The 115,343-nt window shown below is 41.3% G+C and carries 88 protein-coding genes and 1 tRNA gene (1 of these 89 cut by a window edge); 27 read left to right on the top strand and 62 right to left on the bottom strand.

Annotated features, from left to right (window positions below; genetic code table 11):
- On the top strand, window positions 1–373 hold the 3' portion of the coding sequence (locus tag ACAY00_RS05900; protein WP_371378584.1) for an alkene reductase. It extends 671 nt beyond the left edge of the window; the window shows 373 of its 1,044 coding nt (coding positions 672–1,044); its start codon lies beyond the left edge, outside the window; its stop codon occupies window positions 371–373.
- Between the two features lie 248 nt (window positions 374–621).
- Here the strand turns inward: ACAY00_RS05900 and ACAY00_RS05895 are convergent, their stop codons facing one another.
- The 12 genes from ACAY00_RS05895 to rlmE form a co-directional block, all read right to left on the bottom strand.
- Window positions 622–1,650 (bottom strand): kelch repeat-containing protein, encoded by a 1,029-nt coding sequence (locus tag ACAY00_RS05895; protein WP_371378581.1) that lies wholly within the window; start codon window positions 1,648–1,650, stop codon window positions 622–624.
- An 85-nt stretch (window positions 1,651–1,735) separates the two neighbouring features.
- Window positions 1,736–2,527 (bottom strand): Cof-type HAD-IIB family hydrolase, encoded by a 792-nt coding sequence (locus tag ACAY00_RS05890; RefSeq protein ID WP_371378578.1) that lies wholly within the window; start codon window positions 2,525–2,527, stop codon window positions 1,736–1,738.
- 116 nt (window positions 2,528–2,643) lie between these two features.
- Window positions 2,644–3,411: a 7-alpha-hydroxysteroid dehydrogenase gene (hdhA, locus tag ACAY00_RS05885; protein ID WP_371378575.1), complete on the bottom strand. Its 768-nt coding sequence runs from the start codon at window positions 3,409–3,411 to the stop codon at window positions 2,644–2,646.
- Window positions 3,412–3,541: 130 nt separating this feature from the next.
- Window positions 3,542–4,072 (bottom strand): DUF4174 domain-containing protein, encoded by a 531-nt coding sequence (locus tag ACAY00_RS05880; RefSeq protein WP_371378572.1) that lies wholly within the window; start codon window positions 4,070–4,072, stop codon window positions 3,542–3,544.
- A 115-nt stretch (window positions 4,073–4,187) separates the two neighbouring features.
- Window positions 4,188–4,529, bottom strand: a complete 342-nt coding sequence (locus ACAY00_RS05875) for a YegP family protein (RefSeq protein ID WP_371378569.1) — start codon at window positions 4,527–4,529, stop codon at window positions 4,188–4,190.
- Between the two features lie 747 nt (window positions 4,530–5,276).
- Window positions 5,277–5,361, bottom strand: a tRNA-Leu gene (locus ACAY00_RS05870).
- A gap of 15 nt (window positions 5,362–5,376) precedes the next feature.
- Window positions 5,377–5,733, bottom strand: a complete 357-nt coding sequence (secG, locus tag ACAY00_RS05865; RefSeq protein ID WP_371378566.1) for a preprotein translocase subunit SecG — start codon at window positions 5,731–5,733, stop codon at window positions 5,377–5,379.
- Window positions 5,734–5,745: 12 nt separating this feature from the next.
- The gene (tpiA, locus tag ACAY00_RS05860; protein ID WP_371378562.1) at window positions 5,746–6,492 is read right to left on the bottom strand and encodes a triose-phosphate isomerase; all 747 of its coding nucleotides are present in this window, start codon (window positions 6,490–6,492) and stop codon (window positions 5,746–5,748) included.
- Window positions 6,493–6,614: 122 nt separating this feature from the next.
- Window positions 6,615–7,952 carry a phosphoglucosamine mutase gene (gene glmM / locus ACAY00_RS05855; protein WP_371378559.1) on the bottom strand — a complete coding sequence of 446 codons (1,338 nt, stop codon included), beginning with the start codon at window positions 7,950–7,952 and terminating at the stop codon, window positions 6,615–6,617.
- 11 nt (window positions 7,953–7,963) lie between these two features.
- On the bottom strand, window positions 7,964–8,827 hold the full coding sequence (gene folP, locus ACAY00_RS05850; protein WP_371378556.1) for a dihydropteroate synthase: 864 nt from the start codon (window positions 8,825–8,827) through the stop codon (window positions 7,964–7,966).
- A gap of 182 nt (window positions 8,828–9,009) precedes the next feature.
- A complete protein-coding gene (ftsH, locus tag ACAY00_RS05845) occupies window positions 9,010–10,926 on the bottom strand; it encodes an ATP-dependent zinc metalloprotease FtsH (protein ID WP_371378553.1) in 1,917 nt (638 codons plus the stop codon).
- Window positions 10,927–10,995: 69 nt separating this feature from the next.
- A complete protein-coding gene (gene rlmE, locus ACAY00_RS05840) occupies window positions 10,996–11,631 on the bottom strand; it encodes a 23S rRNA (uridine(2552)-2'-O)-methyltransferase RlmE (protein ID WP_371378550.1) in 636 nt (211 codons plus the stop codon).
- Between the two features lie 84 nt (window positions 11,632–11,715).
- Here rlmE and yhbY point away from each other — a divergent pair, with 84 nt between their 5' ends.
- Window positions 11,716–12,012 carry a ribosome assembly RNA-binding protein YhbY gene (gene yhbY / locus ACAY00_RS05835; RefSeq protein WP_371378546.1) on the top strand — a complete coding sequence of 99 codons (297 nt, stop codon included), beginning with the start codon at window positions 11,716–11,718 and terminating at the stop codon, window positions 12,010–12,012.
- A 164-nt stretch (window positions 12,013–12,176) separates the two neighbouring features.
- On the opposite strand, the gene greA is transcribed toward yhbY, so the two are convergent.
- The 5 genes from greA to ACAY00_RS05810 all read right to left on the bottom strand — a co-directional run bounded on the left by greA (window position 12,177) and on the right by ACAY00_RS05810 (window position 18,812).
- The gene (gene greA / locus ACAY00_RS05830) at window positions 12,177–12,653 is read right to left on the bottom strand and encodes a transcription elongation factor GreA (protein ID WP_371378543.1); all 477 of its coding nucleotides are present in this window, start codon (window positions 12,651–12,653) and stop codon (window positions 12,177–12,179) included.
- Window positions 12,654–12,655: 2 nt separating this feature from the next.
- A complete protein-coding gene (gene carB, locus ACAY00_RS05825) occupies window positions 12,656–15,871 on the bottom strand; it encodes a carbamoyl-phosphate synthase large subunit (RefSeq protein WP_371378540.1) in 3,216 nt (1,071 codons plus the stop codon).
- 28 nt (window positions 15,872–15,899) lie between these two features.
- On the bottom strand, window positions 15,900–17,033 hold the full coding sequence (gene carA / locus ACAY00_RS05820; RefSeq protein WP_371378537.1) for a glutamine-hydrolyzing carbamoyl-phosphate synthase small subunit: 1,134 nt from the start codon (window positions 17,031–17,033) through the stop codon (window positions 15,900–15,902).
- A 227-nt stretch (window positions 17,034–17,260) separates the two neighbouring features.
- A complete protein-coding gene (gene dapB, locus ACAY00_RS05815) occupies window positions 17,261–18,061 on the bottom strand; it encodes a 4-hydroxy-tetrahydrodipicolinate reductase (RefSeq protein ID WP_371378535.1) in 801 nt (266 codons plus the stop codon).
- A gap of 136 nt (window positions 18,062–18,197) precedes the next feature.
- Entirely contained in the window at window positions 18,198–18,812 is a 615-nt protein-coding gene (locus ACAY00_RS05810) for an FKBP-type peptidyl-prolyl cis-trans isomerase (protein WP_371378532.1), read from the bottom strand.
- 82 nt (window positions 18,813–18,894) lie between these two features.
- On the opposite strand from ACAY00_RS05810, the gene ACAY00_RS05805 reads away from it, so the two are divergent.
- Window positions 18,895–19,050: a hypothetical protein gene (locus ACAY00_RS05805; RefSeq protein WP_371378529.1), complete on the top strand. Its 156-nt coding sequence runs from the start codon at window positions 18,895–18,897 to the stop codon at window positions 19,048–19,050.
- Window positions 19,051–19,069: 19 nt separating this feature from the next.
- Here ACAY00_RS05805 and ACAY00_RS05800 read toward each other — a convergent pair whose 3' ends face one another.
- Entirely contained in the window at window positions 19,070–19,909 is an 840-nt protein-coding gene (locus tag ACAY00_RS05800; protein WP_371378527.1) for a M48 family metallopeptidase, read from the bottom strand.
- Between the two features lie 294 nt (window positions 19,910–20,203).
- Here ACAY00_RS05800 and ACAY00_RS05795 point away from each other — a divergent pair, with 294 nt between their 5' ends.
- Window positions 20,204–21,469 (top strand): TIGR02281 family clan AA aspartic protease, encoded by a 1,266-nt coding sequence (locus tag ACAY00_RS05795; protein WP_371378524.1) that lies wholly within the window; start codon window positions 20,204–20,206, stop codon window positions 21,467–21,469.
- Window positions 21,470–22,330: 861 nt separating this feature from the next.
- The gene (locus tag ACAY00_RS05790) at window positions 22,331–22,990 is read left to right on the top strand and encodes an NAD(P)H-binding protein (protein ID WP_371378522.1); all 660 of its coding nucleotides are present in this window, start codon (window positions 22,331–22,333) and stop codon (window positions 22,988–22,990) included.
- 87 nt (window positions 22,991–23,077) lie between these two features.
- Here ACAY00_RS05790 and ACAY00_RS05785 read toward each other — a convergent pair whose 3' ends face one another.
- From ACAY00_RS05785 to smc, 3 genes are all read right to left on the bottom strand, one after another.
- Window positions 23,078–25,015, bottom strand: a complete 1,938-nt coding sequence (locus ACAY00_RS05785; protein ID WP_371378520.1) for a BRCT domain-containing protein — start codon at window positions 25,013–25,015, stop codon at window positions 23,078–23,080.
- Window positions 25,016–25,170: 155 nt separating this feature from the next.
- The gene (gene zipA, locus ACAY00_RS05780) at window positions 25,171–26,184 is read right to left on the bottom strand and encodes a cell division protein ZipA (protein ID WP_371378517.1); all 1,014 of its coding nucleotides are present in this window, start codon (window positions 26,182–26,184) and stop codon (window positions 25,171–25,173) included.
- 13 nt (window positions 26,185–26,197) lie between these two features.
- Entirely contained in the window at window positions 26,198–29,671 is a 3,474-nt protein-coding gene (gene smc / locus ACAY00_RS05775; RefSeq protein ID WP_371378514.1) for a chromosome segregation protein SMC, read from the bottom strand.
- Window positions 29,672–29,932: 261 nt separating this feature from the next.
- On the opposite strand from smc, the gene cysZ reads away from it, so the two are divergent.
- Window positions 29,933–30,679 (top strand): sulfate transporter CysZ, encoded by a 747-nt coding sequence (cysZ, locus tag ACAY00_RS05770; protein WP_371378511.1) that lies wholly within the window; start codon window positions 29,933–29,935, stop codon window positions 30,677–30,679.
- Between the two features lie 68 nt (window positions 30,680–30,747).
- On the opposite strand, the gene ACAY00_RS05765 is transcribed toward cysZ, so the two are convergent.
- Window positions 30,748–31,617, bottom strand: a complete 870-nt coding sequence (locus ACAY00_RS05765; RefSeq protein ID WP_371378508.1) for a RimK family alpha-L-glutamate ligase — start codon at window positions 31,615–31,617, stop codon at window positions 30,748–30,750.
- Window positions 31,618–31,813: 196 nt separating this feature from the next.
- Here ACAY00_RS05765 and ACAY00_RS05760 point away from each other — a divergent pair, with 196 nt between their 5' ends.
- The 3 genes from ACAY00_RS05760 to ACAY00_RS05750 all read left to right on the top strand — a co-directional run bounded on the left by ACAY00_RS05760 (window position 31,814) and on the right by ACAY00_RS05750 (window position 35,366).
- Window positions 31,814–32,170 (top strand): hypothetical protein, encoded by a 357-nt coding sequence (locus ACAY00_RS05760; protein ID WP_371378505.1) that lies wholly within the window; start codon window positions 31,814–31,816, stop codon window positions 32,168–32,170.
- Window positions 32,171–32,393: 223 nt separating this feature from the next.
- Window positions 32,394–34,754: a carbohydrate binding family 9 domain-containing protein gene (locus ACAY00_RS05755; protein WP_371378501.1), complete on the top strand. Its 2,361-nt coding sequence runs from the start codon at window positions 32,394–32,396 to the stop codon at window positions 34,752–34,754.
- Between the two features lie 141 nt (window positions 34,755–34,895).
- Window positions 34,896–35,366 (top strand): RNA methyltransferase, encoded by a 471-nt coding sequence (locus ACAY00_RS05750; protein ID WP_371378498.1) that lies wholly within the window; start codon window positions 34,896–34,898, stop codon window positions 35,364–35,366.
- 217 nt (window positions 35,367–35,583) lie between these two features.
- Here ACAY00_RS05750 and ACAY00_RS05745 read toward each other — a convergent pair whose 3' ends face one another.
- Window positions 35,584–37,428 carry a M1 family metallopeptidase gene (locus ACAY00_RS05745; RefSeq protein ID WP_371378496.1) on the bottom strand — a complete coding sequence of 615 codons (1,845 nt, stop codon included), beginning with the start codon at window positions 37,426–37,428 and terminating at the stop codon, window positions 35,584–35,586.
- 246 nt (window positions 37,429–37,674) lie between these two features.
- Here ACAY00_RS05745 and rnt point away from each other — a divergent pair, with 246 nt between their 5' ends.
- Window positions 37,675–38,352 carry a ribonuclease T gene (rnt, locus tag ACAY00_RS05740; protein WP_371378493.1) on the top strand — a complete coding sequence of 226 codons (678 nt, stop codon included), beginning with the start codon at window positions 37,675–37,677 and terminating at the stop codon, window positions 38,350–38,352.
- Between the two features lie 240 nt (window positions 38,353–38,592).
- Here rnt and ACAY00_RS05735 read toward each other — a convergent pair whose 3' ends face one another.
- The 4 genes from ACAY00_RS05735 to fadR all read right to left on the bottom strand — a co-directional run bounded on the left by ACAY00_RS05735 (window position 38,593) and on the right by fadR (window position 43,907).
- Window positions 38,593–41,712, bottom strand: coding sequence for a thrombospondin type 3 repeat-containing protein (locus ACAY00_RS05735; RefSeq protein WP_371378490.1), 3,120 nt, complete (start codon window positions 41,710–41,712; stop codon window positions 38,593–38,595).
- Window positions 41,713–41,986: 274 nt separating this feature from the next.
- Window positions 41,987–42,592, bottom strand: coding sequence for a peroxiredoxin (locus ACAY00_RS05730; RefSeq protein ID WP_371378487.1), 606 nt, complete (start codon window positions 42,590–42,592; stop codon window positions 41,987–41,989).
- An 84-nt stretch (window positions 42,593–42,676) separates the two neighbouring features.
- Window positions 42,677–43,009, bottom strand: coding sequence for a Grx4 family monothiol glutaredoxin (locus ACAY00_RS05725; protein WP_371378484.1), 333 nt, complete (start codon window positions 43,007–43,009; stop codon window positions 42,677–42,679).
- 184 nt (window positions 43,010–43,193) lie between these two features.
- Window positions 43,194–43,907: a fatty acid metabolism transcriptional regulator FadR gene (gene fadR, locus ACAY00_RS05720; RefSeq protein WP_371378481.1), complete on the bottom strand. Its 714-nt coding sequence runs from the start codon at window positions 43,905–43,907 to the stop codon at window positions 43,194–43,196.
- A gap of 220 nt (window positions 43,908–44,127) precedes the next feature.
- Here fadR and nhaB point away from each other — a divergent pair, with 220 nt between their 5' ends.
- From nhaB to ACAY00_RS05705, 3 genes are all read left to right on the top strand, one after another.
- Complete coding sequence (gene nhaB / locus ACAY00_RS05715; protein ID WP_371378478.1) at window positions 44,128–45,714, top strand: sodium/proton antiporter NhaB; 1,587 nt, start codon at window positions 44,128–44,130, stop codon at window positions 45,712–45,714.
- Between the two features lie 71 nt (window positions 45,715–45,785).
- Complete coding sequence (dsbB, locus tag ACAY00_RS05710; RefSeq protein ID WP_371378475.1) at window positions 45,786–46,310, top strand: disulfide bond formation protein DsbB; 525 nt, start codon at window positions 45,786–45,788, stop codon at window positions 46,308–46,310.
- An 18-nt stretch (window positions 46,311–46,328) separates the two neighbouring features.
- Window positions 46,329–46,754: a hypothetical protein gene (locus ACAY00_RS05705; RefSeq protein WP_371378473.1), complete on the top strand. Its 426-nt coding sequence runs from the start codon at window positions 46,329–46,331 to the stop codon at window positions 46,752–46,754.
- Window positions 46,755–46,810: 56 nt separating this feature from the next.
- On the opposite strand, the gene ACAY00_RS05700 is transcribed toward ACAY00_RS05705, so the two are convergent.
- Both ACAY00_RS05700 and ACAY00_RS05695 read right to left on the bottom strand, forming a co-directional pair.
- Window positions 46,811–48,187 carry an SLC13 family permease gene (locus tag ACAY00_RS05700; RefSeq protein ID WP_371378470.1) on the bottom strand — a complete coding sequence of 459 codons (1,377 nt, stop codon included), beginning with the start codon at window positions 48,185–48,187 and terminating at the stop codon, window positions 46,811–46,813.
- A gap of 44 nt (window positions 48,188–48,231) precedes the next feature.
- The gene (locus ACAY00_RS05695) at window positions 48,232–48,864 is read right to left on the bottom strand and encodes a TetR/AcrR family transcriptional regulator (protein ID WP_371378467.1); all 633 of its coding nucleotides are present in this window, start codon (window positions 48,862–48,864) and stop codon (window positions 48,232–48,234) included.
- 221 nt (window positions 48,865–49,085) lie between these two features.
- Between ACAY00_RS05695 and ACAY00_RS05690 the strand changes: the two genes are divergently transcribed.
- From ACAY00_RS05690 to ACAY00_RS05660, 7 genes are all read left to right on the top strand, one after another.
- Complete coding sequence (locus tag ACAY00_RS05690; RefSeq protein ID WP_371378464.1) at window positions 49,086–50,930, top strand: M2 family metallopeptidase; 1,845 nt, start codon at window positions 49,086–49,088, stop codon at window positions 50,928–50,930.
- 258 nt (window positions 50,931–51,188) lie between these two features.
- Window positions 51,189–52,013 (top strand): threonine/serine exporter ThrE family protein, encoded by an 825-nt coding sequence (locus tag ACAY00_RS05685; RefSeq protein WP_371378461.1) that lies wholly within the window; start codon window positions 51,189–51,191, stop codon window positions 52,011–52,013.
- A 1-nt stretch (window position 52,014) separates the two neighbouring features.
- Entirely contained in the window at window positions 52,015–52,479 is a 465-nt protein-coding gene (locus tag ACAY00_RS05680; protein ID WP_371378458.1) for a threonine/serine exporter family protein, read from the top strand.
- A gap of 25 nt (window positions 52,480–52,504) precedes the next feature.
- On the top strand, window positions 52,505–53,011 hold the full coding sequence (locus ACAY00_RS05675; protein WP_371378455.1) for an RNA methyltransferase: 507 nt from the start codon (window positions 52,505–52,507) through the stop codon (window positions 53,009–53,011).
- Between the two features lie 339 nt (window positions 53,012–53,350).
- Window positions 53,351–54,082 (top strand): fumarate reductase cytochrome b subunit, encoded by a 732-nt coding sequence (locus tag ACAY00_RS05670; protein WP_371378452.1) that lies wholly within the window; start codon window positions 53,351–53,353, stop codon window positions 54,080–54,082.
- A gap of 10 nt (window positions 54,083–54,092) precedes the next feature.
- Window positions 54,093–56,102, top strand: coding sequence for a fumarate reductase flavoprotein subunit (locus ACAY00_RS05665; protein WP_371378450.1), 2,010 nt, complete (start codon window positions 54,093–54,095; stop codon window positions 56,100–56,102).
- A gap of 86 nt (window positions 56,103–56,188) precedes the next feature.
- Window positions 56,189–56,914 carry a fumarate reductase iron-sulfur subunit gene (locus ACAY00_RS05660; RefSeq protein WP_371379590.1) on the top strand — a complete coding sequence of 242 codons (726 nt, stop codon included), beginning with the start codon at window positions 56,189–56,191 and terminating at the stop codon, window positions 56,912–56,914.
- A 61-nt stretch (window positions 56,915–56,975) separates the two neighbouring features.
- Here the strand turns inward: ACAY00_RS05660 and ACAY00_RS05655 are convergent, their stop codons facing one another.
- Entirely contained in the window at window positions 56,976–57,611 is a 636-nt protein-coding gene (locus tag ACAY00_RS05655; RefSeq protein ID WP_371378446.1) for an MBL fold metallo-hydrolase, read from the bottom strand.
- 179 nt (window positions 57,612–57,790) lie between these two features.
- Here ACAY00_RS05655 and ACAY00_RS05650 point away from each other — a divergent pair, with 179 nt between their 5' ends.
- Window positions 57,791–59,128, top strand: a complete 1,338-nt coding sequence (locus ACAY00_RS05650) for a sodium-dependent transporter (protein ID WP_371378443.1) — start codon at window positions 57,791–57,793, stop codon at window positions 59,126–59,128.
- Window positions 59,129–59,191: 63 nt separating this feature from the next.
- Here the strand turns inward: ACAY00_RS05650 and ACAY00_RS05645 are convergent, their stop codons facing one another.
- The 3 genes from ACAY00_RS05645 to ACAY00_RS05635 form a co-directional block, all read right to left on the bottom strand.
- Window positions 59,192–60,490, bottom strand: a complete 1,299-nt coding sequence (locus ACAY00_RS05645) for a DNA recombination protein RmuC (protein WP_371378440.1) — start codon at window positions 60,488–60,490, stop codon at window positions 59,192–59,194.
- Window positions 60,491–60,605: 115 nt separating this feature from the next.
- A complete protein-coding gene (locus ACAY00_RS05640) occupies window positions 60,606–62,627 on the bottom strand; it encodes a prolyl oligopeptidase family serine peptidase (protein WP_371378437.1) in 2,022 nt (673 codons plus the stop codon).
- Window positions 62,628–62,792: 165 nt separating this feature from the next.
- Complete coding sequence (locus ACAY00_RS05635; RefSeq protein ID WP_371378434.1) at window positions 62,793–64,322, bottom strand: fumarate hydratase; 1,530 nt, start codon at window positions 64,320–64,322, stop codon at window positions 62,793–62,795.
- A 253-nt stretch (window positions 64,323–64,575) separates the two neighbouring features.
- On the opposite strand from ACAY00_RS05635, the gene pabB reads away from it, so the two are divergent.
- The 3 genes from pabB (at window position 64,576) to ACAY00_RS05620 (ending at window position 68,085) form a co-directional block, all read left to right on the top strand.
- Window positions 64,576–65,997: an aminodeoxychorismate synthase component I gene (pabB, locus tag ACAY00_RS05630; RefSeq protein ID WP_409375230.1), complete on the top strand. Its 1,422-nt coding sequence runs from the start codon at window positions 64,576–64,578 to the stop codon at window positions 65,995–65,997.
- Window positions 65,998–66,032: 35 nt separating this feature from the next.
- Window positions 66,033–66,608 (top strand): CoA pyrophosphatase, encoded by a 576-nt coding sequence (locus ACAY00_RS05625; RefSeq protein WP_371378432.1) that lies wholly within the window; start codon window positions 66,033–66,035, stop codon window positions 66,606–66,608.
- 100 nt (window positions 66,609–66,708) lie between these two features.
- Window positions 66,709–68,085 carry an L-serine ammonia-lyase gene (locus tag ACAY00_RS05620; RefSeq protein WP_371378429.1) on the top strand — a complete coding sequence of 459 codons (1,377 nt, stop codon included), beginning with the start codon at window positions 66,709–66,711 and terminating at the stop codon, window positions 68,083–68,085.
- Window positions 68,086–68,166: 81 nt separating this feature from the next.
- On the opposite strand, the gene cysB is transcribed toward ACAY00_RS05620, so the two are convergent.
- From cysB to ACAY00_RS05535, 17 genes are all read right to left on the bottom strand, one after another.
- A complete protein-coding gene (gene cysB / locus ACAY00_RS05615; protein WP_371378426.1) occupies window positions 68,167–69,141 on the bottom strand; it encodes an HTH-type transcriptional regulator CysB in 975 nt (324 codons plus the stop codon).
- A 164-nt stretch (window positions 69,142–69,305) separates the two neighbouring features.
- Window positions 69,306–70,406: a formate dehydrogenase subunit gamma gene (locus tag ACAY00_RS05610; RefSeq protein ID WP_371378423.1), complete on the bottom strand. Its 1,101-nt coding sequence runs from the start codon at window positions 70,404–70,406 to the stop codon at window positions 69,306–69,308.
- Between the two features lie 14 nt (window positions 70,407–70,420).
- On the bottom strand, window positions 70,421–70,987 hold the full coding sequence (fdh3B, locus tag ACAY00_RS05605) for a formate dehydrogenase FDH3 subunit beta (protein ID WP_371378421.1): 567 nt from the start codon (window positions 70,985–70,987) through the stop codon (window positions 70,421–70,423).
- A 27-nt stretch (window positions 70,988–71,014) separates the two neighbouring features.
- Window positions 71,015–73,876, bottom strand: a complete 2,862-nt coding sequence (locus tag ACAY00_RS05600; protein ID WP_371378419.1) for a formate dehydrogenase subunit alpha — start codon at window positions 73,874–73,876, stop codon at window positions 71,015–71,017.
- Between the two features lie 13 nt (window positions 73,877–73,889).
- Complete coding sequence (locus tag ACAY00_RS05595; protein ID WP_371378417.1) at window positions 73,890–74,084, bottom strand: hypothetical protein; 195 nt, start codon at window positions 74,082–74,084, stop codon at window positions 73,890–73,892.
- Window positions 74,085–74,182: 98 nt separating this feature from the next.
- On the bottom strand, window positions 74,183–74,800 hold the full coding sequence (locus ACAY00_RS05590) for a molecular chaperone (protein WP_371378414.1): 618 nt from the start codon (window positions 74,798–74,800) through the stop codon (window positions 74,183–74,185).
- Window positions 74,801–74,803: 3 nt separating this feature from the next.
- Complete coding sequence (locus ACAY00_RS05585) at window positions 74,804–76,453, bottom strand: 4Fe-4S binding protein (protein ID WP_371378411.1); 1,650 nt, start codon at window positions 76,451–76,453, stop codon at window positions 74,804–74,806.
- Between the two features lie 236 nt (window positions 76,454–76,689).
- Window positions 76,690–77,367 carry a DUF3306 domain-containing protein gene (locus ACAY00_RS05580; RefSeq protein WP_371378408.1) on the bottom strand — a complete coding sequence of 226 codons (678 nt, stop codon included), beginning with the start codon at window positions 77,365–77,367 and terminating at the stop codon, window positions 76,690–76,692.
- Window positions 77,357–77,902 carry a DUF3305 domain-containing protein gene (locus tag ACAY00_RS05575; RefSeq protein WP_371378405.1) on the bottom strand — a complete coding sequence of 182 codons (546 nt, stop codon included), beginning with the start codon at window positions 77,900–77,902 and terminating at the stop codon, window positions 77,357–77,359. Before ACAY00_RS05575 ends, ACAY00_RS05580 begins: the two co-directional genes overlap by 11 nt.
- A 124-nt stretch (window positions 77,903–78,026) precedes the next feature.
- Complete coding sequence (locus ACAY00_RS05570) at window positions 78,027–79,844, bottom strand: bifunctional molybdopterin-guanine dinucleotide biosynthesis adaptor protein MobB/molybdopterin molybdotransferase MoeA (RefSeq protein ID WP_371378402.1); 1,818 nt, start codon at window positions 79,842–79,844, stop codon at window positions 78,027–78,029.
- Entirely contained in the window at window positions 79,837–80,637 is an 801-nt protein-coding gene (locus ACAY00_RS05565) for an ATP-binding cassette domain-containing protein (protein ID WP_371378399.1), read from the bottom strand. The genes ACAY00_RS05570 and ACAY00_RS05565 overlap by 8 nt, the downstream gene beginning before the upstream one ends.
- A gap of 1 nt (window position 80,638) precedes the next feature.
- Window positions 80,639–81,346 carry an ABC transporter permease gene (locus ACAY00_RS05560; RefSeq protein WP_371378397.1) on the bottom strand — a complete coding sequence of 236 codons (708 nt, stop codon included), beginning with the start codon at window positions 81,344–81,346 and terminating at the stop codon, window positions 80,639–80,641.
- Complete coding sequence (locus ACAY00_RS05555; protein ID WP_371378394.1) at window positions 81,343–82,164, bottom strand: substrate-binding domain-containing protein; 822 nt, start codon at window positions 82,162–82,164, stop codon at window positions 81,343–81,345. Before ACAY00_RS05555 ends, ACAY00_RS05560 begins: the two co-directional genes overlap by 4 nt.
- Window positions 82,165–82,388: 224 nt before the next feature.
- Window positions 82,389–83,297 (bottom strand): formate dehydrogenase accessory sulfurtransferase FdhD, encoded by a 909-nt coding sequence (fdhD, locus tag ACAY00_RS05550; RefSeq protein WP_371378391.1) that lies wholly within the window; start codon window positions 83,295–83,297, stop codon window positions 82,389–82,391.
- Between the two features lie 478 nt (window positions 83,298–83,775).
- Window positions 83,776–84,249 carry a hypothetical protein gene (locus ACAY00_RS05545; protein ID WP_371378388.1) on the bottom strand — a complete coding sequence of 158 codons (474 nt, stop codon included), beginning with the start codon at window positions 84,247–84,249 and terminating at the stop codon, window positions 83,776–83,778.
- A gap of 197 nt (window positions 84,250–84,446) precedes the next feature.
- Window positions 84,447–86,636 (bottom strand): peptidase domain-containing ABC transporter, encoded by a 2,190-nt coding sequence (locus ACAY00_RS05540; RefSeq protein WP_371378385.1) that lies wholly within the window; start codon window positions 86,634–86,636, stop codon window positions 84,447–84,449.
- On the bottom strand, window positions 86,636–87,880 hold the full coding sequence (locus tag ACAY00_RS05535; protein ID WP_371378383.1) for an HlyD family secretion protein: 1,245 nt from the start codon (window positions 87,878–87,880) through the stop codon (window positions 86,636–86,638). Before ACAY00_RS05535 ends, ACAY00_RS05540 begins: the two co-directional genes overlap by 1 nt.
- A gap of 959 nt (window positions 87,881–88,839) precedes the next feature.
- Here ACAY00_RS05535 and ACAY00_RS05530 point away from each other — a divergent pair.
- Entirely contained in the window at window positions 88,840–89,706 is an 867-nt protein-coding gene (locus ACAY00_RS05530; RefSeq protein WP_371378380.1) for a universal stress protein, read from the top strand.
- A 204-nt stretch (window positions 89,707–89,910) separates the two neighbouring features.
- Here ACAY00_RS05530 and rfaH read toward each other — a convergent pair whose 3' ends face one another.
- Both rfaH and ACAY00_RS05520 read right to left on the bottom strand, forming a co-directional pair.
- Window positions 89,911–90,432 (bottom strand): transcription/translation regulatory transformer protein RfaH, encoded by a 522-nt coding sequence (gene rfaH, locus ACAY00_RS05525; protein ID WP_371378377.1) that lies wholly within the window; start codon window positions 90,430–90,432, stop codon window positions 89,911–89,913.
- Between the two features lie 268 nt (window positions 90,433–90,700).
- Window positions 90,701–92,191, bottom strand: a complete 1,491-nt coding sequence (locus ACAY00_RS05520; protein WP_371378374.1) for a diguanylate cyclase domain-containing protein — start codon at window positions 92,189–92,191, stop codon at window positions 90,701–90,703.
- Between the two features lie 375 nt (window positions 92,192–92,566).
- Here ACAY00_RS05520 and ACAY00_RS05515 point away from each other — a divergent pair, with 375 nt between their 5' ends.
- Together ACAY00_RS05515 and ACAY00_RS05510 are read left to right on the top strand one after the other, a co-directional pair.
- On the top strand, window positions 92,567–95,017 hold the full coding sequence (locus ACAY00_RS05515) for an ATP-binding protein (RefSeq protein ID WP_371378371.1): 2,451 nt from the start codon (window positions 92,567–92,569) through the stop codon (window positions 95,015–95,017).
- A 74-nt stretch (window positions 95,018–95,091) separates the two neighbouring features.
- Entirely contained in the window at window positions 95,092–95,823 is a 732-nt protein-coding gene (locus tag ACAY00_RS05510; protein ID WP_371378368.1) for a response regulator transcription factor, read from the top strand.
- A gap of 250 nt (window positions 95,824–96,073) precedes the next feature.
- Here ACAY00_RS05510 and ACAY00_RS05505 read toward each other — a convergent pair whose 3' ends face one another.
- The 10 genes from ACAY00_RS05505 to ACAY00_RS05460 form a co-directional block, all read right to left on the bottom strand.
- On the bottom strand, window positions 96,074–96,517 hold the full coding sequence (locus tag ACAY00_RS05505; RefSeq protein ID WP_371378365.1) for an Hpt domain-containing protein: 444 nt from the start codon (window positions 96,515–96,517) through the stop codon (window positions 96,074–96,076).
- Window positions 96,518–96,582: 65 nt separating this feature from the next.
- Window positions 96,583–102,525 (bottom strand): OmpA family protein, encoded by a 5,943-nt coding sequence (locus tag ACAY00_RS05500; RefSeq protein WP_371378362.1) that lies wholly within the window; start codon window positions 102,523–102,525, stop codon window positions 96,583–96,585.
- A 29-nt stretch (window positions 102,526–102,554) separates the two neighbouring features.
- Entirely contained in the window at window positions 102,555–103,703 is a 1,149-nt protein-coding gene (locus ACAY00_RS05495) for a hypothetical protein (protein WP_371378358.1), read from the bottom strand.
- Between the two features lie 44 nt (window positions 103,704–103,747).
- Complete coding sequence (locus ACAY00_RS05490; RefSeq protein WP_371378356.1) at window positions 103,748–105,112, bottom strand: hypothetical protein; 1,365 nt, start codon at window positions 105,110–105,112, stop codon at window positions 103,748–103,750.
- A gap of 96 nt (window positions 105,113–105,208) precedes the next feature.
- A complete protein-coding gene (locus tag ACAY00_RS05485; protein ID WP_371378353.1) occupies window positions 105,209–105,688 on the bottom strand; it encodes a hypothetical protein in 480 nt (159 codons plus the stop codon).
- A 40-nt stretch (window positions 105,689–105,728) separates the two neighbouring features.
- On the bottom strand, window positions 105,729–108,833 hold the full coding sequence (locus ACAY00_RS05480; RefSeq protein ID WP_371378350.1) for a hypothetical protein: 3,105 nt from the start codon (window positions 108,831–108,833) through the stop codon (window positions 105,729–105,731).
- Window positions 108,834–109,813: 980 nt separating this feature from the next.
- Window positions 109,814–111,544 carry an SLC13 family permease gene (locus ACAY00_RS05475; RefSeq protein ID WP_371378348.1) on the bottom strand — a complete coding sequence of 577 codons (1,731 nt, stop codon included), beginning with the start codon at window positions 111,542–111,544 and terminating at the stop codon, window positions 109,814–109,816.
- A 155-nt stretch (window positions 111,545–111,699) separates the two neighbouring features.
- Window positions 111,700–113,109: a sulfate adenylyltransferase subunit CysN gene (cysN, locus tag ACAY00_RS05470; protein ID WP_371378345.1), complete on the bottom strand. Its 1,410-nt coding sequence runs from the start codon at window positions 113,107–113,109 to the stop codon at window positions 111,700–111,702.
- Between the two features lie 247 nt (window positions 113,110–113,356).
- The gene (locus ACAY00_RS05465) at window positions 113,357–114,622 is read right to left on the bottom strand and encodes an inorganic phosphate transporter (RefSeq protein ID WP_371378342.1); all 1,266 of its coding nucleotides are present in this window, start codon (window positions 114,620–114,622) and stop codon (window positions 113,357–113,359) included.
- Window positions 114,623–114,635: 13 nt separating this feature from the next.
- Window positions 114,636–115,310: a TIGR00153 family protein gene (locus ACAY00_RS05460; protein ID WP_371378340.1), complete on the bottom strand. Its 675-nt coding sequence runs from the start codon at window positions 115,308–115,310 to the stop codon at window positions 114,636–114,638.
- Window positions 115,311–115,343 lie beyond the last annotated feature (33 nt).

Genomic DNA, 115,343 nt, shown 5'->3' with positions numbered 1-115,343 from the left:
ATTACGGTTATCACCTGGCGGTTATCATTACATTGAAGAAAACATGAAAGACGCGCAAGTGTTCGATTATTTATTGTCCGAGTTAAATAAGCGAGATCTGGCCTACTTACACGTTGGGATATTTGATGACAGTATGGAGTTTGCTTCCTTAAAAAGCAGTGCGTCGGCTTATATACGTGCACGCTATGATAATACCTTAGTCGGTGTTGGTGGTTATACCGCACAATCTGGCAGTCAAGCCATTGCACAAGGCAAGTTTGACTTATTAGCCATTGGTCGACCGCTCATTGCCAACCCAGATTATGTACAAAAAGTTAAAACGGGTGAAGCTCTCACTGAATATAGTGATGAAATGCTGGCTAAACTGATTTAACTTGTATAACCATTTTATCGGGCAACGATGAAGATTGGGCGAATACCCCAAAAAATATAGCCCCTTTAGTTTTAGCATAGGCTGACTAACAGGGGCGATGCATTGCTCGCTATGTCGTGTGCTAAAATTCTTTGACGGCAACATTTTTACAGCTGCGCTTCTTTTTTTTCATGTTTGTGTAAAACTTAGCGTTTTTAAAAATGAAAAAGTGGGGGTAACAGACAGAATCGATGAAGCATGTCTACTGATTACAAGTGGATTTTAACAATATGACCATCGGCGCCTGCTCCCCAGCAAATGGATTGATTGCACGCTAACGCCCAAGTATCTGTTACGCTAATAAGTTGCCATGTTTGGCTTGCCCTACTTAATGCCGCAATGCCCTCTGGGTTGCTAATAAAAATAAAGTCGTCGGTTATTGCTGAACCATAAATAGCGCCATGTAATGGTACCTCTGGTAGTGATGACCACTGCTTGGTGACAAAGTCATAAGTGTAAGCTTCTGCTGGCTTGTCTTTGGCGTTTAAACCACCGCCAAAAGCATAAACCGTGTTTTGTTGTATCTGCAAAGAAAAAATACCCGAAGCTTCGCCACCACTAAAAGGGGTCGTTATCGTCTGCCAAGGTTTGTCTGGTGCCTTAAATAAAATTCTGGGATTTTGATTATTGCCCGTACCAATGGCAATACTGCCGTCTTTATCCGAACTAATACAAGTACCACTTGCAGCAAATCCACCTTCGCCCTTTTCGGCATCAATACCTAATACCAACTCTTGCCAAGTTTGACCAAAATCGTCCGACTTTAAGGCAAAAAGTTTTCCCTCAACCGAATCACCATATAACCATAATTCAGCCGGGTTATGTTTCCCCTGAGTGACGCAGTCATAAAACGTACTGGGGTGAGAACCTTGTTGTACCAATTGCCAATGTTGACCTGCATCGTTGGAAAAATGCAATTGCGACTCGCTACCAAGCCCTGCTGCCATAAGAGATATTTTGCTACCATCAACTTCAATATCGCGAAACTGTTGATTAACGTTTAAAGAAGGAGGCTGAATTTTGTGCCAATCGTGGCCATTATTATGGGATCTAAATATGGCGGACTCGGTGCCACTGAGCCAAATATTGTGCCCGGATAAACTGATGGCTTGAAATCGAACATTTTCGCTCACCTTAATAGTTTCAACAGTGATGTCAAAACCAGAGTCCGACGCAAAACAAGGGGTAGAGCTTGAGTAGGTCAATGCTGCCAAAGCAAAGATAAGACGTTTATACATTTACAAAGCCAACGTTATTATTGTTATGAAATAACTACTCTAAGTAACCTAAAACAAAAACACCAGCAATAAAACCTTTGCGTAATTATTTTAAAGAATTTAAATAGGATTGAATGGTATCAATTACCCCGTTATCGGTATTGGCTGGGGCGAGAAAACGGGCATATTGCTTAATTTCAAGTTCGGCATTTTCGACCGCATACGAATGGTAACTGGCTTTAAACATGTCAATGTCATTATAATTATCGCCAAAGCTCATGGTTTGCTCGAAGCTAAAATCCAAATGAGTTTGTAAAAACCGAATGGCTTCACCTTTAGAGGCCTTTATATTCATCACATCAAGCCATATATGACCACTTACCACCACTTGATGATTTAAAAATGACTGCTTAAAAGTGGGTAATAAGTGCTCCTTAACCCCATTAAAATGGCAAACTGAGACCTTTACAATGTCATCTTTTATCTTGGTTAAATCGTCAACCCAATGACAATCAAAACAAAATTTTCGAATTGTTTTTTCGGCTACTTGATCTCGAGTTTCGATATAAGATTGTTTTTTACCATTAAGCACTAAGTGCGCTCCTGGCATTGTTCGAGCAAGGCAAATAACCTCGAGTACGGTATCAAAGTCTAAACCACAACTGTAAAGTTCTTCACCTTTGTGCATGACTAAAGTGCCATTTTCGGCAATAAAAAGCATGTCATCTTTAATTGGCTCAAAAAAAGATATCAAACTATGGTATTGGCGACCTGATGCAGCTGCAAACATGATCCCATGATGTTGTATTTGCTCAAATAATTGGAAAAATCTGGGATGCAAGCTGTAATCATCATCCAACAACGTTCCATCCATATCGGAGGCAATAAATTTTATCAATTTCGTATTCAAAGCTCAGAAAATTATTATAACTAATAGGTTTATATCTTAACGAGAATATCGTTTTATAACACCCAGCAACAGAAAAATCTTAGATCTTAAATCAAAAAACGACCCTACCCGAGCTCTTGCACCCCACCTCCTGAAATAGTTAAAATTTGTCCGCTGATCCACTTAGATGCTGGAGCACACAGAAATAAAGCCGCATTAGCCATATCTTCTGGCTCTCCTAGTCGTTTAATTGGCGTTTCTTTAAGCATGGCAGTTTCAATTTCTGGGGTTAACACACTTTTTAAAGCATCGGTTTTGGTTGCGCCTGGTGCAATCGCATTTACCCTTATATTTTTATCGCCTAAATCAAAGGCAATATTGCGGGTTAAATGATTCGCAGCCGCTTTTGATGAAGCATACGATGCCATGCGTTGGTTCTTATTTTCACCGGCCATGGAAGTGATTGTTAAAATGGCGCCGCCACCAGCCTTGTCCATATGAGGAGCGGCAAGTTGGCATAAACGAAAAACAGAGAACACGTTTAGCTCAAAAGCCCAATGCATATCTTTCATAGGCATATCAAATGGTTTAGGACCTCCACCACCAGCATTGTTGACTAACGTGGTTAATGAACCAAAGGCGGCAACCGTATCGCGGATCACATTTTCTAAGTCATCGGCTTTGGTAATATCACATTGTAAACTTATTGCCTGACCACCTTGTTGGTTAATTCCCTCGGCAACTAGGTCGGCCGTTTCTTTATGTAAATCCGATACCGCTACTTTCGCACCAGCGCTAGCAAAGGTTTCGGCAATGGCTCGACCGATGCCTGCCCCCGCCCCGGTGATCAGAGCGACAGCGCCATCCATTCGAAAATCTGCAGGGTTAAACATAGTTACCTCATGTGGTTTATCAGATGGGAAATGTACCCATAAAAATAGTTGCAGAGGCTCTTAATAACAAGTTAGTAAATAATCAAATACCGTTTCGAGGAGCTAGAGTTACAGCGAAATAGGTTAAGATTTACTGGTCATTTTTACGTTCTAATTGGCGCAACGGCATGCTGTTGATAAGGGCAATGATTTGGTCAAGTTGAAAGGTTTGCATTTTATAACGCGCTTTTAATTTTCCATCGAGTCCAACTAACCATACATGGTCTTGTTGCCAGTATTGATGGATAAGTAGATCTTGGTCGTTATCGGAAAGGCGTTGTAATCTGGTTTCATTGACCTGGTAATAGGCATTGCCATTAATGAGGGCAATAATAGCGAATTTGTATTCATCTTTTACCGATTGGTCTATAACGGGTAATTGGGCTTGGGAAGGTACGTTAAAAATAAGCAAACGGTATTGCCAACGAGAGTTTGATAAAGTAAACAAGCCCTGTTGTTCTCGATGGCCATTATCTTCAATGTTTGGTTGAGTAGCCTTTGCGTCAACCGTTATAGCAAAGTAACTCAATAAAAAAATAGCACACCATGCAAACAGGGTTAAGGCATTAGGTTGTTTGGGCTGCTTTAGCTCAATTAGTGAAGTACCCATAAGAGTCGTCATTTACTCTGAGATTGAAACGTTAAACGTCTTTCACTCAACGTTTAAATCCGACAAATTGAAAAAAACACTCACTGCAACGCAGTAGATGCTTTATCACAGTGAGTATTTTCAAATATTAAGAATTAGCGGTTAAGTCAACTAAACTGGCTTCGGGTGCGTTTTTCATCACCGACTTAATGCCATTGTCACGAGATGATTCTGACTCGTATGATTGACTACTACCAATAACTTGATGATTCCCAGATTTCAGATTAAAGGAAAACTTACCCGAGGCCGTCGTTTTACGTTGAAATCGGCCGTCTTCAGGCGCATTTTTCTTTACCGACTCAATACCGTTTAGGCAACTGGCCTTGGCTTTATAACCTTCACTGGCAAGAATATTTTGCCCATTCGAGGCTTTTAAGCGAAAACGATATTCGTTTGCTTTATCCCTATAAACTTCAAACTTTCCAGACATATTACACCCCCTTTGGTGTGATTACTCAATGCTAACATTTATAGAACAAGACAACTGTTACTTTGCCATCTTGGCGATAGTTCGGTAAATAACATAGTCGGCACTGATCACAGGTTGACTGCCGGTATAAGTTACTGACATCTGCATATCCATATTTGTAAGTTTTTAGTCACGGTAACAATTGCTCAACGAACGAGGCTCGTCACTATTGTTCACTTTTGTGTTGGGTTTGCAACACCATGCTTGTGTGTTCCAATGACAGAGTAAGCACTTAAATTTGCAACCATAATGCAATTTAGTACGTACTACGCCAATGACAACAAAACAAGGTAAAGTATAGACCTGATATATAAGAAACGTTAAAGGATGAAAAATATTGTCCCTATCAAAAAGCTGATTAAGGGGACTGTTTATAATAAAGCCGAGGTTTTCAGCTAAAGGTAACACCTGTGGCATGAAGAAATAAAACCAAGTTAAGTCATGGTTGTATTTAGTAAGCTTAATAAAACATGATACAAAACGTTGTCTAACCTCGTTTGCGAGTATATTTTTATGTCACAAAAACCGTTTAGTTTTGGGGAGCAACTGGTGAGTCACTTGGAGGCTGCCTTAGATGGTGGGGTAGATTTCTAAAATAACTTAGCTGATACCGTCCACCTAAAGTGTATAGCAAAAGACATAAAAAAGCCCAGAGCATTGAATTCTCTGGGCTTTTTGGACTTTATCGGTTCTTATTGAACCTTGAATTGGTGCGGATGGAGGGACTCGAACCCTCACGCTGTTAAGCACAGCCCCCTCAAGGCTGCGTGTCTACCAATTCCACCACATCCGCTAAAATTGAGGCTAATTAGTTAGGCACGTCACTTTCAGACTTGTCATCGTTTGGTACGTCTGAGGCTGGTGGCTCAACACTTTCTAATTGCTCAGCAGCTGGAACTTGAAAATTGTTCAAGTCATCAACTTGTTGTGTACGCTGAGCCGTTAAGTTACCTAATACTAAGCTGAATAAGAAAAACATTGTAGCCAAGATTGACGTCGTTCTTGACATGAAATTGGCTGAACCACTTGAACCAAATACGGTTGCTGAAGAGCCTGCGCCAAAAGAAGCGCCCATGTCCGCACCTTTACCTTGTTGGATTAAAATAAAACCAACTAAGATTAATGCGTTAATTAAGTAGAGTACGATTAATACTTGATACAACATTTTAACTAGTTCCTATACTGCTAAGCAGATTTTTTTAAATTCTTCAACTTTTAAGCTCGCGCCGCCTACCAGACCACCGTCGATATCAGCTTGAGAAAATAATTCTTTTGCGGTTTCCGCGTTTACACTACCACCGTATAACAATGGAACTTTTTGTGCAACATCAGCATCTTGTTCAGCAAGATAAGAGCGGATAAACTCGTGTGTTTCTTGTGCCATTGCAGCGGAAGCAGTTTTACCTGTACCGATAGCCCAAACTGGCTCGTATGCTACAATGATGTCAGCAAATTTTTCAATACCAACTTTTTCAATAACTGGTGCCATTTGAGAAGCCAATACTTCGTTAGTACGACCGCTCTCACGCTCTTCTAGAGTCTCACCAATACAGAATAACGGCGTTAGACCATGGTTTAGCGCGGTTTCAACTTTAGCAGCGATTAGCTCATCTGATTCACCGTAGATACTACGACGTTCAGAGTGACCAAGAATCACGTATTGTACATTCAAATCATTCAGCATTAAAGCAGAAAGTTCACCGGTAAAGGCACCACTTTCGTTTTCATTGATGTTTTGAGCACCACAGGCAACATTGGCATTATCAATGACTGCGTTCATCGCTGCCATGTAAGGGGCTGGTGTAGAAATGATAACTTGATTGTCACCAAAATTTTCACCGTTTAAACCTGCACTGATTTCTTTTACTAACGCTAAGTTGCCGTTCATTTTCCAGTTCGCGGCAATGATAGTTTGTCTTTTCATAATAATTTCCATAATTAAGACCGGCGAGATATTACCTATCTTATAAACAACTTACAAGATATAAAAAACACAACCGGTTCGATTGATTAAATTACCAACAGCTGAGTTAAAAATTAATCGACTCAGTCTACCTGTTTAACTTTTTCCGCAATTCGATTTGCAAGATCGGTTACGGTGTTTAAATTTGGTCCTTCCACCATCACTCTAATTAAAGGTTCGGTGCCAGATTTACGTAACAATACACGACCTTGACCTTCAAGTTCCTGCTCTACGTCAATAACGGACTGTTTTACTGCTTGATCTTCTAATGGATTGTTGTGACCACTAAATCGCACATTAACCAAAACTTGGGGCAACATGGTCAAGCCTTTTCTTAGTTGGCTTAGTGTTTTACCCGACTGGCTGACGGCCTGCAATACGTTTAACGCGGCTATAATACCATCGCCCGTAGAACTGCAATTTAAATTAATAATATGACCCGAGTTTTCAGCGCCTAATTGCCACCCCTGCTCTTTTAGCAACTCCATCACATAACGGTCACCTACTTTTGCACGGACAAAATCAATATTCAACTCTTTTAGCGCCAATTCAAGGCCCATGTTACTCATTAACGTACCAACCACACCGCCTTGCAATTGATTATGGTATTGCGCGTGTTTGGCAATGATGTAAATCAACTCATCACCGTCTAGCACTTCACCGTTTTGATCAACCATCATTAAGCGATCACCGTCGCCATCTAACGCAATACCTAAATCGGCTTGATGCTCTAAGACTAAGCGACTGATGTTGTTCATTGCGGTCGCGCCGCAATCGTCATTAATATTTACCCCATTTGGTTTGGTGGCAAATTCAACCACTTCAGCGCCTAGCTCGCGAAAGACACTCGGAGCAATGTGATAGGTAGCGCCATTGGCGCAATCGACCACAATTTTTAAGCCATTAAGGTTTAAATCTGATGGGAAGTTACTCTTACAAAACTCAATATAACGCCCTGCGGCATCGTCAATGCGTACGGCTTTACCTAATTTAGCCGAATGCACACAATCCATTTCTTCGTCAATCATCGCCTCGATATCAAGCTCTACTTGATCAGGCAGTTTTTCACCAGTGGTTGAGAAAAACTTAATTCCGTTGTCGTAAAATGGGTTATGTGATGCGCTGATCACAATACCAGCTTCCGCTCGAAACGTTTTGGTTAAGTAAGCAACCGCTGGCGTTGGCATTGGCCCCATTAAACAAATATCGATACCGGCAGCAGAAAAGCCCGCTTCTAAAGCCGATTCAAGCATATAACCTGAAATCCGCGTATCTTTACCAATTAGTACTTTTTTAGTTCCCTGACCGGCCAATACTTTACCGGCAGCCCAACCCAACTTCATCACAAATTCAGGTGAAATCGGGGCTTTACCAACGAGTCCTCGAACACCGTCAGTACCAAAATATTTTCTTGATGACACGTACTACTCTCCTAAGTATTATTATTGTCTTTGTGACCTTGCTGACATTGTAAGGTCATTGTGAGTACTTTTAATGCATCAGATGTTTCTTTAACATCGTGTACTCGTATGATTTTAGCACCATTTATAGTGGCTAGCACCGCAGCCGACAAGCTCCCTGCTAGGCGCTCTGAAACATCTCGGTTAAGTAAATTGCCGATCATCGATTTTCTTGAAATACCGGCTAAAATTGGTCGCTGTAATGCCAAAATAGTCTTTTGCTCGGCGAGCAATTGATAATTTTGCTCTAGAGTTTTTCCAAAACCGTAACCTGGGTCTAGAATTATTCTTTCGCCACTAATTCCCACCTTTGCACAGGCTTTAATCCGTTGATTAAAAAATTCAATCACGTCTTCAGTTACATTGTCATATTGTGGGTTTACTTGCATGGTGCGTGGCAGTCCTTGCATGTGCATTAAACATACGGGTAAGTTGGTTTTTGCCACCACCTCTAAACAGCCGGGGTTTTGCAATGCCCGTACATCATTAATTAAACCAATACCGGCCTCAATACCAGCCTGCATCACGTTTGCTTTACTGGTATCGAGTGAAATAATGGTATCAAAGCGTTGATTGATCGCTTCAATGACCGGGATCACCCGGTCGATTTCAACATCTGTGCTCACCTCGGCGGCACCTGGGCGGGTAGACTCACCGCCAATATCAATAAGACTGGCGCCATTTTCAAGCATATCTTCCACTTGAAATAATGCGTTATCGATACTGGAAAACTGGCCACCATCAGAAAAAGAATCTGGGGTCACATTTAAGATCCCCATGACCTGAACATTAGATAAGTTTAATTGTTTGTCACCAAAGTGAAATAAGTCAGACATCGTGTCTCTGTATATTATTTGAATGGGTTGGTCTGTTTACGCGGTGCAATGCACGACACCGGTAAATTATAAAGAAGGCAATAATAGCAGATCAATAGCGATATATAAATGTATGGGGCGAGATCAATTACACAACAATAAAAAACCCGCCATGTAGGCGGGTTTGTTAAATTGCGTCGTGATTAACTTGCTGGAACATCGTCTGGCTTGTTAACGTCTGGACTTGGACTACTAGAATCTGAACCAGATGTATTTGATGAATCTTCATCACCATAGCCTTTTGGTGCACGCACCGGAACACGAGCCATTAAGTCATCGATTTGCAATGCATCAATGGTTTCATAAGTCATTAGAGCATCTTTCATCGCATGCAAAATATCCATATTGTTTTTCAAGATATCTTCAGCACGCTTATAATTACGCTCAATCACCGAACGAATTTCTTCGTCAATTTCTTTCGCGGTGTCATCCGACATATGTTTCACTTTACTTGCCGTACGACCAAGGAATACTTCACCTTCTTCTTCGGCATAAAGCATTGGCCCCATTTTTTCTGATAAACCCCACTGAGTCACCATTTTACGAGCAATTTCAGTTGCACGCTCAATATCGTTTGACGCACCGGTTGAGACTTTATCTGAACCATAAATAATGTCCTCGGCAATACGACCACCATAAAGTGATGAAATCATACTCTCTAGGTGCATTTTTGAATGACTCACTCGATCTTGCTCTGGCAGATACATAGTAACCCCCAATGCACGACCGCGAGGAATAATACTTACTTTATAAACAGGATCATGCTCAGGTACCATACGACCAACAATGGCGTGACCGGCTTCATGATATGCGGTCATTTCTTTTTCCGCTTCGCTCATTACCATAGAGCGACGTTCACTACCCATCATGATCTTGTCTTTGGCTTTTTCAAATTCCACCATTGACACCAATCGACGGCTAGTACGAGCGGCAAATAAAGCCGCTTCGTTAACTAGGTTGGCTAAGTCTGCACCTGAAAACCCTGGTGTACCACGAGCAATAACCGCTGCATTAACATCGTCAGCAATCGGAACTTTGCGCATATGGACTTTTAAAATTTGTTCACGACCACGGATATCAGGTAAACCCACCGTAACTTGACGGTCAAATCGACCTGGGCGCAGTAATGCAGGGTCTAGTACATCCGGTCGGTTAGTGGCAGCAATAACAATAACCCCTTCGTTACCTTCAAAACCATCCATTTCAACGAGCATTTGGTTCAAAGTTTGTTCACGCTCATCATGACCACCACCAAGACCTGCGCCACGTTGGCGACCTACGGCATCGATTTCATCGATAAAGATAATACAAGGTGCAGACTTTTTCGCTTGATCGAACATGTCACGTACACGTGAAGCACCAACACCGACAAACATTTCAACAAAGTCGGAACCTGAGATAGAGAAAAACGGAACTTTGGCTTCACCGGCAATGGCTTTGGCCAGTAACGTTTTACCTGTACCTGGTTGACCAACCATTAAAATACCTGATGGAATACGACCACCGAGCTTTTGAAATCTAGACGGATCTTTTAAGTATTGAACAAGCTCTGCTACTTCTTCTTTGGCTTCGTCACAACCTGCGACATCGGCAAAGGTGGTTTTAATTTGATCGTCAGATAATAAACGCGCTTTTGACTTACCAAAGCTCATCGCGCCTTTACCGCCACCGCCTTGCATTTGGCGCATAAAGAATATCCAAATACCGATAAGCAGTAACATTGGGAACCAGTTAATGAAGATGCTCGCCAGTAGGCTTGGTTCTTCTGGCGGTACCCCTTTAACTTGAACGTTATGTTTGATCAAGTCGTCCAATAATTTCGGGTCGTACTGGGTTGGGATTAAAGTGGAAAACGTCTGTCCATTGCGCTTAACCCCAGTTATTATCCCATTTGATTCAATTTCAACCGAACTGACTTGATCCTGAATAACTTGGTTAATAAATGTGGTGTAATCGAGTTGAGAATCAGCCTTATTGCCCGGAGTAAAACTCTGGAATACTGACATTAATACAATGGCTATGACTAACCACAAAATGAGATTTTTTACCATATCGCTCAAGTTGAGAACCTCTTATTTATTTATTGCGATGTTGCATATGTTGTAAGCAACTTGTTTTAATAAACTGTACTACAGTTTGTAGCCAGTAGCTACTATATATACTTCCCGTGATCTAGGGCGGGATGATTCCGGCTTGCGGGTTTTTACCACCTTAAAGCTATTACGAACGTCTTTCATATATTGTTCAAAACCTTCGCCCTGAAATACTTTTACCACGAAACTGCCATCTTTTTTAAGCACCTGATGACACATATCGAGCGCTAATTCGACTAAATACATATTTCGTGCCTGATCTGTGGTTTCATTGCCACTAAAGTTATGTGCCATATCTGACATCACAACATCGACATTGCGCCCACCAATTTTGTCTAGCAGTGCGTTAAGAACCGCGTCTTCACGAAAGTCGCCTTGCAAAAACGCCACGCCAGGTAACGATTCCATCGGTAAAATATCACAAGCGATTACCTGACCCTGATCTTGAAGCACTTTTACTGCATACTCTGACCAACCACCAGGGGCCGCCCCTAAATCAACAACATTCATGCCGGGTTTGATCAGCTTATCTTTGTTATTGATTTCTTCAATTTTAAAAACAGCCCGTGAGCGCAGACCAAGTTTTTGCGCTTTTTTTACATATTCGTCGTCAAAATGCTCTTGCATCCAACGATTTGAACTCACAGATCTTGATTTTTTTGCTTTACTCATGAATTTTCGTAGTTTAATTAGTATTAATCAGAAGATGGCGTTAAAATATAGAGAATTCAAGTAACCTAACCGAATATTTTTTAAATGAATCTATCAAAGAAGCAAATTCAGCACCTTAGAGGGCTGGCCCACTCTTTAAAACCCATCGTTTTATTGGGTAATAATGGTTTAACCGAAGCGGTTATTGCGGAAATCGATTTCGCTTTAAACCACCATGAACTGATTAAAGTTAAAATTCCAACAGATGATCGTGAAGTAAAACAATTGATCATTGATGCTATTGTTAGAGAAACTGAATCGACTAAAGTTCAGAGTATTGGTAAAACCTTAATCATTTACCGTCAATCAGAAGAAAAGAAAATCGAAATTCCTAAGATTTAATCTTTTCTTAGCCATAAAAAAAGCGCGATGTTAATCTTCATTAACCGCGCTTTTTTTATATCCGTTAGTAGCTGATTGTAAAAAATAAGCCAATAACGTCTTGTTAAAGCGTTCACCATCTGTTGGGAAACTTGCCAACACCCAAGACAGGTGTTGGCGATAGCTTATTTGTGTTCTACCGAAATGATTTCGTATTCCACAACACCACCGGGTGTTTTGACTTCAACTTCAGAATCAACTGATTTTCCAATCAATGCTCTTGCAATCGGTGAACTTACACTGATGCGATTGTTTTTGATATCGGCTTCATCATCACCCACAATTTGATATGTGACTTCTTCGTCGGTGTCGATATTAAGCAAGGTTACCGTGACCCCAAATATCACCTTGTGAGTATTTGGGATTTTAGTTACATCGATAATTTGCGCATTGCCAAGTTTGCCTTCAATTTCTTGAATTCGACCTTCACAAAAGCCCTGCTCTTCACGAGCTGCGTGATATTCGGCGTTCTCTTTCAAGTCGCCGTGCTCACGAGCATCTGCAATTGACGCAACAATTTGCGGACGCTTAACAGATTTCAAATAGTTTAATTCTTCTCTGAGTGCATCTGCACCCTGAACAGTCATGGGAAACTGACTCATTATTAACACCTTTTGTGTAATTCCTGAATGGAAGTTACTTTATTTCTATCGTCAGCAGAATGTGCCATACATGCGGCAAAGGCTGCGTTCAATGTCGTTGTATAATTTACTTTATAACGTAAAGCACTACCACGGATCATTTTAGAATCTTCAATGGCCTTACGACCTTCGGTGGTATTGATGATATAGCTGTATTCACCATTTTTGATTCTATCAACAATGTGCGGGCGACCTTCGTGTACTTTGTTTACCAAACGTACATTAATGTCAGCTTCGCCTAAGACAACGGCAGTACCGTGGGTCGCATCTAGTTTAAACCCAAGTTCAATCATTTGTCTAGCCAGCTCGATAACTCGTTCTTTATCGCTATCACGAACAGAGATTAACGCACGACCTGCACGAGGCAAGGTAACGCCAGCGCCAAGGTTGGCTTTTGCGTACGCTTCTTCAAAGGTTTCACCGGTACCCATTACTTCACCGGTAGAGCGCATTTCTGGACCAATTAATGGGTCAGAACCATGGAACTTGTTAAATGGAATAACCACTTCTTTAACAGAGAAATAATCTGGGATTACTTCCTCGGTTACGCCTTGCTCTGTTAACGATTTACCGGCCATAACACGGGCTGCAACTTTCGCAAGTGGTACACCTGTGGCTTTAGACACAAATGGTACGGTACGCGCCGCACGAGGGTTCACTTCAATTAGGTAAACTTTGTCACCTTTAACCGCCATTTGAGTATTCATCAAGCCAACAACACCAAGTTCAAAAGCTAACTTAGCCACTTGTTCACGCATTACGTCTTGAATTTCTTGGCTTAGGCTGTATGCCGGTAATGAACATGCTGAGTCACCAGAGTGAACACCCGCTTGTTCAATGTGCTGCATAATACCACCAACAACCACTTTTTCACCGTCACAAATAACATCGATATCCACCTCAATGGCGTCATCAAGGAAGTGATCAAGCAGAACCGGTGAGTCATTTGATACGCTTACCGCTTCCGTCATGTAGCGACGTAAGTCAGCTTCATCGTAGACGATTTCCATTGCACGACCGCCTAGTACGTACGATGGGCGCACAACCAGTGGGAAACCAATTTCTTTTGACTTGGCAACCGCTTCTTCTAGTGACGTTACGGTTGCGTTCTCTGGTTGTAATAACCCTAAACGCTCTACCGCTTGTTGGAAACGTTCACGATCTTCAGCGCGGTCAATCGCATCTGGTGAAGTACCAATAATTGGCACACCCGCAGCTTCTAAAGCTCTGGCTAATTTAAGCGGTGTTTGACCACCGTACTGAACAATCACACCTTTTGGTTTTTCAACACGAACGATTTCTAGGACATCTTCAAATGTGATTGGCTCAAAATATAAGCGATCGGATGTATCGTAGTCGGTAGATACTGTTTCTGGGTTACAGTTAACCATAATGGTTTCATAACCGTCATCACGAAGCGCAAGAGCTGCGTGTACACAACAGTAATCAAACTCGATACCTTGACCAATTCGGTTAGGACCACCACCGATGATCATAATTTTATCTTTATCTGAAGGGTTTGCTTCACACTCTTCATCGTACGTTGAGTACATGTAAGCGGTATCAGAGCTAAATTCCGCCGCACAGGTATCAACACGCTTGTAAACTGGCGAAATATTTGCGTTATGACGCTTTTTACGAATTTCAGTTTCTGACACACCAATAACATCAGCAAGACGCTTATCTGAGAAACCTTTGCGTTTAAGTTTTGCTAGGTATTCATCGGTTAAGCCCGACATACCGCCTTCATAAACTTTTTTCTCTTCTAACACGATGTCTTCGATTTGAATAAGGAACCAACGATCAATTTTGGTTAAACGGTAAATATCGTCAACGCTTAAACCTAAACGGAAACCGTCTGCTACATACCAGATACGATCAGCACCAGCTTCTTGTAACTCGTGCATGATTTTGGTTTTTGCACCCGGTTTTGTCACATCCACAACAGGATCAAAACCGTTCATCCCAACTTCTAAACCACGAAGTGCTTTTTGCATAGATTCTTGTTGGTTACGACCAATCGCCATAACTTCACCCACAGACTTCATTTGGGTCGTTAGACGGTCTTCAGAGCCGGCAAATTTTTCAAAGTTAAAACGTGGGATCTTAGTTACTACGTAATCAATGGTCGGCTCGAATGAAGCCGGTGTTGCGCCACCGGTAATGTCGTTGCTTAACTCGTCTAAAGTGTAACCTACAGCCAATTTTGCCGCGATTTTAGCAATTGGGAAACCCGTTGCTTTAGACGCTAATGCGGATGAACGTGATACACGAGGGTTCATTTCAATAATAACCATACGCCCGGTATTTGGACAAACACCAAATTGTACGTTTGAACCACCCGTTTCAACACCTATTTCACGCAATACAGCAACCGAGGCATTACGCATGATTTGGTATTCTTTGTCGGTCAAGGTTTGGGCTGGTGCAACGGTAATTGAGTCACCTGTGTGAATCCCCATAGGGTCAAAGTTTTCAATTGAACAGATGATGATACAGTTGTCGTTTTTATCACGAACCACTTCCATCTCGTATTCTTTCCAGCCGATTAGTGACTCATCGATCAGTAACTCATTGGTTGGTGATAGATCTAAACCACGGGTACAAATGGTTTCAAATTCTTCGCGGTTGTAGGCAATACCACCACCAGAACCACCCATGGTAAATGATGGACGGATAATACATGGGAAGCCAATGCGCTCTGAGGTCGCAAATGCTTCTTCCATTGAGTGCACAATTTCAGCACGAGGTGTTTCTAGACCAATGTTTTTCATGGCGGCATCAAAACGGCTACGATCTTCAGCTTTGTCGATGGCGTCTGCTGTCGCACCAATCATTTCAACATCGTATTGCTTTAATACACCTTGCTGTTCAAGTTCAAGTGCACAGTTTAATGCTGTTTGACCACCCATCGTCGGTAAGATGGCATCTGGACGTTCTTTGTCGATGATGTTCTTAACCACTTCCCAATGGATTGGTTCAATATAAGTTGCATCCGCCATTTCTGGATCAGTCATGATGGTTGCAGGGTTTGAGTTCACTAAGATCACGCGATAACCTTCTTCGCGTAATGCTTTACAGGCTTGCGCCCCTGAATAGTCAAATTCACAAGCTTGTCCGATTACGATTGGACCAGCCCCTAAAATTAGGATACTTTTTATGTCAGTGCGTTTTGGCATGTTTTTACTCTTTCTATTCAGTCAGTAATTATTTGGCGTTACGGGCATTGATTAAATCAATGAAGTGGTCAAACAATGGCGCAGCATCGTGTGGACCTGGACTTGCTTCTGGGTGCCCCTGAAAACTAAATGCAGGTTTGTCAGTGCGATGAATGCCCTGCAATGAACCGTCAAACAACGATTTATGTGTTGCTTTTAGATTGTCTGGTAAGTTGGTTTCATCAACCGCAAAACCATGGTTTTGCGAGGTGATCATAACCACATCACGGTCTAAGTCTTTTACTGGGTGGTTCGCACCGTGGTGACCAAACTTCATTTTGATGGTGTTAGCACCACTGGCCAGGCCCAATAATTGGTGACCTAAACAAATACCGAAAACTGGAATGTCGGTCTCTAGGAAAGATTTAATTGCATTAATTGCATAATCACATGGCTCTGGATCACCAGGTCCATTTGATAAGAAGATACCATCTGGGTTTAATGCCAGTACTTCTTCTGCGCTGGTTTGGGCGGGTACAACCGTTAGTTTACAACCACGATCCGCAAGCATGCGTAAAATATTATGTTTCGCACCAAAGTCGTAAGCAACAACGTGATGCGGGAAGTTGTCAGGTGTTACATAGCCCTTGCCTAGTTGCCAACTGCCTTCTGTCCAAGTGTACTTTTCTTTGGTTGAAACTACTTTTGCTAAATCCATGCCTTTAAGACCTGGGAATGCTTTTGCTTGCGCAAGCGCGGTATCGGTATTTAAATCGTCACCCGCAATAATACAACCATTTTGCGCACCCTTTTCACGTAAAATACGCGTTAGTTTACGGGTATCTATGTCAGCGATACCTAAGATGTTGTTGGCTTTTAAGTACTCACTTAAAGATTGTTCATTTCGAAAGTTTGAAGCAAGTAGCGGTAGGTCACGGATGATAAGGCCTTTAGCCCAGATTTTTGTCGATTCGGCATCTTCTGAATTGGTGCCGGTGTTGCCGATGTGTGGGTAAGTCAAAGTGACTATTTGTTCAGCATAAGATGGGTCAGTCAGGATTTCTTGATAACCGGTCATAGCTGTATTGAAGACAACCTCACCAACAGATGTACCTTCTGCGCCGATTGCAGTGCCTTTAAAAATAGTGCCATCTTCTAGCACCAATATGGCAGATTTAGTCAATTTAACCTCCAAAATCAAGAAAAGTATCAATTAAGTTAAGCAACAACAGCTTTAAAGCTTCATTGTCACTATTATTTTTATATCTTTACGCCGAATCCATATTTTCGACAAATTCCGCGCATTTTACGCATTACAGACCATTTCGTCCATAACAAATTGCAACAAACGTATCATTTTTTAACAACTAATCGAGAATTTGTTAAGAAGATGATAAAAGTTGTATTAAATTACTTCAATCCAAGCACATCTTGCATATCGTAAAATCCAATTGGTGCATTTTTAACCCACTTGGCAGCCCGCATTGCACCTAAGGCAAACGTCATTCTCGATGTCGCTTTGTGGGTTAATTCGATGCGTTCCCCCAAATTGGCAAAAAATGCGGTATGCTCACCAATAATGTCACCGGCACGGATGGTGGCAAATCCAATGGTTTTAGGGTCTCGTTCTTCACTTATGCCTTCGCGACCATAAACCGCACATTGGTCTAAATCACGTTCTAAAGTATCGGCAATCACTTGCCCTAAACGCATGGCGGTTCCCGATGGAGCGTCCTTTTTAAACCTATGGTGCGCTTCAAAGATTTCAATATCGGCTTCGTCACCAACGACTTGAGCGGTAAGTTCTGCAAGCTTAAACAATAAATTAACTCCGATACTGGTGTTTGGTGCTAACACCACCGCAATGTTTTTTGCCTGTTGTTTTAACTGCTCAACTTGTTGCTCATTAAACCCAGTAGTACCTATTACTAAGGCTTTTTTATGTTGATTACACCAAGCAATGTGGTTAAATCCAGCGTCAATGCTGCTAAAATCAATAAACACATCGGCGTCAATCAAATCGTCTATGGTATTTGTTATATAGCGACCCGTTTGTCCGCAACCACAAAATTCACCGGCATCGGTACCAACTAATGACGAGGTTGGGCGCACCAAACCACCGACTAATTCAATGTTTTTCTGTTCAAGTGCGGCTAGCATCAAATTGCGCCCCATACGACCAGAACATCCTAATATAGCGACTTTTAACATAAGATTCCCTGAATGATTTCTTTCTGATTTAAGCTAAGATATCGTAACTGTGATCACAAAAAAATCTTATTGTTGATTAATTTTTATTGGTTATATTTTGGATGAAAAAAAGCCGGGAAAACCCGGCTTAATCAGCTTATAAAATAGCTAGTAACTCTACGTCAAATACCAAAGTGGCATAAGGAGGGATAGCTCCTTGAGAACCACGCTCGCCGTAGGCTAGGCTGTATGGAATATGTAAGCGCCATTTTGAACCAACAGACATTAATTGTAATGCTTCAGTCCAACCGCTGATCACGCCACTTACTGGAAATTCAGCAGGTTGGCCACGGTCGTATGATGAGTCAAACACTTTACCGTCAGTGAAAGTACCGTAGTAGTGAGCACGGATAGTGCTTTCAGTCGTTGGTTTTTCACCATCGCCTTCAACCAATACTTCATATTGCAAGCCAGATTCCGTTACAGTCACTTCATCACGCTTGGCGTTTTCAGCTAAGTAGGCTTCACCTGCAGACGCTGCTTCTTTCGCTAATGCCGCTTCTTGCTCTTGCAATTTTTGCGATACCACGGTGAAAGCTTCTTGTAGGTCTTCTTGACTTACTTGGCTCGCAACGCCAGCAAGTGCGTCGGCTAAACCAGCTTGTACAGCCGTTACATCAAATTCTTTAAAAGGATTGTTACGAAGTTGATCACCTAATTGGCGACCTACACCATAACTTACACGTTGTTCAATACTTGTAAAATCAGTCATAGTCATTTCTTATTAAGATAAATTCGGCGGCAAGGATAGCATAAATAGCGGTGGCCAATCTAGAGTAAATCCGGATAAGTTGGTGGCAGATTTGAGCGAAATGCTGGGCATGCTGGTTAAAAAAGGCGGTACCGATGATAAGACAATTTCAGCTAAAACGGCATTTACCTTGTTACTTAGGCAAAATCAGGCAAAATCGGGAATATGGCGGCAAACAGACCAGAGCATCGCAACATGATCTGGTCTAAAATCATCAACTAACCTTTTGGTTGGCTCGCCGGTTTTGGCTCTGGGATAACCGGTTTAACGCACTGAGCTTTCTTCGCTACTTGGCGATATAAGGGCTCCGTTTTTTTTAAGTTATTGGTTAGGTTCTTTATCCGAGTTTGGTTAGATGGGTGGGTAGATAAAAACTCAGGTGGGGCGCCATTGCTTTGTTTAGCCATATTTTGCCATAGCTTGACGCTTTCTTTCGGGTCAAAACCCGACTCAGCCATCAGTTCTTGGCCAATAATATCCGCTTCGGTTTCATGGGTGCGTCCATAAGGCATCAAAATGCCATATTGAATACCTAACCCTAATCCCGCAAGTAATAAACCATCTTTATCGATATCTGAGACCGCCATCGCCGTGCCTGCCACCATTAATACACCTTGTGATAAGGTGTTAGACGACAAGCGTTCATTCGAATGGCGTGCAATCACATGGGCGACTTCGTGGCCAACAATGGCAGCCAATTGGTCGGCATTCTCGGTCACTTGTAAGATGCCAGTGTAAACCCCAATTTTACCCCCAGGTAAAGCAAAGGCATTGACCTGTGCAGAGTCAAACACCACAACTTCCCAATCGCCACTATGCACATCTGAGCTGACATTAGGGGTAATATAATTGGCCACACATTGAACAAATTCATTCACCTTTTTGTCACTAGAAATACTGACTTGTTGTTTCATTTGATCAAAAGATTGGGCGCCCATTTTATTAAGGTCACTGTCTGAGTGATATAACAATTGGCTACGGCCGGTGGGTGATGTACCGCATGCGGTAAGACCCGCTAATAAAAACATACAGGTTAGGGTTTTAAAAACGTTATTCATAAGCTTAACTCGATATCAACTGGTCAATTTAAAACAAATAAAAGACGTCAGCGCTTTAACCGAGTCTTTTATGTACGAAAATTAGGTCATTACATCTATTAAATATAATACCTGCTAAGGTAAATGAAGCAATAAAGATAAGTTTATTTCACTTAACAGCAAAACCTTTTCCCTATACAGTAACCTATAATACGTAATACACTCACTTGAGTGCCTAAAGGCAATAAGCGATTAGGTAAAATCGTTAAACATAAAAAACAGTCTTTGTATTCATTAGTAATAGGTTAGGCAACCTTGAATAAGTTCTTCACTCGTATTTTGGTTATCGCTCTATTGGTATCTATGTCGGCCAATGTCTATTTATATCGTGCACTTACGACAGACTCGAGCTACGCAGTCGTTAATAAGCCGTCCTTGTTTGGGCCAAAAAAGCACACATTAGAGGCACAAGCAACTCACACCAACCCCGGGCAAAGCATTAAAAACGAAGGGGGTTCTGCTCAGTCAAAAGAAGATCCGTTATCTGTACTGCCACCACACTTACCCCAAAATGTTGAAACTTCAGGCGCCTTTGAACAAGAACAATTTAACCTAGCCATCGAATTTTTTCATGCTCATGAGTTTCATAACGCCATCGATCTTTTCGATCAATTACAAGCCGATGATAAAAGCTTAAGTAATACCTTGTCTTTTAGGTGGATAGAATTGGTCAGTCAATGGATTAACACCAATCAATTAGCCCTGGCCAATACTCCGATTGAATTAATGACCAGACAATATCCATTTAATGAACAATGGGCTTTGTTGAGAATAAAGTGGTTGCTCGCCAATAAACAGGTGCTGGATGCGTATGATGCCTACCAAAGACTGATCGATAACACCCTAGACACGACAAAAGAAACGATTTGGTTTAAGCAACAACAAGAATTGGCTTTATCCGAAATTAACGAACTAAAAAGCAAAAAACTGTGGTTAGAACTGCATACCTTTAGCCAAGCACTCGTTGCACAAAGCGATTTTGTACCCTATACCCTCGCCCTGATATTAGCCTCTATCCATACCGATAAATTTGACGATGCTTGGGCCTATTTAGATTTGATTCAATACGAGTCACAATTTCAGTCAGAAATCGATCATTTAGTACTTTTGCTGCAACAACAAGAAATAAAAGGCCAAAGTATTCAACTAGCACAAATTAATGAACACTTTTTAGTGTCATCGTTCATTAATAACCAAGTTGATGCTTCCTTATTAATTGATACGGGCGCCTCATTAACCGTAATATCAAGCCAATTTTTTAACCGCATATCAGGGCTTATTGACTATCAAATAGGACGCGACATTCGTTTAAACACTGCAGGTGGTGTGCAACAAGGTTATACCATTATGGTTGACAAATTTGCTATTGATCAGTTTACAGTGAACAATTTTGAAATCGTAGTTTTGGACTTACCAGGTTTTACCCATGCTGATGGCCTACTAGGGATGAACTTTTTAAAGCAATTTCGTTTTTCCATTGATCAAGAGCAGGCAAATCTCTATTTAGCCTACCCTCTTTAAGCCCATTTGTGTGGTTTAAGTTGGTACCTATAGTTGAAAATTATTCATTTAAATTGATTTGACTTTTTAACGAATATTTATCTAAAGATGAGGGCTAAATCGACAAAAATACCGTTGTTGATAAGTTAACCCTGTATTTACAATCCGATCACAACCTAACTCTTATGAGCCAAAAAGTTGACTGTAAAAGTAAGTATTTCCTTACTCTAAATCGCACCAAAATTTAAAGATGAATGATAAAATATTCATCCTTTTTTAAACCAAATGTACCGATAACAACCTATTCACAAAGTAAGTTAAGACATCGCCGAAGCCCTTACTGTGCTTATGTTTTAAGCAATCTTTATCTTTCCTGCCTGGCCATATTTTAATGCACTAAGATTTAATCACTATCAAATCATTAAAAAAAATTCATCTCTAATGAGCCATAAACGCAGGATAAATTTGTTTCGCTAAAAAAGTTATTCAGCTCTTGACAATGGTAGGTAAGAACAAAAAACCCTTGTGGATAACTCTGTTAATAACGATAAACCTTAGCTATAACAAGGTCTATAGCGCTATCACACTTTAATACATCTAATAAAATCGTTTATTTACCCTTTTGTTACATAAAAACTTCAAGGAAAAGAAAAGTTTTGCACAAAAACAGTGGATAACTTTTTATAAGCCTTATTTTTATTGTGAAAAATTAATGCAAGCCTTTTTTTTAAAAATTTGATTTTTTTTTGGGATGTAAATTCAATTGTAAATACAAGCTTTTTTTATGCTAGATTTGTATCTGTTATTATGTAATTAAATGATATTTAAATATCAATTTTTATACCCTAAAAGCATATAAATTAGGATAAGAGTATCACTACAATGAAATCTGCATTATTGCTAGGTGCCAGCGGTTTAACCGGTCAACATTGTCTTCATGGCCTGCTCAATAACAGCAATTACGCTAAGGTTATTGTTTTAGTTCGTCAGAAATTGTCGCTAACCCACCCCAAACTTAGCCAACACGTTGTCGATTTTTGTGCGTTGCCAAACTTGGTCAAATACTTTCACGTCGATGATGTGTTTTGTTGTATCGGCACAACGTTAAAAAAAGCGAAAACCAAAGCGAAGTTCTATGCCGTGGATTATCAATTAATCGTCGATATCGCAACTTTAGCCCTGCAGGCAAAAGTAAAACAATTTGCCATCGTCAGCGCTGCGGGTGTAACAGAAACGTCATTCAATTACTACAGCGCCACCAAAGGCAAATTAGAGAATACGTTAAAACAAATGGGCTTTGAGCGATTGATCATTATGAAACCGAGTTTATTGCTTGGTCAACGTGATGAATTTCGATTATTAGAGCGACTGGCACAACGACTTGCCCCCGTCTTTCGTTGGTTATGCATTGGTAGATTTAAAAAATTTGCCCCAACAAACAGTCAAGATGTTGCTATGGCAATGATAAACGTAGCCAATAATTTACAGCTTAATGATGCGATAATTGTCTGTGAAAATACACAAATAGACGCATTCAAATAAACGGATTGGGCCTTGAGACAAAAAAGCCACTTAAACAGTGTTTAAGTGGCTTTTCAGATACCTTTCGCTACGCGCTTATGCACGTAACTAACGAATCAAATCAAGGTACTCTTGCTCGGTTAAAACCTCAACCCCCTTATCTTGGGCCGCCTTAATCTTGGTCTCACCAACCTTTTCTCCGGTCACTAAGTAAGTCGTTTTACCCGTTACCGATTTAGCCACTTTCGCCCCTAATGATTTGGCGTGTTTTTCCATATCAGTGCGCGAACCTTGCTGCATGGCGCCAGTAAAAACGACGACGGCGCCAGTAATGGGCGATGACACATTGTTATTATCAGCCTGTTTAGGGGTTTGCGATAAATTAAAACCGAGTTCATATACTTTAAAAAATTCTTCTTTAATGTTGGCAAGACCAGCCACAATAGCTTCTGCGCTTAATTGAGCAAAGCCATCTATTTTGATCATCTCTTGGGCTGATAAGTCAAATAACTGAGTCAAGGTATGATGTTGAAGCAACTTTTCACAGTTCCCGCCACCGAGGCGACTGACCCCAAAAGCCGATAAAAAACGCCAATCTTCAATTTCAATTTCACGGCTTGCCTTGAGTTGATCAAACAAATTTTGCGCGGTTTTATCACCAAAACCATAACTGCTAAAATGGCTTACTTTTAAAGCGTATATATCATGAATATGCTTGACCCCGTATTGAGTTAAGCGCTCAACAACTTTTGGGCCAAAGCCGTCATTGTTGCCTAAAGTTTTAAAAAAATGGATCAGGGTGTTTTCTGTTTGAGCCGGACAATCACTTTTATTAGGACAAATTAAATGATCGGACTCCCAAAGCAAACTCGAATGACAGCTAGGGCACTGCTCAGGTAATTGCGGCTCAGCCTGTTTGATTACTTTTTCAATTTTTGGAATAACCAAACCACTTCTAACGAGTTGAACAACAGCCCCTGGGCCAATTTTTTTGCTTTTAACCATATTGTAATGATGAACGGTGACTCGGCTAATGGTCGCGCCACTGAGTTTGGTTGGTACCAGTTCGGCAACCGGTGAAATGCGCCCGGTTCGCGACGTTTGTGGAATGATATTAATCACCTCCACTTCGGCTGCATCTTCGTTTACTTTAAAAGCGATTTGCCATCTATGGTTCTTACGTGTAGCCCCCATATGTTGTTTGATTTCTTCATGGGTTGTTTCAAGAATCACCCCGTCAATATCAAAGTCAACAACGTTCCACATATGCTCAACGATGGCGTCAAAATGATTAATGATGTCATCAAAATGCGCGGTTTTATGCTCAATTAACGCAAACGGATAAAACACACACGCGCCATCGTCTATGGCCTTTTGAACATTCTCATCCACTTTCTTTTCGGCAATAATCGCTGCTTGAATATTGCGAGAATTTTCAAAATGATCGCTTAATACCGCATCAAAATAACTTTTTTTAATCACGATCTCACCTGGGCCTAGGCCTCTTGGACCGTTTTGAGCCACTTTTAAACCTCGTTCAAACGCCCGGGTGATGTCTTGTCCGCGATAGCCATCACCTCGTGTATATAAGGTTGTACCATCATCATAGGCTGCATAACCATCAAGTTTCGGGGTGACCCGAATTTGAATATCGCGCTCTGGCACGTTAATTTCATTTGCCGCTTTTAAAATACGCTTAAACCATTTTTTAATGTCATCAAGTGAGTACGCTTTCTCGGTCGATAGCATTCGCTGTGGTAACTCAACGGTTTTTGCTTCGGCCAATACTTCAGGTTCAACTTGATGTAAAAAGGGATGCAAATGGTTGGCGTCTTTAAGCATCGAGATATATAAGTCGTATTGTTGGTCTGTGATCACCGGAAGACCCGAACGATAAAGCGCGTTTGCGGCTGTTAGCACTTGCACAAGCTGTTCGGTATTGAGCTCTGATAAACTGAAAAGGTGCACGAGTTCTTCGGGATTTAACGTATCATCAAGTTGGTTAAGCACCGCTAATTGGTCGTTAGTGAAATTGACTGCTAACATCTGGGTTATCCTTAATGAGGCAAACGAACGGCACGCGCTGGTGCCTCAATTATATAATTTGTGTTTTTATCGAGTTGTTAATGAGCGAATAAGGAAGGCGCAAGTCATTAACATTAAAAAGGCAAAGCCTCATTCGAGTGAGGCTTTATTGTGCGTTATACACCCGCTAATCGGCACTTACGGTCAAACTCTCGAATTTGACTCAAATAATGTTGTTCTGTTTGTGCTGTCATGACGCTGCGTTTACCGTCTAATACTTGACCATTTACTTCTTTGGCGATTTGTTTAGCAGCCGAGAGCATGTATTTAAATACTTGGACTGGTTCGCCAGCGTTTGGCAAGGTCATAAATAAGGTCACACCTTGGGTGGTAAAATTTTCCATATTATCTAAGTCAAAGGTACCTGGGTTAACCATATTGGCCAAACTGAAAGTAATATCGCCATTACCAGCGTTATCTAGGTGACGATGGAAAATTTCCATTTCGCCATATTTCATCCCCAAAGTCAGCAGAGTCGGTAATAATGTCGCGCCGCTGATCATTCCCTCATTCACCACAACCGATAACGCCAGTACTTCTTGTTCTGGCACATCTACTTTATCTTTGTTGTTAAAATCAATTTCTAGCTGATCGCGCTTTAATTCTGCCTTAGTTTTTGCTTGACTTGGTTTGTCGACCTTGGTTGTTACTTCAGCTGGTGCGGTTTCACCCGTGTTGTTAGACAAAGGTTTGCTGATTGTTTCAGGGTTGGTCACAGGTTGTACTTTGGGCTCTGGCGCAACAATGCTCGGCTCACCAAAGTTGAACTCTTCTTCTACTGGGGTGAAATTTTTATCAAAATTTTCAATGTCAGCAAGAGATGGACTGTCGCCAACATCATCCGATTCAGCCATCAGCGGAGGCTGAGGTAGGTCTTGTGGTGGTGTTAAGGGTTCATCTAGGTCAGATACAATGGGAGTGATTCGGCCAATTCCATCTTGATCAAAACCGTCATTATCATACGTTCGCACCTCATTTTGCAGGTCACTCGTTGCGGTTTCCATTGCCCTACTTTTTAATTTATATGGATTTTTTAATCCTTTGCGTATTTTATAACGACCATTTAAGTAAATAGCTAAAATAGCAATAACACTGATGATAATTAGAATGAGTCTAAAATTTACTTCCATTATACGACCTGTTTTACGATGCTTCGGCCATGGCAATAGCTTCATCAATATCAACAGCAACCATGCGCGATACTCCGGGTTCGAACATGGTAACACCTGTGAGATGAGAAGCCATTTCCATCGCAATTTTATTATGGCTTATATAGATAAATTGTACTGTTTGCGACATTTCTTTTACAAGATTACAGAATCGACCAACATTGGCGTCATCTAGCGGCGCATCCACTTCGTCAAGCATACAAAATGGCGCCGGATTTAGTCGAAAGATCGCAAATACCAATGATAATGCGGTTAGCGCTTTTTCTCCACCAGAAAGTAAATGAATTGTACTATTTTTTTTGCCAGGTGGTCTGGCCATGATGGTCACGCCTGCTTCGAGCATATCATTTTCGGTAAGTTCGAGATAGGCGCTGCCGCCTCCAAAGACCTTAGGAAAAAGGGTTTTTAAATCGGCATTGACTTGATCATATGTTTGCTTAAACTTTTGTCTACTTTCACTGTCGATTTTACTGATCGCACTTTCTAACGTCGTTAATGCCGATTCTAAATCGCCATTTTGCTGTTCTAAATATTCTTGACGTTGTTTTTGAACGTCATATTCATCAATCGCTGCCAAGTTAATCGCGCCAAGAGCTGAAATATCTTTTGCTACTCGAGCCAATTTAATTTGCCATTGCGCCTCTTTAGCGTTGTCTGGCAATCGGGTTAATACCTCAGAGATTTGTTCGTTCATTTCACCCAACTGCTCTAATGCGGTCTTTGCGCGCACACTGTAACTTTCGGCTTCAATGGCCAAAGCCGATAACTGATCTTTATGCGCTGAAATTTGCTGGCTCAAAGATTGCATTTTTTGCGTGCTTTGCTGCACCACATCAAAGTTTTCGGCGATAGAACCCTGGTACGATAGCAACTTAGCCTCAAGCTCTTCACTTTGAAGGAGCAAGGTTTGTAAGCTGTCTTCGTCTTCAAGTAACGGCAACTCAACGTCTTGTTGTGCAAAGATCAGGGTTTCTTGTTCGTCATGCCACTTTCTGAGTTGTTCTTTCTCACGCACCAGTGAGGTTTGTAACGAAGACAAGGCCGATTGTGCGCTCGCCAGCTCCAATTGTAATTGATGGTACTGTTCAGTTAAAACTTGATACTGTTGTTGTTGCCTTTTTAATGCACCATCATCGACCTGTTTTTGTGTTTCAAGGGCATATAATTGGGCTTCGCTGTGTTGTTTTTTCGCGACTAAATCTTGATGTTGTGTTTTATATTTTTCTAACTGATGCTGATTACGTTTCAGCGCGTCTTGTTGACGTTCAAGCTCTTGTTGCCATTCAAGTTGCTGGCTTTGTTTAAATGCCAACTGCTGCATCAACAACGTATGTTGTTGGGTTAATGCACTCACACTTTGCTGAGCTGAAACAATATTTTGTTCGCAATCTTGTCGCTTTTTTTGTTCCTGCTCGAAATCACTTTGAGCTGTTTGTTGTTCTTTCAAACTTACTTTAAGCTGCGCTTGTACGGCTGTAATATCTTGTTCTAGTTGGTTAATTTGCTGTTGGCGCTTGATTAATCCAGATTGCGCTAACTGACCACCTTTTTGATACCAATGCTGTCCATACCAGTCCCCTTCGGGGCAAATAACCGATTGATGTGGTTTAATTGACAAGCTTTTACTCTGCGCTTGTTCTGGATTATCGGCAAGCAAAACTTGGTTTAAAAACACCGTCAGTGGACCCGCATTACACACCTTTTGAGCTAAAGAGCCCTCTTTGGGACTCAAAGAGCTACTTTTCAACAGTAAGCCTTTGTTAGGTTCAAACTGGGCAGGCCAAGACGTTACCACATTGGCATAAAGCCAATGAGCTAAAACTTGCTCCACCGCATCTTCCCAACCGGTTTGAACTTGCAAACGGCTCAATAGGTCTTTTTCGGTTTCAATCTGATGTCGAGCCAAAAACGCTTGTTGTCGTTCTTGCCAATTTTCGGCTTCGTGCATCGTTGCTTGCAGTGCACTCAACCTGGCATCAAGATTTAAACGCCGCTCATTGTCTTGCTTAAGTTTTTCTTCAGCCATTAGGACAGACTGTTTACTTTGCTCAGATACCTTGCATAAGCGCGTATGCTCTTGCTCTAACGTCGCAAGGGTTTGTTGTTCGCAGGTTATGTGTTGTTCAAGTTCTGCGATGTCGGTCTGAGTTTTTTCAAGAGCGCTATTTTGTTGCTGTTCATGTAAGCGCATCACCCTTTGTTCTATTTGCTCAATGCTAGCAAGAATGGATTTTTGTTGTGATTCATTGATGTTAAGCGCGTTAATACCTTGGTTTTTTTGTTCTGATAACTGTTGCCAGCTGTGCTGATATTGTGCGTTTAGTTGCTCTTGTTGTTGCAGTTGGAGCTGTGCTTGCTGTTTTTGCTTTTGCAGCGAGGCAATGTTCGGCTCAATGGCAAGTACGTCTTGTTCGCATTGGCGTTTGCGCTGCTCTTCTCGCTTTAGGTGTTGCTCTAAAGTTTGAATTTCCATGCCTAATTTTTGGCCTTCTTGTGCTAACGCCGTTCGTTGCTGCTTTGCATGCTTTATTTTTTGCTCTAATCGACTTATATCGGTATGCAAAGATAACTTGCGCTGATTAAGCTCATTAAGCTCACGGTTTTGCTGATCTTGTTCACTTTGGCCTTTAGCCATAGCCAGCTCAACGTGGGTTAACTCGGTGTTTAGTTGTTCCAGTTTAAGGCTGATTGTTTGTTCTTTGTGGTGAATACTTTGTCGCTTTTGTTCAAGTTGTTGCCACTTAATCGCTACTAGCTCGGCCTTTAACGCTCGCTCTTGCGCTTTTAAGGTTTTAAAGCGATTAGCCGCTAGTGACTGACCGTGTAGCTTTTCCAACTGAATACTGAGCTCTTGGCGAATGTCGGCCAAACGCAGCAGGTTTTCGCGGGTATGTTTAATCCGGTTTTCGGTTTCTCTGCGCCTTTCTTTGTATTTTGAGATCCCCGCAGCTTCTTCAATAAACACCCTTAATTCTTGTGGTTTTGATTCAATTAACTTTGAAATCATCCCTTGTTCAATGATCGCATAACTGCGCGGACCTAACCCGGTACCTAAAAAAATGTCGGTAATATCTTTACGACGGCACTTACTACCATTTAAAAAATAGGTGTTTTTAGCGTCTCGATTTACCACCCGACGAATCGAAATTTCGTTGCGATCGGCCATCGAACCTTGCAGACGGTTTTCACTGTTATCAAAGATAAGCTCAACACTTGCTTGCCCTACCGGTTTGCGACTGGTGGCACCATTAAAAATGACGTCGGTCATGTTATCACCACGCAAGTTTTTCGCTGAAGACTCACCTAACACCCAGCGCACTGCGTCAATGATGTTGGATTTACCACAACCGTTTGGGCCGACGATGGCCGTCATATCGTCAGGAAACGGAACATTGGTTAAGTCGACAAAGGATTTAAAACCGGCAAGTTTAATTTGTTTTAAGCGCATTGAGTTGTATCATTCTCTGTTCTAACAGAATTATTCTCTATATGTGTTATGGTCAAGGCTAGGTGTTGTGAATGACTATGATCGGCAAATACGCTTGCAATTGCAATCAATAAAGTGGGCAAATAACCAAAGCCAATCAACGATGCTTGCTCGATTCATTACCATAACAAACTTGTTCAAGGTTTGTAACAATTATATGGTTCATTTCATTTTGCAAACTCAGTATACTCAAACACATATATCACACTTATGGACAGGTAAATGACAACAAGCGTTCAACCGAAAGTTAACCGCAGCGGATTTAGCTATTTTTTTCAGGGCTTTAGTTTAATTAGGACACCAGGGATCCGCCGTTTCGTGTTTGTGCCACTGCTGGTTAATATGGTACTTTTCGGCTTTGCGTTTTATCAGTTAAGTTTTATTATTGCCGATCTAACTCAACAAATTAGTGCTTATTTACCAGAGGTTTTAAGTTGGTTAGTCTATGTTGTTAAACCATTACTCTATCTCACCGCGATTGTGTGCTTTTCTTTTTTATTTGCAACCTTAGCGAACTGGATAGCGGCACCATTTAATGGTTTATTGGCCGAAAAAATTGAGCTACATTTATCTAATCAACCGCTTTCCACTGGCGGATTGTTCGATGCTGTTAAAGATGTGCCAAGAACCTTAAAACGCGAATGGCGCAAACTTATTTATTACATCCCTCGGGCGCTTGGCTTTTTATTGATTTTATTTTTACTTCCAGTCATTGGTCAGGTTATTTGGTTTATATTTGTTGCTTGGATGATGGCAATTCAATATTGTGATTTCAGTTTTGATAATCATAAAGTCAGTTTTGATGAAATGCGCGCCAAACTGCGCAGTAACAAAGGAGTCTGTTTAAGCTTTGGTATCATGGTGACGTTTTTTTCAATGATCCCGTTACTTAATTTAATCTTAATGCCCGTGGCTATTTGTGGTGCGACAGCAATTTGGGTTGACCGCTTTAAAAACGATTACCAATAAGCCCGCTAATTGGCTAAACCTCGATATATGTTCAAAACAAGGCTTGCATACACAAGCCTTTTCATTATTTAGGATTCGCCCATTTTGGCAACAAAAGCTTGAGTAAACTTAAGCGCCGAACTTTCATCCATATTAAAATATAATGAGGGCTCAATAAGCTCGGCCTCCATCATCGCAAATTCATCACCCATACGCACATAGTCGACTCTAACGTACATTGGCATTTCAAAAAGTTGCTGTAGCGCATGCTCGGCTGCTTGTTTAAGCTTTAATTCAGGTTCGACTGTGGTTAACTTGCCACCATGCTCTTCTTGCACTCTAAAGTCATTTTCTTTTGGTGTTTTTAAAATACTGTGACTGTATTGACCATTAAAGTAAAAACAAGAATATTCCCCTTCCTCTAAAATGTTTTGCATAAAAGGTTGAACCATAAAATCTCGGCTAGCGAACACCGCTTTAATGGCGTCAAGGTGTTGGTTAACATTAGCTCGGGTCAACCAATAGGTATTATCTGCATTGGCACTAACACATGGCTTAATAACGATTTGATCTGTGTTGAAATGGTCAAACCAAGATTCAATATCTTGTTCACTATAGGCTTCAAACCATAGGGTTGGAACAATACAAACGCCCTTTTGCTCAAGTTCTTGCAGATACTTTTTATTAATATTCCACTTAACCATTTCGAGGCTGTTGTACAGTTTTGCCGAAGACGCTTCGATGTTCTCTAACACCGCTAAAAATGCCTCAGCATCGTCTTGATAATCCCAAGGTGTTCGAATTAGAACAACATCAAAGTCATCCCAATGAATACTGCGATCACGCCAAGAAACTAAGTGGGTTTGCCAACCGTGCGCCAGCATCGGTTGATCGAGTAAATGGTCATAGACTTCAAAGTCATCAAGACAGTCCATCGATAAAATAGCGCAATGTTTCAAAATTCTTTCCCTTAAATATCAAATTGCAGAGAGTTTACTAAAATCCTGTATCGCTAAAAAGAAATTTTAAAAAATTCAGCTTTTTGCCATCTTCGCTTGACGAAACTCTACGCCAAGATTACATTAAGCCTAGGTAAAGGCTCTATTTTTTACCTTTTCTGAATAGGAAATAAAAAATCAAAAAGGACATAAGGGCATGAAAAAATTAACCTTGTTGGGGCTGTTGGCTTTCACGATTACAACGTCAAATCAACTGTTTGCTAACGAGCAAGCACACAGTGAAAAAATTAACATCCCCGTTATTGAAAACGCCCGTGTTTTTTCCAGCTTTACCGACGGTTATCCGGCCATGGTGAACTTTTTTACCGATTTAAGTTTTACAGAAATTGAGCAATTTTATGCCACGCAATATGGCTCCCCCATAGATCAACAAATGCGCTACGGTCGCTTAGAGTTATACTTTGACAACAGCGAACATCGTATTAGAGTCATCGTTTCTGAGCAAAGCCCGAAACGAGAAGTTGGTGTATTCATTGAACAACAACGAGATTAACGTCCCTCTAGGCAACCCTCTGTTGCCATAAATACCATCCTTAATTGAATAGTGACCACGACTCAATAGTATTTATTAAGTCGTGTGTTCTTATCGGCTAATTCCCTCTATCTGTCTCATTTTCTTGAAATCCGCATTGAAATCAACGGCCACATTTGCGACTATCGCTCCCCATTTTGTAACCGTTTGTAACTCTATTTTTTTATCTACATTTGGAGTCGGTATGAACCGAATAATCATCTATTTCTTCTTAATTTCAATATTTTCTCTTAGCCTAAAAGTTCATGCTGGTTCAACGACTAACAATGAAACCACATCTGCCATCCCTAAAGTAGAGGGGCCAATAACCGTAGATGCAACTTTAGATGAACCGCAATGGCAACAAGCGAAACGGGTTTTGATTAATAATATCAGTCGTCCTTATGACAATATTCCCAGCCCTGTTCATACCGAAGCCTGGTTAATGGAAGACGGCGAAACGTTTTATATTGCTTTTATCGCTGAAGATCCAAACCCTGAGTCTATTCGAGCATTTTATCGTGATCGTGATAAATCATGGCACGATGATCTCGTCGGCATCAAAATTGACAGCTTTAATACCCAACGAACCGCATACCGATTTTTTGTTAATCCTTTAGGGGTTCAAATTGATGGCATTGAAAATGAAATCACCAAACATGAAAGCGATTCATGGAATGGTATTTGGCAAAGCAAAGGGCAAATAACCGAACAAGGCTACGTGGTTGAAATGGCCTTACCACTTAGAATGTTAAACTTTACCGAAGGCTTACCTGAGCAAGAATGGGGAATTGAGTTAGTTAGATTTTATCCTCGTGACGTACCGCTAAGATTGTCCAATATTTACATCGACCGAAATAATCATTGCGAAATTTGTCAACTGCAACCAATGAAAGGATTTGCCAAAGCCAAGCAAGGTAACAACCTTATTGTTACTCCGGCTTTAGTGACAACGATGCATGAAAGTAAAGGCGACGATTCTTGGCAACAACAAAACAAAGCCAACCCGAGTCTCGATTTACGTTGGGGGATCACCCCTGATGTGCTATTTAATGGTACCCTTAATCCCGATTTTTCAACCGTAGAATCGGACCAAGCACAATTAAGTATCAACACCACTTTCGCTTTATTTAATCAAGAAAAACGACCATTTTTCTTGGATAACGCCGACTACTTTGATTCTAATTACAACCTTGTCCACACGAGAAATATCAATGCCCCGAATTACGGCGCGAAATTAACCAGTCGGATCAATGACCACTCTATTGGTATTTTGGTTGCCGACGATGACAATACCAATATTCTCATCCCTGGCAACCGTAACTCTTCTGTTGCGACCATAGAAGAAAAATCCACCAACCTTGCTTTACGATACCAATATAATATTAATCAGGATATTACCCTAGGCTTGATTAATACCGCACGTGTTGCAAAAGATTACTACAACGCCGTTCAGGGCTTTGATGGGGTGGTTAAGTTAAGCGACGAAGACACGGTTAAGTTTCAACATGTATATTCAGCAACGGAATATCCTGATGATTTTTATGCTCAGTTCTGTGACAGTGAAGACAGCACAGACTGCGCCCAAAACGCTGTCACCGAATGTGATTTAGAGTCGTGCGTTAAAAACGAACAAGTGCTGCGTAGCCAAAAAGATGGCGCCTTTAGTGGTATTGCGAGTAAGGTCAGTTATCGCCATCGGGATGAAAAATGGCAATATCATGCCAACTTTCAAAAACAAAACGCCGGTTTTCGCGCCGACTTAGGTTTTATTTCTCGAGTAGACTTTGAGCGCTGGTTAGTTGGTGCTGATCGTCGTTGGTATGGCGAAGAAGATCAGTGGTGGACCGAAATTAAGCTCTATTCAGATTGGGACATTACCCATAATGACAATGGCGAATTAATTGAAAAAGAGTGGGATTTTAAATTATCCATGCACGGCCAGTACGATTCATGGTTTGAATTAGTTTACACCAATCGTGAAACAGTGGGTGCCCGTTATGATAAAAGCACGGTTGCCATTGATCATAATACCAGCTTATTTGAACAAAATGTGATGCGTTTTAATATGGTCATAACACCCATTTCTGGTTTACGATTTGGTAACTTTGTAAGCTATGGCGATAAAATAGATTACACCGCGGATCGAGCAGGCAAAGGCCCGAACATTACCAATGAAGTTGTCTGGAATGCTTCGAAGCATTTAGAAATTAAATTAAAACATACTTTTAATCAGTTAGATATTGATGGCGACTACCTTTACAATGCTCGCCTAACAGACTTTAGAGCAACATATCAGTTTGATGTTCAGAGTATGTTAAGGTTTACCTCTATTTTTAATAATACCTCACGAAACGTAAACAATTACCCATTTTATGCGCCAGCAGAGATCACTCAAAACAACAAAGATTTAAGTGTTCAATTACTCTATGGTTATAAATTTAATCCGCAGACGGTATTTTATCTTGGCTTTAATTCACAAGGCTATGGTGAAAACGAGTATGACACCATTAAGCAAAACGAGAAAAGTGTGTTTGTAAAGTTTAGCTACGCTTATTTAAAATAATCCTCCTTAAAAAAGCCACTTATTAATCGTCTCCAAATGAGTGGCTTACCTCTTTACTTGGCTTAATCGTCATAACGTCTTATCAAAAACACGGGCTTAGAGTAAAATGAATCTTACTCTGTTGCTAACGATAATTGTTTTATGGCTCGAATTAAGAAAATAGAAAAAGATAATGGCTTTTTCGGCATTGGTATTTTAAACAACGTCGATGCAGTAAATATCGGTACTTTATGGCGCTCGGCCTATATTATGGGCGCTAGTTTCATCTTTACCATTGATAAAAAATATCGCCAAACCGGTACGGATGTCACCTCGGCTTGGTCAAAAATCCCATTATATCATTATCATAGCTTTGCTGATTTTAAAGCGCATTTGCCCTACTCAACTAAGTTAATTGGGGTCGAATTAGATGATAGAGCCATTGATATTTGCCAATACCAACATGTTGATCGAGCGGTTTATCTACTGGGCAATGAACGAAGTGGTTTACCTAAAAAAATCGTCGATGAGTGCCATGACTTAATTAAATTACCCGGTGAATTTTCATTAAATGTGTCAGTTGCAGGCAGTTTAGTCATGTATGACCGTTACGCTAAATTGCAGAGTAAATAAAACCAACGTCGCTGCAATGCTTCTTACTGGTGACGGTCGGGATAAAAATTGCACCTCAACGATGTCTGCGATGTCTGCGATGTCTTACCTTAACCGCCAGAGATAAAAAAACTGAGAGATATCATCTCTCAGTTTTTCGTCTTGAACCACTAAGGTCCACAAAGTTCTTAGTCATTAAAGCTTACGAGTAAGCCCTTAGTCATAGGGGTACACTCCCCTAGTTTAAAATGGCATCCACGGTACCTTGCGCAAGTGGGTGATAACCTGGTCTTGCTTTGTTGTAGACGGCCTGCGCCCATGCTTTACCTTCTGCGGTTTTAGCCAATTGTTTATACAATGGCACAATCAATTTACGACGCCCGATTTCAATCAGATAATCGTTAAGTGCCGGCATAATTTGTTGGTAACCATTGTGCAGAGCCAATACATACCAAGCGTGCGCAATTTCTGCGTTGGTGCTGTTGGTTAAGTTGAATCGGCTATCTAAGTCTTGCATTTTGTTTAATGGCAAGTTTCTTGGCAATTGGTTAATGAAACTTAACCATTCATGTACCGTCCAATTATCGGTTGCAAGCTCTGCCACGCTAATGTCACTGTTTTGCCATTTTGCTGATTGCTTAGCAACAAGGTTAAATGCATCGGACTTTGGCTCAGGTGAATTGGCTGGTAAGCCTTCACCAAACACCCACTCATTGACTTCTTCTTGACTTACAATACCTGGGTATTTGTTGATTAAATGCTTGTTTAAGTAAGCAAGAAAATCTTCAGTACCAATACTTTGAAAACTAAAATGATTAAAGTAAGCCAGAACAAATGGGTCGAATCGCTCACGGCCAAAACGCTGTTCTAAGAACATTAAAAATAGTTGGCCTTTTACATAGGGAACACCACTAAAGGCGGCATCTGGATCACGGCCTTGAAGGTCTAAATATAATATTGAATCATTTGCCGGTAACTCTTTTAACTCAGCTTTAAGGTCTGCAACACCTAAGGTTTGCTCCATTATCGCACGTTCAACACCAAATACTTCTTCCATAATGCGATTTTCTACGTAGGAAGTGAAGCCTTCGTTAAGCCATAAATCGCGCCAGCTTTCATTGGTAACCAAATTACCCGACCAAGAGTGCGCTAACTCGTGTGCAATAAGGTTTACTAAGCTTTTATCACCCGCAACGACGGTTGGGGTAATAAAAGATAAACGAGGGTTTTCCATTCCCCCAAAAGGAAAACTTGGTGGCAACATTAATAAATCATAACGACCCCAACGATAATCGCCATACAAGCTCTCAGATGCCGTGATCATCGCTTGAGTATCATTAAATTCGGCAGCCGCCGCCTCTAAAATGTAAGACTCAGCATAGATCCCCGTCTGTGCGCTCATCGCTTTAAACTGTAGATCACCAACCCCAATAGCAATCAAATACGGTGGAATAGCTTGCGGCATATTAAAGAAGTAATCGCCGTCACGTTCGGTATTAGGTTCATTATTGGCGCTCATCACCGCCAACAAGGCTTTATCTGTTTGTATGCGGGCGCTATAGGTTAAACGAACAGCAGGGGTATCTTGAATTGGGATCCAACTGCGGGCATGAATGGCCTGATTTTGAGAGAACATAAATGGGTACTTTTTACCGGCAGTCTGTTCTTTACTTAACCATTGTAAACCAGAAGCGACTTCGGTTGAGGCGTAATACACACGTACCAAGTCGGCTTGAAAAGACGGTTTAATGGTTAACTTAGAACCTAAAACATCATCACGTTTACCCAGAGTGAAAGACACTTTTTGCCAATCACTGTCGCTCGTTTTCACCATCACTTTGTCGATATTTAAATCACGTGTATCTAGGTGAATCTCTTTGCTAGTATCGTTTAACCAGTTCAATTGTAAATCAGCAAAGCCTGTTAATGACTTGTTGTCAAAGTCGACGGTTAAGTCTAGGTAGACATGAGAAACTTTAACTTCATCATAGTTTGCATAGGTCAGGTCATCATTAACCTTAGCGAAAGCCTGAACATTGAGCAGTGAGCACAATGTCAGAAGTAGGAGGTATATTTTTTTCATAATGTTCCTAATAAAAGATATCCAAAATAACCAATGCCCCTTTCATTATTTTATGGGGCGAAGAAGCATAAGATGCATAGCACTGTGGTGCGATTAGCGCGAATAAGCGCAGTGTGCGTTATATGCTAAAAATTTACTTTTTGACACTCAAGTTTACCTAGCAATAACAAAAGAGACCAGTTAATTAATGCACCTTCGCCTGATTTCTGAGATAATTTATTCATTCCAATAAACAAACGATTAGCCATGAGCGAAGCCAAAAAGTCTTTATTATCTTCTCGATTTCGAGGGTACTTCCCTGTTGTCATCGACGTTGAAACCGCAGGGTTCAATGCCCAAACCGATGCCCTCCTTGAAATTGCCGCCAGTATCTTACATATGGATGAGATCACCGGCTTATTATCGATCAAAGAAACCATATGCTTTAATGTAGAGCCATTTGAAGGAGCAAACCTTGAACCCGCAGCGCTAGAGTTTACAGGTATTGACCCAACTAACCCCCTGCGAGGAGCCGTTAGTGAAGAGCTAGCATTAAAATCGATATTTAAAACCGTCCGAAAAGCGATGAAAAGCTTTGATTGTCAACGTGCGGTGATGGTCGCTCATAATGCCGCTTTTGATTTAGGCTTTTTAAATGCGGCAACCGAACGATGCAACATTAAGCGCAGCCCTTTCCATCCATTTGTGAGTTTTGATACCGCCACTTTATCGGGCCTAGCGCTTGGGCAAACCGTCTTAGCCAAAGCCTGTGCCAGTGCACAAATAGACTTTAACAACAAAGAAGCACATTCGGCTGTCTACGATACAGAAAAAACCGCTGAACTATTTTGTTATATTGTCAACAAATGGCAGCAACTTGGTGGTTGGCCTTTAATCGACGATGATGCATTGGCACTAAATGATGAAAGTGAGCCCCAAAGCTAATTGATACCAATTCCACTTCGTTGTTGCACTCACAAAGAGCAAAACCTGTTTGCTCATGGGTTCAGTGTTATCTTTGGATAAATTTTAGTATCGTTACTACGGACTAAGGACAATAAAAAGGAGCCAATCGGCTCCTTTTTGCTTCTAATCAGCCCTATACGATAAATACCTATTTTAGTATATATTCTCATAAGGGTAATTTTGAGGTTATTGTAAAGTCACATTCATTTTTACTTATGATTAATTACCTGATTCAGAGTAAATTATGTTGAGTTCTCCCCAAGATTTAAGAACAAAGTTTTCAAAAATCTCAGACCTTATCAGGTCGCCTTTTTCATTGAATTTTTCAACATTCGTTGTCGTACTTTGATTATTAGTTTTTACACTTTGCCTTAATACACTATTGTCGTAGTAAGTGTACTCCGTTGAAGTTGTTTTTCCTCTATTATCCGAAATACTTTGTGATGTTTTATTGCCTTTATCATCGTAGGTATAAGTTAAGTTCGAATAAAAAACCGAAGAGCCGCTCGGATCTGCTCGATAAATATAAGTTTTATTACCAAACTCGTCGTATTGATATTTCTCATGCCAATCAAAACCATATTTAAAGTCATAGCTTTTTAGTTCTAACACCTGCCCATCATCATTTAAGGTGTAATCTTCTCGTATTCTATAGTCTCCGTAAGGATATTGGTCACCCTTATAGGTTGTTTTTTGGTAGTTCATTCTTGAAGTTAATGGGTTAAGACCCCATTCGTATACTATGTATGAAGTATGACCAGAGCTAAAATTAATTCTTTCAAGAATAAGTCGATCTTGTTCATCGTATGTAGAGATTATTTCGCGCTTTTTAATCCCGTCTTGAAAGACTTCATAGTGAACAACTTTATTAGCTCCATTATATTGCCAATAAAAGCTCACACCGGATGTAATATTTACTTCGCTGAGCATGTTGTTGTGGTCATCATAAGTGTAATTAATAACCTTCCCGTTAGCGTTTGTGCTAAGTATGAAACCATCAACATTATACGTTTCTTGCCAGTTTTTAATATATTGGCCATTATGCGTTTGGGTTATGCTCTTAAAAGTTATTTCATCTTTATTTAAAATACCATCATTGTCTTTATCTTCGTCACATACGTCTCCTATATTATCAGAATCAAAGTCTTCTTGGCTTGGATTAGGTAGCATTTTGCAATTATCAAGGTTATCACCAATACCATCGTTATCGCTATCTAATGACTCAGTAGGATCTAGAGGAAATACATCAGCTTTGTCACCTGTCCCATCTAAATCACTATCTTGTGTTTCAGATGGGTCTAAGGGAAAGGCGTCAGAATTATCACCGACACCATCATTATCACTGTCTAATGATTCACTTGAGTCAAAAGGAAATACATCAAAGTTATCACCGACGCCATCATTGTCACTGTCTAATGATTCATTAGGATCTAGCGGAAATACATCAGAATTATCACCGACACCATCGTTATCACTATCTATTGATTCATTTGAATCAAAAGGAAATACATCTGAGTTATCACCATAGCCATCTCCATCACTGTCTTTAGATTCAGTTGCATCGAAAGGAAAAGCATCCTGGTCATCGTAAACGCCATCATTGTCACTATCAGGTATTCCATCACCACCATACTTTACGGTGTCAACAGCAATAAAGTTAGCTGTCAGATAATTTTGTTCAAAATAGTTAGTTGTTACAAAGCTAACAATTGAATTCCTAAAATGAGCCTGATTTACATGCTCTTCTTCTCCTACACCATAGTTAAGGTCATTTGTTCCCATAAAACCTTTAACAGAGTCAATAGCTTGAAGCTGGCCAACGGTATTTTCTTTAAGATCTATTAACGCATAAGATGGGCTATTATTTTCGACCCTGTAATATGCCTCTATTCCAGGCGTAAACCACACTGCGTTATTTGGTGATAACTCATCTACTAGCGCGATACCCGTATGATAATTAGGCATATTGGGCTCTGAAATATTGAATATTCGAATGTTCGAAGCATCTGCTAAGTAAATATCAACTTGATTATCATCTTCATTATCGTCGATAAAAAAAGTCCAAATATTTAAGCTTTTCTCATCGACCATTGAAGAGCTTAGGCCGGTTAAGTAAGGTCCCGCACCTAAATTGGCAAAATGAATATCTTCTGATGCAAAGACTTGATTATGTTCAACACTCGAAGCAACAATGTTAAAGTCTATGTGTGACATTCCATAATGGCTACCAAATTTACCATCATCATATCTAGATGTCTCATTTAATAGAATATAAGGTAAGGTATACGTTGTATTACTTTCCATTATCTTGGGTAAAATAACGGTATAAAGGGATTCATGACGCTGTTGAGGGTAAGAAATTGGCCAAGTGCTACCATCAACAAAGAGTATCGAACTAAACAAATCGATATTCCAAGATTCCCCTGTTAATTTTGCACGGTAAATATCATCAAACATGTCTAAATGTGCAGTTTCATCTGAGAAGTAAGATATCTTACGGGTCAACCCCCAAAAAATATTCACTTCATTATCGACAATGGCTATTTGAGGGAACATGCTAGTGTGGCTATAATGCGCATAAGTAACTTCTAGACAAGGCTTTGTACAATCATATATTGGCATGTTCGGGCTGAATAATGGGCTTACTGATGTATCTTTTACTTGATTATGTTTCACTGATATATAACCAATCGAATTATCATAATCACTAAAAATATCGTTGGTATCAAACGAATAGACCAGATGCATATTTGCATCTTTATCAATCACCATCCCATATACTGAGAATTCAGAATCTTGATATAATTTTTGAGTGTCAACTGATTTTAACAATATTTCAGATTCTAACCCTCCCAATGGACTAAAAACGGCATACCGCAATTCTAAGCCTGCTGGATTGTGGTTTATATTGCCATTTTTATCTACAACAAAAATAACATGTAAGTTTTCATCAGCATCTATCTGGCTTGTTTGTACAAAAACGGGGAAATCGAATTTTATATCATGCGAATAATTGATTCCAATTTCAAGATCTACCCTTTCTGCAACGTCATTTGAGGCATCACCATTGTTGTCCTCTGAATTATCACCAACTGATTCATCACTGCTTCCATTAGCGGAATTATCACCGACTGAATCATCACTGCTTCCATCAGTGGAATTATCACCGACTGAATCATCACTGCTTCCATCAGCGGAATTGTCACCGACTGAATCATCACTAATATTGCCATTGTTAACGTCCGGCGCTGGTGAACTTACAGAACCGCCACCACAAGCAGTAACCCCTGTAAGAAGGCTTGTAATTAATACAAGTCTAATTAAAAAAGAAATATTCATATGTATTATGTATTGCTATTTATTCAAAAGAAAATACCTAACAATTTCAAATAGATAAAACACAATCTTCATTGTTTTCTATTATCTTATTAAGTGTTGAATTTGACACCTGTAAATCCCCATTGCACGAACAAACATACAAACAAACGGTGAGTTTTCAACGAAAGGCTAAGTTAAGAAGAGTTACGATGTCAGGAATAAAAAATCCAAGAGCATAGGCTCTTGGATTTTAATTAAGAACCGTCAATCTAAACTATGACGGCATATTAAACGATTATAATTTGTCAGCGTTGTCGCTAAGGTAAGATGCTACGCCTTCTGGAGACGCTGCCATACCCTTGTCGCCTTTGTTCCAACCAGCTGGACATACTTCGCCGTGCTCTTGGTGGAATTGTAGTGCATCAACCATACGTAACATTTCGTCTACGTTACGACCTAGTGGTAAGTCGTTGACAACTTGATGACGCACGTTGCCTTCTTCATCAATTAAGAATGAACCACGAAACGCAACACCAGCTTCTGGGTGCTCAACATCGTATGCTTGACAGATTTCGTGCTTAACATCAGCAACCAAAGTGTATTTAACTGGACCAATACCACCTTCGTTTACTGGGGTGTTACGCCATGCGTTGTGGCTAAATTGTGAGTCGATTGATACACCAATTACTTCAACGCCACGGCTAGTGAACTCGTCCATACGGTGATCAAAAGCGATCAACTCTGAAGGACATACGAAAGTAAAGTCTAACGGGTAGAAGAAAATAACCGCTTTTTTACCTTTAATAGCTTCTTTTAAGTTAAAGCTATCAACAATTTCGCCACTACCTAATACAGCTGCGGCGGTGAAGTCTGGTGCTGGACGACCTACTAATACACTCATGGTTTTCTCCCATTATTATTTGTTAACTTGTGTAAGTAAAAATAAACCAAGCATGATCACATGCTAAGTCTTAATTCAATGTAATTATTCTGCGTTACTAAACTTTTCAGCAGTGTCTTTGATTAGCGACTGTAATTCGCCTTGTTGATACATCTCAATGATAATATCACAACCACCAATCAGCTCACCTTCAACCCAAAGTTGGGGAAATGTTGGCCAGTTAGCATATTTTGGTAACTCAGCGCGAATGTCTGGGTTTTGCAAAATATCTACGTAAGCAAACTTTTCACCACATGCCATTAATGCTTGAGATGCTTGCGAAGAAAAACCACAGCTCGGTAGCTTTGGCGATCCTTTCATAAACAATAGGATTGGGTTTTCACTGATTTGTTGTTTAATTTTATCAATAGTATCCATATATTCCTCATTTGCCTAACACACGGGCAATGAATTGAAGTGAGTCTCTGCTGATTGTAGTAATGAGCTGAGATTTAGCATAAAAAAAGATATTAAACGCTCAGAACATTTGAATCAGATCAAATAAAGTCCGAGTATTTTACTCGGACTTTATGACGGTTTAAAGGAAAATTTAAAGAAATAATTAAAGCGCGAGTTCTTTTAAGATGTCTTCTTTGTACTTAGCCCAGAAACTCGCGGTCTCTAGGCCGAACCTACGCACCCCATGCACTGACTCATCAAATTGCCCTTTTTGCGCAAATTCGATTAAAATGCGATAAAAATCAATAGTATGTTGACGAGCTTCGGTATCAGAAAAATAAATACCACCTAATCGTGAATACAGATTTTTAAACCCATTTAACACCATAACATAAATAGGGTTGTTCGATGCTAACGCCAAATCATGATGTAATTGATAATCATTTTCGGCAAAGGTATCGTCATCGTTCTCCGCTTGTTCAATGCGCTGTTGCAACAACTCGATAACTTTTTCTGGGTTATATTTGATCGCACTACGAATATAGATAGCACTGATGTTGGTGCGAGCAGACAGTAAATTTTCAACTAAGTCGGGGATCCCCTCTTGGTCTAATTCAACCAAGGTACTTAATATGTTTAACCCGCAGGTTTCCCAAAAGTTATTAATTTTAGTCGGTTTACCATGTTGAATTGTCAACCACCCATCACGGGCCAAGCGCTGTAAAACTTCTCTTAAGGTTGTACGAGTTACGCCAATAAGCTCTGACAACTCTCTTTCTGCCGGCAAAATAGAGCCTGGAGGGAATCCGCCATTCCAAATCGACTCTACTATATAGCGTTCTGCAAATCCTGCAGGACTTTGAGCTTTTATGATCATGTTATTTCCATTCATGGCACTATTGGCCTACGATAATTTGAAATTAGTGTAAATTAAACTGATTGTACCAGAGTCTATCAAGAAAATAACTCAATGCGAAACAATTAAACTAGATCAAATTTAGCGCCGATAAGTTATTTACCAAAAGATTTAACTAGAATAAGATGAGACCCAAATTCAAGCAATCCACAAGATAGTTATATTATCGTAAGGTCGTTGTATGCAACAGTCGTATTCTCAAGCGTTATTTAAGAACTTTTTAGGTTTAGCACCACACTGGTACAAATTAACCATTATCAGCTTTTTGCTGATTAATCCCGTCATTTTCTCTATATCCCCTTATGCCGCAGGATGGGCTTTGGTTATCCAATTTATTTTTACTCTGGCGATGGCACTAAAATGTTACCCATTGCAACCCGGAGGCTTGTTAGCACTTGAAGCGGTGGCTATTGGCATGACCTCGCCAGACCAAGTTTTCCACGAAATATCGGTCAACATACAAGTGATCTTACTATTGATCTTTATGGTCGCTGGTATTTACTTTATGAAAAACTTATTGTTGTTTTTGTTCACCAAAATCATCACCTCGGTGCGCTCAAAAATAACGGTGTCATTGTTATTCTGTTTTGTCAGTGCGTTTTTATCCGCTTTCTTAGATGCATTAACCGTTATAGCCGTGATCATCAGTGTCGCTGTTGGTTTCTACTCGGTTTATCACAAAGTATCTTCTGGCAAACAATTTAACGCCAGCCATGACCATACTCAAGATGGTGAAATTAACGAATATTCTCGTGAAGATCTAGACGGATTTCGCGCATACCTGCGTAACTTGCTAATGCACGCCGGTGTTGGTACCGCCCTAGGTGGGGTAATGACCAAAGTGGGTGAACCACAAAACTTAATCATTGCCGAGCAAGCGAACTGGGAATTTATAGAATTTGCAATTCGAATGTCGCCTATTACTATCCCGGTATTATTCGCAGGTTTAGTTACTTGTTATCTGGTCGAAAAGTTTAGCTTATTTAGTTACGGGGCAGAACTACCAGAGACCGTGCGAAATATTTTAGTCGAATTCGATCTGGAAGAAACTCGTAACCGTACCCGCGCAGACAATATGAAATTGGTGGCTCAAGGTTTTATTGCGATTTGGTTAATTGTTGGTTTAGCATTACATTTGGCCGAAGTTGGTTTAATTGGTTTAACCATCATTATCTTAGCCACCTCATTTACCGGCATTACCGAAGAACATCAAATCGGTCATGCTTTTGAAGAAGCATTGCCTTTTACCGCGCTACTTGCGGTCTTCTTTGCCGTTGTTGCCGTTATCATCGATCAGCAGTTGTTTACTCCTGTAATTAACTGGGTACTCACCTTTGAAGGTGACATGCAGTTAGTCATGTTTTATTTAGCAAACGGCTTTTTGTCTATGGTCAGTGACAATGTTTTCGTTGGCACCGTATATATTACCGAAGTGAAGAAAGCCTTACTTGCAGGGCAAATCACTCGTGATCAATTTGATATGTTGGCGGTTGCGATCAATACAGGAACAAACTTGCCATCGGTTGCGACACCAAATGGTCAGGCGGCATTTTTATTCTTATTAACGTCTGCATTAGCACCGCTGATCAGACTGTCGTACGGTCGTATGGTGTACATGGCAATTCCTTACACCATAGTGTTAACCATTGTTGGCTTAATTTGTATCTCAACTGGTTTCCTAGTCGAACAGACTCAAGTCCTATATGATTTACAATTAATTCATCATCATAGCGGGGCTGAAGCTATGGCGCCGGCTTCCGGTCATTAAGTTCAAAAAAAAGCGCCTTTTAGGCGCTTTTTTGATATGGTTTTGTTATCGAAGTTATTAAGGGATATATTATGCTTTCTCGTTTAAACCAATTTGTCTTGTCACCCACTTCTTGGTGGCTATTAGCGGGCTCTGCCATCGGCTTGGAGCTTTGCGCCTTATTCTTTCAATATGTGCTTGAGCTCGAGCCTTGTATTATGTGTATTTATCAGCGCGTAGCCGTGCTCGGTTTGCTCGGTGCAGGGGTTGTTGGCGCATTAGGAAATAAGTCTGCGGTGCTGCGCTTTATTGCCTTTGGCTTATGGGGATACAGTGCCATTAGCGGTTTATTATTGGCTCGAGAGCATGTCGACATGCAAAGCAATGCCAACTCTTTATTTTATACCTGTGATTTAGTACCAAACTTTCCATCTTGGTTGCCATTACATGAATGGCTACCCGCCTTTTTTGAAGCAACCGGCGATTGTGGTGAAATATCTTGGTCCTTTTTGGGTTACTCGATGCCACAATGGTTAATCGTTACCTTTGCGGTTTATACCTTGTTATTTGCAATATTCTTCAGCTCTCGTATAGTGTATTTAATTAACAATCGATAACCCAAATAAGAAGGTAAGATGCAAGCAAAACTATCACCACCAAAATGGTTTTATGTTGTTACCATCTTGGCCATTGTATGGAACTTACTTGGTGTAATGGCTTTTTTAACTGGGCCTTTAATCAATCAAGATGCAATAACAGGACTGCAAGAAGCCGAACGCCAATTTTACCTACAGATGCCCCTGTGGGCTAAAATTGCGTTTGCTGGTGCGGTATTTTCAGGTACCTTAGGGGCTTTGTTATTAACCATGAGAAAGCCCATTGCCAGCGTTTTATTGCAGTTGTCTTTAGGGTGTGTGTTGGTGCAAATGTTTCATGCTTATGCGCTGGCAAACTCATGGCAATTGTTTGGCCTAAGTGGTGCAGTCATGCCGACTTTGGTCATTTTGGTTGCGATATATTTGGTGTTATTAGCCCAAAAAGCCAAAGCTTGGTCGGTTTAATCTGCGCCTTTAGACAACAAACGGTATAAAAATGGCAATTTGAGTTGCCATTTTTTTTACCCTAAAACCCAATAACACACCAAAGCAATGATGACCGATATCATCAGACTCAATATGGCCCCTTCGGTCACCATTTCTTTAATCGAAACCTCTCCTGTGCCATAAGCTATCGCATTAGGTGCTGTCGCGACCGGCAACATAAACGCACAGCTTGCGCACATTGCCGCAGGGATCATTAATAAGGCTGGGTCGATATTTAAGGATATGGCGGCACTTGCCAGAATAGGCATTAATAAGGTCGCGGTAGCCGTATTACTGGTCATTTCGGTTAAATACGTTACTCCAAGGCACAGTAACAACAACATAATAACAAGAGGATATTGGGCAAAGCTCACTAACCACTGGCCAATAAGTTCGCTTAAACCAGAGGCGACAAATCCTTTTGCTAGGGCTATTCCACCGGCAAATAAAATCAACATATCCCAAGGAATGGTTTTAGCCGTTTGCCAGTCTAACAATCGAGAGTTTTTACCATTGGGGATCGCAAACATTAACACAACGGCAAACAAAGCCACCGTGCTATCGCCTGCGTTAGGGATCTGAAACCAATCACTCCAACCACCAAACGGTTCATTTCGAGTGATCCATGCTAACGTCGTCGCCGCAAACACCCAGACCGTTCTTATTTCTTCGGTTCGCCATGAACCGAGTTTTGGCATAATAATTTTGTCATTAAATGAAATATTGCGGGTTAACCAAATGGCCATTATAGGAATTGAAATAAGAACGACTGGCACGCCCACTTTCATCCAATTTAAAAAGCCAAACTCGCTATTGGTAAATTGCTCGTATATGCCGACAAAGATCACATTAGGAGGTGTACCTATTAAGGTCCCTACCCCACCTAAACTGGCGGCATAGGCTACCCCCAAAATTAACGCGACTTTTAGTCTTTGATTATTCACATGCGCTAAAATGGCCAAAGCCATTGGTAACATAATAAGTACGGTCGCAGTATTTGAAATCCACATACTCAGCAAACTGGCCGCCAGCATAAACCCTAGCACCAAACGAGTTGGGCTTGACACCCCAATCAGGTTCACCATATACACCGCAAAGCGCTCGTGTACTCCACTTTTTTCGAGCGCTTTTGATAACATAAAAGCGCCCATCAATAATAAGATCACATGTGAGCCAAATGCCGACGCGATGATTTTATGATCGGTGATCCCAAACAGAGGAAACAGTACGAAAGGAAGTAAAGATGTTGCTGGGATCGGAATCGGTTCACTGACCCAAAAAATAACACAAAGCAGTGCAATCGCCGCGGTAATAGCAATCGGTTTAGCGACCCCCATGCTCAGCATTAAAACAGCGATGGCGATGGCCAAGATAGGGGTGGATATTAACAGTAAATATTTATTGATTTGCATTGCCACCCCGCTCCCGTCCATGACCTGTGCTTATTCGATTGGTGTTATTTCGCAGCTGTAATGGGGGCACCAACGCCATAGGCAACATAAGGTATAATGCGATAAATCACCCCAGCAACGTCGGTGTCGGTATTAAAGTCATTTTTAGCTATATCAATTAATGCTTGAGAAGATGACATGGTGAACACCGCTGTACTTAAGGTAAAGTGTAAACGCCAAAACATTTCTTCACTGGTTAACTCGGGGTACGCCTTGTGTACGGCAAGCGTAAAATTATCAAGAATGGACGGATAATTACTGGTGATAAACCATCGCAAAAAGCCCTGACTGTCGGTATAACTTCGGCCCAGTAACTTTAAAAAATTAGCGGTACCATTTTCTCTAAATTGGTTTAACTCCAATAAAGGGTCGACAAAAGCGGTAAAAACTTGCTCTAAGGTAGGTTGTTTATCTTGTTCGATAACCTTGGTTAAAGAGGTTTCAAGTAACGGTGAAAATTGGTCGAGATAGCGTTTCATCAGTGCTTTGATAAGCTCTTTTTTCGAACCGAAGTGGTAATTAACTGCCGCTAAATTGACTTCTGCTATAGAGGTGATTTCACGCAAAGAGGTACCGGTAAAGCCTTTCTCGGCAAACAAAGATTCAGCCGCATTTAAAATTTTCGATTTGGTGTCCATAAGGCAAGTAAATATAAAACAATGTAAAAATCAAACATGCGTTTAAAATGACAGGTGTACGCTCAACTGTCAAGAATCAAAGGGCAAATTGCTCGTCGTTTGCCTATTTATTAACAGCTTTTAAATACCTCATCATAAAACGTCTATGGGTTTGCTTTTGTTCTCGATGAAAAATTCGAATATACTCATCCACTAAGTCCTAAAAACAAAAGATAATATTTATGAAAATACCATTTAAATTAACCGCCGTGGTGGTTGCCACCAGTATGTTTTTAAGCGGATGCCAACAAGAGGCGCCAACAACACTCAGCAATAAAGAAGACACCAGTGTGCGCAAAACACTGACCGCTGTCGACGCTGAAACCTTCCTAAAAGACACTGGAAAAGAGCTTGCGCGTCTCACCAATGAGAGCTCTCGTATTGAATGGATTTATCAAAATTTTATTACCGAAGATACCGCCGCATTATCTGCAGCTGCAGCCCAGAAGTATTCTGAAGCGGGTGTTCGCTTTGCCTTAGAAGCAGCGAAATTTGATCACGTTGAGGTAAGCGCTGAACAACGACGAAAATTAAATATATTAAAGCAAGCCCTAGTACTACCAGCTCCACAAGACAGCGAAAAAAGTGCTGAGCTGGCCAAAATTTCATCGGATTTAGGCGGGATGTATGGCAAAGGCACTTACACCAATGCCAGTGGACAAGAACTGAGTTTAGTTGACATGTCTGCAATTATGTCTACATCTCGCGATTACGATCAGTTGCTTGATGTGTGGCAAGGGTGGCGTCAAGTCAGCCCACCGATGAAACCTTTATATGTGCGCGAAGTAGAGTTGGCCAATGAAGGCGCACAAGGCCTTGGTTACCCTGATTTAGGTGCTATGTGGCGTTCCAACTACGACATGCCTGCTGATGAATTTGGTCAAGAATTAGACCGACTTTGGGGGCAAGTAAAACCTTTATATGATGCATTACATTGTCATGTTAGAGCCGAGCTAGGTGAACATTATGGTGAAGATAACGTTCCGCAAGATCAACCAATCCCGGCTCATTTACTCGGTAATATGTGGGCCCAAAGCTGGGGCAACATTTACGATCTCGTAGGGCCTCAAAACAGTGACCCAGGTTTTGATGTGACTGAACAGTTAGCCAAACATCAGTACAGCGAAATCGATATGGTAAAAGGGGCTGAAAAATTCTTTACCTCGCTTGGTTTTGCACCTTTACCGGAGACCTTTTACCAGCGTTCATTGTTCACAAAACCTGCTGATCGCGACGTGGTTTGTCATGCTTCTGCGTGGAATATTGATGCCAAAGACGATATTCGGATCAAAATGTGCATCCAAAAAACGGGCGAAGAGTTTTCCGTTATTCACCATGAACTGGGACATAACTTCTATCAAAGAGCTTATAAAGATCAACCAGTTTACTTTCAAAACAGTGCCAATGATGGTTTCCACGAAGCCATTGGTGACACCATTGCATTATCGGTAACACCCGACTATTTAAAACAAATTGGGTTAATTGATGAGGTACCAGATCAATCAAAAGACATTGGTTTATTGATGAAAATGGCGCTGGAAAAAATTGCCTTTATTCCTTTTGGTTTAATGGTCGACCAATGGCGCTGGAAAGTGTTTTCAGGTGAAGTCACGCCAGAAAACTACAACAAAGCTTGGTGGGAATTACGTGAAAAATACCAAGGTGTAAGAGCACCTATTGCGCGTGCTGAAGATGATTTTGATCCGGGGGCAAAATACCATGTTCCTGGCAATGTACCTTATTCAAGATACTTCCTTGCTCACATTTTACAATTTGAGTTTCATCAAGCTCTTTGTGAAATAGCCAATAATGACGGCCCGATTCATCGTTGTTCGATTTACAACAACAAAGAAGCTGGCGCGAAATTAAATCAAGTGCTTGAAATGGGTTCTAGTCAACCTTGGCAACAAGCGCACAAAGTATTAACGGGTTCTGAACAAATGGACGCCTCGGCCATCCTTAATTACTTCAAGCCATTGCAAGATTGGCTTGAAAAGCAAAACCAAGGGCGACAATGTGGTTTTTAACCTAAGCCAGTAAGATAAAATAATGCCGGTATTTTGCCGGCATTTTGTCTTTTAAGGCTGCGTAGATTGCGCTATTTAATCGAACGCTTGCTTTAATTTTTTGCTTAATTCAAAGCACGTGCCTTCATTGTGCTAAGTCAACAAATGCATTACAAATCAGGGTAAAATCATAATTGAGCATCGACCGACAGTGTTTTACATGTGGTCAATAAACTTGTCATCGATACCTTAGAAAAATGCATTGAAAAAGAGAAACGAATGAACAACTTGGTAAATGACCCCCTCTCTTCGCCAACCCAGCAAACAAAGCCAGAGCTTAGTAAACGCCAGCAAACCGATATTTTACGCCTGCTGGTAAAATTAGCCATGCGGTTGATGCAACATCATGCTGAAAGCAAGTTAGTAGAGCAAACCACCAGCAGAATGGGACTGGCGCTTGGCTTAGACAGTGTTGAAATGGCATTAACCGATAATGCTGTGATCATCACCTCTTTGTACCATGGACGCTGTAAAACCACGACCCGCAGAGTCTATGATCGTGGGATTAATATGCATGTCGTTTGTGAAATTCAACGCTTAACCTTAAAAGCTGAACAGCAACAGCTAACCTATCAGCAAGTCAATGAACTCCTAGAAGCCATTACCCCGCAAAAATACAACCGCTGGTTACTTGTGGTTATGGTTGGTTTGGCATGCGCCAGTTTTAGTCACCTTTTAGGTGGTGACTGGCAAGTTTTTATGATGACTTTATTAGCGTCGTGTACGGCCATGGTATTTCGACAAGAAATGGCTCGACGTCATCATTCCTTATTACTTATATTTTGCTTAACCGCCTTTGTTGCAACGCTCGTTGCCAGTCAAGCCGTTCAATACAATATCGGTAATCAACCGGAACTGGTGATGGCGGCTTCCGTATTATTGCTCGTCCCTGGTTTTCCGCTTATTAATGCGGTATCTGACTTTTTAAAAGGCTATATAAGTATTGGAATCGCCAGATGGTTTATGGCGACTTTATTGAGCTTTGCCGTTGCCACAGGCATTGCGATGGCGTTATTTTTAACCGGCACAGCAGGATGGAACTAATATGAGCTTATTGCTTTTGTTATTAGATGATGCTTTTTTTTCGGCCATTGCGGCCATTGGCTTTGCCCTGGTATTTAATGTACCTGCTCGATTATTGTTTTTGTGTGCTGCTGGCGGTGCTATTGGTCACAGTTTTCGGACTTTATTAATGTACTTTGACGGTTCCATTGTCTGGTCGAGCTTTTTTGCCGCCGCGTTGGTTGGGGTCATTGGCGTTTATTGGTCGCGTAAATACTTAGTCCCAAGACCAGTATTTACGGTTGCTTCGGTTATTCCAATGATCCCTGGCACTTATGCCTTTAAAGCAATGATAAGTTTGTTATCAATGCAGCAAGTTGGCTATACCGAAGTCTTAATGGCCAATCTTTTTGAAAATGGCGTTACCATGGTGTTTATTTTACTGGCATTAAGTTTTGGGCTCGCACTGCCATCTGTTGTAATATATCGCTTTCGTCCTATCGTATAATGTACGTTGTTTTTAGAAGGTTTATATGCAGCAACAGGTTTATATTGGTTTAACCAACCCCAAAAGCCCGACCAATGTCGGTTCCATCATGCGTGCCAGTGGTTGCTTTTTGGTGTCATCGGTGTTTTATACTGGGCAAAGGTATGCCCATGCTGTTAAGTTTCAAACCGACACCAAAAACGTCAGCGCAAAGATCCCCTTATTAAAAACCGATGATTTGCTCGGCCATGTTCCCAAGGGCTGCAAAATCGTTTGTGTCGATTTGGTTGAAGGTGCAACGCCGTTACCTGAGTACCAACATCCAGAACATGCGTTTTATGTTTTTGGCCCCGAGGACGGCACCATCAGTCAGTCGGTTATCGACCAAGCCGACGACGTCATTTATATTCCAACCATAGGCTGTTTAAATTTGGCGGCAACGGTAAACGTGGTGTTGTACGATAGAATGGCTAAAACATCGCACATTAACGCCAGTGATGAGCTGATCAGACAAAGCCGAGATAACAACAACCGCGTTAAAGTCAAAAAATAAAGCAAACACCCAGGGGGCACCATCTAGGGAGCAAAAAATTACCTTGACGACGCGTTAAATGTCCCCCGCTTAACATTCCCCCTGCCCCTGCACAGCTCTTTAGTTAAAGCGGCTGGCTCTAAAGATAACTGGCTCTAAAGATAACTGCCTCTAAAAATAACATGTTAAATAGTATTTGCGTGTAAGCTACCTAAGATAAAAGTACAACCGTAATATTTATTTTCCTGATCTGTATCAAACAATTTAATTAACAAGGCTGTTACAGTTAGCTTACATAGGTAAAAGTAAGCATTGGTGTTTACCTGACTGTGTTTTTTGCGGAATAGAAGGGAAAAGACAATGACCCCCAAATTAAGCCGTGTTACTGCCAGCCTTGATGTTATTCAGGGCATAAGCGGATTTTGTCTGGTTATCTTTCTCTGGCTTCATATGTTCTTCGTCTCAAGCATCTTAATATCCAAAGATGCGATGTATTGGGTAACCAAGTTCTTTGAAGGCGAAATGTTTTTTGCGCAATCTTATCCCATTATTGTCTCTCTCACCGCTTTTGTTATCTTCTTATTGGTGCTGATCCATGCGGCAATCGCACTGAAAAAATTTCCAGCCAACTACCGTCAATACCATGCCATTGTGAGTCATATGAAACGACTTAATCATGGCGACACTTGGCTCTGGGGAGTCCAATTGGTGACGGGTTTTATCTTATTGTTTTTGGTCGGTATTCATCTTTATCAATTGATGTTGCATCCTGCCGATATTGGCCCTTATGCATCGTCAGATAGGGTTTGGAGCCATAAGATGTGGCCACTTTATTTGCTGTTATTGTTGAGTGTTGAATTACATGCCGGTATTGGCATTTATCGGTTGGCCATTAAGTGGGGGTGGTTTATCGATAAAAAGCCAAAACAAAACCGACGACGATGGCAAAAAATCAAATGGTTGTTAACCACCTTTTTTATCACTCTTGGGGTTATCACTTTGCTTGCTTACATGAAAATAGGCTATGAACATGCCGATAAAGTCGGCGAGCGTTATGTTCCAAGCAGTGTGTTTAGCGAGCGTCAACAGTGAGGTTCATAAGATGAAAACGATTTACACCGACGCTTTAGTCATTGGTGGCGGTTTAGCCGGACTTCGCACCGCCATTGGGATCAAACGCCGAGGTCATGATGTTATCGTATTATCATTAGTGCCACCTAAACGTTCTCATTCTGCAGCAGCCCAAGGTGGTATGCAGGCCAGTATCGGTAATTGCGTTAAAGGCACAGGCGATAATGAAGATATCCACTTTTTCGACACCATAAGGGGCAGTGATTGGGGCGCAGATCAAAAGGTTGCCCGGATGTTTGTCAATACCGCCCCCAAAGCTGTGCGGGAGTTGGCTTTGTGGGGAGTACCTTGGAATCGAGTTGAAGCCGGCCCGAATAAAGCAGTAATTGACGGTAAGGAAGTTACCATAGACGAAAGTCAACAAAGTGCTGGCTTGATTACTGCGCGAAATTTTGGCGGTACGCAAAAATGGCGCACCTCGTATGTGTCAGATGGAACCGGACACTCCATGCTTTATTGTATGAGCAATCAAGCTTTAGCTGAAAAAATTACCGTGCACCAACGCATGGAAGCCATTTCGCTTATTCATCATAATAAACGCTGTTTGGGTGCAATCGTTAGAGATTTAAAAACAGGGGAACTGATGGCGTATGTTGCAAAGGCAACGTGCATAGCGACCGGAGGTTTTGGTCGAATTTATCAAAACACAACAAACGCCATCATCAATGAGGGGATTGGTGCGGCTATCGCCTTAGAAACAGGGGTCGCACAATTAGCCAATATGGAGGCGGTGCAATTTCATCCCACCGCGATATTTCCTGCGGGTATTTTGGTAACGGAGGGCTGTCGTGGCGATGGTGGTCTGTTACTGGATAAAGACTTGCACCGTTTTATGAGCGATTATGAGCCGGAGAAAAAAGAGTTAGCCTCGCGCGATGTGGTATCTCGGTGGATGGAAGTGCATATTGCAAAAGGCAAAGGCGTTCAATCTCGATTTGGCGAACATTTATGGCTTGATATTCGTTTGCTTGGCAAAAAGCACATTGAAACCCATCTGCGTGAAGTTAAAGAAATCTGTCAATATTTCCTTGGTATTGATCCCGTTAATGAGCTGATTCCAGTACGCCCAGCCCAACATTATTCGATGGGTGGGATCAGAACAGACTATACCGGTCAATCGCCTGAACTTAGCGGTTTGTTTGCCTGCGGTGAAGCCGCTTGTTGGGATTTGCATGGATTTAACCGCCTTGGGGGCAATTCAGTGGCAGAAACGGTGGTAGCGGGAATGATTGTCGGTGATTTTATCGCTGATTTTGTGCAATCGCCTCTTGGTGACATTGAGATCTGTACAACGGTAATAGAACATCAATATAAGCAACAACAACAACGGTTGGCTCGGTTTATTGCGCAAGAGGCAGAAACCGGTGCGTTCACAAGCGAAAATCCAATAAAAATTCGCCAAGAAATGCAGGCTATTATGTCAAAAAACGTGGCTATATTTCGAGAAAAAGACAGTCTCAAAGAGGCCATTAAGCAACTGCAAGGCTTACTCTCAAGGTGTGACAATATTCGCGTGCATGTTCCAAGTGCAGGTCCAAATCCAGAACTGTGTGCCGCATATCGGGTAGAAAAAATGCTCAAGCTTGCCCTTTGCACTGCCCAAGGTGCGCTTAATCGAGAAGAAAGTCGAGGCGCTCACTTTCGTAAAGACTTCCCGTTAAGAAACGACAAAGATTGGTTATCTCGAACCCTATACTTATGGTCACCAGAACAGCAGTCATTAATGTTACGCTATGAGAAGCTAGATATAATGAGCATGGAACTGCCGCCAAACTGGCGTGGTTATGGTAGCAAAGAGCGAGTTGAACACCCTAATACCACTTTACGACAACAACAAGTTGACGAAATAAAACACACGGTACAAAAACAAGGAGGCGATCGATACGCAGTGCAGCAACAACTGATGCCCTATAGACACATGCTTCCTGACTATTTGCAGGCTAAGAATGCCAGATTGCACGACACAAAAGGAAATTCATAATGCCCCAACAGCCATGCAACCGCGACAACAATTCAACCGCGTTAAAGTCAAAAATTGCAGACCAGCACGGCGAACAAGTTATTGCGATACAACCACAAAGAAGCTTATGTTTTCGCGTATTTAGGTTCAACCCAAATGATCGCAACAGTGCGCCTAGGTATCAAGATTATACCTTAGTTGACTCTGACACTATGACTTTATTTATGGCATTAAATGAAATTCGAGACACTCTCGATCCCAGTCTCTGTTTTGACTTTGTCTGTCGGGCTGGCATCTGTGGCAGTTGTGCGATGTTGGTCAATGGTAAGCCCATGTTAGCCTGTCGAACCCTGACCAAAGATCTGCCCGATCTCATTCATTTAGCCCCACTTGCGGGTTTCAAATTGATTGCCGATTTAAGCGTTGATACCGGAACGTGGATGGCGCAAATGGCCGAGCGAATTGAAAGCTGGATCCATAAAACAGAGCATCACAACGACGCGCTTAACCAACTTGAAACAAAAATGTCTCAACACACTGCCAGTACGATCTACGAGCTCGAGCGTTGTATCGAGTGCGGTTGCTGCATTGCCGCTTGCGGCAGTGCCCAAATGCATGCGGATTTTATTGGCGCCGTGGGGATTAATCAATTGGCTCGATTTTACATTGACCCAAGAGATGAACGGGAAGAAGCAGACTATTACCAGTTATTGGCCAACGATGAGGGGGTCTTTGGTTGTATGAGTTTTCTGGGCTGTGAAGATATGTGCCCAAAACAGCTTCCTCTGGCTCAGCAGATTGCCTATATGCGCAAAAAAATGGCGTTGATTTAACCTCGTAATACGTCAGCACGTACGAGGTTAATCGAATAACTTAAAACGCAAGAGTTACCGTTTAGTCACGTACGTACGGGTTAGTCTTTCGCTCTTCACCAAAAGTTCCCATTGGGCCATGCCCCGGAATAAACTTAACCTCATCACCTAAGGGCCACAAATTATTCTTAATCGATTTGATTAACGTGATTTGATTACCTTTAGGGAAATCTGTACGCCCTATTGAACCTCGAAATAGCACATCACCTACTTGGGCTATTTTACTTTCGCGGTGAAAAAACACGACATGTCCTGGGGTATGTCCTGGGCAAAATAACACTTCAAATTGTTCATTACCAACGTCAACGGTATCACCGTGCTCAAGCCAGCGACTGGTGGTAAATGTTTTGCAGGGCGCAAATCCAAACATCTGGATTTGTTGTGGGAACATATCAATCCAGAATTGATCATCTTTATGCGGACCTTCTATGGGAATATTCAACGTTTCGGCAAGTTCGGCGCTACCACCGGCGTGATCTAAATGCGCATGGGTAAGTAAAATTTTGGTTAACGTCACGCCATGTTGCTGTGTCGCAGCTAACAGCTTTTCAACATCACCTCCTGGGTCGATAATGGCTCCTTGCATGGTTTGGTCGCACCACACCAAAGTGGCATTTTGTTGAAATGGCGTCACGGGAATAATTTGATACTGCAACATAAACGGCTCTTGAAATAAAAAACTTTTGCTTATCTTAATCATTCCAAGCCATTGATACCAGTAAACCGACTAATTCGTAACAAATTCACCAAAATATTGAATTTATCTTGGCAAAAGAAATTGTAACTAGGTAAGATTCAAGGCTTAACTTTTTCGTTTTATCCATATGCAGTAATTATATGTCCACAAGCAGAGATTCTTTCCACTCCCGATTAGGTTTTGTTCTTGCCGCCGCTGGTGCCGCCATAGGTTTAGGTAACATTTGGGGATTTCCTACTCAGGCAGCCAACAATGGTGGCGGTGCCTTTGTTTTCGTCTACCTAATTGTCACCGCGCTATTAGCATTGCCGGCCCTTTATGCCGAAATGTATATTGGTAATCAAGCGCAGAAAAACCCAGTCGCCGCACTTTCTCAAGCGTGTAGCAATGTGTCTCCTAAACTGGGCCGATACGCAGGCTTGTTTGGTTTACTTGGCGCCGTGTTAATGCTTAGCTTTTATTCCATTGTCGCAGGTTGGATGCTTTCGCATGCTTTATCGCCGGTGATGTATTTACTGGGCTTTGAACAAGCAGGTAACTGGTTGGGGCAATCGAGTGACACCCGTAATATTATCTTTACCCCAATTTTTATTATTTTAAGTGCCTTGATCATTAATAAAGGCGTGCATGCGGGTATTGAGCGTTGGTCCAGCCGACTTATGCCTATTTTGTTTATTTTATTAATTATTTTAATCGTTTATATTTTGCAGCAACCTGGTGCAAGTGACGGTTTGGCCATGTATTTAACGCCGAACTTTAGTCAACTAAAAGATCCAATGTTGATTATTTCAGCGATGGGACAAGCGTTTTTCTCGCTTTCAATTGGTGTGGGTGGAATGATGGTCTATGGGTCTTACATGCAAAAAAATGCCGATATGGGCAAGTTGGTCTTATCTATCACGGCACTGGATACCTTAATTGCATTTCTGGCCGGTTTATTAATTATTCCAACCTTATTTGTTGCTCAACATTTAGGGCAACAAGTCTTCGTTGATGGCCAACTCGTTGGTGGACCTCAGCTTATTTTCTCAATTTTACCAACCCTATTTGATTCGATGGGAAATATTGGGGTGTATGTTTCCTTAATGTTTTTTGCCTTGATGTCGATGGCCGCTTTAACCTCAACGATTTCATCAACTGAGGTACCTGTTGCTTATCTTGTCGAAGACAAAGGTTACAGCCGAAGTAAGGCCACCACCATTGTTTCAATCATAGTCTTACTGGCATGTATGACCCTGGTGTTTAACTTTGAATTATTATTTGGCGCGGTGATCACTTGGGTTAATAGCTTCCAGCTACCTATTATGGGATTGTTTTACTTTATTGTGGTTGGCTGGATTTGGAAACGTGGCAACCAATTAGCCGACCAAGCCTTATTAGCACAAAAACCGCTATTAAAACTTTGGGCAAACTACTTACGTTTTGTCTGTCCCATTTTGCTAACCATAGTGTTTATCAGCGTTTTACTGGCGCTTTAAGATAACCGCTGTGATGAAAACCGGGATCTTAGATCCCGGTTTTTTTATTCTGCCTGATGCGCGCTATTTCATTAATTCAGCGACCTCTTCCATGTTCAATTCCACTTTTTCTATTTTTTCAAATCGGCTGCTGATTTTATCCGCCGATGTATGAATTTGTTTAACATCTGTTGCCGCTTGGTCTATGTGCTTAGCAAGGTTATTAAAGCGAGTTTTAAAGCGACTAAAGTCAGCTCCTAAATGCGATAAATGCTCCTGTATAACATGAACTTGTTGCCTTGTAGCTTCATCTTTGAGTACCGAGCGAGCGGTTGTTAGTATGGCCATTAAGGTAGTGGGCGATGACAACCATACTCGCATTTTATAAGCGTATTCGACTAGATCAGGATAATGGGCATGAATTTCAGCAAAAATAGCTTCTGCTGGAATAAACATGACGGCGCCATCAGACGTTTCCTTTTCAATTAAATACTTGGTTGAGATATCGTTAATGTGCTTTTTAATGTCGGCTTTAAACTGCCTTTGAGCTTGCTTTCTATCATGCTCAGACAACTCAACTTGGGTCATGGTACGATAGCTCTCTAATGGAAATTTAGAATCAATGACCACGTTGCCCGTTGGTTCCGGTAAAAATAATACACAGTCAGCGACCTTACCATTAGACAAGGTATGCTGAATAGAAAAGTGCTTTTCAGGGAGCACATTTCGGATCAGCCCGTTCAACTGAACTTCGCCAAAGGCACCGCGAGAACGTTTATCGGCCAGGACTTCTTGTAAGCTCACAACATTGGTCGATAGTTCGGTAATTTTCTTTTGTGCATCGTCAATCAAGGCTAAACGTTGGACAATATCATTAAACGTTTTCGTGGTTTTATCAAAGCCTTCGGCTAAACGTTTTTCGACCTGCATGGATATCGATTGCAATCTTTTGTCGGTGTTTTCTGATAGCTCAGACATTTGTTTTGCCAGTAATTCGGCATTTGCCTTGAGGGACTGAGCAAGTTCTTCACGACTGATTTTTGTCGCTTGGTTTAAGTGATGCACTAACTGATCAATGGCTCGAAGCTGATTATGATTAAATTGCTCACGATGACGATTTAACTGTTCTTGTAACTGGAGCTGGTTTTGCCCTAAGGTCTGGAGAAAATCTGCCGATTGTTGTTGTTGATTGTGGCCATTTTGCTGCAAATATTGTTGAAATTGTTGCAACCGTTCTTGCACTACTACGGCCGATTGGCTTTGTTGTTCAAGTTTATATTTTAGCCGCTTTTGCTGCCAACATACGAGGATTAAGAGCACACAAACAATGCTCGATAAGCTTAAAGTGATAAGTGATGATAGGTTTAAATCAATAATTTCCATAGGGTTGCACTTGCATTACTGGATATAATTACAGTTATACCAATTATTTACTCTGATGCCAATAAAAAAGGCCAGAAAACACAAGGTTATCTGGCCTTAATAAAATCATAGGTGATTACTTATTGGTGTATTTTTCCATCCAAGTAAACACTTCACGATACCACTCTTTTAAATTATCAGGTTTGCGAATGTGGTGATCTTCATCTGGAAACATCACTAAGCGCGACTCGATACCTTTGCGCTGCAAGGTGGTAAATGCGGCCAAACTTTGGCCATACGGCACCCGATAATCAAGCTCACCTTGGATCACAAGCATGGGCATTTTCCAGTTATCGACAAAGCGTGAAGGGTCAAACGTATCGTAGGCTTCTTTGTTTTCCCAGTAAGGACCACCAAAGTCGTGCTCAGGGAACCATAATTCCTCGGTTACGTTATAAAAGCTTTTCATATCAAACAAGCCAGCGTGATTCACAATACAGTTAAAACCATCACTCCAGTTACCCATGATCCAGTTCATCATGTAACCACCGTAAGAAGCGCCCAGAGCACAGGCATTATTACGATCTAACCAAGGCTGGTCTTGAACAATAAAGTCGATACCTTTTTGTAAATCTTCTAGTGGTTTACCACCCCAATCATTACTAATTGAGTCGGTAAAAGATTGACCGTAGCCGGTTGAACCGTGAAAGTCGACCATGACCACACCATAGCCTTGGGCAGCCCATAGTTGCGCATTCCAGCGGTAATGGAACATGTTACCAAAGCTACCTTGTGGCCCACCATGGACTAAAAATGCAATCGGATATTTTTCGCCGTATTTATAGTTAGCAGGTTTTACCCAATAGCCATGTACGGTTTCGTTATTCCAGCCTTTAAAATTAAATTGTTGGTATTCGCCTAATTTAACTGCCGCCATTTTTTCTTTATTAACTTGGGTTAACTGACGAAAGCCATACCCGCCTTTGCCAATAGCATAAACATCACTGGGTGAGCCTAAATTATGGCGGGTAAAGATGACGTCATTGGCAGTAACATTAACAGAGCCGGCATAACCTTGGCTGTAAATAGTGCTTACATCACCAAACTGTAGATCAATTTTAAAGATGCTTTTTTGGCCCACATCTTGAGCCACCGCAATAACACTTCGATTATCTGTATCAAATTGAAAACTGGCAATTGATCGATCCCAAAGAGGGGCAATATCACGCACTTCACCGGTACGTAAGTCTTTTAGCATTAAATTAAATTTATCCGACTCGTAGACAGGCGTTTTCATCGCTTTATAAGCTAAGTAACGACCATCCGAAGAATAAACGGGCATCGCATCCCAAGCTTTGTTGTCTTCGGTTAAGTTGCTGATTTTATTGTTTTTTAAATCAACTTCAAACACATCCCAGTTGGTTTGCCAAGCGTGATCTTTACCCGGTGCCTTGGCGGTAAAGGCTAAAGCATTGCCCTCTGGGTGAAACGACACCTCATGCATTCCAGAAATATCGCTGTGCCAGTCGCTCATGAGATCAATGGCTTCAACGGTTTGCTCTTTATCGTTTAGCGTTGCAATAAATAAGTGGTTATAAAACTCATCTTCCCAGGCATCCCAATGGCGAACCATCAGTTGATCGTATGCGCGCGTATTATGCTTTTGCGCTTTTTTATCTGCCATTGCTTGTTCTGTACAGGCAAAATCTTTACAACCAGGATACACATTAAAAGATAAGGCGACTTTGCGTTGATTGGCCGATAATTTATACTGCAAAATATCTAACGCAAAGTTAGTCAGTTGCTTTGCTTCACCACCTTCGGTGCTAATAAACCATAATTGGCTTGAGCCGCTGCGATTTGACAAAAAGAATAAACCTTTGCCATCGTTTGCCCATTGAACAGAACGTTCACTGTGCTGATGGTTGGTTAACTGCTTAACTTTTGCAGAGTCGAGCTGTTGCAAGTATAGGTGATTAGTGCCTTGTTCTTGGCCTTTTTTAAGACCATAAACAAACTGGGTCGCATCGGGTGATACCACCACATCGTGCAGTTGATTTAAACTGTTGAGTTTATCAACGGTTAATACCTCAGCACTGACCGACGTTGTCATTGGCAAAGTAAGCGCGGCTGCGATGGAAAATAATGTCCTTTTCATAGTCTTCTCATTATATGAATATTCAAAATGTTGTGCCGATAAATAGATTACATACTGTATTTTTTCGGTTGCTTAACAGGCGCTAAACATAAAGCTGTTCAAAACCGCCTTAATAATAACAAACGCCCTGACGGGCGTTTGTTATTATAAATTTAATATAATTTATCAGGCCTTTAGGGCGGAATCCAGTTCTTCTATTTTAGCTTTCCAAATAGCAGGTCCAGTGACGTGAGCAGACTCACCTGAGCTGTCTACCGCGACTGTGACAGGCATATCAACCACATCGAACTCATAAATAGCTTCCATTCCAAGCTCTTCAAACGCCACCACACGTGCATGTTTAATTGCTTTAGAGACTAAATAAGCAGCGCCACCAACAGCCATTAAGTACACGGATTTATGTTGTTTAATGCTTTCAATGGTCGCAGGGCCACGTTCGGCTTTACCTATGGTGCCTAGTAAGCCTGTTTCGGCCAGCATCATTTCGGTAAATTTATCCATTCGCGTTGCGGTTGTCGGTCCTGCTGGTCCAACAACTTCATCACGTACCGCATCAACGGGACCAACGTAGTAAATAAATTTATCTTTAAAGTCAACGCCTTTTGGTAAACCTTCACCGGATGCCAATAATTGTTGAATTTTTTTGTGGGCCGCATCGCGACCGGTTAAAATTTTCCCTGTAAGCAATACGGTTTCACCAGTCTTCCAATCACTGATATCGGCTTTTTTAAGTTCGTTTACATTCACCCGGCGAACATTCTCTGAGACTTCCCACGTTACTTGTGGCCAATCTTCCAGTTTTGGTGGGGTTAATTGGGCAGGTCCACTACCATCTAGGTGAAAATGAATGTGACGAGTAGCGGCGCAATTTGGGATCATAACAACCGGCTTAGAGGCCGCGTGTGTTGGCACCGAATTAATTTTGACATCCACCACAGTGGTTAAACCACCGAGACCTTGAGCACCAATGCCAAGCTTATTAACGCGTTCAAAGATTTCAAGGCGCAGTTCTTCTTCGGCATTTTGCGGACCTCGTTCTATCAGGTCTTGAATATCAACCGGATCCATTAAACTTTCTTTCGCGAGCACACCAGCTTTTTCGGCGGTACCACCAATGCCGATGCCCAGCATGCCCGGTGGACACCAGCCAGCCCCCATGGTCGGTAAGGTTTTAACCACCCAATCGGCAATCGAATCACTTGGGTTTAACATGGCCATTTTGGTTTTATTTTCACTGCCGCCACCTTTGGCGGCTATCATAATTTCAACTTGAGAACCTGGCACCATGTCAATATGCACAACAGATGGTGTATTGTCTTTGGTGTTTACCCGCTTGCCTGCAGGATCTGCTACAATCGATGCACGTAATGGGTTATCTGGGTTGTTGTAAGCACGACGCGTACCTTCATCCACCATTTGTTGTACGGTTAAATCTGTTTTATCCCAACGAACATCCATACCAATTTTAACGAAACAGGTGACTATCCCTGTATCTTGACAAATTGGTCGGCGGCCTTCTGCCGACATTCGCGAATTGATAAGAATTTGTGCGATCGCATCTTTAGCGGCTTGCGATTGTTCTTTGTTGTAAGCCTGCTCTAGCGCTTGAACAAAATCTAGAGGGTGGTAAAAGGAGATATATTGAAGTGCATCTTCAATGCTGTCGATAAAGTCTTGTTGTTTGATAACAGTCATGATTCTCTCGGTATTATTAATATGAGACTAGATGATGCGTATCATACAATAGCCCCCTATTAACAACAACATTACGCCCGCGTTGTTTTCTTAATACTTTCCTTACATAAGTTGCTCCATCATCATTCAATCGTTTATATGGCTGACAATTTTGACGATTGGCTTGAAATATTTGTTACAATAATGCCAATTTACTAGCGAATTGCCATAACCTTGGCCAATTGTCATATCAACATGTTTCGGAATAGATTACGTGCATCAAACATCTTCAAAATCAGTCCCATATTACTCAACGCCTCTAAGTTGTTGTCAGTCGCTGTTACCTGAACAGGTATTTTCGATTTGGGCGAATGATACCTGGGCATTTTGGCTCGATTCTAACCAAAGTGAACACGTTGATTGTCGCTACGACATTATGGTGTTTAACCCAACGGTTACCATCAAAACCCAGGCTAGCAGCACGCAAGTATATTGGCCGGATACTGGCGTTAAAAAAGTATCGACCCAAGATCCTTTAGCTCTGGTAAAAGCATTGCTTGAGCAAGAATTTGCACAAACTGAAGAAGATCCAGAGATCCCGTTTTGTGGGGGTGCCGTTGGTTATTTTAGTTACGATTTAGGTCGCCACTTTGAAAGACTGCCAGCCACCAGTGTTGCCGATATCACCTTACCTGATATGGCGGTTGGGATATATCGCCATGCCATTGTCTATGACCGAACCCTAAAAAGTTATACCTTATTCAGTCATGATAACAACCTTGACCACTTAACTGCCCAGATAAAACAACAATTAGAAACCAATCAAGCGTTAATTGAACAGCGAATTAGCAACAATCCATTTGCCCTAAGCAGTGACTGGCAAGCAAATATGAGCGCAAGCCAATACGCCGAAAAGTTTGCCCAAGTGCAACAGTATTTATTGTCTGGCGATTGTTACCAAATTAATTTAGCGCAACGTTTTAGCGCCCATTATCAGGGTGATGAATATAGTGCCTATCTAACATTACGAGAAGCCAATAAAGCACCATTTTCGGCGTTTATGCGCATCGAAGAGGGCAGTATTTTAAGTCTTTCGCCAGAGCGGTTCTTGCAGTTAAAACAACAGAAAGTACAAACCAAACCGATTAAAGGCACAAAACCAAGAAGTGAAAACCCAAAGTTTGACCAAGAACATGCGATTGCGCTACAAAACAGCCCCAAAGATCGGGCTGAAAACCTGATGATTGTTGACTTACTGCGCAATGATATTTCCAAAGTCTGTCGTGCTGGCACCGTAAATGTCCCATCTTTATTTGCTATTGAAAGTTTCCCTGCTGTACATCATTTAGTCAGTACGGTGGAAGGAATGTTAGCGCAGCCATACGATGCGACTGATTTATTGCGGGGTGCTTTTCCTGGCGGCTCGATAACCGGCGCGCCAAAAATTAGAGCCATGGAAATAATTGAAGAGCTTGAACCCCATCGACGCAGTGTTTATTGCGGTTCAATTGGATATATTTCGGCGTGTGGTAAGATGGATACCAGCATTACGATTCGCACCCTCATTTGTGAACATGATCGCATCCATTGTTGGGCTGGCGGTGGTTTAGTCGCGGATTCGCAAGTTGATAGTGAATATCAAGAAACCTTTGATAAAGTAAATAAAATATTGCCAATATTAAAACAGTCAGTCTAACCTAGAGTTTAGAGTGTCAACTTAGGTAGCAAAGAATGAATAAACAGCAGTTTATGCAACGTTTTAGTTTTCATGACTTGTCATTGCAACCGTCAACATTTAAACACCTTGGCCATGCCAAAGAAGCCGGGGTGCTCATTCCTTTAGTGGCAGGGACCAAGGGTTTAGAGGTTATTTTAACGCGTCGTGCAAGTCACTTAAAACACCACCCCGGGCAAATCAGTTTTCCTGGCGGAAAAGTTGAACCCGAAGATCTTAATCTGCAACATACCGCTTTAAGAGAAGCGCAAGAAGAGATTGGCCTAAGCCCTAGTGATGTTGATGTTTTTGGTCAGTTACCACAGTATCAAACCCTCACGGGCTATGTGATCACACCTATTTTAGGTTTTATCCCCAGCAATTATGATTTTAAGGTTGATAGCAACGAAGTGGCCGAAGTCTTTCAAGTGCCCTTTTCACATTTCATAAATGAACGTAACCACCTTCATGTGCCCATTAACCGAGACGGCCATACCCATACTGTCTATTTTATGCCATATTTACATTACAATATTTGGGGGGCCACAGCGGCTATCATGAAAGACTTAGTGACTCACCTCAAATTAGATTAAAAAAGCCATTTTGGTAGTGTGAATAATTTCACCTTTAATGTAGAATCCGAACATAATTTCTTAGAAGTGTATAACAACACTCTTTTATTCAGGTTTTATTATGATAAGTGTATTTGATATGTTCTCGATTGGGATCGGCCCATCGAGTTCCCATACAGTTGGGCCTATGCGAGCGGCGAACCGTTTCATAGAGTCATTAAAACAAAACAATCTTTTCCAAGACGTTGACTGCATCAAAGTCGAACTGTTTGGTTCGTTAGGACAAACGGGGATTGGTCATGGTACAGGTAAAGCGGTTATCTTAGGATTACATGGGGAAGCACCTGAGTCGATAGCCGTTGACCACATTGATAGTATTTTAAACACCACGGTAGCAAGTCAGCAAATTCATTTAAATAATGAAAAATATATCCAGTTTCCCAAAAAAGACGCGATAGTGTATCACCGCCGAAAAACCCTTCCGGCTCATGCCAATGCTATGACTATTTATGCGTATCAAGAGAGTGGGCTCATTTTAGAAAAAACCTACTATTCAATTGGTGGCGGCTTTATTGTTGAAGATACTGAGTTTGAACAAGAAAAAAATAAAGCCTTGTCATTACACGCTAATATTGATCGCCCCTATCGCTTTAGCAGCGCCGACGAACTCCTAAGTTTGTGCTCAGAGCATGGTCTGAGCATCAGCTCGATTATGATGGCCAACGAGAAATGCCTGAATGATGAAGCCTTTATTCGCAAAGAGCTGATCAAAATTTGGAAAGCAATGTACGCTTGTGTTGAGCGTGGTATAAAAACAGAGGGGATATTACCCGGTGGTCTTAAAGTGACACGTCGAGCGCCCTCATTGTATCGTTTACTGAATGCTGAAAAATCGTCCGACCCATTACAAGCAATGGATTGGGTCAACTTATTTGCCTTGGCCGTGAACGAAGAAAACGCAGCTGGCTCTCAAGTTGTGACGGCGCCAACAAATGGTGCGGCTGGCATTTTACCTGCGGTTCTTTGTTACTATGATAAATTTGTCAAACCGGTTACCGATGAAGAATGTATTCGATACCTGTTAACGGCAGCCGCGATTGGTATTTTGTACAAAACCAATGCGTCAATTTCTGGCGCCGAAGTCGGATGTCAAGGTGAAGTCGGCGTCGCCTGCTCCATGGCTGCCGGCGCTCTCACCGAGATCCTTGGTGGTAACCCGAAACAAGTAGAAAATGCGGCCGAAATTGGGATGGAACATAACTTAGGCTTAACCTGCGATCCTGTCGGTGGTTTGGTACAAGTACCTTGTATCGAGCGCAACGCGATGGGAGCTGTTAAAGCCATAAATGCATCTAGGCTGGCGATGCGTGGCACCGGCACTCAAAAAGTATCGTTAGACAAAGTGATCAAAACGATGTGGGAAACCGGTAACGATATGAAAACGAAATATAAAGAAACCTCGCGCGGTGGCTTAGCGGTAAACATCATCGAATGTTAATCACTTGCGAACAACACCGTGTTGTTCGCAATACCATTTGCAAGAAAAGCGTTAACAATAAAAAAGAGCTAAGGCTCTTTTTTATTTAATCGGTAAATTGATGTGTCCAATAAGCTTTTCTATTTCTTGATTGTTTTTTAATAACATGGCTTGTGTAACCACATTTTTGTCAAGGTGAGGAGCAAAGCGTTCGATAAAATCAAACATATAACTGCGTAAAAACGAACCTCGGCGAAAACCAATCTTAGTGGTGCTTTGCTCAAATAAATGACTTGCATCGAGTACCACCAAATCGGCATCTTGCACTGGGTCTACCGCCATAGTAGCAATCACACCAATACCAATTCCCATACGAACATACGTTTTAATGACATCAGCATCGGTGGCAGTAAACACAATTTTAGGTTCAAGATTGGCCTGCTGAAATGCCTTATCCAACACGGAACGGCCAGTAAAACCAAATACATAAGTCACTAAAGGATGAGCGGCCACATCTTCAATGGTAATATGGGACTTTTTGGCTAAGGGGTGATCTTTTTTAACTATGATGCTTCTATTCCAATGATAGCAAGGTAACATTATTAAATCGTTATAAAGGTGCAAAGACTCGGTCGCAATGGCAAAATCGGCCTCCCCTTTTGCCGCAGCATCACTGATTTGCGCAGGTGTACCTTGATACATATGCAAAGAAACTTTGTCATACTTTTTGACAAAACCATTAATCACTTCAGGTAATGCATATCGAGCTTGGGTATGAGTGGTCGCGATACGTAACTTGCCTTCATCTGGGCGAGTATATTCCTTGGAAACCGATTTAATCCCTTCCACTTTCGACAGAATTTCTGCCGCAATGTGAATAATATCAGCGCCGGCTTGGGTTACATGAGTCAGATGTTTTCCTGAGCGCCCAAATATCTGCACACCAAGTTCATCTTCAAGCATTCTCACTTGCTTACTGATCCCTGGTTGTGAGGTAAATAATGACTCAGCGGTAGCCGAAACATTTAGGTTATTGTTTAAAACTTCAACGATGTAACGCAGTTGCTGTAACTTCATATGGAATAAATAATTATTTTCTTATAATCAAAATATATATTAATACGATTACATAATCTACAGGGTAAAGTGAATTATCGCCGTTTTTAACCGGTTAAATAAAACCATCACAGCTATTTACCTTATTCAAGTACCGTTAACAAACAATACGAATGCAATAATATTCACTTGGCCTGCTGAATCTGGTTGGCTTCTTCAAACCACCTATTGTGATGCTGTTTTGCCCAATTATGATCAACATAGCCTGTGGTCATTGCCGATAACGTTCCTGGCGCTAAAATCGTCGCCATAAACATATGCACAATGGCAAACGCTGCTATGAATATCGCCGAACTCGCGTGAACTAATAATGCGATTAAACTTGCGGTTCTGCTAACCGATAACGCTTGAGGAAACATTAACATGAAACCAGAAACGACCACGGCTACGCCAGCAAAGGCAAGAGTCCAATACCAAATTTTCTCGCCAGCATTGACAAAGCCTGAATCCGGATGTTTGTGCTTTAATGGACCAATATTGAAATAACCGCCACCGACTTTAAACCATTCCAAATCGGTTCTAGAAGGAATATTGGTTTTTAGCCACCGAATACAAATCAGCAACCAACCCAGTATAAATGGGTAGACCATAATATCGTGTGACGCTTTGGCATAATAAATAATGGATGCCCAAGCACTGCCAACATTTGGCTCAATTAGGTATTTTCCGGTTAATAAGGTCGCACCTGAGATGATCAAGAAAAGACAAGGAATCGCACATAACCAATGAATAAAAATATCAACGCTTGCCCAGCGCTTGATGGTTTTGCCACTCATTCCCCCTTCGACCTTGGCACTGCCGTTAATTAAGGTAAATAAGGTAAAAAGGATAATCATGCCAAAAATGGCCACTAAAATCGCTGGGACTAAGTAATCACTGCGCCAAGACAGCATTGTTAAATCATAGGGATTAATCGTTTGGGAATGAAAACGACTTGTTGAAACCGTAAAACCTTGCTCCAAACTGCCAATATGTTGCCAGTCTTGGACATCTGTCACCCCGGTAGATTCGAGTACCGCACGTATTTCAGGCGAGATAGGGTTGAATGCATTTGCCTTAAAGGGCACTTCTTGCGTTCCTTCTTGTGCCTGTACGAAGGACACTAGAAGATAAGCTGGCGCTTTACTTTCTGCGCTTTTTTCAGAGCCGAAAACGAGGTTATTTGACATACTATAAAAAATCATAATAACCAGCACTGTGCTCATAATATGGATAAATTTTTTCATAGTAACTCCAATTATCAGTCTTGAGCTTTATTGGCATTACGAAAATTAACGCGTTGCTCAAAGATTTCGCCAATGACTTGGGCATCCCCAGCTAACAGCGACTTTGTTGCACAAAATTCCGCGCACAATGGTAGTTTTCCTTCTGCAATGCGGTTAGCGCCATATTTTTCACGCTCGGCTTGACTGTGATCTTCTTCGGGCCCCCCGGCGCAAAAAGTGCATTTGTCCATTTTGCCACGGTTACCAAAATTTCCATTTTGAGGAAATTGCGGAGCGCCATAAGGGCAAGCATACAAACAATACCCACAGCCGATACATCCATCTTTGTCGTGCAACACAATACCGTCTTCGGTTTTATAAATCACTTTCGCCGGGCAAACTTGCATACAAGGGGCATCATCACAGTGCATACAAGAAATACTGATCGATGCTTCATTAATTTCGCCTTCATTAACAGTGACTACACGTCGACGCTGAATCCCCCACTCTAATGCGCTATCATTTTCATTTTTACATGCGGTGACACAACCATTGCATTCAATACAACGTTCGGTATCGCATAAAAACTTCATCTTGGCCATCGTTGTTATCTCCTTAAGTGCGACCCGTTACGCTCTCGTTACTTGGCACAAAGAACACTTGGTTTCTTGCATTTGAGTGACGGGGTCATAGCCATAAGTTAACGCCGTGTTTGCCGACTCCCCCAAAATATAAGGTGCCGTTCCCTCGGGGTATTTATCCAGTAAACTTTCACCACTCATTACCCCAGCAAAATGAAACGGCATCCACACCAGGCCTTTATGAACACGCGGTGTGACCATCGCTTTAATTTTTATCCTGCCACCTTCAGCACCTTCTAGCCAAATATCATCCCAATTTTTTATGCCCCGCTGGGCGGCATCCTCAGGGTGAATTTCAGCGAACATTTCTTGCTGTAATTCTGCCAGCCAAATATTGGTTCGGGTTTCTTCTCCACCACCTTCGTATTCAACTAATCGGCCTGAGCTTAATTGCAATGGGTATTTATCGGTGAAATCTTGTTGTTGGATCGATCGGTATAAGGTTGGTAAACGATGTACCCGCATGTCTTCATAGGTGGGGTATTTCGCCACTAAATCTCGACGAGGCGCGTATAAAGGTTCACGATGAATTGGAATGGGATCTGGAAAAGTCCATACATTACAACGCGCCTTAGCATTACCATAAGGCGTGCAGCCGTGTTCAAGCGCCACCCGAATGATGCCTCCTGATAAGTCGGTTTTCCAATTTCGGCCTTCTGCTTGTGCTTTTTCATCCGTGGTTAAATCATCCCACCAGCCCAGTTGTTTCAGCATTTCGCCACTAAATTCTGGGTAGCCCCCTTTAATTTCAGACCCCAAAGAATACGAGCCTTCTGCGAGCAAATTGTCACCGTTGTGCTCGACCCCAAATCGAGCTCTAAAATTTGAGCCACCTTGTTTAACGTGTAAATTGGTATTATACAAAATCGCGGTGCCAGGGTGTTTTTGCTCAGGTGTTCCCCAACACGGCCAAGGTAAACCATAATATTCGCCTTTTACCTCACCAGATTTAGCCTGTAAGTCTTCAAAACTAAAATCGCCCCAATGCAGAGTATGATATTGCAAACGCTCGGGACTTTGCCCTGACATGCCGATAGTCCACATCCCCCGATTGTATTCTCGGGTGATGTCCTCTATAAGTAAGCCATTATCCGTTTTACCAATATTTTTAGTGAACTCCTTCGAAAATCCCAAATATTGCGACAATAAATACATAATTTCGGTATCGGGTTTGGATTCGAATAACGGTTCAATCACCTGTTGGCGCCACTGAATAGAACGACTGGTATTGGTCACGCTACCATAAGACTCATAACAGGTTGCAGCTGGCAGTATATAAACGCCGTCGGTACGGTTATGTAAAACCGCCGCCATCGTTGGGTAGGGATCAACAACAACGACCGTTTCTAATTTATTTAATGCGTCTCGTACCTCATTTTGTCGAGTCTCGGTATTAATCGACTGGCCCCAGAAAAACGCCAAACGAATTTTATCGGCTTGCGCAATGTCCTTTTTCTCTTCTAAGACACCATCATGCCAACGTGAACAGGGGATCCCAGGGCTTGTCATGGGCTGCCTCCCCAGATATTCACCCTGATCAAAGTTGCCCTTGACCCATTGATAATCTAGATCCCAAACCCGACTCCAATGTTGCCAAGCAGCAGTCGTTAAGCCATAGTAACCTGGCAATGAGTCAAACAGCACCCCTAAATCCGTTGCGCCTTGAACGTTGTCATGACCACGTAATATATTGGCACCGCTTCCGCTCACCCCAACATTGCCTAAGGCTAACTGCAAGATACAATATGCGCGGGTATTTGAATTCCCAATATGGTGTTGAGTCCCCCCCATACACCAAACGATACTGCCTGGGCGGTTTTCGGCGATGGTTTTAGCGGCTTTAAACAGCACGTCTTTAGGGATATCGGTAATGTTGCTTACGGTATCTGGATCGTATTTTGCCACTTCTGCCCGGATATCATCCATCGCATACACGCGCTGTTCAATAAACGCCTTATCTTCCCAACCTTGCTCAAATATGTGCCAAAGTAAACCATAAATAAATGGTATATCGGTGCCTGGTCGGATGGGACAATATAAATGTGAATGCACCGCCGTGCGGGTATATCTGGGATCGGCTACCACAATCTTAGCTCCCCGCTCTTTGGCCAGCAGTATGTGTTGCATTGCTATAGGGTGCGCTTCGGCAGGATTGGAGCCAACCAACAACACCGCTTTGGCATTGCGAAAATCATTTAAGGTATTCGTTTGCGCACCATATCCCCAAGTATTGGCGACACCTGCGACCGTGGTTGAGTGACAAATTCGAGCAGAGTGATCAACGTTATTGGTGCCCCACATGGCGGCAAACTTACGCATCATATAGGCACTTTCATTTGAAAATTTCGCACTGCCCATAAAGTACACGGAATCGGGTCCAGACTGTTGACGAATGTTTTTCATCTGATCTGTGACCTCAGTTAACGCTTGTTGCCATGAGAGCCGCTGCCACTTGCCATTCGCAAGTTTGAGTGGGTATTTAACCCGACGTTTGCCGATACCATGCTCTCTCTCTGCCGCCCCTTTGGCGCAGTGACTGCCACGAGATATGGGATGATCAAATGCCGGCTCTTGCCCCGTCCACAACCCGTTTTGAACCTCGGCATAAATACCACACCCCACCGCACAAGAGCTACATACGGTACGTTTAACAACCGTTTTAACATCATGGTTTACGTATTCACTGGCTGATGACTTTCGCATCATCGAGGCACCTAACACCGATGTCGCAACAACTCCGGTCGTTGTTAACCCAGCTGTTTTTAGAAACTGGCGCCGATTAAGCTGACTGTCGCTCTCTGTGCTGGGCTTATTGGCATCGACGATTGCGACTTTTTTAGTAAGTTTCATCTCTAACCTCACCTTAATTATCTCGTAAGGAGAGATAGTATCGTTTGATATGATCTGTTAATTGATAGCCTGATGGTTGTGGCTTTGAAGGTGCTACAGGTTCGCCTTCGAAATGATCGCTAAGTTTACTGGCTAAGGGAACAGAAATACCGACAATACCAATACACTTGAGTGCATGGCGACGTTGCTGAAAATTGGTTTGTTTCATATGACCTTCCAAATCACCCTACACCCTTACCTCAAAGGTAAAAGTAAGTGGTGATAGCAGTCAAACAAAGCGATAGCCTGTTTACCATTAAGAAGCGACTATCTTGCCTCTAACTTAACGTGTCGCTGTGCTAATCGCGTTTGCTCTTGCTGTAAGAATATGAAAGTCAGCTGCCCAACTTTTTGATAAAATGGACTGGCTTGATTATTGATTAACTGTTTACAAAATATTTGGTACCACGGCTGTAAGTGTTGCTCAAAGAATGCAAGCTGCTGATCTTCGCCCTCTGTGTCCATAAGTATAGCCATCACTTGTAAGATTGCCGTAATATGATCTTCAGGCTCTTTATTGTGCTTATCTCGAACAATGGCTAAGACTCTTAAATGCTCACGCAGCTTGACTAATGAATCAGACATTAAGTGACCATCAAGGTACCAACTCGCATAAGGACTGACCTCGCCCTCAGATAGACCAATAAACAAAGTAAAAAATTGTTGTTCTAATAACTCAACATTATCACCGAGAGCTTGTTGCTGTAGGGCTGCCAAGGCACTGAGTAACGGTTGATTGTCCCCATGGTCAAATCGAACCTGTAACTGTTGAATAAATTCTAATAAGTTTTGCGCTGGCGGTTGCTGATAGAGGGCCGCCAATAACTGATATACATCTTGACGAAAGTAAGGCTCATTAGATGTTGTCTGTTGCTTTACATTCATAACCTATCTCAACTGTTTATTAGGATCATCAATCACCTCAACAACCATATCTTTTACCCGACAATCTGCGCACATTTGTAAGCGCTTAGGATTGGCGGCAAATGCACTGTGGGTTGACAACATTTGCATCATGCGCTCGACCATAGACGTTGTTGCAAAGGCTTCATTGCAACGAATGCAATGAAAAGGTTGTTCTTGTTTTATAATTTGCGCACGATTACGGTTATCTGCAGCCAAGTTTATTTGACTTTTAAGGTTAATCACTTTCTCTGGACATGATTGTTCACATAAATGGCATTGAACACAGGCTTGTTCATGAAAGCGTAAAATTGGCTGCTCCATTTCGGCTTGCAATGCCGCCGTTGGGCAAGCTGAAACACACGCCATGCACAAAGTACACCCAGAGGTATCTACCTCGATAGTGCCATAAGGTGCGTTATTTAGGGCAATCACATCAGCACACTGGCTGCCAAATTGATTTAGATGGTCAAGCGCAGCATAAAACAATTCGCGTTTATTTAAGGCACCAAACGATGCTAAGGGAACATGGGTAAACTGTGAATTTGGAAATAAATCTTCCCTTAAAACAGGGTGTAACAAGACGTTGTCATCAACGTATATATGGATGCTCGCTTGATAACCGAGATGCTCAAGCAGTGAATTGGCAAACGCCACGTTTTCGCGCAATAAGGATTCACTATCTCGAGAATGACAAATAACCACCACCTGCTCTGCGCCCAAAGCAAGCGTGGCCAACATGTGTTCAATGGCTAAAGCGCCAATTTCTTCCATGGTAAATGGCAGGACATGTTGGGCTAAGGTCGATAACTTTTGTGCAAGATTAACGCTGTCATCATAAAAAACCACCATTGGTTTTGATTTCCCTTGTTGGTAATAATTGGCAATGATCTCTCTGACGTGTTGGAGCATAGATAACGGCTGAGGCTGTTGATAAGCAATTGCCCCTGTTGGGCAAATACTGGTGCATTCGCCACTGCCATGGCACACGTGTTGATTTATCTCTATCTTCAGGTTTTTGATCGATATCGCATCGGCGGAACATACATCCAAACAACGGCTACAGCCTAGCAAATCATTGCGTGAATGTGCGCATAAAGCTGGGTTAATCTCAACATACCGAGGCTTTTCAATAACGCCAATATAGTCGCTAATAGAGGCCGCGACCTGTTGTAAGTCTTGCTCACTGTCCGCTAAGTAAAAGTAGCCAGGAGGAGGCAATGCTTGTGCTAGCGTTGGGATTTGGCCCAAATCCATTACAATATCAAAATGAGCATTTTCAACCGCCATCGGTGCCAATGACACGCTCTGCCCCTGATGTTCAACGTCAACCTTAAATTGGCCTAAAAATCCGTTTACCTTAACCAGTTTATCGTAATAAACCGATACCCCTTGACTCACCTGCATGGCCAGCTCTAACCGAGGTAAGTCGTCGTTTTTTGTCGCTTGATTCACTAAAATTGTTAGCGATGAAGGATCGGGTAAAAATTGACAAGCAAGCCGACACAAATCTTCGGGGCCTATGAGTAAAACATGGCCCTGACTTTGGTAACGAACATGGCCTGCTAATAAGTTGGTATTAGCTGGAAACTTATCATACAAGGCTTGCCTAAGCTGTTGGTGATCTAAACTCATTTTCTTTGGCTATCCTTTTTAATAAGCGATGTGCGTGCACAGGGGGTTAACAACGTTTAAACGACTTGTGGTCCGAAATAAATCACACTGTTGCCGATATAACTGGCGTTGCACAGCCCTTTGCAATACTTTACGTTTGAGTATAGTTAGCAATAATGAAAGTGTCTTCTTATAGACTTTTGGGCTATTTTTACAGCCTTTAGCTTTTTCTCGGCTAAAGCCCTACTTTAGGGGCGCTAGGCACTATTACTATGGTCTTTTTTGATCGCAACTTGGTCTGTTAAATCCACATCGTTTGATCTTAACGTTGAAGCGTTATCCTGTTGTTTAGGTTCGGCTTTTAATTTTTGTTGGAGCTTCTGTTGTAAAGATTGCTGCTGAACCCGGCCAGCCGTATGAATCGTTGAAGGGGTTGGTTGTGGATCAGGCTCCTGCTGCTCGTCCATCAATAAGCACTGATAAACTTGCGCAAATAATTTATCAACTTCACAGGACGTCAGCTTAGGTTGATTAGAAAAGTCCTGATCACATTGCTCTAAGCCATCAAGTTGTTGAAATTGGGGTTGTTGCCAAAGATGCTGTAAGGCGTTTTGCTGCACCTGAGGATCAAGTTCTTGATCCATAAAACAAGCAAAGCTGCCACCATTTTCAATTTCATCCGGGTTAGGAAGTGGCTCTTGCTTATGCGCTGAAGGCGAAACATGACTGCTCGTGGCGTTACTGTCAGCAAGGTCTGATTTTTCATCCAAAGGTTCTGCTTGAGGTATTTCATTGCCAATGCGAGGGGGGTCATCAGATCTGGCTAGATCATCCTTAGACTGATGCCTATTGGCGTGTTCAGACGAAACAACGGGGTGATTAGAGTTAGCTTTAGCGTGTAACCAACGTCGAAAAAAGCTTGCTTTATTGACCATAAGTTGCTCGTTTTGGTGCCGTTTTTGCAAAAGGCTCAGGCTGTAATTTAGCTTTCCTTGCTTTGCCTTGTTTAAATCGCGCATGCTCTTTCTTTTGATTCACATGCCGGCGTCGATGCGCGCAAATAGGCACTTCACCATGGCGAGTAATAAACGCCTCAATCCAACAAGCAATTGCTGCTGGCATGTCAATACTCAGTACCGGTGTGTCGGCTTCAAGACAAGCGGTTGCAAGGCTTTGTTCAGCGGTAACTGACGCCGGTAGCCAAGTATCGTCGGCTAATAAATCACAAAGAATAAAAAGTTTTGGCTGATCTAAGTCTAAATTAAGGCGATAACTTGCGCGCTCATCCTGAAAAAGTTCAAGAAACACCAGTTTACTGCCTACCGGTTGTGGCTGATCAGCACTGATAAAGTGGTCAATATGCCAGTTATCAGTCGGCCAACCATTAAAGCGAGCGGTTGAACGCGTGACTAAGACATATAGGGGCCATACGTTGTCGCTACGTTGCCATTTTTGCTCTGTTGCTGCCATTTTGCCCTCATCCACATACTGCAATGCTTTCACTCAAATCAAGTGTAACGATACTCTAAGAATACCGATGAACATTTAATACCATTTCAATTAACCCACTTAATTATAGCGAGTTGTCCGTTGATTATAGTAAATCATTCAATGGGATTATCTTAACGAGCTGGCCTTGGTGCACCTCTTGCTGATCGTAAGGGAGGTGAATTAAACAATTAGCCGCCACCATAGACGATAAGATGCCAGAGCCTTGCGGACCTGTTTTGCGCACCACTAACTGACCATGTTGGTCATCTTGATAATATCCGCGTAAGTATTCATCTCGCGATTTTCGACTGCGCAATGTTTCGCCAGCCCTTGCCCATAAGGTCATTTGTTGCCAATTAGACTCCCCTGCTAACGTTCGAATTGCTGGTTGCACAAATAAAATAAAACATATCATTGCCGCGACGGGGTTACCTGGCAAACCAAAAAATAAAGCCGACTTTAACACACCAAACGCCAGCGGCCGGCCGGGTCGCATGGCAACCCGCCAAAATTCAATGTGGCCAAGTTGCTCTAAACTGCTTTTGATGTAATCCGCGTCACCAACCGAGACACCACCGGTGCTGATCACAATATCGGCTTTGGCATCGGCTTGGGTGAGTGCCGTGATGAGACTTTGTTGACTGTCTTTGACAATCCCTAAGTCGATAACTTCACAATGTAATTGCTTTAATAAGCCGGTTAGACTGTAGCGATTTGCATCATAAATAGAGGCGGCCTCTAAAGGGGTATCTGGCAAGCAAACTTCATCACCCGTTGAAAATATCGCAACTCTTAGCGCTCGATGGACATCAACCTGAGCTTGCCCTATCGATGCAAGCAAGCCCATTTTAGCTGCGGTGATGCGCTCACCGGATGAAAATAATAAACGCCCTTTCTCAATATCTTCTCCGGCTTGTCTGACATTTTGCCCACAACAAACATCGCCAGAAATAATCACCTTGCTACCCTTTACCTTTGCCCTCTCTTTTGCGACTACGGTATCCGTACCAGCCGGCATTTTTGCCCCAGTCATAATGCTAACAGTTTGATGTTTACCAACGATTGCTGAGTATTGTTGACCGGCTAGTACTTGCGCAATTAAGTCAAATTCCACGTCATCTGACGGTAATTGAGAACGCCAAGATTGATAAGCAAAAGCATAACCGTCCATTGCCGAGTTGGTGTTTTGCGGGACATCGATGGGGGCAAAAATGTCGTTGGCCAACACTCGATTAAAACTTTGTTCAATCCTCAAGTATTCTGTTACTTCGCGCCTTTTAACAAGCGTGTTATTTACATTCGCCATAATATGACTAATGGCTTGTTCTACATCATACGTATTGTCGGGTAATGGTGAGCAACTTAAGGCTCGACTTTGCGCCTTGTGCGTTAGCCCGGTGTGCTCAACAATAAATTGACAAATGCTTGGAATATCATCAAGGTTTAACCTAACGATTTTACGGGTCAATGGGGTTTTATCACAACACGCTATTGCAATCACGTTGTCATCTTGCTCACACAATAAGGGCACCTCGTTCTCTTGTCGATGTACTTCTATTTTTTCAATACCTAGCTGTTTAAACCCTTCAACTAAAACAATATCGACGCTGCTGACATCGATACGAGACAATAATTGGTCTAACTGGGGGGAATGTTGCTGAGCATATTCGTAAAGATGCGCATAACGTTTTGCCGATGCAATCAGTACTTGTTGAGCGCCAGCTTGGCGAAGCAAAAAACTGTCTTTTCCAGGCTTATCGATATCAAAGTTATGATGGGCGTGTTTAATGACCGCAACGTTTAAACCCCAACGTTGTAACTCAGGAATGAGTTGGCACAATAACGTGGTTTTACCACTGCCACTGTAGGCAGCAAAGCCAATAACTGGAATCGGTAAGGGATTGATAAACGGTTCAGTCATGGATTTTACCTACCAAGTTAGACGAATAAGGTTTCGGGGAATTGTTATTGCTCACTTCCTCTGGTTTGCGACATACCGTTAAGCGCTTATTGGTTAGCAACCAGTGCTGTTGGCATAAAGCGGCTAAATCGTTATGTTGGTGACTAACGATCATTAAGCCTGTTTGTTGCTGCTGTAATTGGCGGATCATGTTCACCATCAAGGCTATCGACTCTCTATCCATATTGGCGGTAGGCTCATCAAGTAACAGCAACTTTGGCTGAATTAAACACACTCGGGCTAACGCTAATCGTTGCTTTTCTCCACCCGATAAATACGTTGCTGGGGTGTCTAGCAAATGATTTAATCCCGCCATGTTAATGATGTGTTTTAATGTTGCGCTATAGCGACTTTGATAGCGACTAAGCAATGGCATTGCCATTTTTAAATTGTCTAACACGGTACCGGAATAGACATACGGTGTTTGATGTAAATAGGTTGCTTTGGCAACCAAAGCCCGTCCACCGAAAGGAAAGCCATGTGGTGTTATTTGCCCTAAACTTGGCTTAGCTAAACCTGCAAGTAGCTTCATTAAGGTGGTTTTACCGGCACCATTTTCGCCTTGCAATAAGATGGTATCTTGCTGAGCAAAACACAAAGACTCAATACTAAACAATAGCTGACCATTAAAATGCACAACAATATTTTGCCCCTCAAGGTGTGCTTGACCAGATGTGTTTAGGCGATTAGCTTCAGCAAAGCGCTTATTGACGCGACTTTGTCTACGAGCTTGAAGCCAAGCGAAAAAATTCATTTTAATAGCTCCTAACCTGCGCGTGTCCGCGCATTGTAGAAAGCAACAAATTCAACACTAAACTGAGCAAGAGCAGTACCATGCCAAGCGCGACCGCCTGCGCAAATTGCCCTTTGCTGGTTTCTAACGCAATCGCGGTGGGAATATTGCGAGTGGCATTTAGAATATTACCACCGACCATCATCGAGCAACCTACCTCAGTAATAATGCGGCTAAATGCGGTGATCACCGTTAACAGTAATGGTACTTTAAGCTCGCGACAACATAACAATATGCTACTCAGTACATTGCGCCCAAGGGTTCTTGAGGTTTCCCAAACTCTTTTATCAATATGGGTAAAAGCCCCTTGCGATAAGGAAATAAGAATGGGAACACAAATCAGGATTTGACCTAGCACCATAGCTTTTTGGGTAAATAACCATTGCAAATCACCTAAGGGACCCTGTCGTGTGAGTAATATGTACACCAATAAACCTATGACCACGGTTGGAACCGACTGCATCGTTTGAATGGTCGATGTAAGTAACCAACGACCACGAAATTGACTAAACGCCAAAACAAACCCGAGCAACAAACAAGGCACTATCGTTAACATTAGGGCAAACAAGGAGACTTGAAATGATACCTTGATGATTGACCATAACTCTTGGTCAAGCGAGACCAACAAGGTCATCGCTTCGGCAAATAATGTAAACCAGCCTTCACTCATGGTTGGTAGTTAGCCTTAAAAAGTTGTTCACCGTGAACTTGATAACCATTGATTAACTGTTGTCCTTGCTCGCTGACAAGCCAATCGCTTAGTGCTTGGGCACCCAGATGATTAAGCTCAGGGTACTTTTGTTTGTTTAATAAAATGATTTGATATGGGTTTGTCAGCTCTTTTGAGCCTTGAAATGCAATGGTTAAATCCACTTTATCTTGATAGGTTAAAAAAGTGCCACGATCAGATAAAGTATAGGCTTGCAATGAATCGGCAATAAGTAGGGTTTTCCCCATTCCTTGGCCAACCGATTTGTAGTTTGAAAAATTGTTCTCGACTCCGCTTTTAAGCCAAATAGATAATTCTTTTTGTTCGGTACCCGAATCGTCCCCGCGAGAAACAAAAACAACATTGTGCTTTGCGATTTTTTGAAAGGCTTGGGTGGCATCCGCACTGGCGGCAATATCAAGAGGGTCGTCAATAGGGCCAAGAATAACGAAATCATTTGCCATAAATTCTCTGGCAACTGAACCATATCCCTGTGCGATGAATTTGGCCTCTGCCGCTGGTGCATGTGTCATCACAACATCGACATCCCCTGCTCTAGCAAGGCGTAAGGCGTTACCAGAACCGGTGGCAATAACATGTACTTGAAAACCTGTGTGGTGCTCAAATACCGGCAGAATGTTGGCTAAAAGACCGGAATTTTCAGTGCTTGTGGTGGTAGCCATTTTTATAATATTGGAGGCGCTGGTACTGAAGGCAAAAAAAGACAATCCCAACGAACAAATAACAAACCATAAGCACCTATTTACTCGCATAACCATAATCCCGATATCGTATAAATCATTAAGCTTTTCCGTTAGTTAATTAAGTATGATTAGACTAGAGAGAAATGCAAAAAAGAATACATCGCGTTTAGATTGACATTGAGCCAGCGCAATAAGTGACTAAAAATACTCATAAATCGCTATTTGAGTAAGTCATCTGAGCAATACCCAGCAACGCTTAATTTAATGGTGTTAACGCGATATCAGCGCCAGTATACGCATCATGAGCTAACTTTTTTTAATCGCCAAGCGCCATGGTAGACATTAAACCCTTTTGCGGATACAAAGCCGATTAATGTCATATCAAATCGTTGTGCCACCGAGATGGCCAAAGAAGATGGTGCACCGACTGCAACTATCACCGGAAAACCGGCCATCAAGGCTTTTTGCACCAATTCAAAGCTTATTCGGCCACTTAAAACAACCACTTTTTTACTCAGTTGGTGCAACTCAGGCATGCCTAAAAAAGCACCAATAAGCTTATCCATGGCATTATGACGTCCAACATCTTCTCGAATAAGGTGCAAAGTGGCCAACTGATCAAAAAGACCAACCGCGTGTACTCCCCCTGTTTGCAAAAAAGTGCGTTGCTGCTCTCGCATGGTAGCGCTTAAACGAAGCACGGTCTCGATGCTTAACCAGTGAGACTCTTTATCTAAAGATGGCGTTTGTTTTAACTCCAACGATTGCAAAGACGTTTTACCACAAATACCGCAGCTTGATTGCATTGTAAGATGGCGTTGGTATTGTTGCCAATCAGGGATCACACCGGGCGCTAATTGCACCTCAACTTTATTGGGTTCTTGGCCATTTGAACTTTCAGGGTGAATGACATTTTCAACTTGCTGATAATGATTAATAATTCCTTCACTATTAAGCAAGCCCACTGCCAACTGGCGATCTTGCCCTGGCGTTCGCATCGTAATAGTAAATTCTTTATCGGTTAATTCGCCGTGTTCTGAGTACCAACGTAAAATAATTTGTAATGGTTCTTCAATGGCCACAGCGTCCGCACAGACTTCTTTGTTCAAGTGTGGATTGGCATTAATACGAACCTTATTTACTTGCCGAATCCCGACGTCACACTCATTTGTATAAATATCATATCCCGGCAAATTATTATCATTCATTATCCAAGCCTTAATGCATTTAAATTGGCGTTAATCAACGCCAAATCGTTTAGAAACCAAGTGTATTATTCGCGCTATTTTTTTAGCTATTTAGATGATGCTTAAACAACACATAGCTTAGTAAACCCAAGTGCAATAATTGTGAGTTTCTTGAATAAACTTAGTTCAATCACTTAAGCATGCAAGTCGGCGAACTGGTTAACGACGATTTGTGCGCGCAAGCAAAAACATATCACGGTTTGATCACCCGATGAATTGTGGCATACCTTGGGTATTTTTTTTATGGCAGTGCATCAGATATTTATTAATGGTTTTAAATTTTTGTACCATAGAATACGATGCAAAAAAATTTAACGTGTTAATGAACCTCTGATATCACTCAGTGTTGTGCAAAAACTTAATGGGATTGGTATAAAGAAGCTTCGATAAAAAAAGCAGCCGAAGCTGCTTTTAAGTATAAAATAATCACGTTTAGGGCTTAGTGCTCACCACACTTGGCTTCTTCTTTGGCTTTTTCTTTAACTTTAGCTTTGGCTTTACCTTCACCGCATTTGCCTTCGCCGCACTTGCCTTTGGCTTTACCTTCACCACATTTGCCTTCGCCGCACTTGCCTTTGGCTTTACCTTCACCGCATTTGCCTTCGCCGCACTTGCCTTTGGCTTTACCTTCACCGCATTTGCCTTCGCCGCACTTGCCTTTGGCTTTACCTTCACCGCATTTGCCTTCGCCGCACTTGCCTTTGGCTTTGCCTTCACCGCATTTGCCTTCGCCGCACTTGCCTTTGGCTTTACCCTCACCGCATTTGCCTTCATGACCGTCAAAATCGGAAGATGCCACCACATTTTGGGCTTCAAATGGATTTACTTCAGCCTTAGCTGGTAGGCTCACCATCAAACTTAAAACAAGAGCGCTTAACGCTGCCGATAAAAAATATTTCTTCAAAAAACTCATAACTTGATTCCTTAATGTATTTCAACCACCATCAAACACTCTGTCTATGGATAACTACATAGACCAAAAGTACTTGTAGATAATTTCACTTTTGTTCGAATTTATCAAGTTTTTAACTTTATTATTACCACTTTACACTCTTATACCACATGCCATCAATAAAAACCAAAATCAATAAAATCAGACTATTGTAAAAATCAAACTGGTTTTTCAGGCGCTGGCGCAAGTTTAAAATGCTCTCTAGGGATCCGTTTCAACCGACCTTTTGATAACAAATAGACTTTATCAGCGGCCCTGATGGTTTCGATTCGATGAGCGATAATAATCCGTGAAATATTAAGCTTATTAATGGCCTCGCTCACTTTCTTTTCTAAGCCGACATCTAAATGGCTGGTTGCTTCATCTAAAAATAAAATTTTAGGTTGCTGATATAGCGCTCTTGCCAAAAGCAGCCGCTGCTTCTGGCCACCGGACAAGGTATTGCCCATATCGCCGATAAGTGAATTATAGCTCATTGGCATCGCCATAATGTCTTGGTGGATGCAGGCAATGGCAGCGACTTGCATCATCTTATTGGTATCAATTTGCTCATTAAAAAAACTGATATTTTCAGCAATGGTACCACTTAACAATTGATCGTCTTGCATTACCGCAGCGATTTGGTTGCGATAATTCGCCAATCCCAGTTGGTTAATATCCTGTTGTTGATAATGAACATGGCCTTGAGATGGACGATACAAACCCAACATAAGCTTTAACATGGTAGTCTTGCCACAACCAGAAGCGCCAATAATAGCGACATTTTCGCCTTGTTCTATATGTAAATTGACATTATTTAACAGCCAAGGCTCTTCATCTGAAAAACGATAACACATATTGTTTAACTGAAAATGCACAGGGCATTGTGTTTTAGAATGAATCTTTGCGGGTAGCAAGGAATGGCCACTTTTGCTTGGGCTGACTTGACCAGATAAACTCTCTTCTTGGTGATAAACAATATCCGCAAGGCGAGAAAAGTGTAAGCTAAGCATTTTAAATTCGATCACTTTCTCAATAAGGCTGATGATGCGCTCTAAAAAGTGCTTTTTATAACTGATAAAGGCAAACAGCATCCCTACACTCAAACTGCCCGACATTACGGTTAACGCTGCCAGGTAAATGACCACGACATTTTCAATGGCAAAAATAAGATCGTTTAGCCAACGAAACTGAATATGAAATTTCCCAACTTTGATGGTGCAATTTAAATGGGCGCTGTATTGATTTTGCCAAAGATTCTGTCGTTGCGTTTGTTTTGAAAAAAGTTTAATGCTTTGCATCCCTCTTACGGTTTCCATAAAATTGCTTTGCTCTTTCGCTTTAGCAACAATTTCTTCTTCATTTAAGCGTTTATAGGCGGGAAAGCTGAGTAATCGTATAAGGCCATAGAGTAACACGGCAATCAAGACGACGACCGCCAGTTGAGGACTGTAAATAAAAATCATCACCAAGGTGGCAATCGCCATAAGACCATCGATAAGCGCTTCGATAATCCCGGTAGTCATCATGTCGTTGATGTATTTTAATGAGCCAAACCGTGAAACAATGTCTCCGATGTGACGCTTTTGAAAAAAGCCCAAAGGCAGGTGAATCAAATGCCTAAAGACATTAGCCCCCATTTGCATATTAAAAGAGTGGCTAAAGTGCAATAACACCAATGAGCGTAATGCTCGAGTGATCAAGTCAATGATCCCCAATAGGCCAAAACCAAGCGCAAGCACCACCAATAAGTGTTGATCTTGACTCATCAATACCTTATCGACCACCAATTGCATGTAATAAGGCGACGTTAAAGCAAAAACCTGCAACAGCAAAGACAGTAGAAACAGTTTTAGTAAGATAGGAAACAAGTGTTCAATACGACTGTAAAAATCGCGAAATCGTATCTTAGTTTTATGCTCTGCTAGGGTAAATTTTTTATTTGGGATTAACTCGAGAGCAACGCCGGTAAAATGTTTTGCAAATTCAGCAAATGATAAGGTAATTAACCCCGTCGCTGGGTCATGGATTATCACCGAATCTTTTTTCACTTTTTTAAGCACCACAAAATGATTCATGTCCCAATGCAAAATACAGGGACAACGCAATTGAGGTAAGTGTTCTATGTCTAATTTTAAGGCTCGGGAATTAAAATTCAATTCATCCGCTATTTTCATCAACTGGGTTAATGTCGAGCCTTTCAAAGAAATGGTATGTTGCTGTCGCAACCAATTTAAATCGGTCTTAAAGCCATAAAAATTGGCAATCATAGCGATGGCAGCTAACCCACATTCAGCGGCCTCTGATTGAACAATAACAGGTAAACGATACCCTTGGTTAAAACGTAAAAGCGAAGCGGTATTAGCCATTATATACGCCCCTTCAAACTGTAAAATGGGTCAAATAACCATTGCAATAAATTTCGTTGCTCTAAAAATATATCGGCTTCTAATAACATCCCCGGTTGCAAGGGAACTTGAGCACCATAGGCACTTATGTGTTGAGAGCTCAAGCTGACAACCGCTTTATAGACAGGTTCTTGTAATGATATTGGCAGATTTAGATCAGCGGGTAGAAGAATGGCTTTGGACAAATTGGTTATTTCCCCTTCATACAATCCAAATCGTTGATAGGGAAACGCTTGGTATCGCAGTTGGGTTTTTTGCCCTGTTTTAACAAACCCAAACGCCCTCGTTGGAATATATAAAATGGCTTCCATGGTAATTTCTTTAGGCAATATTGTCACAAAGGCATGTTGTGACGAAATAGTCTCTCCGACTTTTGCAAGCAAATTAGTCACCCGACCGGCTCTAGTAGCCTTTATTTGGTAGCGTTGCCTGAGCTGAGTTTGTTTTATTTGTTGCTTGATTTTAGTCAGCTTAGATTCAATGTCTGCGCGTTTTTGAGCAAATTGTATCGGCAACCGAGCTTGGTTTAAAATCGCTTGTTGCTGTTTTTCCATGTAATAACTGGTGTCGGTGGCTATATCATTGAGTTGGTGCTCAATGCTTAATTGTTGCTCTTTAAGCAAATCTGTACTTTGTTCTGAAAGGAAGCCTTCTGTCATCAATCGATGCGCATTTTTCCACTGCTTATTTTTGATTTCTAAGCGCTTTAATGTAGTCTGTTGGCCAAGGGACAATTGCTTTATTTGGCGTTTAGCGGTTGCTATTTGCATCTTTAGCTTGCGCTGTTCAATATCTAAAAGCGCTTGTTGTTCTACCAGTTCAATATTTAAGCGTTTCGCTTCACTTTTAAGATCTTGCCGAGTTTGTTGGTTTAAATCGAGACCATCAACAGATTCTGATAGCAAGGAGACTTCTGCGATGACCTGTTGATTTTGGACAAGTTGTCCCTCTTGCACCAGTAGCTTAGAGACCACACCAGAGTGTTTTGGTCTAATAACACTGACGCCTTGATCAGGTTGTAAATACCCCTGAACAGACTCTTTATTGGTGTATTGGGCAAAACATAAATACAAGGCAGTGACTAACACAAAAGCAAATAACACCAGGGTTATCAACGTAAACGAGATTGGTTGCGCTAAGGATACCTCACCTTGTAATCGAACTTTTTGTTCGGCTAACACATCCTTTCTAAATAGATTTGACATAGGCACCTCCTGTGCCAAAAAAGACTTGTAATTTTAAAGAGTTAATGACGATCAAATGTTTGTCAAATTTAATCAAGAAATAATTTTTATGGTCAAATTGGCTTCAAGAAAGCGAACAAAAATAGATTAGGTATTAACTAAAAGCCATTAATTTACTTATAATTTTATCGGTCAAAGATTGACGTAATATTATTTGCGATAAAATTTAAGCCTGACTAGATTTAAAATTAGTTTCAGACAACACCCAGAGTCAAAAAGTCGCTAAAATCGGTTAAATTACATACTTTTAAAGGTATTAAAAGAAATTTAATTCAACCTTGATTTTGGACTGACAAGACGTGACACTACAACAGAGTCTTTATTGCTCTTTAGGTCAGGTGTCTCTGAAAATAACAGACAGATTAATTACGTTTAACTGTAACGGCATAATGCCATAACTGATTAATCACTCTCTTTGAAGGTTTCGGCCTTCAAAACACCCCAAGGACTGGGGTTGCAAGGAAGGCCCTTTAGGATGTTGGGCAGCAAGGATGCAAAAGCAGTACCGCAAAGAATGTGGCAAGCAAGGACAAAAAGGATTTCCTTTTGGTTAGTCAGTTTGGATTAATCTTTCATGGATGAAACAATGCTTGGTGAACAGGACGTCACGCTGTAGAAAAAAGAAGAGAGGACGAGGGAGCGCAGTACATTAACATGCCATCGGGTTGGTGCTAAAAAGCTTTACAGCCATATCCATTTTTAGTGTGCTCCTTTTGAATCTTATCCTACCCGTTCTTTTAATGAACGCTAATAAAGGTTTGGTTAAAACCAGCGAACCCAGTCATTTAAAAAAACGAAACCAACATTAAGCCATTCATAGCAAGGCCATTTATTGAAAAATTTTATGGCAGGTCAGGCTGAACACGTCATAATTAAATTATATTCTAATCATCATTATGTGTGCACAAACGAGGGCAAGAATGAACACAATTTTAGTGATAGCCGATGCCGACCTAACGCAAACTGTTGCCTTAAAGCAAGCTTTAGAATTGGCCACCGCTTTTGATGCCAAGCTGCATATTGCCTATTTTTATTTTGAAGATATTCGAGGTTTAGGCTTAAAAGGTAGAGAATTTAAACACCAAAAAGTTGAACAACTTGACCACAAAGCCCGCACTCAACAACAGGAATTAAATTTAGGGCCAGAGCACAGTTACGAAATAGTCTGGCGTGATGACCTTTCAGAATGGGCTTGTCAATTCGCCAAAGAACATCAGCCGATATTTGTCTTAAAAACAGGCCATCAATCAAAAAAATTGCTGAACACCCCCACAGATTGGCGATTAATCAGAGATTGCCCTACGCCTCTGTTTATTGTTTGTGAAAAGCTCTGGCAAAAAGATCAAAACGTATTGGCTTGTATCGACTTACAAACCACTAACGAAGACAAAAAACAACTTAATAGACAAATACTTGAACATGCCAAACAATTAGCCAATCTTTTAGGCAAGCAACTGCATATCGGTTTTAGTCCAACCTTTTCTGTGGTGATGAAGGACTTAGGAATTAAATCCAAAAAACAGACCCTATTAGATGCCATTAATAAGCTCACCCCTGAGCTAGAGCAACTTTGTCGAACATACAACATTTCGATGGACCATATTCATATCAAAGCCGGCCAACCAGGGTTGGTGCTGCCATCAATTGCGGCTGAAATTCATGCCAGTATCGTAGTTATAGGCTCAAGCAGTCATCGCGGTTTAACCGAACAGTTCATTGGCGATACGGCTGAAAAAGCGTTAGAACTGCTGAAAACACATGTCGTGGTTTTAAAACTGGCAGGATAACTGCGCACTTAGGCACAGCAATAGGCAAAGGTGTTTGGTTTTAACGGCTTAAGGCTTCATATTTAAGGGTTGGCAGAAGAAAGAACCCAATAATTCCTCATATAAGCGCTTATATAAGGGCTGAAGTAAACCGTTTCATAAAGAAATCAAATTCGTTGGTATGAGCGCGGTGATGATACCAACCATGGTTAAGAGTCAACGCGGTTAAAGTTTCTTTTCGACGATTTGATTATCTATGGCTACTTCGTTTGGCTGCCCGAGTAAATTAATCAATAAAATACTGCGCTCAAGACCATCCTTTGTTTGATATATTGCGTCCAACCCTTTAAAAGGACCATCGGTAATTTCAACTTTTTCACCTTTTTTAAAGGCATGGAGTTCTTCTAAACTCTTAGGTTGAGTTGCAGAATCGGTGTCTAAGCGAATTTGATCAATTAATCTAGGATCAATAACCGCAGGGGACACTCCAAATCGAACAAAATTGCCCACCCCGCGGGTGGAACGAATTGCATTAAAATTATCGATTTGATTATCAAGGCGAATAAACAAATAATTAGGAAATAACGGCTCTAAGGCAACTGTTTTTGCGCCATTTCGTTTTTTAATTTTAGAGACTTTAGGAAGAAACACCTCGTAGCCTTGATTTTGCAAATTATCATAAGCTCGTTGCTCTTCTCGAGGCTTACTCGTGAGTACATACCACTGGCTTTTACGTTGGTCTGTCAAAATTGACTCCTGTTTTAAACCCTACTGTATCTGCTTAATTTTTGGCTGATGAAAGAAGCACCCAGTTTTGGTATATGCTATTTTACCACCTGAAAATAATTTCGAGCGCCGATACTAATAAAATAGCTGGGGTTTGGCTATATCTAAAAGGTAAAATAGCCGTAATTGGCGTTTTTATAGCCATTTAGAGAAATCCTGTTTACAAATTACATTAAAAGCAAATGATGACAGTGTGTTAATTAAACACTGTAAATATAACGCCTAACGATCAATTGGTCGAAATGTACACAGCATTGCGTTGTTGTTTTGCTTTATAGAGGGCTTTGTCGGCAAGTTGATATAAATCATCTTCAGAAATATTGGTATCGCTAGCGGGTCGGTAACTGGCTCCAATAGAAACTGAAAGGTATTTTGATACCTTACTTCTTTCGTGCGGTATCTGCGCATCTTGAATCGTTTGTCGCAGCAATTGCAAAAATTTCAGACTTTCAAGCTGATCTCTATTGTAAATGATAATAGCAAACTCTTCACCACCAATACGAAAAGCTCGATGTCGAGTGCCTTTAACCGCATTAAAGATAATTTTAGCGACTCGAACCAAAGCCGTATCACCACTGGGGTGACCATAAAAGTCATTGTAAGGTTTAAAATAATCAATATCGATGATTGCTAGAGTGATGTGATTATGTAATGTTTCAGCATCTAGTAATGCTTTGGCTATGGAATGCTCGTAACGACGACGGTTACCGAGCCCGGTTAACGGGTCTAGCATAGCAATATGATTATTGGTGGTATCAACGATGATGTTGGTATAGTGCTTAATTTGATAATCTTCGCTAAAATTAGGCAACAATCGAGAGTAAAACCACTGGTGTTCACCTAAAGGCGATTTACGCTTTAACTGCCCTTCCCATACCTTCCCCATTTGAGTGTGATTGGTGATCTTTTGGTAATGCGCCTCAGACTCATCTGAGTTATCAAAAAAAGTTAAATTCTGGCCCAGTACCTCGTCTTCTGTTTTACCTAAATAACGGCATAATGAATGACTCGCCTGTAACACTTTGCCTGTAGGTTCTAAAGTGGCAATCATCACATTTTGATCTAATAATTGCTCGACATCGCTGTATTTTCGTTCTGCTCGTCTTAACATGTCCATCAGCCAAAACAGGTAAAATATCCCACAGCATAAGCCTAAAAACAGCATTATCGCTAATGATGCGACAATATAGTTGCCTTTATCGATTTGCTGCGCCAGTTGATTCGAATGCTTTTGTGCCGAGAGCGAAAAATTGAGTAACTGAGTCTGAAACGCTCGAACAGACTTGAACACCTCACTATGTGATTGCCAGTTTTGATATAGCTGATTTGTTCCATCTGAACCTGCGATATTTTCAGGAATGTATAACGGATACCAAGTTAAAAAGGCATGACGAACCTGAGCAACCGTTTGGGCCGGACCTTGATAATGCTCAAACATCAAGTCAAGATTTTTAACGATATTTGACTCAATGGCATGAATTTTTTGTTTTGAACGCTCTAGCGCCTTCGGTACTTGTGCCTGAGCCCGCAAAAGCTCTCTAATTGCGGATGCATCCGCATCAACTTCCATCGCGGTCGTATGAATAATGTACCCTTGTTGATAGAAGTCTTGAAGAGATTTTCTGGTATTATCATAATAAACAATGGCCATTACATTTAACACAATAAAACCAACAAGAACCAATCCTAGGCCCGCAGCGGCCTTTTTACTTTTTAGCATTCGGTGACTTCCAAACAAACAGTGCAATATATTGTCATTATTTTGTGCCAGACATTGATCATCTTAGTAACTCCCACAAGCCATTAAATCCGTTTAAAAAAGAGAACAACCGTTCTAATATAAAGCGATGTTTTGGTTTCAACAACCTGTGTAAACAACAAAAGCTCAACATTAGGGGGCGAAAATCGACTTTATTTATGTAAGTGATTGCTATTTTTTACCCAAAACCTCTGATAAAGTAGAAAAAAACACCTTTTATGCATGAATTTACTTAAAAATCAGCGATTAACCAGGTTACAAAATGGATACAAACTTCCCGCAATAAAATCGGTTAACACCATATAATGACAAAATCTATGTAAACTGAGTGATAAAATGAAACTAAAAAGCTATTTTTTCTTATATTTAGTGGTTACGTTAAGTTTGTTAGCTGCAAGTTCGATGGTAACTTGGATTTACAATGAAAAAGTGACAGAGAAAGCCGAACTCCACTTAAAACGAAGTCAGTTTACAAAAATCGCCGATAAAGTTCAGAATAGTTCACATACGTTATCTAGATTAGCCCGAGATTATGCCATCACCCTCGACCCTGAGTTTCGCCAAGATATATCGACTCTTTTATCCATTTTACCCGGCAATGAAGCAAGTGAATTGGAGCAATTTAACGCAACCCAATTCATTAAGACAAAGCCCTTTACCAAAGAAGATCATAAGTTAACACAGCAAGATTGGAACCAAATATATAGCCTTAAATTTAATGAGATTGTCATGTTGCAGCATGCAATGTTAAGTCTTAATCGCCAGAGTCAGTTTACCCAACCAGCCATCAACCTGATCGGGTCAACAAATACCAGTCAAACCGAAAAGTCTGATGCCATAAACCAACTCTACAGCCAACAGCATGACCAATTAAAACAAAAAGTAACCGCTTACGTAGAAGGATTTCTGACAAACATCAATCATCGCTTTGATGAAGAATACAACACCGCTCAACGCTTGTTAGTGCTCTTTGAAGACATATTGTTTATCCTCAATATTCTCGTTTTTAGCTTTGTGGTTCTTGGCAGTTTGTCGGTTTACATGCTCATAGGTCGCCCCTTAGTGAAACTCAATGGCAATGTGACCTCCTACATTCATCATCAATTAAGTAAAGCCCAAATAGATAAACTCACGGCTAAGACCCCTATTTTGGAAATGAAAAGCTTAACCAATAACTTTAAAGCGCTGTTTTATCGTATCGATGATTACATAAATCATTTAAACAAGCAGGTAGATGAGTCGGCACAGTTAAAAGATAAAGCCGAAGTTGCGAACAGCGCCAAAAGTGATTTTTTAGCCAATATGAGCCACGAAATCAGAACCCCTCTTAATGGGATTATGGGTTTACATGAGCTGTTAAAAACCACCCCTTTAGATCCCAACCAGAAAGACTATGTCGAGCAATTGATCACTGCATCGGACTCTTTATTGGTGGTTATCAACGACATTTTAGATTGGTCAAAAATGGAAGCGGGTAAACTAACGTTCAAATATCAGGATACTGAAATAGAGAAAATACTGGCTAAAGTTGTTTCTTTAACCTCTGTATCAGCGTCGGTTAAACAGCTTGATTTGTATTGTGACATTAGCCCATCGGTACCGAAATATATTCATACCGATGGCGACAGGTTAAGTCAGATTTTACTGAATATTTTAACCAATGCCGTTAAGTTTACCGAGCAAGGCTCGATAAAAATCCGGGTTGAAGCACAGAGCATAAAATCGCAAACCTATTTAATGTTTACCGTCATTGACAGTGGTTGCGGTATTTCAACGGAGCAGCAAAAATACATTTTTAACCCATTTGATCAAGCGGATTCTTCGACGACAAAAAAGGTCGGTGGAAGCGGCTTAGGTTTGGCCATTTGTAAACGTCTTGCCTGCGATATGGGAGGCGATATTGTTATTGAAAGCGAGAAAAATGTCGGCACCCAATGTACACTGTCATTACCCGTAAGATGTTCTAAAGAGCTTATTTACCAAAACTTGCACGTTCCCGCCAATATTGACTTTAATTTATGGCGCCTTGATGGCTATTCCAATCAAGCAACGGCTCACACCTTAGATCATATGGCATCCACTTTAAGTCGAGCCGGTTGTAAATTTGAAACTGTTAGCGCTCTTTTGGCACAACAAAGCAAATCCATTCAGCCTTCGTACTTATTCATTCTTGCGTCTGATTTTGATGCCCTGTCAGCATCCGAGGCCAACACCCTTTGCCAACATTATCATCGTATTTTTGTCGCTGACCAAGCAAACAATCAACTCAAGTATAAAAAATTTAATAATATTAGTTGCATGGCATTACCTCTTCTGCCATCACAAGTGTTGGCTCAAATAAAACACTTTGCCCCACAAGACAACAATACCATATCACCTAAAGTCTGTTCATGGCTGGACTTGGACTTAACTGATGAGTCAATTTTGTTGGCGGAAGATGTGAAATTAAATCAATTGGTGGCGAAAAAGATGATTCAAAAATTAAATGGCAACGTCGACATTGCCGAAAATGGTTTTGAAGTTATCCAAATGTTATCGAAAAAAAGTTATAATGTCGTTCTTATGGACTTACACATGCCAGAAATGGACGGCTATGAAGCGACAAAACTTATACGCTTACAAAAGGAATGGGAACATATAAAAATCATTGGCTTAACCGCCGATGTTAAACCAACAACAAAAAAAGCATGCCTAGAACTTGGCATGACAAATTTTTTAAATAAGCCATTTAAACCAGAGGCTTTAGTACAAGCCATTAAAGCTGAGCAAGTCTCAACAGTGCTTTAAACCTGGTCACTCATGGTCTACTAATAAGATATTACAGCAAGCAACTGACGCACAGGCGTTATTGTAGGGAAAGCATGCAAGAACAAGTTGAAAAAAGTATTTTGATTGTCGAAGACAACAAAATTATCTCTCTAGCCTTAAAAAAGAAATTTGAAAGTAAAGGCTATATAGTCCACCAAGCGTTTCGGGGCGACGTCGTTGAACGGCTTGTTATTCGTCATTCACCAAGCTGTGTATTACTGGATATCGGTTTACCACATGTCTCAGGTTTTGATGTCTGCGAAGAATTAAAAACCCATTATGACGGCCCCGTTATTTTTCTCACCGCCGATGAAACATCCGGAAGTGAGCTTAAGGGGATTAAATTAGGCGCCGATGATTTCATTGTTAAAACTCGGCCCTTTGAAGTTATTCACGCACGAGTAGAACGATTATTAGGCTTTGAGAAAGACCACAAAGATAATCAGCCGAGTGAGATTGTTTTAGGTAAATTTTTATTTAACAAGCGCCATCACTACTGTAAATACGATGACCAATTAATTGAATTTAGTAACCATGAATTTGAATTACTGTATTTCTTATTAATTCATAAAGATGCCCTGCTCAGTCGAGATCATATTTATTTGTCGTTAAAAGGCATTAATTACGATGGCATTTCAAGAGGGATAGACATCAGCATTTCGCGAATAAAGAAAAAGCTGGTCAATGCGGGTTTAAATAAAGAGGTTATCATTACCATTCGCTCTAAAGGGTATAAACTTCAAAGCCAAAAGTTTATCGATAATGAAGTAATTTGCGCCTCCTAGATGTACTAGCTCAGACTTATGATGACTCGTACCCAGGCACCGTTTTAATGGCTCACTAAAGTAACCATCCTCTAAAAGTTTTAGCATTAAAAAAGGCCCTATTGGGCCTTTTTGGGTTTCAGCGGGTAGTCTAAACTAATGGCAAAAATGGTATTGATTTTGACAAGGAAATAACCCTTGCCTGCAATCATTAACTTGCCTAAAAAACCTTTATATTTTGCTGAGTGAGCAAAACTTAGTGGGATTGGTATTAGGCTAAAACTTCATTCGATAACATTTGCACAACTGATTCAAGGTGCAACTTAAGCTCTTGATAAGGCTGTAATATATCGACAAGAGGTGAGTCTTCTAAAGACTCTTCTAGCTCTACGACTTGCTTATTTTCGGCTTCAAAACCTAAATACCCTAGCGTACCTTTTAAGCTGTGAACCGTTTTTTTCACCGTTTCCACATCTTGTTGGCTTATCGCTTCATCGATGGTATTAAATAGTTCAGGTACATAGCTACAAAACATACTACATATTTCAACCGCTGATTCTTTATCGTCTTCAAAGATTGACCAAAATAATTCTAACTTTTCTTGCATAACCAGCACTTCTTTTTCATAGTCCATTAAATGTGTATTAATCTTCGAATGGCTAGCATGTGGGCTATAGCCAATGATTAATGACTGATTGTAACTTTCATAGTACATCAATAACCTCCTAGTTATCTACTCGCTATGTTTCTTGATTGTATCAAGCGGTTTTATTTATGGTTTTATTCTTCAAAAATTGATTTAAAGCTCTCTTGATCCGCTTTGATCCTAAATTTCAAAAACACCCCTTCAGCGGTGTATTCACTTTGACTGAAATCTTTGTCATCAAAGCCACTAAAGTTATAGCCCAAACTCAACCACATATTTTTTTCTGGGCTGTAACCTATCGACACGCCGTAATTAAGCTTTAACATATTTGCTTGTCTCGAATTTAAAATATTGGCATGTAAGCCTACATCAAAAAACGCATTCACATTATGGCGAACTTCGGCCCCCATTAAATCGGTGAAGCCACTGTAATCTCCGCTTTCGAAGCTTTCTAGCACGTATTTAAAACTGTATTGTAAAGACAGCTGGGTATCATCATCTAACACATAATTGGCGTTGGTATTATTAATATAACGTCTTGACTTGTTGTCGTTAAGCTGAGAAATCACGTCATTATATTTAAACTCTAATTTATTAAGCACAATCCATCGACTGGTGATAGGTCGATACGCATAACCAAAGCTGATACCACTCTTTAAGGTTTTGTTAAGCTCAATGTTTGATGTTGTTTTATTTATATCAAGCTTAGCGGCCACCACAATACCATCTGACAAGTCATGCAAAGCCGATGACATAACATTCCACTTATCATCGCTATCACTCATACGATATTCAATTAAGCTGTCCCACATCCATGCTTCGGTATTATAATTTGCACCCATTGATAGCGCCGAGAAGTCTTCGCTATTGACTTCAGATTGATTAAAATCACCCTCATCCGTGCCGTTTTCAGGCTTTTCTTTATCGCTATCACTAAGTAACTCTGCGCGGTCAAAACCAAAGCTAATTTGCCAATTTGAATTTAACTCAACATTTTGAAATAGTCCGTAATTGGCTAACACGCGCTCTGAATTTTCGGTCAACGCCTGTGACATATTGGTCGCCAGCGACATACCTTCCCAAGGATTCGCTGTTAAGCCCAGTAAGGTCGTTTGCTCATTACCATCATCTGAGCGAGAAAATTCTTGATCGGCATTAAACGTAATACTCGAGGTAATATCATAGTCTGCACCTAGTGAGATACGAGTGGGATACGCTTGATTATCGTCGTTTGCTAATGTTTTTTCTAAATCGGTAGACAGGGTTAAGTCACCATCGAGAAATTGTTTACGAGCACCAACAATAAATTGATCTGACTTTTCATCAACCTTAGATTCTGCACCACCACTGTCTTTAGCCGTTCTAACACCGACAAAATAGTTATCTCTATCACTTTTGTAGTCAACTTTTGCCTCGGCAACATCGCGCTTTCTTGTGGTCGTTAAATCTTTTTGCTGGTACAAGGTCATATCCAGTTCCAAGTCATCACCCAGATGATAGCGAAGATCGGTCCCCACCTTGCGCATAGACTCTTCGCTTTGACTTTGTTGGCCTAAGCCAAAGCCGCCTTCTTGCTCACGCACATAGGCCATCGCATCGATAATTTCACCTTTATGATTTAACTCAACAACATAGGCATCACCTTGGTTGTTTTCACCTTCAAAATTGGTATCAGAGCGGGCAACTTCAGCTTTTAAACGAACGTCCTCGGTAAAGTTATACTCTATGTCAACACCGGTTAAGGTGCCATCTCGACCAGAATCGCCTTCGCTAATATGCGTGATACCGATTTCACCGTCTTCAGCATCCGTAAAGCTTGGTAAAACAAACCCTAAGCGACCACCTGCGACTAAGTCTTTTTTACCCAACTCGCCTTTGGTTTCATATTCGGCAACGATGTATTGCGGGTTATTATTTCTATCAACACTCATTATTGGGCGTTTAAAGAATAAACTACCGTCGACATAGTCAATGCTGTAGTCAATAAAGCGTGCAAGTTGGGTTTCTTCAACAATAATTTCGGGTCTAAAGCGATCGCGAACCTGCAAGGTAATGGTTTCAGAATTGGCGACTAGATCTCGGTTGGTTAAATAGTATAAACCACTGATCCCTTGGCCTTGAATGTCATCACGAACAAAAGCCAGTTCGGTATTGGCTGCAAACATATTGACATTGAACAACTCGCCATTATATTCGCTTTTAAAACCGGTCATAGAACGACTGTAATTGACCAATTCACCATGATTTAAACCCGTACTGTAATCACCAAATAATGCGAAATATTTGTCTCTTTCAATACGCAAATACAGTTTTTCTCGACTGGCCGCATCGTGTCTTTGCATCGAAGCATCGCCATACAAGGTATAATACGCACCTGGCGTGATGGTTTGATTAAGAATTTCTTCTTGCACTTTTTTGCTGCTGTCATAAGCAAGGGTTAATAACCAATCACCACTGACTCGCCCTTTTGCATAAAACTTAATCTCACCGTCTTGGTATAAGTCATCGTCAAAATCATTCGCCGTTAACGATTCCATATGACCAGATAAATGATTATAACCTAAGGTGCCTTGCGCAAAACCAACCAAAATCCAGTCTCTTAGATATGGACTTACATAAAACTTAATGTGCTCAGCAACTTCATCGTCATAAATAATATCGGCGCTGTATAAACCGGCTTTAGCCACGGGGTTAAATAAAACCGTACCGTCGGGTGCCATCGTCAGTTGGGAACCATCAGCCTCTAAGTTATTACGCTCATGTTCGTTTTGAAAAGGTTTTAAACTGGAGTTTTCAATCGATAGCTTCACTTCAGATGGAATATGATTGCCTTGATTATCTAATAAAGCCAGCTGAATTTTTAGCGGCGTTTTACCATCGGCAATATTACCTTGAGCTTGCACAAGTCTGAGTTTTTGCACCTCACCGGTGCGAGTAACAGTAATTTTCTGCTCATAGCGGGCATTGCCAAAAGGGCCAATACCTTGCAACAACACCTCGTGCTCACCTTGCTCCCCCACCTCTACGCCAATATAGTTATAGGTGGTTTTGCCTGTCTCACGATTAGCCGATTTATAGGCTTGTCTGTCGGCTGACACTTCTTTTGCATCGACAAATAATTTAGGTTTTAAACGAGAGTCTAAGCGAAATCGAATCGCGGTGGTACTGCGCGCAATAAACTGACCATCTTTTAACGATAAAATACCCAGTTGCTCAGCAACACTGGTGTCTCGAGTCTGGTCGGCCTCAAGCTCAACGCTGCCTAGCCCCATAGCAACGCCTTGTTCTTTACTCTCCACGCTCCGCTCGGTAACTTTACGGTTTATGTTTGGACTGTCACTTTGCGCCACATTAAAGCGAGGCTGACTATTTAATAAATCCAATAACGGGATGGCATTTTGGGGTGTTTTATTGCTCATAACCTCATCATAAGGCAGTGGGTTATGATAAACCACCTGAGCCATAGCCGTGCCATTATACGATACCTTGGTTGATAATTGCGTTGATGGCATAAGCTCAAAGCGAACCTCTTGCAGCTCTTTGGCCGTTAAAGGAATACGCAGACCAAGTGCGATGTCGTCAAAATCGGCTTGAACCTTATCAATATATAAGCTGTTGGGTTTTAATTGCCAACCGGCGGGTAATTGATAGTGTAACGCAATATCTTTTAAGGCTTGTTGATACGATGGTGCCATCGCCAATTGCACATCCAAAGCAACTTTTAGGGTTTGCGGTACACTCGGCGCCGATAGGTGGTTAATAATCGCTTCTATGCGTCTATTAACTTGATGATCGTCTTCGCTATCACCTAATTTTAGCAGCTTAGACTCACCATAGCCTTTACTGGTAATGCGTTCAGGCGCAATATTAAAACGCTTAATCAAAACCGTTTTAATCGCATCGGCGCGCTCAAAAGACAGTTTAAAATTATATTTTTCAGCACCCACCGAGGAAGTGTGCCCAGCAATAGTCACTTGAGCGTCTGGATTTGCTTTTAAATACTCGGCGAGTTGACTTATTTCAGCAAAATATTGCGGCAAAACGATGGCTTTGTCGTGTTCAAAGTGAACTTTCAAATTAACCAGTCGTTCAGAGCGGGTAAGAATTTTATGATTAAGTTGAACTTGTCCAACTTCTGAGGGTTTTTCACGTAAATGAAAATCTACCCGCCACATGGTACCGCCCTGAACATCAACAAATTCTGAAAAAGGCGTACCGGCCCGTTGGCTGGTATGTTTACATTGCACCACCTCTAAATTTTCAGGCAAGCTTTCTAAGTCAAGTTGTACAATATGGCTACCAGGTTTTACCCCTTCAATATGCCACAGGCCATTACTGTCGGTGTTAACAAAGGTACCATCTTCAATAAAAATACGAGCGTTCTCAACCCCTTTGCTGTTTGTTGTCGCGACATCGCCTTGACAGTTATCCCAAATCACCCGCCCCATTAAAATAGACTTTGACTGAAACAAATCTTCAACGATGGTGACCTGAGCTTTAGCGACATTACCAGAGCCACCTAAAGACGCTAATTCGGCGACATTAACCGCCTCACCTAATGGGGTACCTGGGCCTATTTGCGCAACATATTTAACGTTAATAATCGACTCAACATCGATTGATGGCAAAGCAATTTTTAATATTTGACCATCCGCAGAGACATCGATAGCACTCGATACTTGCTCATCTATGGTTAAGCTGTCCTTAACATAACGAAAGCCGACAGGTAAGGTGTCTATGATAAAGTCGGGCTCGGTCGAGCGTAAAAGTGACGGATTTTCAACGCTTATGGTGTACTGAATAAAATCACCAAGCGCGGCACTTGATTTATTGGCTCGCTTAACAATAAATGGCTCACTTGGAATGGGGTCTATCGGCACATCAATTTGAATCGCCGGCCCTGGGACAATTTCAAACACTTCGCCACGAGAACCATTGACTAACACCAAGTCAGTACCATTGGATAATTGCCTTAACTGTTCGTTTGTTTGGCGACTAAAGCTGTCAAAATAGCCCTCTGGTGGGGTAATTTGTAAGCGATAATTGCCGGGTCTGATCAAAGGAAAATGGTATTCGCCCTGCCCTAATTGGTATTCGTTGCCGGCTTCATCTTTTACTAAAGAACCCGAGATAAGCGTTGATGGGTACGGGGTAATGCCATCATTAGCAAATACTTCGGCAGGCTCATTGCTATCGGCATTAACTAAGGTAATTTCTACGCCATCAACCCCCTCGCCGTTATCGCTATTAAAAATCAGCCCAAAAGGGTCGACCAGAGCCGCGGTTGCAGACACATCGGATTGGTCAAATCGGTCAACATAAGTCGCTGAAATTTCACTGTTAGAGGCTAAAGCCAATACCCCGTCCGTGGCGATTTGCTCGACAAACCTTATGGATGGAATATAGCCAATAAACTCACCACTACTTGGGCTGGTTTCAACCAACACGATAACTTCTTTATCGGTACTGCCAGATGCAGATAAACTAATCACAATGTGCTCGCTGATCTGATCATTTTTGTTTTGATCAACATCACGCACTTTCACAAATATCGGCTCGCCAATCGTATAGGCTTTGGTTGGGACTAAAGTTACCGTAGTGGGAAATAAAACCTGCTGCTGGCCTAATATTTCGTTGCCAAAGGCAACCTCACTTTGCCCGGGAACAAAGCCGGCATTAAGCTCGGCCGTTTGTGAAAACAATAGCGACTCAAGCTGATAGGCTTGCCCATTATCACCTTGTTCAAATTGCAAAAATTCAATAACCGAGGGCGTAGGGCTGTCCACTTGGGTGTATAAAATTTTGATAGTGGCTTGGTCGGTAAGTGTTTTTATCTCACCGTTATAATGATAAGACAGGCTTGCTTGCGTCGATTTGGTTTCACCATCTTTGGCAAAAGTCATTTCATTGGCGTTGGCGTAAAAGCCAACCAAAAGAACAAGCAGGCAACGGATTAACAAAGTAAAAGCACGAAACGTGGTGCAAATAAAACGCATAAAAATATCTTGAGTGTGACCACCCAAGATATTTTTATGATAAAGAGCGTACTTGCTCAATGCTCTCTGCACCAACTTCACTGCCGAGTCCTTGCTTATTTCAGCGAACGTTAATTAATAACAACGTTGTATGAAATAATGGCCACTTCGCCTGCCAAAATATCGCCATCATTCACCGCATTGGTACTTTTTACCGTCATGCCATTGGTTGACCACGGCAAATCACCGGTCCACGATGCGCCGTTTAACTTGAGTGAGTCATCAACATACTTGGTGAAGTTTGGGATCACATCGGTAACGTTAGCGCCAGTAACCGTTGCACCAGAATTATTGCTGACGGTAATACGGTAAGTGAGCACCTCAGAAGGGTTTGCCTCTAAATAACTCACATAGGTTTCATCGCCAGCAGAGGCTAATTTAACCTCTTTTACAAACTCTAAAGTTGACGGTACCGATACCACAACCACGACTTCGTTGTTGTTATTGCTTGAGGTAGTTGCAACCGAATCAGGATCGGTTTTTGATGTGACCGAGAAGTTAATCACATGCTCTGGCGTTGCAGCGCCACCGTTAACCGTACCTGAAGTAATGGTTACTTGCACATCTTTCACTTCGCCTATTTGCACACCCGCAGGTACATTGTTAAGGGCGCCTCCGCTGACTGGTACAACGGTAATTAACGCTGGCGATTCTGGCAAGGTATCACCATTCGCGTTGGTAGTAGCTACCGTTCCTTCAACTCGAGATGTAATGCGATAGGTACCTGGGTAGTTAGCGTTTCCGTCTGATAAACGAATGATATCGTTATCATCAAACATATTCGCGGTACCTGCTGGTATTTTTAGCACGTTAGTGGTATCCATGGGCGCACTGGTGATACTGGCACCAAGGGTCAATTGGGTACCACCGGCAAAACTCACCGTTGGTACATCAACGCCTTCGTTTACAATGCTGTCTGTGGATAATGTATACACTTCTTTACCATTAGCATTGGATGCAAAGGTAAAGGTAAATTGGGCATTGTTACCCGCGTCAACCGAAATCGTTGTCTCATCAACACGGATATCAACGGGTGCGGCAACAAGCTTTACCTTTACAGTCGCAGAATCATAGGCCGAACCACCGTTATAGGTTAACTTTGCACTTGAATGAATGGTTGCCTGAGCACCGGTGCCCGCGTGCGCGGACACCGTCGTCAATAGCAATATCATAGGTATAACAACAAGTTTGTTGAATAAAAACTTATTTAATAATCTCATACCTTATCCTTTTGTTGATATTCTATATAAAAAATTGGTAAGGATTATTCCACGATTACCGAATAGGTAATTGCAACCGTATCTTGAGCAGAGACTTTACCGCCTGCACTTGCAGTTGCCCCTTCACCTAGATTAACCGTTAAATTACCATCACTACCAACCGTTACAAATATATTAATATTTGCGCCTGTATCCTCGGTTTCAAAGCTATCACCCGCATCAGGTAAAATAGCTAAGTTAGTGGCAACGGTTGCTGCAGGACTAGTAATTGGATCATATTTTTGGTAGGTAACCGTAATGCTTTTGGCATCTTTTACCAATGTGGTATACAAAGGCAATGCATCGGTTATTACCACCTTACTTGCAGTCGCATTCGTATCGTCTGCATCCATGGTAATTAAATAATGTAGGGTATCACCAGGGTATGCCGTAGGTGAATCGGTCGTTGCGACATAAGCGGTTGTTGCTGGGTTGAAAGTTCCATCTGGTGCTACAACTTGAACCAATTTGGTCAGATTTAAATTAATGCCATAAAAGGTGACAATATCATTATGGATTTCTTGCGAGCCTGAAGTATCAGGTGCATCTGGATCGGTTGATGCGGTAACGCCAACTGAAAATACGTTTGTAATATCTTGCGCTCCTTGAGACTCATTTACAGCGCTCGATTGAACATAAATGTACTGTGTTTCGCCAAGTACCAGACCCTCATAGTCCAGACCAGTACTTCCAAAGTTAGTGGTATCGTGCCCGACAAAAGAAATTTGAACTTGTTGCTCTGGAGTTTTACTAATGCCAGTGTCGGTAACCGTTGATGGAGCAACAGCAGCACCGTCTGTAATGGTATTTATCTGGTACTCAGTACCCGATATGGTCACAAAGTCACCTGACTTAAGGCCATTATAACCATTAGGATCTTTAGCTACATAGGGCACGGTCACAAACCCTGCACCACCGCCCGTTATAATCGCCGAACCTAAGGTAACGTCAGTAAGTGCATCGCCTGTTGGGTTTCGTGTTGCATCGGTTAAATATGCAGCAACGGTTATACCATCAAGGTTTGTATTGGTACCCGGTGTTAGAGCTATCGGGTAAGTGTCTTCACCATTAGCGTTAGAGGTCACTTTAAAAATACTACCCACTGTGCCGGTTGTCGAAGACTGCGGATTAGCAGGATCATAGCTAGGTACAGATACCGATGGATATGCCTTAATAAGCTGCACGGTAACTTGAACGGAAGACAGCGCAATAATATCAGTTGAAGAGCCTGGTGCTTGGTAGCTGACTTGCACTTCGTTAAAGATGGTTGCCTTGGCGGTGGTGCTTGCATACGCTTGGTTTGCCAGCGCCGAGAACACAAACACTGAGGCTAGTGTTGCGAACTTTGAACGTAAGGTTTTAATTTTCATACCTTTTCCTTAGATTTATTTTTAATTTTAATATTAGTTATATTTTTTACATCTGCCAAATTTGCTAGGTTTTGTTGCTTGAATTTTGCATAGGTTTTATTGATTTACCTCCACTTGAAAACTCACTTTACCGTCACTTGCCGGTGGAATATCGGCAACAATCCAGCGTAATGCACTAATATCACTTGCTTGTGCAGGGATCGTTTCACCATCGATAAAGTTCACCTTGGCAGACGCTTCCTCTTGATAATCCGTTTCATTGGTTAGCTTGACCAAAACTTTAGCACCTTCTCCTAAGGCACTGCCTAAAACATAGGTGGTTCCCTCTGGAATTGGCGAATCAATGGCCACTTGAGTTGCCACTTGATCACCCGAGTTTTTATAAGACAAAGTAAAAAACAAAACGGCGCCCGGCTCTATTTCGCTAGCAGGCACGCGTTTTGTTACTTGTACGCCATCAACTATCATTGTGATCTCTTTTTCGACAATTTGTTTAATTTCTACGTTTGGCGCCGCAAAGGCAATCACCGGGGCTATTAGTAAACTAATAACTAAGGTTTTAAATACTTTTACCACTTTCATTCTCCATTACAGTCGACTTTCGACGATTTTACAACTAATTTACAACAACTTGATACGTAAAGGTAATTGATTTATCTGGTTTTAATGTGCCAGTTAAATCAATTTTAATATTTGTTACATTAGGGTCTATCGGTTCACCGGCGCCATTATCTACAATAACAGGGGTATAAGTAAAATTATTATCATGGCTGTTTGAATACACCGGCTCGCTATAAGAAATACCCGCTTCAACGCAGTCAAGACAATTGAAACTATCGTCAACGGGGTTTGTGCTGGTAAATTTTAACGCGCTGTATGGGCTAATATTTTCATTAAGCATTATATTAACCGCATCCCCTAAGCTATTATTGGCAATTAAAATGGTGTATTGCAAAACATCACCAAGTTTTGCATTGCTAATTGGGGTTGTGGGGGCGCTAGCTAAAGCGACCGATTTACTGACATCAAGCACTGGCGGTACGTACACACTAAAGGCATAGACGTCATTGTCTAAAATCACCCCTTCTTTACCTTCGTCGGCTTGCACAAAAATTTGCCATACCCCTAAAGCTGCATCGGCGGGAATATCGTAGGTAAACTCATATAGTTGCTGCGCGCTTGTTAACACCACATCATCGGGGATTTCGGTCAAAGCAGAGGCAGAGGCAATATTTAGCACCTCGTTATCGTTGGCATCTGTCATCACAATGCTGACGTTTTCAATATCAAAGGTGCCAAACGGGTCACTTACAATTACCCTGCTTAGCATTTGACTACCGCGTTCAAAATTATTGCTCGTTAGTACTGTGCTGCTATCTAAGGTGTCAATATTATCGACATTAATAACGGTCGAGGTGTTAATGCGCAGTTGCGAAAACACACCTGGTGCAGAATTACTAAATGGGATGATATTAATACCTTTTTTATTGTTACCGTTATTTTGAATAACCAAGCGTAAGGTATCACCCGCTTGAACCAAGGCATTTGCAGAATTTACTTGTAAGGTATAACTTCGAACGATTGCTGTACCATTGAGCTTAACATCAGCTTCTGTCGCATCCAAGTTGTATTGTGCGATGATATCATTATTATTATTAATAAGCGCAAAACCATAGTTATCGCCTTTACCCGCGCCGGTAATAACAACATCAAGGTCTACTTCATCGATTTGTAAGTCGCTTACTAGTAATGGGTCAAGAGTAAATACCAAACAATAGACTTGGGATAAATCGCCATCTAAGCATTTGGCACCACCATCGTTTTTATCAATAAACAAGGTGCCAGCATCGGTTGTCGTTGCTTCGCGAGATAAACGACCAATAGCACCTGGTAATAGTGCTGAGGCAGGCGCATCGCTTGGGTGACGCAAATACAGTTGTTTTACCCCGCTGGCGGGGGTTGAGTTATACACGCTTACCGAAGAGCTTACGATCACATCGGCTAAATCAAGGTTAGTGATGGTGGCAATGTTGGTAATGTTTTCGGCTGGTTGTACACTCGAGCTGACCCGTGCGGTATAACGAATAAGCGCTTGCCCACTGGCAGCAATATCGATATTACTGACATTGACTTGTGTACTGGTAGAGTTATCAATCGCGCCAGCTGGTAACTCGATAATGGTCAGTTGTTCAAGATTACTTGGCAAAACATCACTAACGGAAACATTATAGATTGCATCATTGGCGCTTTCGGTAATGGTGACAGTATATTCCAGTAAATCCCCCGCTTCTACCCCGCCTTTATTTAAGTCGTTAACCGTTTTTGTCGATGTCGTTAAGTCGGCGCCGCTAATAAATACCGAATAAGTAAATTCTTTACTATTGTTACTGGTGACGTTATCAAAGTTACCATCAGCAATTGGGTAAGGGTTATCAACAACACCAGGGATGCTCACTTGAACGGTAAACGTGGGGTTTGCGCTTAATGACACACTCACCGCTATATCAAAGTAATCTTGCTGACCATCGAGTAAACTCACATTTTTAGTACAGTCTAAAACATCGTTCGATGCCGATACACTGACACAACTCCAGCCATTGGAATTAAACGAGGTTGCGCCAAATAAAGATAAATCAGCAGGTAAAGTGACCGTAGTGGTTAAACTGCCAGAGGTGGCGAAGGGACCATGATTATCAACGAGTATTCTTAAATTTGCAGTATTACCTCGGATCAATTGTTCGCTGAGGTAATTACCTTGATTAACCTCAAGGTCGGTCACATCCACATTCATAATACTTAAGACCTCGGCGCTTAAAATCACCAAGTCTTGACCGGCTGAGTAGAGGGTAGTCACCTCTGTTTCTATGTCAGGTATTGCAAACATAGGATCATGAGAGTCTTTGACTGTCTTAGTAATATCATAGATGTCAAAATCTAAACCATATAAACCTGTTTGAGAAACACCAACGACATCGTCAGAAAACGTTGAATTATATTGTTCGTTTATGAGGTTATAAGTATTGGTTAAAGGTTGCCCGCCAAATTCAAGATTCTCTTGTGCATCAGATATATCGGCATCGCCTTCCCAAGTGATGTGAGCATGTTTACCAACATGAACGCCATCAGGAATGATTAGATCGCCATCCTCTGATACTGGTATTCGAAAGTTTTTGGGTATCAGCGTTAAACTCTCATAGCGGAACGAATCAAACCCTTCAAATAAATTTATTGTTCGAAAAAGCTCTGTGGCTTTATCGGCCTCGCTCACTTCATAATAAACGATAAGATTCCAGCCTTTTATCGCAAGCTGGGCACATTGCTCTCCTAAATTGGTATCGGTTATACCATCAAATTTAAATCTGTTCTGACCTGAACGTATCACAGAATCGACAATACTGGTTACTTCTGCACCTGCGGAGTAAAACCTATTTAATTGACCACCATTATCAAATGTAAATTCATACTGCCTGTCTGTAGGTGCTGATATCGACGTACCATTTAATGTCACATTAAAACTGGCCTGATTTTCAGGATCGTCCAAAGGAAGCAAATTAGACCATGCCCAAATAATATGAGCTTTAGCGACCCTTGCACCTGCGGGAAAACCTTCTAATACGAGTTCGGAACTGCCGTTTATAGGACATTGGGTATTATCGATTTTATAAGAGTAAGCCGCACCTAAAAAGTCACCATGCCCTGCCCAGCCTAAGTCATCACGCAATTTAACGTCTTTAGCATAAGAGGCAAAGTTTATGCACAGTAATAATAAAAGAAATTTAGGTACGACAAAAAATTTCTTAACAATGGGCAAACATTGAAAAAAAATTTTAGTGAGCTGATTTAAACTACAAATTATAAAATTCAACAACAAATTTCTAAATTCTCGAGCGTCTTGTTATTTTGTTTATGCGCTGCTATTAACCTTAGATAAGTATCACCATCGTAACTCCAGAAACTTACCAGAGATAAAACAGTTACAATTTTAAGAATAACAGAAGTTACAAGGATGTCACGATTTTGCAACCGAATTATTTCATAAATCAATATATATTAGCGGTTTAGCCCATAAAACGGTGGGTAAATAAAAATATTTCAGCCAATGAAAAGATTTAACAAACATTCACTTTTATCTTTCATCGTAGTGTTTCGGTTCAAAGCACCTACTTTATGATGTTTATTCAGAGAATACTGGTCATATCATAAGGTTATTATTTTTTACTAACATCTGTACCAACGATTTCATCATTGCAAACGTTAGATACCGGCATTCATACGAAGACCTAAGTGATATGGATTAATTTAAAATTAAAGCATATTTAACAACAATTTAGTTACAAAGGTAACTTTTCAAAGATTTTAGCATTTATTGTCTGAGTGTCACGCTAAAATTTCACCTATTGTGATAATTTTATGGATAAAAAAGTTTACCTAGTCGATTAGAACAATAGACTTTGATTCTCTAAGGCATGGCTTTATCGGTGATCGATGACTAAACAATAATCATTAACGTGATAAAGCTTGTTAACAAATCTCAAAATCATTCATAGATTTGAACAATATGTCACTGCAGATACTGTTCTTGATTGCCTTAATCGCAGCAATGTTGATTAGGTGAGGGGGCGACATATCGACCATTAAGATATGACGTAGCGACTACAACGATTGGCGAAAGCTGAACGTAATTTAGGGTGTATTATCACTCTAAAAAGGGAAAACAATAGGGATCACATATAGGACAACGATGGCATAAGTTAATGAAATGGGCGCTCCAAATTTTACAAAGTCGAGTAATTTATAATTACCGGCGCTATATACCATCACATTGGTTTGATAACCATAAGGGCTCATAAAACTGCCACTGGCACCGAATGCAACCGCCATCACAAAAGGCAAAGGACTGACCTCAAAGCCAAGCGCCATATTATAGGCGATAGGGAAAATCAACGCGGCTGCCGCGTTGTTCGTGATGACTTCGGTCATTACCAGTGTTATGACAAAGACGGCAACAAAGGCCGCAAAGACCGATTTTCCAGCCAAAAATTGGTGTACAAAGTCGGCGATTAAGGTGGATGTTTGCGTATTTTCTAATGCCGTTGCGAGGGTTAAGGCACTGACCACAATAATCCATATTTCAAGCGGGAATCGACGTTTTATTTCATTAATCGACAAGCATTTAAAGGCAAAGAGTGCAGCTAAATAAAAAATCAGGCAATTTAATAGTGGAATAGACAGCAACACCGACGTCGAAATGGCGCCTAAAAAGCCAAATAAGGTGAATTTATCTCGCCATCCCGACAACATATTTTCAGGTTCAAGGCCGGTTAAAATAAAAAAGTTCTTACTTAAATTGGTGCGAGTGGGAAAATCTTTACCCGCAGCTAACACGAAGAAATCACCCGATTGAATGATCACGTCACCAATTTTACCGGATAACGTTGACCCTTCGCGACGAATCGCCACAACAGCAGCATCAAATCTTGCCCGAAAACCTGCTCGCTTAAGCGTTAAACCAATAATCGCAGATCCAGGTTTAATCAAGACCTCGGTTAAATCATCTCGTAACAAGCCGTCTTTTTCAGCGTACAGTTGCAAACCGTCAAATTGTTGTAGCATAAAAACTTTAGAAATATCCCCCGTAAAAATAAGGACGTCACCTTGTTGAATGTATTCTTCTGGGGTAACGGGCGATATCAAGTGCCCATGTCGAATGATCTCAATTAAAAATAAAGAATCCATACTTCGAAGACCATTTTCTTCGATTGAACGCCCGATAAGTTTTGAATCAGCAACAACCTCTGCCTCCACAAAATAATGCTTATCGGCTTTTTGACCTAAATGTGTCTTGGGTAAAGTCCTAAGCCTTAAAAACAACACCACAAAACAGACCGACATTGCGCATAGGCCTATAAGGGTAAAATCAAAAAAGTTAAAACCCTCTGAGCCTTGCTCTATTAACATTGAATTGATGATTAAATTTGTTGATGTGCCAACAAGGGTCAAGGTTCCCCCTAAAATAGCCGCATAAGATAAGGGTAATAACAAGCGACCTGGATTGATAAATTTATTGTTTTTAATCGGGGATATAAGGGTCGCAACAACCGCCGTATTATTTAAAATGGCCGATGCCAATGCAGTAGACAGTAAAGTTTTTATGTATGAGGCAACAATGGAACGGTTAATTAATCCGGATGCAAGTACCCGTAAAAAGCTGGTGCGTTCAAACGCAAAGGAGCAACTGATCAAAATAATTAACGTAACAAGGCCTGGGTTGATGGCATTAATCAAGAGCTCGTTAACACTAACATACCCCATCGACAAGCAAGCAATGGTCGCAAAACCAAACACTTTTTCAGGCGCATTTTGGTATTTAACCAATCCGAGTAAGGTTGCGATAAAAATAACAATCATGGCGCTTTGGTCAAAACTGAACATTTATAGAAACCTTTCTGAAGTGCACCTGTTAAAACTATAAATACCTATAACATCATACGGTTATAAAATAAAGATATAGAAATAACGATTGCCTTATAATATTTCAAAGATAAAAAAAGCCGGGCTATGCCGACTTTTCTTGGCTATTTAAAACCCTAGATGGCTTTGCAGCCCCACTCAGGAAATTGTTTTCGAATAAACGCATTGAGCTCTTTCTCGGTAATTGAGTATTCGCGGGTTTCGCTTTGCTCAATGTCATCCACCAAGGTTTTCGAAATCATCCCTGCCCCTACGGTAATGTTAGTTAATCGATCGATAATAACAAATGACCCAGTGCCTTTCACTTGCTCGTATTTATCAATGACCACCGCAGATGTTGTCGTCACCACACAATTGGCAATTTCATTAAGCTTCATTTCATCTTCTTGGTGGTGTTCTAGGGTGTTAACATCAACTCGGTAATTGATTTTTTCTATTTTGCCATAAGTATTTTTGCTTGCGAGCTTGAGTTCGTATTCTTTGCCAGGTTGTAATGCAGCGTCACTCATCCAAACAATATTGGCTTCAAACTGCTTGCTAACCGTAGACAGTTTGTTTGACTTAACAATCACATCACCTCGAGAAATATCTATTTCATCGGTTAGCGTCAGAGTTATTGCTTGGCCATTAAAAGCCGATATGAGTTCACCGTCCGCGGTTACAATAGACTTTACGGTTGAAGATTTACCCGAAGGTAAGGCAGTGATCACATCACCAACATTAATAACCCCAGCGGCTATGGTGCCACAAAAGCCTCTAAAATCGAGATTTGGTCGCGTCACATATTGCACTGGTAAACGAAAGTCATCGAGGTTTTTGTCATCTGATATTTTAACCGTATCGAGCAAAGCCATTAACGTCGCACCGGGATACCAGTCCATATGGGTTGAATGGTTTACCACATTATCGCCGTTAAGCGCTGAAATAGGCACAAAGCGCACATCTTTTAATTTTATTTGCTCAGCGAACTGTTTATAGTCATTTTTAATTTTTCGATATTCATCTTGATCGTAACCAATTAAATCCATTTTATTGACCGCAACAATGATGTGTTTAATGCCCAGTAAAGAAGCAATATAACTGTGTCGCTTGGTTTGGGTTTGCACCCCATAACGCGCATCAATGATCACAATGGCCAAGTCACAATTTGAAGCCCCTGTCGCCATATTGCGGGTATATTGTTCGTGTCCGGGGCAGTCGGCGATAATAAATTTACGTTTTTCGGTAGCAAAATAACGATAGGCCACATCGATGGTAATGCCCTGCTCGCGCTCTGATTGTAAGCCATCGACCAACAACGCGAGATCAAATTCGGCATCTGTAGTGTTAAACTTTTTGGAATCGTTTTTAATCGCATCTAAATGATCTTCAAAAATTAATTTTGAGTCATGCAATAGTCGACCGATCAAAGTAGACTTGCCATCATCGACATTGCCACAGGTTAAAAACCTCAACATGTCTTTATTTTCATGTTGTTTTAGGTAGCCTTCAATGTCATTTTCCAGTAGTACTTGTTCGTTTGTCATCGTGATTCCGTTTATCATTTATTATTTTAACTGTAAGCAAGAAACCCATTACTGTTGTGAGATAAAAGACGAAAAACTTTCATCTTAGCCCGTTTTTTAGGATATACCGTTCTGCCAACTTTAGCCAAAATATCCACTGTTTTTATCCCTAAAAACAACAAAGGCTGACATAATATGCCAGCCTTTTCAATTATTTACTAAGTTTAAAAATTACTTAAAATTTACTCTAAGTGATTTTTATAAGCGATTAGCTTAGTGCACCTTTAATGGTCCAGAAGAACATTATCGATAATAATGCACCCACTGGTAGGGTAACAACCCATGAAACCACTATGTTACGTACCACAGTAAGGTTAATGGCAGCAATACCACGAGCCATACCGACACCTAAAACCGCCCCCACAAGAGTTTGAGTGGTCGAAATAGGTAAACCAGTACCAGATGCAACAACGACAGTACATGCAGCGGCTAATTCTGCGGCAAAACCACGGCTAGGTGTTAAGTGGGTAATACCTTTACCAATGGTCGCAATTACGCGATGACCAAATAAAGCCAAACCACACACTATACCGACACCACCAAGAGGAAGGATCCACCAAGCTAGCGCTGCTTTAGAAGCAATTTCACCATTATTTTCAACGATGCTGACCACCGCGGCTAATGGGCCAATGGCATTAGCAACATCGTTTGAACCGTGTGCGAAAGCCATACAACATGCCGTAATGATCATCAAAATCGCAAACACTTTTTCTACGTTCACGTAGTCTTCGTTCATGTTCTTTGATTCTTTAAACTTAATGCGGCCAATGAAAAACTTACCCACTAAAGCTACTATCAATGCAACACCAATAGCCCAGGCAAAACCTTCTGCGGTGCCTAAGTCTAAACCAATGTGTTTTAGACCTTTTTTAATGGTCACTAAAGACAATACAAAGCCGGCTAAGAACATGTACATTGGTACCCAACGACGAGCTTGTTCAAGTGGCTTATCGGTGTCAAAAATTAATTTTTGGGCACTGTTGAAAATAATGAAAGAGAACACCCCCGCAATTAATGGGGTTATAATCCACGAACCAACAATACCACCTACTTTGCCCCAGGCAACGGTTTCAACGCCAACACCAACGGCTGAGAAACCAATGATGGCACCAACGATTGAGTGAGTGGTTGATACTGGCCAGCCCATGTAAGAAGCGATTAGCAACCAAGTACCAGCAGCAAGTAGAGCGGCAATCATACCAAAAGCTAGTTGCTCTGGAATATCAACAAAATAGCTTGCATCAATAATGCCTTTACGAATGGTCGAAGTTACTTCACCACCAGCAAGGTAAGCGCCAGCAAATTCAAAAATCATCGCGATAATAATCGCTTGTTTAATGGTTAGGGCTTTAGAGCCTACCGAGGTGCCCATTGCGTTAGCAACATCGTTCGCACCAATACCCCATGCCATAATAAAACCTACGGCGGCAGCAAATAGAACCAACATGGTTCCGTAATTAGCTAGAATTTCCATTGAGAATTCCTAATTAAGTTAACATCATTTCTAAGCGAGCACCGACGCGCTCTGCAGTGTCGGCAAGGTCGCCTACCCATTCAATAATCTGGTATAAGAAAATTGCATCAATGGGACTTAACTTGTCTTCAATCGCCATTAAGGCTTGACGCAGTTCAATTTGCATATTGTCTGTGTCATCTTCAATGGACGCTAATTTAACGATCATTTTATCAACGTGGGCAACTTCGCGATTGCCAAAGCCAGTTTCTAATAAATCATCTAATTCATTGATTGCCTTCGCCGCTTGTTTGGTTGCATCAATACAACGACTTAAATAAGCATCAAATTTTGTAAGTAACTCTTCTGGAATGCCAATCTGGCGTCCGATCATACGTCCAGCAATGTCTTTTGCTTTATTGGCAATCTGATCTTGCTGACGAAGCATATCAAGAAGGTCGGTGCGCTGAACTGGCATAAAAATGCCACCAGGTAATTCCATACGGATTTCGCGTTTCATCTTATCGGCTTCTTTTTCAAGCGAAGAGATTTGGGTGCGAATTTCGTTGGCCTTTTCCCAGTTACCCGAATTTGCTGCATCAAAAAAAGATGGTAGCAAGGCAGCACATTCGTGCACTTTTCTAATATGTCTTTCTATCGGTTTTAAAGGTGATTTTGCAAATACACCTAAGATAGTATTTCCACTCATAATTTATGTCCTACAATCATCATGATTGTTATT

It is taken from the genome of Thalassotalea sp. 273M-4, assembly GCF_041410465.1.
Lineage (GTDB): Bacteria > Pseudomonadota > Gammaproteobacteria > Enterobacterales > Alteromonadaceae > Thalassotalea_A > Thalassotalea_A aquiviva.
Note: the sequence above shows the minus strand (reverse complement) of the source record. Positions and strands in the feature narration are given on the sequence as shown.

Excerpts from the sequence above, each read along its gene's own strand:
- ACAY00_RS05895 (WP_371378581.1), bottom strand. The coding sequence starts at position 1,650 with ATGTATAAACGTCTTATCTTTGCTTTGGCAGCATTGACCTACTCAAGC.
- hdhA (WP_371378575.1), bottom strand. The coding sequence starts at position 3,411 with ATGTTTAACCCTGCAGATTTTCGAATGGATGGCGCTGTCGCTCTGATC.
- ACAY00_RS05880 (WP_371378572.1), bottom strand. The coding sequence starts at position 4,072 with ATGACGACTCTTATGGGTACTTCACTAATTGAGCTAAAGCAGCCCAAA.
- ACAY00_RS05875 (WP_371378569.1), bottom strand. The coding sequence starts at position 4,529 with ATGTCTGGAAAGTTTGAAGTTTATAGGGATAAAGCAAACGAATATCGT.
- secG (WP_371378566.1), bottom strand. The coding sequence starts at position 5,733 with ATGTTGTATCAAGTATTAATCGTACTCTACTTAATTAACGCATTAATC.
- tpiA (WP_371378562.1), bottom strand. The coding sequence starts at position 6,492 with ATGAAAAGACAAACTATCATTGCCGCGAACTGGAAAATGAACGGCAAC.
- folP (WP_371378556.1), bottom strand. The coding sequence starts at position 8,827 with ATGTCTGACTTATTTCACTTTGGTGACAAACAATTAAACTTATCTAAT.
- rlmE (WP_371378550.1), bottom strand. The coding sequence starts at position 11,631 with ATGAGTAAAGCAAAAAAATCAAGATCTGTGAGTTCAAATCGTTGGATG.
- yhbY (WP_371378546.1), top strand. The coding sequence starts at position 11,716 with ATGAATCTATCAAAGAAGCAAATTCAGCACCTTAGAGGGCTGGCCCAC.
- greA (WP_371378543.1), bottom strand. The coding sequence starts at position 12,653 with ATGAGTCAGTTTCCCATGACTGTTCAGGGTGCAGATGCACTCAGAGAA.
- carB (WP_371378540.1), bottom strand. The coding sequence starts at position 15,871 with ATGCCAAAACGCACTGACATAAAAAGTATCCTAATTTTAGGGGCTGGT.
- dapB (WP_371378535.1), bottom strand. The coding sequence starts at position 18,061 with ATGTTAAAAGTCGCTATATTAGGATGTTCTGGTCGTATGGGGCGCAAT.
- ACAY00_RS05810 (WP_371378532.1), bottom strand. The coding sequence starts at position 18,812 with ATGACTGATTTTACAAGTATTGAACAACGTGTAAGTTATGGTGTAGGT.
- ACAY00_RS05800 (WP_371378527.1), bottom strand. The coding sequence starts at position 19,909 with ATGAATAACGTTTTTAAAACCCTAACCTGTATGTTTTTATTAGCGGGT.
- ACAY00_RS05790 (WP_371378522.1), top strand. The coding sequence starts at position 22,331 with ATGAAATCTGCATTATTGCTAGGTGCCAGCGGTTTAACCGGTCAACAT.
- ACAY00_RS05785 (WP_371378520.1), bottom strand. The coding sequence starts at position 25,015 with ATGTTAGCAGTCAATTTCACTAACGACCAATTAGCGGTGCTTAACCAA.
- zipA (WP_371378517.1), bottom strand. The coding sequence starts at position 26,184 with ATGGAAGTAAATTTTAGACTCATTCTAATTATCATCAGTGTTATTGCT.
- smc (WP_371378514.1), bottom strand. The coding sequence starts at position 29,671 with ATGCGCTTAAAACAAATTAAACTTGCCGGTTTTAAATCCTTTGTCGAC.
- cysZ (WP_371378511.1), top strand. The coding sequence starts at position 29,933 with ATGACAACAAGCGTTCAACCGAAAGTTAACCGCAGCGGATTTAGCTAT.
- ACAY00_RS05760 (WP_371378505.1), top strand. The coding sequence starts at position 31,814 with ATGAAAAAATTAACCTTGTTGGGGCTGTTGGCTTTCACGATTACAACG.
- ACAY00_RS05755 (WP_371378501.1), top strand. The coding sequence starts at position 32,394 with ATGAACCGAATAATCATCTATTTCTTCTTAATTTCAATATTTTCTCTT.
- ACAY00_RS05750 (WP_371378498.1), top strand. The coding sequence starts at position 34,896 with ATGGCTCGAATTAAGAAAATAGAAAAAGATAATGGCTTTTTCGGCATT.
- ACAY00_RS05745 (WP_371378496.1), bottom strand. The coding sequence starts at position 37,428 with ATGAAAAAAATATACCTCCTACTTCTGACATTGTGCTCACTGCTCAAT.
- rnt (WP_371378493.1), top strand. The coding sequence starts at position 37,675 with ATGAGCGAAGCCAAAAAGTCTTTATTATCTTCTCGATTTCGAGGGTAC.
- ACAY00_RS05735 (WP_371378490.1), bottom strand. The coding sequence starts at position 41,712 with ATGAATATTTCTTTTTTAATTAGACTTGTATTAATTACAAGCCTTCTT.
- ACAY00_RS05730 (WP_371378487.1), bottom strand. The coding sequence starts at position 42,592 with ATGAGTGTATTAGTAGGTCGTCCAGCACCAGACTTCACCGCCGCAGCT.
- ACAY00_RS05725 (WP_371378484.1), bottom strand. The coding sequence starts at position 43,009 with ATGGATACTATTGATAAAATTAAACAACAAATCAGTGAAAACCCAATC.
- fadR (WP_371378481.1), bottom strand. The coding sequence starts at position 43,907 with ATGATCATAAAAGCTCAAAGTCCTGCAGGATTTGCAGAACGCTATATA.
- nhaB (WP_371378478.1), top strand. The coding sequence starts at position 44,128 with ATGCAACAGTCGTATTCTCAAGCGTTATTTAAGAACTTTTTAGGTTTA.
- dsbB (WP_371378475.1), top strand. The coding sequence starts at position 45,786 with ATGCTTTCTCGTTTAAACCAATTTGTCTTGTCACCCACTTCTTGGTGG.
- ACAY00_RS05705 (WP_371378473.1), top strand. The coding sequence starts at position 46,329 with ATGCAAGCAAAACTATCACCACCAAAATGGTTTTATGTTGTTACCATC.
- ACAY00_RS05700 (WP_371378470.1), bottom strand. The coding sequence starts at position 48,187 with ATGCAAATCAATAAATATTTACTGTTAATATCCACCCCTATCTTGGCC.
- ACAY00_RS05695 (WP_371378467.1), bottom strand. The coding sequence starts at position 48,864 with ATGGACACCAAATCGAAAATTTTAAATGCGGCTGAATCTTTGTTTGCC.
- ACAY00_RS05690 (WP_371378464.1), top strand. The coding sequence starts at position 49,086 with ATGAAAATACCATTTAAATTAACCGCCGTGGTGGTTGCCACCAGTATG.
- ACAY00_RS05685 (WP_371378461.1), top strand. The coding sequence starts at position 51,189 with ATGAACAACTTGGTAAATGACCCCCTCTCTTCGCCAACCCAGCAAACA.
- ACAY00_RS05680 (WP_371378458.1), top strand. The coding sequence starts at position 52,015 with ATGAGCTTATTGCTTTTGTTATTAGATGATGCTTTTTTTTCGGCCATT.
- ACAY00_RS05675 (WP_371378455.1), top strand. The coding sequence starts at position 52,505 with ATGCAGCAACAGGTTTATATTGGTTTAACCAACCCCAAAAGCCCGACC.
- ACAY00_RS05670 (WP_371378452.1), top strand. The coding sequence starts at position 53,351 with ATGACCCCCAAATTAAGCCGTGTTACTGCCAGCCTTGATGTTATTCAG.
- ACAY00_RS05665 (WP_371378450.1), top strand. The coding sequence starts at position 54,093 with ATGAAAACGATTTACACCGACGCTTTAGTCATTGGTGGCGGTTTAGCC.
- ACAY00_RS05655 (WP_371378446.1), bottom strand. The coding sequence starts at position 57,611 with ATGTTGCAGTATCAAATTATTCCCGTGACGCCATTTCAACAAAATGCC.
- ACAY00_RS05650 (WP_371378443.1), top strand. The coding sequence starts at position 57,791 with ATGTCCACAAGCAGAGATTCTTTCCACTCCCGATTAGGTTTTGTTCTT.
- ACAY00_RS05645 (WP_371378440.1), bottom strand. The coding sequence starts at position 60,490 with ATGGAAATTATTGATTTAAACCTATCATCACTTATCACTTTAAGCTTA.
- ACAY00_RS05640 (WP_371378437.1), bottom strand. The coding sequence starts at position 62,627 with ATGAAAAGGACATTATTTTCCATCGCAGCCGCGCTTACTTTGCCAATG.
- ACAY00_RS05635 (WP_371378434.1), bottom strand. The coding sequence starts at position 64,322 with ATGACTGTTATCAAACAACAAGACTTTATCGACAGCATTGAAGATGCA.
- ACAY00_RS05625 (WP_371378432.1), top strand. The coding sequence starts at position 66,033 with ATGAATAAACAGCAGTTTATGCAACGTTTTAGTTTTCATGACTTGTCA.
- ACAY00_RS05620 (WP_371378429.1), top strand. The coding sequence starts at position 66,709 with ATGATAAGTGTATTTGATATGTTCTCGATTGGGATCGGCCCATCGAGT.
- cysB (WP_371378426.1), bottom strand. The coding sequence starts at position 69,141 with ATGAAGTTACAGCAACTGCGTTACATCGTTGAAGTTTTAAACAATAAC.
- ACAY00_RS05610 (WP_371378423.1), bottom strand. The coding sequence starts at position 70,406 with ATGAAAAAATTTATCCATATTATGAGCACAGTGCTGGTTATTATGATT.
- fdh3B (WP_371378421.1), bottom strand. The coding sequence starts at position 70,987 with ATGGCCAAGATGAAGTTTTTATGCGATACCGAACGTTGTATTGAATGC.
- ACAY00_RS05600 (WP_371378419.1), bottom strand. The coding sequence starts at position 73,876 with ATGAAACTTACTAAAAAAGTCGCAATCGTCGATGCCAATAAGCCCAGC.
- ACAY00_RS05595 (WP_371378417.1), bottom strand. The coding sequence starts at position 74,084 with ATGAAACAAACCAATTTTCAGCAACGTCGCCATGCACTCAAGTGTATT.
- ACAY00_RS05590 (WP_371378414.1), bottom strand. The coding sequence starts at position 74,800 with ATGAATGTAAAGCAACAGACAACATCTAATGAGCCTTACTTTCGTCAA.
- ACAY00_RS05585 (WP_371378411.1), bottom strand. The coding sequence starts at position 76,453 with ATGAGTTTAGATCACCAACAGCTTAGGCAAGCCTTGTATGATAAGTTT.
- ACAY00_RS05580 (WP_371378408.1), bottom strand. The coding sequence starts at position 77,367 with ATGGTCAATAAAGCAAGCTTTTTTCGACGTTGGTTACACGCTAAAGCT.
- ACAY00_RS05575 (WP_371378405.1), bottom strand. The coding sequence starts at position 77,902 with ATGGCAGCAACAGAGCAAAAATGGCAACGTAGCGACAACGTATGGCCC.
- ACAY00_RS05570 (WP_371378402.1), bottom strand. The coding sequence starts at position 79,844 with ATGACTGAACCGTTTATCAATCCCTTACCGATTCCAGTTATTGGCTTT.
- ACAY00_RS05565 (WP_371378399.1), bottom strand. The coding sequence starts at position 80,637 with ATGAATTTTTTCGCTTGGCTTCAAGCTCGTAGACAAAGTCGCGTCAAT.
- ACAY00_RS05560 (WP_371378397.1), bottom strand. The coding sequence starts at position 81,346 with ATGAGTGAAGGCTGGTTTACATTATTTGCCGAAGCGATGACCTTGTTG.
- ACAY00_RS05555 (WP_371378394.1), bottom strand. The coding sequence starts at position 82,164 with ATGGTTATGCGAGTAAATAGGTGCTTATGGTTTGTTATTTGTTCGTTG.
- fdhD (WP_371378391.1), bottom strand. The coding sequence starts at position 83,297 with ATGAATGATAATAATTTGCCGGGATATGATATTTATACAAATGAGTGT.
- ACAY00_RS05545 (WP_371378388.1), bottom strand. The coding sequence starts at position 84,249 with ATGAGTTTTTTGAAGAAATATTTTTTATCGGCAGCGTTAAGCGCTCTT.
- ACAY00_RS05540 (WP_371378385.1), bottom strand. The coding sequence starts at position 86,636 with ATGGCTAATACCGCTTCGCTTTTACGTTTTAACCAAGGGTATCGTTTA.
- ACAY00_RS05535 (WP_371378383.1), bottom strand. The coding sequence starts at position 87,880 with ATGTCAAATCTATTTAGAAAGGATGTGTTAGCCGAACAAAAAGTTCGA.
- ACAY00_RS05530 (WP_371378380.1), top strand. The coding sequence starts at position 88,840 with ATGAACACAATTTTAGTGATAGCCGATGCCGACCTAACGCAAACTGTT.
- ACAY00_RS05520 (WP_371378374.1), bottom strand. The coding sequence starts at position 92,191 with ATGCTAAAAAGTAAAAAGGCCGCTGCGGGCCTAGGATTGGTTCTTGTT.
- ACAY00_RS05515 (WP_371378371.1), top strand. The coding sequence starts at position 92,567 with ATGAAACTAAAAAGCTATTTTTTCTTATATTTAGTGGTTACGTTAAGT.
- ACAY00_RS05510 (WP_371378368.1), top strand. The coding sequence starts at position 95,092 with ATGCAAGAACAAGTTGAAAAAAGTATTTTGATTGTCGAAGACAACAAA.
- ACAY00_RS05505 (WP_371378365.1), bottom strand. The coding sequence starts at position 96,517 with ATGTACTATGAAAGTTACAATCAGTCATTAATCATTGGCTATAGCCCA.
- ACAY00_RS05495 (WP_371378358.1), bottom strand. The coding sequence starts at position 103,703 with ATGAGATTATTAAATAAGTTTTTATTCAACAAACTTGTTGTTATACCT.
- ACAY00_RS05490 (WP_371378356.1), bottom strand. The coding sequence starts at position 105,112 with ATGAAAATTAAAACCTTACGTTCAAAGTTCGCAACACTAGCCTCAGTG.
- ACAY00_RS05475 (WP_371378348.1), bottom strand. The coding sequence starts at position 111,544 with ATGTTCAGTTTTGACCAAAGCGCCATGATTGTTATTTTTATCGCAACC.
- cysN (WP_371378345.1), bottom strand. The coding sequence starts at position 113,109 with ATGACAAACGAACAAGTACTACTGGAAAATGACATTGAAGGCTACCTA.
- ACAY00_RS05465 (WP_371378342.1), bottom strand. The coding sequence starts at position 114,622 with ATGGAAATTCTAGCTAATTACGGAACCATGTTGGTTCTATTTGCTGCC.
- ACAY00_RS05460 (WP_371378340.1), bottom strand. The coding sequence starts at position 115,310 with ATGAGTGGAAATACTATCTTAGGTGTATTTGCAAAATCACCTTTAAAA.